Consider the following 114,967-nt stretch of genomic DNA (forward strand, 5'->3'; position numbering starts at 1 on the left):
GCGAGCCAGCCGAGGTGCAGCTCGAGGATCTGGCCGATGTTCATGCGTCGCGGCACACCCAGCGGGTTGAGCACGACGTCGACCGGCGTGCCGTCCTCCATGAACGGCATGTCCTCGATCGGCAGGATCTTCGCGATGACGCCCTTGTTGCCGTGACGGCCGGCGAGCTTGTCACCCACGGAGATCTTGCGCTTCTGCGCGACGTACACCCGCACGAGCTGGTTGACGCCGGGCGGGAGCTCGTCGCCCTCCTCGCGGTCGAAGACGCGGACGCCGATGACCGTGCCGGACTCACCGTGCGGCACCTTCATCGAGGTGTCGCGCACCTCGCGCGCCTTCTCGCCGAAGATCGCGCGGAGCAGGCGCTCCTCGGGGGTCAGCTCGGTCTCGCCCTTGGGCGTCACCTTGCCGACGAGGATGTCACCGGTGGTGACCTCGGCGCCGATCCGGATGATGCCCCGGTCGTCGAGGTCGGCCAGCATCTCCTCGGACACGTTCGGGATGTCCCGCGTGATGTCCTCGGGGCCGAGCTTGGTGTCGCGCGCGTCGACCTCGTGCTCCTCGATGTGGATCGAGGTGAGCATGTCCTCCTGCACGAGGCGCTGGCTGAGGATGATGGCGTCCTCGTAGTTGTGGCCCTGCCACGGCATGAACGCCACGAGCAGGTTCGCACCCAGCGCCATCTCGGCGTCGTCCGTGCACGGGCCGTCGGCGATCGGCGTGCCGATCTCCAGGCGGTCGCCCTCGTTCACCAGCGGGCGCTGGTTGATGCACGTGCCCTGGTTGGAGCGCTTGAACTTCGCCAGGCGGTACGTCGAGTACGTGCCGTCGTCGTTCATCGTCTCGATCGCGTCGGCCGACACGTCCTTGACGACGCCCGCGGCCTCGGCGAGCACCACGTCACCGGCGTCGACCGCGGCACGGAGCTCCATGCCGGTGCCGACGAACGGCGAGTCGCTGCGGATGAGCGGCACGGCCTGACGCTGCATGTTCGCGCCCATGAGGGCGCGGTTGGCGTCGTCGTGCTCGAGGAACGGGATGAGCGCGGTCGCCACCGACACCATCTGGCGCGGCGAGACGTCCATGTAGTCGACCTCGCCGGCCGGGATCTCGCCGACCTCGCCGTCCTTCTGGCGGACGAGCACCCGCTCCTCGGCGAAGTGCAGGTCCTCGGTCAGGCGCGCGTTGGCCTGCGCGATGACGTACCGGTCCTCGTCGTCGGCCGTGAGGAAGTCGATCTGGTCGGTGACCTGGCCCTCGACGACCTTGCGGTACGGCGTCTCGACGAAGCCGAACGGGTTGATCCGACCGAACGACGCCAGCGAGCCGATCAGGCCGATGTTCGGGCCCTCGGGGGTCTCGATGGGGCACATGCGGCCGTAGTGGCTGTGGTGGACGTCGCGGACCTCCATGCCGGCGCGGTCACGCGAGAGACCGCCCGGGCCGAGCGCGGACAGACGACGCTTGTGCGTCAGGCCCGCGATCGGGTTCGTCTGGTCCATGAACTGGCTGAGCTGCGAGGTGCCGAAGAACTCCTTCAGCGCCGCCACGACCGGCCGGATGTTGATGAGCGACTGCGGCGTGATCGCCTCGACGTCCTGCGTCGTCATGCGCTCGCGCACGACCCGCTCCATGCGGGCGAGGCCCGTGCGGAGCTGGTTCTGGATCAGCTCGCCGACCGCGCGCATGCGGCGGTTGCCGAAGTGGTCGATGTCGTCGGCGGCGACCTTGACCGGCTTGTCGTCCGGACCCATCACCACGGAGCCCGACGCGTCGGTGAAGTCCGGCGCCTCGTGCACGATGCCCGCGTCGTGCAGCTGCACGAGGTAGCGGACCGTCGCGACGACGTCCTGGATCGTCAGTGTCTGCTGGTCGAAGGCCTGGCCGGCGCCCAGCTTCTTGTTGATCTTGTAGCGGCCGACCTTCGCGAGGTCGTAGCGCTTCGGGTTGAAGTAGTAGTTGTTCAGCAGCGTCTGCGCGGCCTCGCGCGTCGGCGGCTCACCCGGGCGCAGCTTGCGGTAGATGTCCAGCAGCGCGTCGTCCTGGCCGGTGGTGTTGTCCTTCTCCAGCGTCAGCGCGATCGACTCGTAGGTCTCGCCCGTCGCGGGGTTGCGGAACTCCTCGCGGATCTCCTCGGTCGTCATGCCGAGCGCCTTGAGCAGCACGGTGACGTTCTGCTTGCGCTTGCGGTCGAGACGCACGCCGACGAGGTCGCGCTTGTCGATCTCGAACTCGAGCCACGCACCGCGCGAGGGGATGACCTTGGAGGTGTAGATGTCCTTGTCGGACGTCTTGTCGGCGGAGCGCTCGAAGTAGACGCCGGGCGAGCGCACGAGCTGGCTCACGACCACGCGCTCGGTGCCGTTGATGATGAAGGTGCCCTTGCGGGTCATCATGGGGAAGTCGCCCATGAAGACCGTCTGGCCCTTGATCTCACCGGTCTCGTTGTTGGTGAACTCGGCGGAGACGTAGAGCGGCCGGGAGTAGGTGAAGTCCTTCTCCTTGCACTCGTCCTCCGTGTACTTCGGGTCCACGAAGACCGGGTTCTCGAACGAGAGCGACATCGTCTCGGAGAAGTCCTCGATCGGGGAGATCTCCTCGAAGATCTCCTCGAGACCCGACTTGGGGGAGACGTCCTCGCCGGCGTCGAGCCGGGCCTGGACCTGGGCCTCCCAGCCCTCGTCACCGATGAGCCACTGAAAGCTCTTGGTCTGCAGATCGAGGAGCTGGGGGACTTCCAGCGGCTCGTCGATCTTCGCGAAAGTGATGCGACGGGGGTTACCAGCGTTGTTGCTCGCGGCCAAGACCATTCCTTCGAAAGGTTCGCTGAAGGTGGCGCCGGCCGACCACACGATCGGCCACCGGGCAGGCGGATCGGCATTTGAGGGCAGGCGCAAAGCGCAAATGTACCCTGCTGGTCAACTATGTGCAAGCACGACGAAACAGGCAGTCCGAGTGCCGCCGTCGTGCGGAGACTATGCGCCTCCGCGCCCGGACGCGTCAAGCGACGCGCCCGCTCGGCGGGGCACCGGGATGCTCAGCGGGTCGCGATCGCCGCGTCGGCCTGGAACGACCCGGGGGGCGGGGTGACGCCGTGCTCGCGGCACCACTCCCCCGGCGGACGCTGGCTGCGGCGCGGGATGCCGTTGGAGGGCTCGAGCTGCATCGGGATCGGCGGCAGCGGCGGGAGCTCCTGACCGGCCTCGGCGGCGAGCTCGTTGGCGTCCTTCTCCTCCGACATCCCGATCGGGCCCACGCGCTGGGCGTTGAGGAACTGGCGCACCACCGGCTCCTCCGAGCTCAGCAGCATCTCGCGGGGACCGAACATCGCCAGGTGCTTGTGGTAGAGCAACCCGATGTTGTCCGGCACCGTGCGGGCGGTGTTGATGTCGTGGGTCACGATCAGGAACGTCGCGTCGATCTGCGCGTTCAGGTCCACGATCAGCTGGTTCAGGAACGCCGTGCGCACCGGGTCCAGACCGGAGTCGGGCTCGTCGAACAGCACGATCTCGGGGTCGAGCACCAGCGCCCGGGCCAGGCCGGCGCGCTTGCGCATGCCGCCGGAGATCTCACCGGGCAGCTTGTCCTCCGCGCCCACCAGGCCGACCAGGTCCATCTTCTCCATGACGATGTCGCGGATCTCCGACTCCGACTTGCGGGTGTGCTCACGCAGGGGGAACGCGACGTTGTCGTAGAGGTTCATCGAGCCGAACATCGCGCCGTCCTGGAACAGCACGCCGAACAGCTTGCGGATCTCGTAGAGGTCCTTCTCCGAGCACGAGGCGATGTCGGTGCCCTCGATCACGATCGAGCCCGTGTCGGGCTTGAGCAGCCCGATCAGCGCCTTGAGGAAGACCGACTTGCCGGTGCCCGAGGGGCCCAGCATCACGCAGATCTCCCCCGCGGGGACCGTGAGCGACACGTCCCGCCAGATCACCTGATTGCCGAACGACTTGGTCAGCCCGTCGACCTTGATCTCGACACCCATGCGCACTTCTCCCTCGCGTCCCGCCGGACCTACTGGTGGGTCAACTAGCGACGTCGGGAGATGTTACGCGGGTCACCCCCGGGACGCACGAAGGGCGACCATCCCGCAGGATGGCCGCCCTTCGCGGCTGTGTCGGCGAACCGACGGCTCAGGCGTGCGCCCGAGCAGAGGTCACTTGAGCGTGACGGTGGCGCCGGCGCCCTCGAGGGCCTCCTTGGCCTTCTCCGCCGCGTCCTTCGCAACGCCCTCGAGCACGGCCTTGGGGGCCGCCTCGACGAGCTCCTTGGCCTCCTTCAGGCCGAGGGAGGTCAGGGCGCGCACCTCCTTGATGACGTTGATCTTCTTGTCACCGGCGGCCTCGAGGATGACGTCGAACTCGTCCTTCTCCTCGGCCGCACCGGCGTCGGCAGCGCCGCCGCCGCCACCCGGAGCAGCGGCAACGGCGACCGGGGCGGCCGCGGTGACGCCGAACGTCTCCTCGAACTGCTTCACGAACTCGGAGAGCTCGATGAGCGTGAGCTCCTTGAACGCGTCGAGGAGCTCCTCGGTGCTGAGCTTCGCCATGGTGGCGTCCTTCCTTCTCTGGCCCGCGGTGCTCGACCGGCGGGCCGGGGTTTCTTCAGGTGGTGGTTGCGTCGGCGCTGAGCGGGAGCTCAGGCGTCGGCGGGGGTGTCCTCGTCGGCCTCGGCCGCGGGGACCTCCTCAGCAGCGGCTGCAGCCGGCTCACCGGCACCACCTGCGAGGATCGAGGGGTCGTTCGCGGCCTTCTCCTGCAGCGCGCCCGCGAGGCGAGCGGTCTGCGAGGGGAGGGCGTTGAACGCGTAGAGCGCCTGGGCCATCGTGGCGGTGAGGGCACCGGCCACCTTGGCGAGCAGGACCTCGCGCGACTCGAGATCGGCCAGCTTGGCGATCTCGGCAGCGTCGAGGGCGTTGCCGTCCAGGACACCGCCCTTGATGATCAGGGCGGGGTTCGCCTTGGCAAAGTCACGCAGACCCTTGGCGGCCTCGACGACGTCGCCCGTGATGAAGGCGATGGCGGTGGGGCCGTTCAGGAGGTCGTCGAAGCCCTCGATGCCCACCTCGTGGGCAGCGATCTTGGCCAGCGTGTTCTTGACCACGGCGTAGTTGGCGTTCTCGCCGAGGGAGCGCCGCAGGTTCTGCAGCTCCTTCACGGTGAGACCGCGGTACTCGGTCAGCACAGCACCGGCGGCGTCGTTGAACGAGTCAACGATCTCCGCGACGGCTGCTGCCTTCTCTGGCCGCGCCATGGGTCTCCTTCCGAACTACGGTCGTGAGACCGTCGCGAGAAGCCCCGTGAAATGACGGACGCCCCGGCGCAGGCACCGGGGCGTGGACATGGCGTGCGCTGCACGCCGGTCTACTCTCCGCTTCCTGCGCTGGCCGTCCGCTGACGCGGAGCCTTCGGTCGCCCCCCGCCCTGACGGGCACGGAACGACAACCGGCGGTCTCTGGTTGCGGGGAGCACATTACGGGCCGGCCTCCGCGCGACCAAATCGAGCGCGCGCACGCCGCGGGACGCCGGGGAGCGGGCCATTCCTCAACGGCGTCCCGTGCGCAGCACGTACGCCGCCACCGCCACGACGACCAGCAGCTGCGCCGCGAGGAGGACGGCCGGGCGGTGACCGAGCTCGGCGACGATCCGCCCCGGTCCGGTGGACGCGACCACGAGCACGTACGCCACCGCCGCGAGCAGCACGGGCAGCCAGCAGTAGCGCCCGATCACGGCCGCCGCGACGAGCACGAGAGCGGTGAAGGCGGACGTGCCGAACGCGACGTGGCGCGGGTCGACGACCAGCGCCGCGGCCAGCAGGCCGACGTGGGCGACGGCCACCGCGACCACGGCGCGGAGCAGCTGCACCCGGCGACCACCACGCGGGGTCGCCCGCTCCGCCTCGGTCAGCGGGGCTGCGACCACTCCCCCCGCGCCGAGCGAGCTGACCGCCGGGAGGTAGGTCCACAGCGGCAGGCGCCCGTCCGCGAGCGGCAGGGGGACGAGAGCGTCGGCCCAGACGAGCACGGCCGCGGTCAGGACGGCGGCGGACGCGAGCGCGGGCAGGACGGACCAGCGTCGGACGAACAGTCCGGCGGCCGACGCCCTCACCGCGCCGAGGTCGCCGGCGGCTCCAGCCGGTCGAGCTCGCAGGAGCGCAGCTGCTCGTAGGTCGTGCGGACCCAGGGCCGCTGCTCCTCCACAGGGGCCGCGATCCACCGCCCGAACCAGGCCTCCCGGAAGTCCGCCGGGTCGGCGAGACCGTTGCGCACGAGCAGCCAGACCCGCAGGACCTCCCGGGTCTCGTGCACGAACGCCGGCGGCGGTCCCGCCGGATCGGAGTACGCCGCGCACGGGGCCGGCGTGCTCAGGTAGGCCGCGACCTCCTCGGGATCGCCCTCGGGTCGGGTCAGCCGGCCGGTGTCGAGGGGCGCGAAGCTCCCCTCGGCGAGGTCGCGGCGCTGCCCCGGCACCTCCATCCGGTACGTGCCCGGCACGCTCGCCCCCGCTGCGGCGAGCGGCTCCGCCAGCTCGTGCATCTCCGCGGCCAGCCACTCGAGCTGGCGCGGGCTCTCCCGCGGGAGGCACACCCGCGGCCCCTCGCCGGCGCAGGCCCACGCCACCGGGCGGTCGTCGACCACCACCTGGTCCGGGTCGGAGACGACCAGCCCCGCCGTCACCGCCACCGCGCCCGCGGCCCCGACGACGAGCACCAGCCCCGCCGTTCGGCGGCGCACGACCCCGTCCCGCAGCGCGTACGCCGCGAGCACCGCCACCGTCAGCAGCACGTGGAAGGCGAGCAGGGCGCCGAACGCCGTCGGGTTCGCCCGCAGTCCCACCATGCCGCCGGCGCCACCGAAGATCGCGAACAGCGCGGGGACGTCGAGGCTGAGGGCGACGAGGGCGAGCCCGTAGAGCCCCGCCGCCGCCAGGGGTGCCGCCAGCACGGACCCCCAGAGGAGGCCCACGAGACCGCCGACCGCCGCCGAGCCCAGGAGCACGGCGGCGGCGCCCAGCACGAGCAGCGCCACCGAGACGGGCGACGCGACGTACCCCACCCCGACGGCCAGGTTCGCCGCGTATCCCGCCACCTGCACGAGGAGCAGCGCGGCGATGCCGACCAGGGCGTTGGCCAGCACCACGTGCCACCGGGCGACCGCGGCCCGCGGCAGGGACCGCAGCGTGGCGGTGAGGTGCTCCTCGTTCCAGCGCGCCGCATCCATGGCGGTGAGCCCGGCGACCACCGGGCCCAGGATGATCACGCTGCCCGCGATGCGCGCCGCGGTCCACGGCGGCTCGCCGAGCCACGGCGTCCCCCGCGACAGGACGACGCCCACGGCCACGAGCAGGAGCAGCGGGAGCAGCCGCGCCGCAGCGCAGCTGCGGAGCGCCGCCGTCACCCGCCCACCACCAGACGGAGGAACGCGCGCTCGAGGCGACCCCCGACCGCACCGCCGCCGGGACCGTCACCGGCCTCGGCGCCCGCGGCGAGCTCCGCCGTCGGACCGTCGAAGCGCACGCGGCCCTCGTGGAGCACGACGAGGTGGTCCGCGACGTACTCCACGTCCTCGACGATGTGGGTGGCGAGCAGCACCGCCCGGTCGGCACCCAGCCGTTGCACGAGACCCCGCAGCTCGGCCCGCTGGTGCGGGTCGAGGCCGGTGGTGGGCTCGTCCAGGAGCAGGACCCGCGGGTCCGTCAGCAGCGCCTGCGCGATCGACGCGCGCTGCCGCATGCCGCCGGACAGCGTGCTCAGGCGTGAGGACGCACGGTCGGTGAGGTCCACCGCGGCCAGCGCCCGCCCGACGGCGTCTGGCCGTTCGCGACGGGGCACCTCCTTCAGCCAGCAGAGGTGGAGGAGGTAGTCCGCGACCGAGAAGGCCGGCGGGGCCTCCAGGTGCTGCGGGACGTAGCCCAGCAGGCGGAGCGCCGCAGGGCGCGACGCGGCGGCGTAGGGGTCGTGGCCCCCGATCCGCACGCTGCCGCCCGAGGGAGGGACGACACCGGCGAGCGCCCGCAGCAACGTCGACTTGCCCGCGCCGTTGACACCGAGGAGTCCGGTGAGACCGGTGTCGACGGAGAACGTGACCCCGTCGAGCACCGGCCGTCCCTGGTGGGCGACCCGGATCTCCTCGCCGACGACCAGCGACACCCCGACCTCAGTACTCGAAGGTGCGGGTGGACTTCTCGGAGCAGCCGTCGGGAGCCCAGTTGCGGTCCTCGCAGACCCGGATGACGCCCCGCGCCGAGGTGCCCTCCGGGTGCAGGCCGCGCGTCACCGTCTTGTAGACCCAGTCACGCGAGCCGGTGCGCTCGGTCTGGCCGCGGCCGCCGGACTGGTAGCCCGCGCCCGAGCCGCCGTCGTAGAAGAAGTAGAACTGCGTCTCGACGTAGATGCCACCGCCGCCGTTGCTGTCCCGGCGGTGGGAGGAGTTCGCCGCGTAGACGCCCCGGTTGTCGTAGAAGTTGCCGTAGCCCTGGCCACCGCCGCCGCCCTTGAGCGGGGAGTCCTTGCTCCCCCAGTAGGCGCCCATCGCCGGTTGCGCCGCCCCGACGACGGCGATCGCTGCGCAGACGATGAGGACGAGACGCGTCAACCTGTTCATGTGTGTACCCCCGAGACGTGGATGAGATCGAACAGGTCGACCGTACCGCAGATTGCCATTTATAGGTGGTACTTCTCCACAGATTTCTCCGCGAACGCCGACGAGCCGGCACCCGCGCCCGGAGGCGCAGGTGCCGGCTCGTGCCAGCGGGGTGGCCGGAGGCTCAGGCCTCCTCGTCCACCGCGACGTTCTTGACCCGGTTGGGGTCGACCTGGATGCCGGGGCCCATGGTCGTGGAGATCGTGACCTTCTTGATGTAGCGGCCCTTGGAGGCCGACGGCTTGAGCCGCAGCACCTCCTCGAGCGCGGACGCGTAGTTCTCCGCGAGCTGCTGCTCGGTGAAGGACGCCTTGCCGATGATGAAGTGCAGGTTCGAGTGGCGGTCGACGCGGAACTCGATCTTGCCGCCCTTGATGTCGGTGACGGCCTTGGCGACGTCAGGCGTCACGGTGCCGGTCTTCGGGTTGGGCATGAGGCCACGGGGGCCGAGCACGCGGCCGAGACGACCGACCTTGCCCATCATGTCCGGCGTCGCGACGACGGCGTCGAAGTCGAGCCAGCCGCCGTTCACCTTCTCGATCAGCTCGTCGCCACCGACGTGGTCGGCGCCGGCCTCACGGGCGGCCTCGGCCTTGTCGGCGTTCGCGAAGACGAGGACGCGGGCGGTCTTGCCCGTGCCGTGCGGCAGGTTGACGGTGCCGCGCACCATCTGGTCCGCCTTGCGGGGGTCGACGCCGAGGCGCATGACCACGTCGACGGTCTCGTCGAACTTCTTCTTGCTGACCGACTTCGCGACGGTGATCGCCTTGAGCGGGCTGTGCAGCTCGTCGGCGACGAACGCCTCGGTCGCTGCGCGGTAGGTCTTGCTGCGCTGCATGTCTGGTTCTCTTTCCTGCCAGGTGTGGTCGTGTGAGCCAGCGCGGCTCTGCCACGGGTGCGGTGGGGCCGGGTGCTGCCCGCGGGGGCAGCGTGACGGCGTGGTCAGTCGGTGGTGATGCCCATCGAGCGAGCCGTGCCCTCGACGATCTTCATCGCGGCGTCGATGTCGTTCGCGTTGAGGTCGGGCAGCTTGGTCGTGGCGATCTCCCGGACCTGGTCCTTGGAGAGGTGCGCGACCTTGTCCTTGTGGGGGACGCTCGAGCCCTTCTTGAGGCCCGCGGCCTTCTTGATCAGCTCGGCGGCCGGCGGCGTCTTCGTGATGAAGGTGAACGACCGGTCCTCGTAGATCGTGATCTCGACGGGGACGACGTTGCCGCGCATGGACTCCGTCTGGGCGTTGTACGCCTTGCAGAACTCCATGATGTTGACGCCGTGCGGACCGAGCGCGGTACCGACCGGCGGGGCCGGCGTCGCGGCACCGGCCTGCAGCTGCACCTTGACGAGCGCAGCGATCTTCTTCTTCGGAGGCATGTCCTGGATCCTCTTTCTGTTCTCGTGGTCATGACGAGCGCGCCCTCAGCGAGGACGCGCTCTGCCACCTGTGTTGCGGGCTCCGGCCGGAACCAGCAGGTCGACTCCGGGTCAGACCTTCTGGATCTGGCTGAAGCTCAGCTCGACCGGGGTCTCCCGGCCGAAGATCTCGACGAGGGCCTTGACCCTCTGCGACTCGGCGTTGATCTCCGTGATCGTCGCGTGCAGCGTGGCGAACGGGCCGTCCACGACCATGACCGAGTCGGCCACGCCGAAGTCGGCCACCTCGACCGGCGTCTTCGCCGCGGTCGTGCCGGCGGGCGCCGGCTGGCCCGCGGCCTGGGCGTCGGCGACGGCCTTGGCCTCGACGGCGGGCGCGAGCATGCTCTCCACCTCGGAGAGGCTCAGCGGCACCGGCGAGTTGCTGTGGCCCACGAAGCCCGTGACCGACGGGGTGTGGCGCACGGCCGACCACGACTCGTCGGTGAGGTCCATGCGGACGAGGACGTAGCCCGGGAGGACCGTGCGACGGACCAGCTTGCGCTGGCCGTTCTTGATCTCCGCGACCTCCTCGGTGGGGACCACGATCTCGTGGATGTAGTCCTCCATGTTGAGGGAGACGGCACGGTTCTCCAGGTTGGCCTTGACCCGGTTCTCCATGCCCGCGTAGGTGTGCACGACGTACCAGTCGCCCGGCTTGGCCCACAGCTCGCGGCGGAACTGCTCGAGCGGGTCCTCCTCCTCGGCGGGCTCCTCGACCGACGCTTCCTCGGCGGGCTCCTCGACGGACGCCTCGGCGTCGGACGACTCCTCGGACTCCTCGGCGACGGCGTCCGCCTCGAGGGCGTCGTCGGCCGTCTCCGTGAGGTCGGCCGAGGTCTCCTCGGCTTCGAGGGCGTCGTACTGCTCCGGCACGTTGTGCTCCATCATCTGCTGGACTGCTGGTCGGGGGACGGGCGGCGAGGCCGTCAGCTGTCGCCGCTCGTGGTCGTGAAGACCTCGAACGCGAGCTTGCCGAACGCCAGGTCGAGCAGCGACACGATCGCGATCATCACGACCACGAACACGAGCACGACGGCGAAGTAGGTGACGAGCTGCGACTGGGTCGGCCAGACCACCTTGCGGAGCTCGGCGACGACCTGCTTGTAGAAGGTGAGCGGGCCGGTGCGGACGGGCTTGTCCTCACCACCGGGGGCGTCGTCGTCCTTCGAGCTCCGCACCGCGCGGGAGTCCGACACGCTGTCCACCCTTCGTCGCTTGATCGAGGCCCGTGGTGCCGAGGATCGGCACCACGGGATCTGTCTCGCAGGGCACGAGGGACTTGAACCCCCAACCTTCGGTTTTGGAGACCGATGCTCTGCCAGTTGAGCTAGTGCCCTTCGGCGCTCCGTCCCCGCAGCGATCCCGGATCCCGGGCGCGCTCCATCACGGGGGTGGACCACCAGCCGACGAGTGTACGGGTAGGTGTGGATCAACGTCCAAATGCTCCGCACCACGCCCGGCCGCTGCGCCGAGGCCCCGACACTACGGTGTCCCCATGGCCGACGTCGCACCCCGCCCCCTGGACGCGCTGCCGAAGGCACACCTGCACCTCCACTTCACGGGCTCGATGCGGCACGCCACGCTGCTCGAGCTGGCGGCCCGCGACGGCATCCGCCTGCCCGACGCGCTCGTCAGCGACTGGCCGCCGCGGCTGGCGGCCGACGACGAGAAGGGGTGGTTCCGCTTCCAGCGGCTCTACGACGTGGCGCGGTCGGTGCTCCGCACGCCCGACGACGTGCGACGGCTCGTGCGCGAGGCCGCCGAGGACGACGTGCGCGACGGCGGCCGCTGGTTGGAGATCCAGGTCGATCCCAGCGGGTACGGCGCCCGCTTCGGCGGCATGACCGCCTTCACCGACCTGGTCCTCGACGCCGTGGCCGAGGCGTCGGCGGCCACCGGCCTCGGGATGGCGGTGGTCATCGCCGCCAACCGCACCCGCCACCCCCTCGATGCCCGCGCGCTGGCCCGCCTGGCGGCGCAGTACGCCGGGCGCGGGGTCGTCGGCTTCGGGCTCTCCAACGACGAGCGCCGGGGCACGACCGCCGACTTCGCCCGCGCCTTCGAGATCGCGCGCCGGGCGGACCTCGCCCTCGTCCCGCACGGCGGGGAGCTGCTGGGACCGGACTCCGTGACCCAGGTGCTCGACCACCTCGGGGCGGACCGCATCGGCCACGGCGTCCGCTCCGCCGACGACCCCCGGGTGCTCGACCGCGTCGTGGCGGCGGGCGTGGCCCTCGAGGTGTGCCCGACCTCCAACGTCTCGCTCGGCGTCTTCGGCGACCTCACCTCGGTGCCGCTGCCCACCCTGCTGGCGGCGGGCGCCACGGTCGCCCTCGGTGCCGACGACCCGCTCCTGTTCGGCTCCCGCCTCGCGGGGCAGTACGCGACCATGCGAGCCGCCCACGAGCTCGACGACGCCACCCTCGCCGAGCTCGCCCGGATGTCCTTCCGCGCCGCCCGGATGCCCGAGGACCTGCGCGCGACGTGTCTCGACGATGTCCAGGCATGGCTCGACGCGCCCGTGGGAGACTGGATCCCGTGACCGACGAACCGCAGCGCCCGTCGCTGGAGAAGAACCCCGACCCCGAGCCGACCCCCGGTGCGGGATCGTGGGGCCCTCCCCCGGCGCAGCAGCAGCCCTACGCCCAGGGCTACCCGCAGACCCCGTTCCCGCAGGCGGACCAGCCCCAGGGGCAGCCCTACGGCCAGCCCGCCGGTCAGGCCTACGGCCAGCAGCCGTACGGCGCGTACCCGGGCGGACCCGCGCCGTACCAGCCGTCGCCGGTCCCCATCCCCACCCACCTGCTCCCGCCGCCGGACCACCCGCGGGCGATGACGTCGATGATCCTCGGCGCCGTCGGCCTCTTCATCGGTCTCTCGACCGGCATCGGCTTCCTGCTCTCGCCCTTCGCGTGGGCGATCGGCTCCGGCGCCCTCAAGGAGATCGAGGCGTCCCAGGGCCGCGTCGGCGGCGCGTCCGCCGCGCGGGCCGGCAAGATCATGGGCATCGTCGGCACCGTGCTGCTCGGCCTGGGCGTGCTGGCGCTGGCGGGCCTCATCGCGGTGCTGTTCGCGACCGCGTCGACCTCCCCCTGATCCGCCTCAGAGCGCGCAGCCGACGGTCACCGGCTCGTTGACCAGCCGCACGCCGTAGGCGCGCTCCACCCCGTCCCGCACGGCGCGGGCCAGCGCCAGCAGCTCCTCGGTCGTGGCGTCACCGCGGTTGGTCAGGGCGAGCGGGTGCTTGGTCGACAGGCTCACGGCGGCGTCGTCGGCGAGGGCGAACCCCTTGCCGAAGCCGGCGTGGTCGATGAGCCAGGCAGCGCTGGTCTTGACGGTGCCGTCGGGCTGCGGGAAGCGGGGCGCGTCGGGCGGGAGGGTCGCCGCGGTGGCGGCGTCCAGCACCGGGTTGGTGAAGAAGGAGCCGGCGCTCCAGGTGTCGTGGTCCGCAGCGTCCAGCACCATGCCCTTGCCGGCGCGCAGCCCGAGGACCGCCGCGCGCACGTCCGCGAGCGGCGCCCGCTCCCCCACCGCCACGCCCAGGGTGCGCGCGAGCTCGGCGTACCGGACCGGCGCGCCGAGCGCGTCGGGACCGCCGACCCCGAGCTGGAAGGTCACGTCGAGCACGACGTACCGGCCGGGCTCCGACTTGAACCGGCTGTGCCGGTAGCCGAAGCCGCAGTCGGCCGCCGCGAAGGTCCGCTGCGCCCCGGCGACGCGGTCCCAGGTGCGCACGGTCGCGATCGTGTCGGCGACCTCCTGGCCGTAGGCCCCGACGTTCTGGATCGGCGTGGACCCGACGGCGCCCGGGATCCCCGAGAGCGCCTCGACGCCCACCCAGCCCCGCTCGACGGCGTGGGCCACGAACGGGTCCCAGGGCTCACCGGCGGCGACCGTCACGAGGACACCGCCGCACGTGGGGTCGTCGGAGTCGTGGTCGGCGCGCACGCCGGTGGTCGCCACGTGCACGACGGTGCCGGGGAAGCCCGCGTCGGCCACGACGAGGTTGGAGCCGCCCGCCACGAGCAGCAACGGCTCGCCGGCCGCGTCCGCCTCGGCGACGGCGGCGACGAGGTCGGCCTCGGTCGTCGCCGCGACGTACCGGCCCGCGGGTCCGCCCAGCCGCAGCGTGGTGAGGTCCGCGAGCCGCGGCGCCACCGTGGGGTCGTCAGGCACGCACGACCGCCCGGGGGTTGCCGAGCACCTTCGTGCCCCCGGCGGTGACCTCGAGCGCGAGCGTGACCAGGTCGCCGTCGACGGCCTTGACGGTGCCGGCCACGACGAGGTCGATCCCGGTGTCGTCGTCGGGCACGACGACGGGGTTGGTGAACTTGGCGCCGAGCTCGACGACCTGCGCGGGCGCGCCGTCGGCCCAGTCGGCGGTCCACTCGGCGACGGCGCGGGCGGCCAGCGCCTGCGTCAGCATGCCGTGGGCGATGACGCCCGGCAGGCCGACGGCGCCGGCCACGCGGTCCGACCAGTGGATCGGGTTGAAGTCGCCGCTCGCGCCGGCGTACCGCACGAGGGTGGCGCGGGTGACGGGGTAGGTGCGGGGCTCCAGCACGGTGCCCGCCTCGATGCCGCTCGGGATGCTCACGGGGTGCCTCCTCGGTGGACGAGGACGGCGCTCGTCGAGCAGACGAGGGCGCCGTCGGCGTCGGTGACGTCGCTGCGGGTGCCGATGATGTCGTTGCCGCCGATCTGGCGCAGGGACGCCACGGTCAGCGCGGTGGTCAGCACGTCGCCGGTGCGGATCGGACGCTCGTAGGCGAACTTCTGCTCGCCGTGGACGATGCGGCTGAGGTCGACGCCGACGGCGTCGAGGAAGTCGTTCATGGCGGCGAACGCGAGCACGATCGGGAAGGTCGCCGGCACGGGGCCGTCCGCGGCGTACGGCGTGCCCGTGGCCCTCGCGAACTCGGTGACCTTCTCGTGGCTCACCCGGTAGGGCGGCGTCGCGGGGAACGTCCGTCCCACCAGCGTGCTGTCGAGGCTCATGAAAGGAACGCTAGCGGTTACCGGTGCGTCGGCCGGGGTCGGCCGGGCGGCCGGGATCCGCTCGGGCGTACGACCCCACCGCAAGACGAACGGCCCACCCGATACGCTCGGGTGGGCCGTTCGGCCGTGCTGGGGGTGCGGTCCGCGTCAGCGGGTCTCGCGGTGCGCCGTGTGCGTCCGGCAGCGCGGGCAGAACTTCGCCAGCTCCATGCGGTCGGGGTCGTTGCGGCGGTTCTTCTTGGTGATGTAGTTGCGCTCCTTGCAGTCCACGCAGGCGAGCGTGATCTTCGGGCGAACGTCAGAGCTCTTGCTGGCCACGGTGATTCCTTGTCGTTGGATGCTGCGAGTCGTGCTGGTAGCGGGGGCGGGTATCGAACCCGCGACCTCACGATTATGAGTCGTGCGCTCTAACCGTCTGAGCTACCCCGCCATTCCGGGAGCGGGCCCGACCCCGATCTGACGACCGGTGCCGGGCCCGTTTCCCAGAGCCCCTTTACGGAATCGAACCGTAGACCTTCTCCTTACCATGGAGACGCTCTGCCGACTGAGCTAAAGGGGCAAGCGACGAGGAAGCATACACATCCTCGACACGCACGAGAAATCGGGCCGGAACCCGCTTCTCCCGTGGCTGCGGAGCCACCTTACGGCGTCGCTCCCGGCCCCTCGACAGGGGGTCGGGAGCGACGCCGGCACCGCCTCAGCGCGCGATGCGGTAGCGCACGAACTGGGCCATCACCTGCCCCGGGGACAGCGCCTCGTCGAGGAACACGAGCTCGTCCATGGTGCAGTTGCAGGGGTTCTGCTCGCGGCCGCCCTGGGGGTAGGAACCGCCGATCTTGATGCCGCGCGGGAGCGTGGGGCTCGTGCCCGTGCCGTCCACCTGCCACGGGTCGCCGGAGGACGTGTACGTCGCGGCGAGCGGCCGGCCGTTGCGGAACAGGCGCATCTGCCCGGTGGTGTAGTCGAACGTGGCCGCGAGGTGCACCCACTCGTCCGCCGGCAGCAGGCTGCGCCAGTCGGCGTCGGCCGCCAGGGTCTGCGACGCCCCGTCGTCGAGCCGTCGTCCGAGGGCGACCAGCCGCAGCTCGCCGTCCACGTTGATGAGCTCCAGGAGCGCGCGCACCCCGTGGCCGTCGGAGGTCCCGCTGAGCAGCCCGGCGAGGCCCACGGCGTTGTACCGGTCGTCCGGGGCCGGTGTGTTCGTGTTGAGCAGCGGATAGGTGTCGCCGCTCATCTTGAACCAGCCCATGACCGTGATCTCCTCGGCGCCGGCGAAGCGGTCGAGGCTGTCCACGCCGTCGGGGTCCCAGACGCCGGCCCGCCAGTCCTCCTCTGCCGGACCGCCCCGCTGGCCGGTGCGGAACGCGGCCGTGCTGGCCGGGAACGCCAGGTCGCGGACGCGCTGCTGCTTGCCGCCGCCCACCAGCTGCAGGAGGGTGCCGGCCGCGCCGGCGTCCTCCTCGCGCGTCCCGTCGACCGCGAGCGGGTGCTCCGCGTCGTAGCGGGCCACCACCGCGTCCGCGATGCCGGGCGAGACCGGGTCGATCCGCGGCACCACCCGGGTCCCGACGACCTTCCAGATCTTCCCGTTGGCCTTCGCGAGCAGGTAGAGCTCGCCGGCGGCGTCGGTGCCGAAGCGCAGGTCCACCCGGGTGTCACCGGCGAGGTCGGTCATCCGCAGCCGGTTGCCCGCGGTGTCGAACACCGGCATCTCGTGCAGCCGCGCGTCGCGCCCCGTCTCCTGGCGCATCTGTGCAGCGTCGGCCCAGTAGACGCGACCGTCGACGATGTCGCCGAAGACGTACTTGCCCCGGAGCAGCGGCAGGCGGCTGCCGCGGTAGACGTAGCCCCCGCCGAGCGCGTGGCCCGAGTCGGCGGCGCACGGCCACCCCGCCGGCGGGTCGTGGTCGTAGGAGATCACCGGGTAGACGTAGCCGCGCTCGTCGTCGTCCTCCGGCAGCGGGTAGAGCGCGCACTCGTCGGTCGCCTCGAAGCGGAACCGTCCCTCGCGCTCGCTCCAGCCGAAGTTGTCCCCCGGGCGCACCTCGTAGACGGACTCGACGGCCCGCTGGCCGATGTGCCCGACGTACATCCGGTGCGGCGCCCGCGCGTCCCAGGAGAAGCGGTGCGGGTCGCGCAGCCCGAGGGCGTAGATCTCGCCGATCCAGCCCGCATCCCCGACGTACGGGTTGTCGGCGGGGATGCCGTACTGCCCGTTGGGCCCGTCCGTGCCGGCCGGGTCGATCCGCAGGATCTTGCCGTACGGCGTGGCCGGGTCCTGCGGCACGCCGGTGCCCAGGCCCTCGCCGCCGTCGCCGACCGCGAGGTAGAGCAGGCCGCGGTCCGGCGAGCCGGGCCGGGCCGTCGGGTTGAAGTCGATCTGCTGGATCGCGTGGATCTGGGAGTAGAACCCCAGGCGCATGACCTCCCGGCGCGTGCCGCTGAAGGTCGCGGCCGCCGGGTCGTCGGCCGTCCACTCGGTGACGACCGAGTGGGAGAACTCGCGGCTCTGCCCCGGGTAGGTGAGCGGCTTGGTGCCGATGGCGCCGAACTGCTCCGTGTGGACGGTGTACAAGAGCCCGTTCTCGGCGTAGTCGGGGTGGTAGGCCACGAAGCCGAAGCCGCTGCCCATCCCCCGGCCCGAGTAGAGGTCGGGGAACTCGGCGCGGACGTCGAGGTAGACGTGCTCCTCCCCGTCCTCGAGGAGGTAGAGCGGCCCGTTGAGGTCGGGGACGAACTGGCGGCCGGAGCCGTCGGGCACGTCGCCGATGTGGTTGATGCGGGCGTGGCGCTGCAGGCGGTAGTCCGTCGCCGGCGGCACGGCCTCCGTCGCGGGGAACTGGTGGTGCTCCTCCAGCACGAGGCCCAGCGACGACGGCGCGGGGTCCTCGGGCACGGGATCGGCGATGCGGTCGTCGGGGTCGGCCCCGGCGCCGGTCGCGGGCCCGATCAGGCCCACGACGAGGGCGGTGGCCGCGACCGCGGCCCACCGTCGGGTGCTTCTCATCTCAGGGTGCTCCTTCGTCTCCCCGCGTTACCGTGGGGGCTGGTTGATGAGACCGCTGCCGGTGGCCGCCGGCAGCCTCGCCGCCCTCGCCCGCTGCTGCGGGCGGGGGCGGCGTGCTTCGGGGCGTCGGGACCGTGCCGCTCAGGCGGCGACGGTGCCGAGCGCGAGGAGGCCGCGCACGCGGCCGTGGTTGTCGAAGGAGCCGAAGCCGATCCGGCCGCCCGTGAAGGTGCGGTCCGTGGCGGTGAGCAGCGGCTCCCGGGCGCCGTCGAGGCGGACGGCGATCCGTCCGCTGCGCACGTCGACGCTGAGCAGCACGCGGTGCCAGTCGGTGTCGTCGATGGCCGGCGGAGCGCCGACCGTCCCGTCCCACTGGTCGTCGATGCGCACGCGGTCGGCGTCGTCCACGCGGAAGATCCCGTTGTGCAGTAGATCGTGTTGTCCTGCGAGAGGTGCGCGTAGTGGAACCGCGTCGGCGAGGTGTGGTTCCAGACGAGCACCACGTCGCGGTCGGCGCGCGCGACCGGCTCGTCGATGCGGACCTCGGCCGTCAGGTGGAACGAGGCGAGCGCCGGGCCACGCGCCACGGTGGCGTACTCGAACGGACGCCGGGGGCCGACCGGCGGGTCACCCCGCTCGACGAGCACGACGTCGCGTCCGGTGAAGGCCCACTTGGCGGGCGCGACCGGGGACCAGTCCTCGGCCCGGGGGCGGGGCACCACGACGGCGGTGCGGCGGCCCCCCGCCGCCGGCGCGGAGGCGACGGCGGGGGACGTGGTGGCCCCCGCCCCCGCCAGCCCGAGGGCGACGGCAGGGGCGAGGAGGGCGGTGCGGCGGCGTACGGACGCGGGGGCGGGGGTGCGGTTCATGCGGTTCCTTCCCGAGAGACCGCCGGGCCGCGGCGGCCCGGCGGAAGGAGCAGCGCGCTACAGGTGCGGGGCGACCAGCTCCACGTGCCGTCGCGCCAGCGTGGCGACGACCTCGGCGCCCGGGGCGGCCCAGACGTCGGCGTTGAAGACCTCGACCTCGACGTCGCCGGTGTAGCCGGCGGCGGCCACGGCCGCGGTGAAGGCGCCGAGGTCGACGTGGCCGTCGCCGGGCATCCCGCGGGACAGCAGCGCGTCGGGCGGGAGCGGGGTGATCCAGTCCGCGACCTGGTAGGAGGCGATGCGCTCCCCCGCCCGCGCCACCTGCGCCGCCACGTCGGGCTCCCACCAGAGGTGGAAGGTGTCGACGACGACCCCCACGGCCTCGACCGGGTGCTGCTCGGCGAGGTCAAGGGCCTGCGCGAGGGTCGAGACGACACCGCGGTCGGCGGCGTAGATCGGGTGCATGGGCTCGATCCCGAGGCGTACGCCGCGGGCGAGCGCCTCCGGCACCAGGGCCGCGACGGCCTCGGCGGCGCGGGCGCGCGCGCCGGGCAGGTCCCGGTCGCCGGGGGGCAGCCCGCCGGGCACCAGCACCAGCACCGGCGCCCCGAGCGCCGCCGCCTCGTCGAGCGCGCGCACGTTCTCGTCGTGCGCCTGGCGGGCGGTCTCCGCGGGCCCGGTGAAGAAGCCGCCGCGGCACAGCGACGACACGCGCAACCCGGCGTCGCGGACGAGGCGCACCGCCGTCTCCAGGCCGAGCTCGGCGACCGGCTCGCGCCAGACGCCGATCGCCGGGAGGCCGGCGGTGACGCAGCCGTCGACGGCCTGCGCGAGGGACCACTCCGCCGTGGTGCGCTGGTTGAGCGACAGCCGGGCGAGCCGGGGGTCCCCGGGCTCGGGCGTCGGCACCCGCGCGGGGGCCCCGCTCGGCTGGTCCACCACCACGCGCTCGGCGGCGGGGGCGCTCACGCGTCCACCCCGACGGTGCGCAGGTAGGCGCCCCACCGCACGGCGGCGACGTCCGGGTCGCGCAGGAGCCCGGCCGCGTCGGCGAGCTCGAGCACGCGGGCCAGGTGGACCGCGTCGCGACCGGCGTGGAGACCACCGATCATCGTGGAGCCGCGCTGGTGCCCGTTGAGCCAGGCCAGGAAGGCGATGCCCGTCTTGTAGTGGAACGTCGGCGCCTCGAACAGGTGGCGCGACAGCGGCAGGGTCGGGGCCATGGCCGCGTCGTACCCCGCCGTGTCGCCGGCGTCGAGCGCCGCCAGGGCAGCCGACGCGGCCGGCGCGACGGCGGCGAACGCGCCGAGCAGCGCGTCGGAGTGGTGGGTGCCGTCGCCGCGGATGAGCTCGGGGTAGTTGAAGTCGTCGCCCGTGTAGAGGCGGACGCCTGCGGGCAGCGCCGCGCGCAGGCCGCGCTCGTGCTCGGCCGAGAGGAGGGAGACCTTCACGCCGTCGATCCGGTCCGCGTGCTCGTGGACGAGCGCGAGGAACGTTGCCGTCGCCTCCGCGACGTCGGTGCTCCCCCAGTAGCCCCGCAGCAGGGGGTCGAAGGCCTCGCCCAGCCAGTGCAGCACGACGGGCTCCGCGACCTGGCCCAGCACGGCGCCGACCACGTGGGCGTAGTCGTCGGCGTGCCGCGCGACGGCGGCCAGCCGGCGCGACGCCATGACGATGACCTGCGACCCGCAGCCCTCGACGAAGGCGACCTGCTCCAGGTACGCCGCGAGCACGTCCTCGAGCGTGGCGAGGTCGTCGCGGTGGTCGGTGCCGGCGCCCGAGGCGATCCGCGCCCCGACGCTGCGTGCCTGCTCGGCCGATCGCCGTACGAGCTCCTGCGTGCCCGCCCAGTCGAGGCCCATGCCGCGCTGCGCGGTGTCCATGGCCTCGGCGACGCCGAAGCCGTAGCGGAACAGCTCGTGGCGGAACGCGAGGGTCGCGTCCCAGTCGATGGCGGCCGGCGAACCCGGCGTGTTGTCGCCGAACGGGTCGGCGGCGACGTGGGCGGCGGCGAACACCTCCCGGGACGCGTAGGCCCCCGGGTGGTCGGTCCACTCCCCCGGCGCGCCGAGCGTCAGCGGGTCGAGCGAGCCGTCCCGCCGCGGGAGCAGCACACGGGGCCCGCCGGGGCTCGTCGCCCGCTCCGCCGGAGCGACCGCCGTCGTGCTCACGACGTCCTCGTCTCGAGGACGACGCGCCGGCCCTCGGCCGACGACGTCAGGCCCGCGTCGACGAGCTCGAGCCCGCGGACCGCCGACATGAAGTCCCAGGCGTGCGGACGGCCGTGGTGCACGTCCGCGAGGTAGGTCTCCCACTGCGCCCGGAAGCCGTTGGAGAACTCCTGGTTGTCGGGCACCTCGTCCCACTGCGCCCGGAAGTCGAGGTCGGTGGGCAGGTCGGGGTTCCACACGGGCTTCGGGGTGCGTTCGCGCGGCTGGATGCGGCAGCCGAAGAGGCCGGCTACCGCCGAGCCGTGCGTGCCGTCGACGTGGAGCTCGACGAGCTCCTTGCGCTCGACGCGCGTCGCCCACGAGGAGTTCATCGACACGATCGTGTCGCCGATCTCGAAGAGCCCGTACGCCGCGTCGTCCGCCGTGGCGTCGTAGCGTCGGCCCTGCTCGTCCCAGCGCTCGGGGATGTGCGTGACGGCCTTGGCCATCACCGCGTCGACGCGGCCGAAGAGGTGCTCGAAGACGTAGTTCCAGTGGCAGAACATGTCGAGCACCATGCCGCCGCCGTCCTGGGCGCGGTAGTTCCAGCTCGGGCGCTGCGCGGGCTGCCAATCGCCCTCGAAGACCCAGTAGCCGAACTCGCCGCGCACCGACAGGACCCGACCGAAGAACCCGCCGTCGATGAGCCGCTTCAGCTTCACGAACCCGGGCAGGAAGATCTTGTCGTGCACGACGCCGTTGACGGTGCCGGCAGCCGCACCGGCCTCGGCGATCTCGAGGCCCTCGTCGACGCTCTCCGCGAGGGGCTTCTCCGTGTAGACGTGCTTGCCGACCGAGAGGGCCTTGAGGATGGCCTTCTTGCGCTCGGAGGTGACCTGGGCGTCGAAGTAGATGGTGGCGGTGTCGTCGGCCAGCGCCTCGTCGAGGTCGGTGGTCCAGTCGGCGACGCCGTGCTGCGCGGCGAGCGCCTGCAGCTTCTCCGCGCTGCGTCCGACGAGCACCGGCTCGACCTGGATGCGGTCCCCGTCGGGGAGGAGCAGCCCACCGTCGTCGCGGATGGCGAGGATGGAGCGGAGGAGGTGCTGCCGGTAGCCCATGCGGCCGGTGACGCCGTTCATGATGATGCGGCGGGTGTGGACGGTCATGTCGTTCGTTCTCCGATCGGAGCGGGAGGGTCAGGGACCGGTGGCGACCGCGGGCCGTCCGCCGAGGTAGAGCTCGGCGAGGCGCGGGTCGGCCAGCAGGTCAGGGGCGGGCCCCGTGATGTGGACGGTGCCGAGGTCGAGGACGCAGCCGATGTCGGCGGTCTCGAGGGCGCGGCGGGCGTTCTGCTCGACGATGAGCACGGCGATGCCGGCGTCGCGCATGCGCACGACCTGCTCGAACATCGTGGAGGTGCGCTTCGGGTCGAGGCCCATGCTGGGCTCGTCGAGCAGCACCACCTTCGGGCTGACCATGAGCGAGCGGGCGAACTCGACCTGCTTCTGCTGGCCTCCCGACAGGGCGCCGGCGAGGTCGTTCCAGCGCTCGGCGACGATCGGGAAGAGCGTCTTCACGAAGTCGACGCGTTCCTGCACGAGCGCCTTGTCGCGCACCGTGTAGGCGCCCAGCCCGACGTTCTCCGCGACGGTCATCTCCTTGAAGACGGAGTGGCCCTGCAGCACGTGGGAGAGGCCGGCCCGGATCATGTCCTGCGGGCCGTTGCGGGTGACGTCCTGACCGTCGACCAGGATCCGGCCGGACCGGGGCGTGAGCATCCCGCTCGCGACCTTGAGGACGGTGGACTTGCCGGCGCCGTTGGGACCGACGAGGCATACGATGCTCGCGGCGGGCACCCGCACGGTGAGGCCGCGGAGCACGAGGGCGGCCCGGCCGTAGCCGGCCTCGACGTCGATCAGCTCGAGCAGCGGGCGGGGGGCGTCAGACACCAAGGTAGGCCTCCAGGACTCGGGGGTCGTGCTGGACGACGGAGGGCGGTCCCTCCGCGATGGGGCGACCGCGGTCGAAGACCACGACGTGGTCGGACAGGCTCATGACCATGTCCATGTTGTGCTCGACGATGACGAAGGTGCGGCCCTCCGCGTTGAGCTCGCGGACCAGCGTCCCGATGCGCCCGATGAGCGCCGGGTTCACGCCGCCGGCCGGTTCGTCGAGCATGATCGTGTCGGGATCGACCATGAGCACCCCGGCCAGCTCGAGCAGCTTCTGCTGGCCGTAGGAGATGTCGCGGGCCTCGGACTGCTCGAGGTGGTCGATGCCGACCCGGCGCAGCAGCTCCCGCGCCTTCGCGATGTCGGCGTCGTTGCGGGAGCCCGCCAGCCGGTGGAGCACCGACGGGGAGCGGACGCCGACGAGCATGTTCTCCAGCACCGTGAGCCGCGGGAAGATGCGGCACAGCTGGAAGCTGCGTCCGATGCCGGCCGCCGCGATGCGGTGCGGCGGCTTCGCCGTGATGTCGCGGCCCTCGAGGGTCACCGTGCCGGCGTCGGGCTTGATCATGCCGGTCACGCAGTTGAAGAACGTCGTCTTGCCGGAGCCGTTGGGTCCGATCAGCGCGTTGATCTTGCCGCGGTGGAAGGTGACGTCGGCGCCGTCGATGGCCCGCACGCCGCCGAAGCTCTTCGTGAGGCCGCGGGTGGCCAGCGAGGGGACGAACGTGCCGGTGGCGTCCGTGGGCCCGGCGGCGGTCTCGGTCATCGCTTCTCCTCCGTGGACGGGACGGTCTCCAGGTCGCGCTCGTGCGGGGTGGCAACCGGGGTCGCCTCGCTGCGCTCGAGCCGCTGGTTGTGCTCGAGGAGCTCCTCCGCCGTCATCTCGCGGATGGAGGTGCGCTGGTCGGGGCGGAACCGGTCGACCAGCGACCCGATGGCGGGGAGCACGCCGTCGGGCATGAAGAGCACCACGACCGCGAGCAGCAGGCCGAGGGCGACGAGGTGGAACTGCGAGTCGCCGTAGTGCACCTTGAAGAACTCCAGCGAGTAGCCCACGACGACGGCGCCCAGCACGGGACCGAAGAGGCTCCGGATGCCGCCCAGCAGGCTCATCAGCACCATGTAGGAACCGATGAGGATCGAGAACTGGAAGATCGGGTCGAGGTAGCCGAACCACAGGGCATAGAGCCCGCCCGCCATCGCCGTCATGAAGGCCGAGATGACGAACACCGTCAGCTTGTAGGCCCCCGTGGGCACGCCGAGCGCCTGGGCCTTGTCCTCGTCCTCGCGGATGGCCTTGAGCCCCATGCCGAACCGCGACCGGTCGATGGCCCACCACAGCAGGAGCGCGACCGCCACGAAGGCGACGTGGAGGTAGAAGAACCGCTCGTGCTGCTCGGGGCGGAGCACGTCCTCGCCGAACGGTCGCGGCACCCGCAGGCCCTGGGCGCCCCCGGTGAGCGAGGCCCACGACTGGGCCACGAGCAGCAGGATCAGCACGAGGGCGATCGAGACGATGACGAACGAGGCGCCCCGCACCCGCAACGACGCGATGCCGATCGGCACGGCGAGCACGCCGACGACGACGGCGCCCACGACCAGGGCGACCCAGGGGTTGAGGTCGGCCCGCGTGATGAGGAGCGCGGTGGCGTAGCCGCCGAGACCCGAGTACGCCGCGTGACCGAGCGAGATGTAGCCGGTGAAGCCGCCGACGAAGTTCCACGAGACCGCGAGGGCGGCATAGCTGGCGATGACGACGCCCACCGACAGGATGAACGGGTCCGCCGCCAGCGACGGGAACGTCAGGACGAGGACCGCCACCGCCGCCAGCACGACGATGCGCGCGCCGAGGAGGACCCGGTCGAAGGTGGACCGACCGGAGGTCGTGGTCGCGGCCGGAGCCGCCGAGGTGGTGTCAGAAGCGCTGGGCAAGACGACCTCCGAAGAAACCCTGGGGGCGGACGAGGAGCGTGGCGAAGAGCGCGACGTAGAAGACCGTCTGCGCCCACGTGGTGCCCATCGGGATCTGCAGCAGGCTCTGGCCGACGCCGAGGATGAGGGCGGCGATGGCGGCGCCCGGGATGCTGCCCAGGCCGCCGACGACGATGATCGCCATCAGAGGTCCGATCCAGTGCCAGTGCAGCGACGGGTAGATGGTCGAGTCCAGCGCGAGCGCCGTGCCGCCGATGGCGGCGGTGGCGAGCCCGAGCCCGAAGCCGAACCCGGCGATGCGGTCGGTGTTGATGCCGAGCAGGCGGGCGGCCTCCGGGTGCTGGATCGTCGCGCGCAGCGCCTGGCCGAACCGGGTCACCTTGAGCAGCAGGAAGAGGCCGGCGAGGGCCGCGGCGGCGAGCCCGAAGGCGATCAACTTCACCACCGCGACGTGCGCCCCGAGGACCTCGATGCTGGTGCCGGAGTAGCCGAGGTTGATGCGCCGCTGCGTGCCGGAGAAGAAGAAGCCCAGCAGGCCCTCGATCGTGAGGGCGATCGCGAAGGTGAGGAGCACCGACATCATCGTCAGCGTCGCCGGTCGCAGGCGGGCGACGAGCCCGCGCTGCATGAGGTAGCCGACGCCGAAGAACAGCGGCACGGTCACGAGCAGGGACAGGAGCGGGTCGAGGCCGGTCTCGCGGTGGAAGAACCACGCGAGGTAGGCCGCCAGGATGAGGAACGCCGAGTGGGCGATCATCACGACCCGCATCACGCCGAAGTAGAGGGTGAGGCCGGCGGCCAGCAGGGCGTAGAGACCGCCGAGCAGGACGCCGAGGATCAGGGTCTGGAGCAGGAGGGATCCGGACACGCCCGCCTCACCACGCCGGCTTCGGGTAGACGAACTCCGCCTCGGCCAGGTCGCCCGGCAGCACGATGCGGATCTCGCCGTCGACGTACTGCTGGATGAGGTGCGCGCTCTCGGGCCGCCCCTGGGCGTCCCAGCTGAGCGGGCCGACCACGGTCGGGACCTCGTTGTCGCGCAGCCAGTCGATGAGCTGCTGCTGGCAGTCCGCCGACGGGTCGGCGCAGCCGACGGCCTCCACGGCCGCCGCCACGACCTCGCCGGTGGTCCAGGCGTTGGCCTCGTCCTCGCTCGGCGCGTGGCCGTGCTTCTCCGTGAAGAACTCGACGAACTCCTGGTTCTCCGCGAACTGCGCCTCGGGCGTGTAGCCGGTCGGCGAGACGATCCCGTCGACCTTCTCGCCGATGGCGGACGGGAACTCGGGGTTGGTCGGCGCGGTCGAGAACGCCGCCAGGTCGGGCTGGTAGCCGAGCTGCTGCAGCGCGACGATGAGGTTGACCGCGTCCTGGTACTGCGTGCCACCGACCACGATGTCCGCGTCCGAGTCCGCGATCTGCGCCGCGATGTTGGAGAAGTCGGTCGTGTTGGGCGGGTAGACCTCGTCGACCACGGTCTCGACCCCGGCCGCGGCGAGCTTGTCCCGCAGGCCGTACGCCGTGCCCTGGGCGAACGGGTCGTCCATGGTCGCGTAGGCCGCCGTCCGGGGCCGCTGGTCCTCGGGCATCGCGAGGATCTGCTCCGCCAGCAGGTTGTAGTGGTCGTCGGCGACGGCGGGAGCGGCGTAGAAGAGGTTGTCGAAACCCTGCTCGAACACCTCGTCGGCGGCGCCGGCCGGCTCGACGAACAGGAAGCCGTAGTCCTGCGCGACCTGCGCGGCCGGGACCACCAGCCGGGTGGAGAACGGGCCGAAGATCAGGTCGGCGCCCTCCTGGTTGATGAGCCGCTCGTAGTCCGAGGCGACGCGGTCGGCGTTCGACTGGTCGTCGAGGATCACGAGCCGCACGTCCTTGCCGAGCAGGCCGCCGTTCTCGTTGACGTGCTCCGCCCAGGCCTCGTAGCCCCGCTGCACGCCCTTGCCGGGCTCGCTGAAGTCGCCGGTGAGCGGCAGGGAGATGCCGATGACGATCTCGTCGTCGTTGTCGTCGCCCGATCCGCTGTCCAGACCGCAGGCGGCGAGCGTCGACGCCAGTACGACGCAGGTGGCGGCGACCCCGGTGCGCCGCAGGTGCGCGCGGGCGGGTCGCCTCGTCGGTCCAAGCCTCATGGTGGTGAGCCCTCCGTTGGTGAAAGCGCTTACGTAAGCGCTTACGGTAAGGTAGGCGGGGCCGGCGGCTTGTGGCAAGGGTCACACCGCAGAATTCTCGGCAGGCACCACGAGAGGAGCAGGGCGATGGCGGGCAAGGAGGGCGGGCCACGGCTCATCGACGTCGCGCGGGCCGCGGGCGTCTCGATCGCCACGGCCTCGCGGGCACTGGCGGGGACACCGGGGGTGCGGCCCGCGGTCGCCGAGGCCGTGCGACGGCGGGCCGACGAGCTCGGCTACGTCGCGAACGTGCACGCCCGCACGCTCGCCGGGGGCCACAGCCGCACCGTCGGCCTCGTGGTCCACGAGATCGGCGACCCCTACTTCTCCGAGATCGCCAGCGGCCTGCTCTGCCTCGCCGACACGGAGGGCCTGTCGCTGCAGATCTGCCACACCGGCCGGGACCCCGAGGCCGAGCTGCGCCAGATCCGCACCCTGGTGGCCCACCGGGTCGCCGCGATCGTCGTCGCGGGATCCGGCTTCGTCGACGCGGCCGTCGAGGAGCCCGCGCGCCGCGAGCTCGAGCGGTACGCCGCGAGCGGCGGCCGCGTCGCCGTCATCGGGCGCCACCACCTGGGCGCCGACGCCGTGCTCCCGCCCAACGAGGAGGGGGGCCGGGCCGTCACCGAGCACCTGCTGGCGCTGGGCCACCGGGAGATCGCCGTCATCACCGGCTCCCCCGTGCTCACCACGGTCGCCGACCGGCTGGCCGGGGTGCACGCGGCGCTCTCCGATGCCGGCCTCGACCCCGCCGCCGTGCCCGTGGTGGAGGGGCCCTTCACGCGGGACGGCGGTCGCGAGTGCGCCCGGCGGGTGCTCGCCGACCACCCGGGGACCACGGCGATCCTGGCCCTCAACGACGACATGGCGATCGGCTGTCTCTCCGTGCTGCGCGAGGCAGGCGTCGCGGTGCCCGAGCGGATGGCCGTCACCGGCTTCGACGACGTGGCCGTCGCCGTCGACCTCAACCCCTCGCTCACCACGTTCCGCCTGCCGATGGCACAGATGGGCGAGGCCGCCCTCACCCTCGCGCTCAAGGAGCCGACGTCCCGGCCCCGGCGCCACCGCGTGGCCGGCGAGCTCGTCGTGCGCGGTTCCACCGCGGTCACGGCGCCGGTGACGTCGTGAGGGCCCCCCGGGTGGTGCTCGCCAGCGACAAGTTCAAGGGCTCGCTCACGGCCGCCCAGGTCGCGGACGCCCTCGAGGAGGGACTGCTCCGACGATGGGCCGCGCTCGTGGCGGAGGGGCGCGCGAGCGGGACCCCCGACGTACGCCGCGTGCCCGTCGCCGACGGGGGCGACGGCACGCTGGACGCCGCCCTGGCCGCCGGTTTCGCACGGATGCCGATCACCGTCCCCGGGCCGCTCGGCGACCCCGTGCCCACCGCCTGGGCGCGCCGCGGCGACGTCGCCGTGGTCGAGCTGGCCGACTGCTCCGGCCTCCTCCGGCTCCCCGCTCCCCCGACCCCGGCCTCGGCGCTGACGGCCACGACGACGGGGACCGGGCAGGCTGTCGCGGCAGCCCTGCGCGCCGGGTGCCGGGACGTGCTGCTCGGCCTCGGCGGCAGCGCGTCGACCGACGGGGGCGCGGGCCTCCTGCAGGGGATGGGGGCGCTGCTCGAGGGGACCACGGACCCCACGCGACCCGTGACGGCGACGCAGGTCGACCTGGGCCCGGTCCGGGCGCTGCTCGGCGGACGCCGGATCGTCCTGGCCACCGACGTCGACAACCCCCTGCTCGGCCCCCACGGGGCCGCGGCGGTCTACGCACCCCAGAAGGGCGCCGGCCCCGACGACGTCGCCCGCCTCGAAGCCGACCTCGCCCGGTGGGCGGACCTCCTCGAGGGCACCGCGGGCACGGCGGCGCCCCTGGACCGGTCCCGGGACCGGCACCGGGACCGACCCGGCGCCGGCGCCGCGGGGGGCGCCGCGTTCGGGGCGCTCGCCGGCGCGGGGGCGGCCCTGGCCTCGGGCGTGGAGGCCGTGCTCGACCTCGTCGGCTTCGCCGATGCGCTCGACGGCGCCGACCTCGTGGTCACCGGCGAGGGCTCGCTCGACGAGCAGTCGCTGCGCGGCAAGGCGCCCGTGGGGGTGCAGGCGGCGGCAACCCGGGCGGGGGTGCCGACGATCGCCGTCTGCGGCCGCACGACCCTGGACCCGGCGACCCTCACCGCGGCGGGCTTCGGCACGGTGCACGCGGTGACCGACCTGCAGCCCGACCCGGAGCGGGCGATGGCGGAGGCCGCGACGTACGTCGCCGTCCTCGGCGAGCGCGTGGCCGAGGCCCTGGCGGACGTGGTCGGGCGCGCTACACCCGGACCCGGGCCCGCAACCCGTCGAGGATGATCCCCAGACCGACCGCGAAGTCGGCGCCCCCGCGCGGCAGCTCGTCGATGGCCCCGGCGCTGGCCGCCTGCAGCTGCGTCTGCTCGTCCGTCGCGTGGCCGAACACGAAGTGGAGCAGCGTGCGGGCGCCGATCTCGGGCAGGCCGTCCTGCTCCGCGCCGGTTCCCGTGGCGGGGGCCCGGCGCAGCGCGGCGACGAGGGCCTCGTAGGGCGTCGAGGCGCCGAGGCCGAACGACCAGACCGTCGCCACGAGCTCCGCTCCGTCGCGGTAGGCCAGCGTGGCGTCGCGGACCCAGGCACAGATGTCCGCCACCTGCGCGTCCCAGGCCGCGCCCGGGTCCGCCGGAAGCCGCGTGCGGACCAGGATCTCGTCGGCGACCGCCGCCAGGAGCGCCTGCTTGCTGGGGAAGTGGTGGTAGAGCGCGCTCGGCTGGACACCCAGCTCGGTGCCGAGGCGGCGCATCGAGAGGTCGGCCAGGCCGAACCGGTCCAGCACCTCGACCGCACGGGCCACGACCGTCGCGCGGTGGTAGCGCTCTGCCGCCATCTCTCCCCCTCGGTTGACCGGACTGCGGGTCGACCCTAACCTGAACGCCGTTCACCTGGCCACGGGCCGGGTCCGGAGCCCAGGAGCACGCCATGACGACCGACGCCGCGACGAACCCCGACGCGACCCCCGACACGACGGAGCCCACCCGGACGCCGCGGGGCACTGCGACCGACCTCGCCCTCATCGCCGCGTTCGCGGCACTGATCGCGGCCCTCACCTACCTCGGCGCGATCCCCGTCGGCGGCGCCGGCGTGCCGATCACCCTGCAGACCTTCGGCGTGATGCTGGCCGGCTGCCTCCTCGGTCCGGTCCGCGGCTTCCTCGCCGTGCTGCTCTACCTCGGCCTCGGTTTCGTCGGTCTCCCCGTCTTCGCGGGCCACACCGGCGGCGTCGGCGTGCTCTCCCAGCCCAGCGCGGGCTACCTGCTCTCCTTCCCGCTGGCGGCCCTGGTCGGCGGCCTCCTCGTGGCGTACGTCGCGGGGAACGCCGGCAAGACCCGCGCGCTCGTCGTGTTCGGGTGCTCGCTGGCCGCCAGCATCCTCGTCATCCACCCGATGGGCATCGTCGGCCTCATGGTCCAGCTCGACCTGACCTTCACCGAGGCGTTCAAGATCGACGTGGTCTACTGGATCGGCGACCTGCTGAAGACCACGCTCGTCGCGCTCATCGCCGCCGAGGTGCACCGGGCCTTCCCGCGCCTCCTCCGCGGCCGCTGAGCGACCGGCTGACGAACGAGGAGCGACCGCGGTGGCGCTGATCCGGCTCGACGCCGCGGGCGTGACGGTGCCGGGCCCGCCCGCCGAGCGCACCATCCTCGCGCCCACGTCGCTGGAGCTCACCGAGCGCCGGATCGGCGTGATCGGCGGCAACGGGTCGGGCAAGTCGACCCTCGTCCGGCTGCTCAACGGGCTCGTCGCCCCGACCACGGGGCGGGTCCTGATCGACGACGTGGACGTCGCCCGACGCGGCGCGGCCGTGCGGCGACGGGTCGGGTTCTGCTTCACCGACCCCGCCGCCCAGCTGGTGATGCCGACCTGCGTGGAGGACGTGGAGCTCTCCCTGCGGCGCACGGTGCGCGACCGCACCGCCCGCCGGGCGACGGCCGTCGCCGTTCTCGAGCGCTTCGGCCTCGCCCACCTCGCCGACGTCAGCGTGCACGCGCTCTCGGGCGGCCAGCGCCAGCTGCTCGCGCTCGCCGGCGTGCTCGCCACGGGGCCCGACGTCCTCGTCACCGACGAGCCGACGACCCTCCTCGACCTGCGCAACACCCGGCTGGTCGCCACCACCCTCTTCGACCTCGACGTGCAGCTCGTGCTCGTCACCCACGACCTCGAGCTCGCCGCCCGCTGCGAGCGCGTGCTCGTCGTGGAGGACGGCGCCGTGGTGGCGGACGGGCCGGCGGAGGCCTCGATCGCGGCGTACGTGGCGTCGGTCGGGACCGGCGGGTGAGCCGCGGGATCGGCGTCGGGCTCTACCAGCCGGGCGCGACGCTCCTGCACCGCCTGCCGCCCGGGCCGAAGGTCGTCGCGCTGGCGGCCGTGAGCGTCACCATCGTCGCGGTGCGCAGCATGCCGGCGGCGTTCGGCTTCCTCGCCGTCGCCCTGGGGCTCGCGGTCCTCACGGGGGTCAGCCTGCGCCTGCTGGTGCGCTCGACGCGACCGGTGCTCGTCGCCGCCGTCGTGGTCGCCGGCTTCCAGTGGTGGTTCTACGGCCGGGACAAGGCGATCGAGACGCTGGTCGACCTCGTCGCGCTCGCCGTGCTGGCGCTCTGCCTGACGGCGAGCACGCCGGTCAACGCGATGCTCGACGCCGTCGTGCGCTGGCTCGGCCCGTTCCGGCGCTTCGGCGTCGCGCCCGAACGCGTCTCGCTCGCGTTCGCCCTCGCCATCGCCGCCCTGCCGGGCATGGTCGAGCTGGCCCTGGAGACGCGCGATGCCGCCCGGGCCCGGGGGCTCGGACGGCATCCGCGCAGCTATCTCACGCCGTTCGTGGTCCGGGTCGTCGGACGCGCCCAGGAGACGGGCGACGCGCTCCAGGCCCGCGGCCTGGGCGACTGACGCGCGACCGACGCCTCAGGCGGCGGCACCCGCCGGGGCGTTCTCGACGAGCTCGGTCAGCACGGCCAGCGCGTCGGCGACGAGCTGCTCGTCCCCCGAGAGGTCCGGGGTGGTCGGCGTGGCCGACAGACCCTTCTCGACCACGAGCCCGCCGGCGATCACGGCGGACTTGCGGGCCTCGTCGTGGGCCCACACGCCGCCGTACCGGCCGAAGGAGGCGCCGACGACGGCGAACGGCTTGTCCTTGATGGCGCCGGCCGCGTAGGGCCGCGAGGCCCAGTCGATGACGTTGGCGAGGACGGCGGGCATGCGGCCGTTGTACTCCGGCGTCACGAAGAGCACGCGGTCGGCGGCGGCGATCCGCTCGCGGACGCGCTGCACGGCCTCGGGGGCGCCGGCGGCGTCGACGTCGTCGTCGTAGAACGGCAGGTCGGCGAGGCCGTCGACGATGTCGACCTCGATGCCCTCGGGGGCGCGGTCGCGGAGCGCCTCAGCGAGACGGCGGTTGACGGAGCCGGTGCGGACGCTGCCGACGAGGGCGGCGACGCGGACGGGAGCGGTCATGGTGTTCCTCCAGGAGATGCGGGACGGAAGGTCGTGTCGGACGTGGTGAACGGACCACGGTCCGATTCCATTCCGGACCATAGTCCGTATCAGGTCGCGTCGTCTACCCTGGGCACCGTGACCACGCACTCCGCGCCCACCGGGCACCCCGATCCGGCCCTGGCGCTCCTGCCCATGGCCGGCACGCCCCGGGTGCGGTCGGACGCGGCGCGCAACCGGGACACCCTGCTCTGCACCGCCGCCCGGATGGTCGCCGAGGAGGGCGCCGCCGCCGTCACGATGGACCGGCTCGCCGCCGAGGCGTGCGTCGGCAAGGGCACGATCTTCCGGCGCTTCGGCAACCGGGCCGGGCTGATGGCCGCGCTGCTCGACGGGTCGGAGGCCGACTTCCAGGCCCGCGTCATGCGCGGCGAGCCTCCGCTGGGTCCGGGCGCGCCGCCCTACGAGCGCCTCATCGCCTTCGGGGTCGCGCGGTTCCAGGAGAGCGTCCAGCGCATCGACCTGCTCGAGGCGGCCGGCGGCGGGCGCTCGCACGCGGCGTACAGCTTCGGGCTGCTGCACGTGCGGCACCTGCTCGCGGAGCTCGGCGTCGAGGGCGACCTGCCCCTGCTCGCCGCCGCCGTGCTGGCGCCGCTCGAGGTGCCGCTGCTGCGCGCCCAGCTCGAAGTGCAGCACCTGCCGGTGGAGCGCCTCACGGCCGCCTGGATCGACGTGGCGAGCCGCGTCGTGGGGGTCAGCCCAGCACGTTGAGGTGCGCCAGCGCCTGCGTCAGCAGCACGCCGCGGCCGCCCTCCATGTCGGCCAGCACCTCGGGGGCCGCGGCCTCCGCCGGCGTCAGCCACGTCAGCTCCAGCGCGTCCTGCCGGGGCTGGCAGTCGCCCGTCACCGCCACGATGTAGACCAGCGACACCGCGTGCTGCCGCGGGTCGTGCAGCGGCGTCACGCCCGGGAGCGGGAGGTACTCCGCCACCGTGAACGGCACCGGGCTCGCCGGGATGCGCGGGAAGGCCGCGGGCCCGAGGTCCTTCTCCAGGTTGCGCAGCAGCGCGCGGCGCACCGTCTCGCCGAGCAGCACGCGCCCGGAGACGAAGCTGCGCGACATGCGGCCGTCCATCGAGCCCCGCAGGAGCAGCCCGACCTTCTCCACCTGGCCGAGGTGGTCGACCCGCACGGGGACGGCCTCGACGTAGAGGATCGGCACGCGTCCACGGGTCTCCGCCAGGCCCTCCTGCGAGAGCCAGCCGGGCGACGCCTGGGCGTCGACACCGAAGACCTCGGGGTTGGGCTCTCGCTCGGGTTCGTGGGCACCGAAGAGGGTCATGCGCGCATCCTGCCAGCCCGCCGGTCGGCCCGTGCGCGCAGGCGGGTGCGCAGGCGCACGCCGGGTCAGCCGACCGGGCGGACGCCGGAGCGGTGCAGCCCGAAGGTCACCCCGTCGAGGAGCGCGCCCCAGGAGGCCTCCACGACGTTGGCGCCGACGCCCACCGTGACCCACGACGACTCGCCGTCGCTGGTCTCGATGAGCACGCGGGTGATCGCGTCGGTGCCCAGTCCCTGGTCGAGGATCCGCACCTTGTAGTCGGTGAGGCGGAACCGGCCGACCTCCGGGTACGCCTGGCCCATCGCCGTGCGCAGCGCCTGGTCGAGCGCGTTGACGGGGCCGTTGCCCTCGCCCGTCACCACGATCCGCGTCCCCTCGGCGTGCAGCTTCACCGTGGCCTCGGACAGCGCCTCTCCCCCGGACCGGCTCTCCGTGATGACGCGCCACGACTCGACCTCGACGTAGGCCGGACGCCGACCGCTGACCTCCTCGACCAGCATGAGCTCGAAGGAGGCGTCGGCCGCCTCGAAGGTGTAGCCGCGCGACTCCAGGATCTTCACGCGCTCGGTGACGCGGGTGACCAGCTCCTTGCCCTCGGGGCTGTCGACCGAGAGGTCGTAGCCCAGCTCGCGGCCCTTCAGCTCGATCGAGGCGCGGCCGGCCATGTCGGAGACCAGGAGGCGCATGTCGTTGCCGACGCCGGCCGGGTCCATGTGCTGGTAGAGGTCCGGGTCGACCTTGATCGCGCTCGCGTGCAGACCCGCCTTGTGGGCGAAGGCCGACGTGCCGACGTAGGGCTGGCGGGAGGCGGGCGGCACGTTCGTCACCTCGGCGACCGCGTGGGCGATGCGGGTGGCCTCGGCGAGCGCCCCCGGCGGCAGCACCGGGCGCTCCAGCTTCAGCTCCAGCGCCGCGACCACGGCGACGAGGTCGGCGTTGCCGGTGCGCTCGCCGTACCCGTTGATGCAGCCCTGCACGTGCGTAGCGCCGGCCTGCACCGCCGCGACCGAGTTGGCGACCGCGCAGCCCGTGTCGTTGTGCGCGTGGATGCCGACCCGGCCCCCGGTCGTCGCGACGACGTCCGTCACGATCTCCCCGACCCACGGCGGCAGCATGCCGCCGTTGGTGTCGCACAGCGCGACCAGCTCCGCGCCCGCCTCGAACGCCGCCCCGAGCACGTCGAGGGCGTAGGAGCGGTTGCGGCGGTAGCCGTCGAAGAAGTGCTCCGCGTCGACGAACACCTCGAGGCCCTCGGCCCGCAGGTGGGCGACGGTGTCGCGCACCATGGCGAGGTTCTCCGCCAGCGTCGTGCGCAGTGCCAGCTCGACGTGCCGGTCGTGGGACTTCGCGACGAGGCAGGCCGTCCCCGCCCCCGAGTCGCGCAGTGCCGCGACCAGCGGGTCGTCGGCCGCGGCCACGCCCGCCCGCCGCGTCGACCCGAAGGCCGCCAGACGCGCGTGCTTGAGGTCGAGCTCGGTGCGGGCGCGGCGGAAGAACTCGGTGTCCTTCGGGTTCGCGCCGGGCCACCCGCCCTCGACGTACCCCACCCCCAGCTCGTCGATCAGGCCCGCGATCGCGAGCTTGTCGCCGACGGAGAGGTTGAGGCCCTCCTGCTGCGCGCCGTCACGGAGCGTCGTGTCGTAGACGTGGAACGCGCCCTGGAGGTCGAGGGGCTGCTCGGCGATGCTCATCGGGGATCCTTCTCATCGGGAGTACGACGGGGGTGAGGACGGACTCCGACGCACCGTCCCGGCGGGTCCCGGGCACAAAAAAACCTCTCGGGTCAACGAGAGGTCGGCGCGCCCGGAGCTCCGGACGCGCTACGTAATGCCGATCAGACCAGCGACGACAGCACGGTGCACCCGGCCAGTGTGGCACGCGTCGCGCGCTCGGCGCCAGGGTCGTCCACGGCGCCGGCGCCGTCAGCGCCAGAAGAGGACGGCGTCGCGCACGTCGTCCCAGAGCGCGTCGGGGGCCGGGGGCGTGTCGGGGGCGTCCTGGGCCGGAGCCCAGGAGACGCCCTGGGCGTCGGCCGCGAGGGCCGTGCCGCCGGCCGTCGCGGCCAGGAGCGCGGCGAACACGAGCCACAGGAGCGCGGAGTCGGCCACGGGGTCGACGACGGCGTGCACGGGGCCCCGCAGCCGGGAGCTGCCGGGCCCCGTCCACAGCGCGACCGCGAGCACACCCGCGCCGATCGCCAGGCAGACCGTGGTGGTGAGGCCCAGCGCGAGGGCCAGCAACCCGGCGCTCAGCGCGAGCAGCACGCCCCAGAGCACGAGCGCGACGGAGCCGAGGAACGACAGCAGGAGGAACCACGGGAAGCCCAGCACCGCCAGCGGACCGTCGCTCCAGTGCGCCCGTCCGCGCCGCTCCCGCCGCTCGCGCCGCGTGCTCGCGCCGAGGGAGACGGCCCGGAGGACGCAGACGAGCAGCGTCACGACGCCCGCGGTCACCCACGGCGCGAGCATGCCGGCCGCCGTCACGCACGACCCCAGGAGCAGCACGAGCACGCCCGAGCGGAACCGGGCCCCCGCGCCCCGGCGAGGCGGGGGCTCCTGCCACGGCGGCGGGTACGACGCGCGCTGCGGGACCGGCTGCGGGACCGGGCGCGGCGGTGGGTAGGGCGGCGGGGCCGGCTGCCGGGCCGGCTGCTGGACGGGCTGCTGGACGGGGGCCGCCACGGGCCGCGCCGTCGGCCGCGGCGGGGGCGGCTGCTGGTAGGGCTCGCGCTCGGGCGGCATGATCCGCGTGCCGCCCTCGAGCGGCGGGTCCTCGATGGTGGGGAGCAGGGCGGTGGCGGCGCCCGCGGCCGCCAGGTCCGTCTCGTCGGCCCCCGCCCCCACGAGCGCGGCACGGGCCCGGGTCGCGCCGTCGAGGCTGTCCGGGTCGATCCAGGCGCGGAGCTCGGTCAGGGTGGGGCGCCGGCGGGGGTCCGGGTCGAGGGCGCGCTCGAGGGGCCCGCGCAGCCGGGCCGGCACGCCCTCGAGGTCGTGCTCCCCGCGGCGTACCCGGTCCATGACCGCCATCGCCGGGCCGCGCCCGAACGGAGCGCGCCCCAGGGCGGCGAAGGCGATGGTCGAGGCCAGCGCGTGCACGTCGGCGGCCGGCGAGGCGTCCTCGCCGTGCAGGATCTCCGGCGCGAGGTAGCCCGGGGTGCCGAGCAGCCAGCCCGTGTGGGTCAGGCGCGGGTCGTCCGCCACGCGGGCGAGCCCGAAGTCGATGAGGATCGGGTTGCGGCCCTCCATGAGCACGTTCGACGGCTTGACGTCGCGGTGCAGCACGCCGACGCGGTGCACCGCGTCGAGGGCGGCGCACAGCTCGGAGGCGACGTGCACGATGTCGCGCTCGTCGATCGCACCCTCCTCCTGCACGTGGTCGTGGAGGCTGAGGCCGGGCACGTAGCGCGTCGCGACGAAGGGGATCTCCGCCCAGGGGTCGGCGTCCATGATCTCGGCCACCCGACGGCTGCGCACGCGGCTCAGCGAGTTCACCTCGCGCGCGAGCCGCGCCCGGGCCTCGTCGTCACCCACGACGTGGGGCCGCAGCACCTTGAGCGCGACCCGCGGACCCCCGGGCTTCTGGGCCAGGTGCACGACCCCCATGCCGCCCTCGCCGAGGCGGGTCAGCAGCCGGTACTCCCCCACGCGCAGCCCGGCGGGCGGGCGCTGCGGGTCGGAGGCGGTGGTCGGCACGGCAGCGAATGTACCCGCGGCGCGCGCCGCAAACCGCTCAGCCGCGCGCGTCCAGCTCGGCGAGCGCGCCCTTCGGGGCGACCAGCCGGTACGACGCGTCCACCAGCTCGGCCACCTCGTCGAGGTCGATCGCGCCGGTGTCGAGGTCGATCCCCCGCCAGCCCGACGAGGCCCAGTAGCGCGGGAGGAAGAACCGCCCGTCCTCGTCGAGGGCCGCCAGCTCCGAGGGCTCGGCCTTGACGACGACGGCCGCCGGGTGCGGGCGGCGCGACCCGTCGGCGAGCTTCTCCTCGCTGCCGAAGAGGCAGAAGATCTTCCCGACGCGGAAGGTCGGACGGCCGTGGGAGACGACCTCCTCCGCCCGCGGGTAGGCCAGCGCGACCTCGCGCAGCCGCCCGAGCCACGGGTCGGCGTCGTCGAACATGATCGGGTGCGGCACTAGGAACGGCCCTCCGACCCGCGGGCGAACGCGGCCCGGCCGCGGTCGGGCCACGTCGCGTCGCGCACCACGGCGCGCGAGGCACCGGCGACCACCGCACCGACGAGGTCGTCACCGCGGCGCCACTCCGCGGGGTCGATGCCCCACCCCCGTCCTCTCCGGTCGACGAGCTGGACCGCACCGGTGGCGTCCCGGGCGACGACGACCAGGTCCGCGAGCGGCAGCCACCGCAGGTCGCCGCCGACCCGGCCCCACAGGTCGGCGCCGTCGACGGCCATGCGGGCGCCACGGGCCTCTCCCCTCCCCCGGTGCCACCGCACCGACCGCGGGACCGCGTACGCCCGCGGGGCCGCCTGCCACGGCAGCCCGTCGTCGACCTCGAGACCCAGGGCGGAGGCACGGGACGTCAGGTCCGGGCCCTGCTCGTGCGCGACGACCAGGGTCCGCAGCGCGGCCGCGAGGGTGCGGGACAGCTCCTCCGCCGTGGCGCTGCGGGCGTGCTCGACCGCGGCGTCAGGGGTCCGAGGGGCGTCGCGCCCCATGAGCGTCGCCTCCGCCCAGGCGTCCAGCTGGTCCACCGGGTCGGCCCACCAGCGACGGCGCGCGGCGATCGTCGCCACGGCCTCCGTCAGCACCTCGGCGCGGATCCCTCGTCCGGCCACGCGGCGCAGCGTGGTGACGACGCCGTCGACGGTGGCCGGGACGTCGTCGACCACGGGGTCCAGCACCAGGTCGAGCTGCACCTCGGCGGCGCCGACGGGGGTCGCGTGACCCCTCACGGTGTAGACGAGGGCCCGCGCGCCGCGCAGCTCGTCGTGCAGCTCGCGCTCGAGGCACTCCAGGAGCACCTCCGCGTGCGCGGTCGGCACCAGCAGCGACGCGGCCACACCGTTCTTCGGCGACTCCACCAGCGTCGGCACCCGCACCAGCGGCTCCGGGACGGTACGACGCGGACGTCGCCCCGCGGGCAGGCCGACCGCCAGGTCCACGGGCAGGGGTGCCGTCGAGGTCAGCACGGCGTTGCCGGCGACGAACCAGTGCCGCACCCAGTCCCGCACCTCGTCGACCGTGATCGACGGGAGGGCCGGCCAGCCGGCGCCCGCGACGCCGAGGCCGCCCAAGCCGTACCGGTAGGTCAGCAGGCCGGGGTCGGCCGCGTCCCCGCCGGGCCTCTCCGCACGGATGACGTGGAGCTCGCGGACCAGGTCCTCGCGCGTGAACCGGCAGTCCCGCACCGCACCCGCGACCGCCTCGAGGAAGTCGGCCACCTCCCGCGGCGTACCGCCGGTGTAGAAGGTGACGGTGTCGGGACCGGTGACACCGTTCGCCCGGTGACCGACGTCCCCGATCGTGCGGAACAGCAGGTGCTCGGCGAGGTGCGTGATGCCCGCGAGGTGCGGCGGCTCGTCCGCTGCACCCACCCCGAAGGTCCAGGTGCCGACGACCGTGCCGGGCAGGTCGAGCCAGCGGGCGCGCACCCCGCCGCGCTCGCCGTCGAACGGCCCCGGGACGGCGAGGCGCACGCGCTCCATCGGCGGACGGACCTCAGACGACGCGGTGCATCCAGCCGAAGGTGTCCTCGGCGCGGCCGTACTGGATGTCGACGAGCGCCTGGCGGATCGTGGTCGTGACCGGCCCGCCCTCGGCGTCCCCCGTCGCGGACGGCACCTCGCCGCCGGCCCACTTGAGGGCACCGACCGGGGTGACCACCGCGGCCGTGCCGCAGGCGAAGACCTCGACGATGTCGCCGCTGGTCACGCCGTCGCGCCACTCGTCGATCGTGAACTTGCGCTCGACGACCTGGTGGCCCAGCTTGCCGGCGAGCTCGATGATCGAGCTGCGGGTGATGCCCTCGAGGATGGTGCCGGTCTCCGGGGTGGAGATGGTGCCGTCGGCGTGCACGAAGTACATGTTCATGCCGCCGAGCTCCTCGACGTACCGGCCCTCCTGCGCGTCGAGGAAGACGACCTGGTCGCAGCCGTGCGCCGAGGCCTCCTGCTGCGCGACGAGCGAGCTGGCGTAGTTGCCGCCCGTCTTCGCCGCGCCCATGCCGCCGCGGCCGGCTCGCGTGTACTCCTCCGTGAGCCAGAGGCTGACGGGCTTCACGCCGCCCTTGAAGTACGCCCCCGCCGGGGACGCGATGACCATGTAGGTCACGTGCTGCGAGGGCCGCACGCCGAGGAACGTCTCCGAGGCGAACATGAACGGCCGCAGGTAGAGGCTCTTCTCGCCCTCCGCGTCCGGCACCCAGCGCTCGTCGGCACGCACGAGGGCGTCGACCGTGGCGACGAAGTCGGCGGGGTCGAGCACCGGCAGGGCGAGGCGCGCCGAGGAGCGCGCCATCCGCTCGGCGTTGGCCTCCGGCCGGAACAGCCACACCGAGCCGTCGGCGTGCCGGTAGGCCTTCATGCCCTCGAAGATCTCCTGCGCGTAGTGCAGGACCGCCGTGGCGGGGTCGAGCGTGAGCGGGCCGTAGGGCGTGATGCGGCCCGCGTGCCACCCCTCCTCGGGCGTCCACTCCACCGTCAGCATGTGGTCGGTGAAGTGGGTGCCGAACCCCGGCGCCGCCAGGATCTCGGCCAGGCGCGCGTCGTCGACGGGGGTCGGGTTGGGGGTGGTGCTGATCTGCATGGGGGGCACGGTAGTCCACTCCTCGGGGGTCGTGGCAGGTCGGTGGCGGGTCGGGGGCAGGTCGGTGGGCGCCGGGAAATGCGACGACGCCGGGCACACCCGCGGGGTGCCCGGCGTCGTGACGAGTCGTCAGGGAGCGGGGCTCACCCGGCTACTCGTGCGGCGATGGCGTCGCCGACCGCGGCGGTACGGCGCGGCTCGGCGCCCGCGCGACCGGCGAGGTCCGCGATCACGGCCTCCTCGATCGTCGCGGCGGCGGCGTGGTGCCCGAGGTGGTCGAGCAGCAGCGCGGCGGACAGGATCGCCGCCGTGGGGTCGGCCTTCTGCTGGCCCGCGATGTCGGGCGCGGAGCCGTGCACGGGCTCGAACATGGACGGGGTGGTGCGGTCCGGGTTCACGTTGCCGGACGCGGCCAGGCCGATGCCACCGGTCACGGCAGCGGCGAGGTCCGTGATGATGTCGCCGAAGAGGTTGTCGGTGACGATCACGTCGAAGCGCGACGGGTCGGTCGTCATGAAGATGGTGGCGGCGTCGATGTGCAGGTAGTCGACGGTCACGTCGGGGTGCTCGGCGCCGACCTCCTTGACGATCCGGCTCCACACCGCACCGCCGTAGGTCAGCACGTTCGTCTTGTGGATGAGCGTGAGCTTCTTGCGGGGGCGGCGCTCGGCCCGGGCGAAGGCGTCGCGGACGACGCGCTCGACACCGAACGCGGTGGTGATCGAGACCTCGGTGGCGGTCTCGGCGGGCGTGCCGACGCGGATGGCGCCGCCGTTGCCCGTGTAGGGACCCTCGGTGCCTTCGCGGACGACGACGAAGTCGACGTCGCCCGGGGCGGCCAGCGGCGAGGTCACGCCGGGGAAGATCCGCGAGGGTCGGAGGTTCACGTAGTGGTCGAGCTCGAACCGCAGGCGCAGCAGCAGGCCACGCTCGAGGAGACCGGGCGGCAGGTTGGGGTCACCGGGCTTGCCGCCGACGGCTCCGAGCAGGATCGCGTCGTGCGCGCGGATCTCCTCCAGCACACCGTCCGGGAGCACCTCGCCGGTCGCGAGGTAGCGCTCCGCACCCAGGTCGTAGCGGGTGGGCTCGAACTTCACACCGGCAGGAGCGGCGACCTCGAGCACCTTGAGGGCCTCGGCGGTCACCTCCTGGCCGATGCCGTCGCCGGGGATGACGGCGAGCTTCAGCGAGCCGGGAGCGGCGGACGTCGTGGAGGAGTCGGTCATGGCGGGTGAGCCTAGTTGTCGTCGGGACGGTCGCCGCGGGTGTCCCGCAGGTCGAGCGACGCCTGCAGGGCCTCACGGCTGTGGGGGTTCTGCGGGTCGTGGCTGGCGGGTCCCCACTCGGGATACATGTCGTACACGGGTCGTCTCCTCTGGTCGCCGGGACCGGGCGGTCGCCGGGGGTGGTGAGTGTCGGTCGGTGCAGGTTGCAGCGGCGCTGCGTGTGCGACGCCCCGGGGCGGGGCCTGTGTCCGGACCGGGATCACCAGGAGGACTCGAGCGGTTCAGCGGATCGCGCGTGAGGTGCCGTGCGCCGCCGCGGGGCGTCGTGCCCGCATCGCGTGCGCTGGCTCAGGGGTGGGAGCGAGGAGCGGATGCGGGGATCCGATGAGGCCGGAGGGAGCACAACGCCGAACACCGCGGCGAGGTGGCCTCACCTTCAGTGGGCCTCGCCGCGGCGAACGATAAGTACGATCACGCTCCGCATAGTGGGTCGAAGGTACGCCGCACCCGCGGCCAGCGGGAGCCCCTTCGGACGAACCGTTCACCATCTGAGACGGATGGCCCGGAATGGCAGACTCGGACCCGTGAGTGCCCCGCCCGAGCTGCCCGACGTCGTCACCCGAGCCTTCGACGTGTCGCGGCGGGCGGGCTACGTCTCGTTCTGCCGGAACGAGACGGGGCGCCTGCTCGCGATGCTCGCAGCGACGCGGAGCGGCGTCATGGCCGAGTTCGGCACGGGCTGCGGGGTCGGCACGGCCTGGCTGCGCAGCGGCATGCGGGGCGACGCCCACATCCTGACGGCCGAGCTCGACGAGCGCCTCGCGGACGCGGCCGCGGAGATCTTCGTCGACGACACGCAGGTCGAGGTGCTGGCCGCCGACTGGTCGACGCTGGGCGGCAAGGGCCCCTTCTCGCTGCTGTTCCTCGACTCCGGGGACCCGGCGTCGGTGGCCGTCGACAAGATCGCCGATCTCGTGGAGCCCGGCGGGATCGTCGTGCTCGACGACTTCGTGCCGTGCGAGCTGTGGCCGCCCATCACCTACGGCCGCGTCGACGTGCTCCGCGAGCAGTGGCTCACCGACGAGCGGTTCACCGCGGTCGAGGTGATGGTGGCCTCCGACGCCTCAGCGGTCGTCGCGACCCGTCGCTGAACCCCGCAGGTCCACCGTGAAGAGCGGCAGCATCGCCTGGGTGAGCGGTCCGATCGCCAGCGCGTAGAGCAGCGTCCCCACCCCGACGACGCCCCCGAGGACCAGCCCGCCCAGCACCACGCTCACCTCGATGCCGGTGCGGACCAGCCGGAGCGACAGCCCGGTCCGGCGTGCGAGGCCGGTCATGAGCCCGTCCCGCGGCCCGCGTCCGAGCTGAGCGCCGATGTAGAGCGCCGAGGCGAAGCCGCACAACAGCACCCCGCCCACCATGAGCGCGACGCGGTCGAGCGGGCCGTCGACCTCACCGAGCAGGGCGATGGTGGCGTCGGCGCTGAGCCCGAGCACGAACGGGTTGGCCAGCGTGGCGAGGCCGGGCCGCTCCCGCAGGGGGATCCAGGCCAGCAGCACCACGAAGCTGGCCAGGATCAGCACCTGCCCGAGGCTCAGCGGGACGTGGGTGGCGATGCCGGAGTGCAGCACGTCCCAGGGCGCCAGCCCGACCGCGCCGCCGACCATGAGCCCCAGGGACACGCCGTAGCAGACGAGGCCCACGGTCATCTGCACCAGACGGCGGGGCAGGTGGCCCGCCCGCAGCTGGGCGAGGGGGCCGAGGTCCTGGAGGGTGCGGGAGGCGAGGGGCGTGCTCATGCCCCCAGCCTGAACCGCATTGGCCTTCTCATCCATAGCCACTTCTGGAAGAGTGGCCTGCATGAGCGCCACCGTGACCGCCTCGCGCATAGCCACCCTCGTCGAGGGGTTCGACCGCTCCCCCGCCTACGAGGGTCTCGCCGCGGCGCTGCGGCTCGCGATCGGCGACGGCCGGGTCCCCTACGGCGCCCGCCTGCCGAGCGAGCGCGACCTCACCGGCGTGCTCGCCGTCTCGCGCACCACCGTGACGCGGGCCTACGCCCTCCTCGTGGAGCAGGGGTACGCCGCAGCCCGCCGAGGCGCGGGCACGTTCGCCCAGGTGCCGGGCGGGCCCGCGCGCGCCCGCGACCGGGCGCTGACGCCGCGTCCGACCCGCGCCGTACCGCGGGCCGACGGGCGGGGGGACGCCGGCGGTCTCGGCGACCACGACCTCGTCGACCTGGTCTGTGCCGCGTGCCCGGCGCCGCCAGGGATCGCGGAGGCCTACGCCGCGGCGGCGGACGAGCTGCCCGGCTACCTCGGCGGCCACGGCTACTTCCCCACGGCGCTGCCCCAGCTCGCGGAGGCGATCGCCGCGCGCTACGAGGCCGACGGATTGCCGACCACGCCGGACCAGGTCGTCGTGACGGCCGGCGCCCTCGCCGGGACGGCTATCGCCGCCTCCGCGCTGGTCCGCACGGGCGATCGGGCGCTCGTCGACAACCCGGTCTACCCCAACGCCGTGCACGCGCTGCGCCGGGCCGGGGCCCGCATCGCCACCGCGCCGGTCGGGCGGAAGGGATGGGACCTCGACGCCTACGTCGCAGCCGTCCGCCAGGCCGCCCCGCGGGTCGCCTACCTGATCCCCGACTTCCAGAACCCGACCGGCCACCTGCTCGGGGCCGGTGACCGCGAGCGGCTGGCCGACGCCCTGCGCCGGGCCCACGTCGTGCCGCTCGTCGACGAGTCCCTGCGCCACCTCCGCCTCGACGTGGAGCCCGCCGCCATGCCGCCGGCGTTCGCGTCGCTGGCCCCCGACGCCGTCAGCGTGGGCAGCGCCAGCAAGGTGTTGTGGGGCGGGCTGCGCCTCGGCTGGATGCGGCTGCCGAGCGCGTCGGTCGCCGCGACCGTCGAGGCCCGTCTCGGGCTCGACCTCGGCGCCCCCGTGCTCGAGCAGCTGGTGCTGGCCCGGCTCCTCGCCGATCCCAGCGCGGAGGACGCCCAGCGGGAACGGATGCGCGCCCAGCGCGACCACCTCGTCGCGGCGCTGCGGCGCCACCTCCCCTCCTGGCGCTTCGAGGTGCCCCGCGGCGGCCTCGTGCTGTGGTGCGAGCTGCCCACCCCTGTCGCGAGCCGGCTCGCCGACGAGGCGGAGCGCCTGGGCGTGGCGATCGCCGCCGGTCCGCAGTTCGCCACCGGGGGCGGCCTCGACCGGTTCGTGAGGCTGCCGTGGACGCGCCCCCCGCACGAGCTGGACCTCGCGGTCGAGCGCCTGGCCGCCGCGTGGGACCGCGTCACCGGCGGCACCGACGGGAGCGCCGGCGCGCGTCGTCCCGGCGAGGGCGCGGTGCTGGTGGCCTGACCCCGTCAGGCCGGCACCCCGACCCCGTACGGCGCGTCGTCGTAGCCCGCCGCATGGCGGACCCCGCCGGCGACGACCGTCTCGACTCGGCTCGCGGGCGCGGTCACGATCCGGAGCGCCCGGCCGCCCTCGCCGACCGCGGCGGCGACCTCGTCGAGGTGGGCGCCGACCTCCTGGAGGCGGTCGCCGAGCCCACGCACCGATGCGATGAGCCGCTGCGCCAGCTCGCCCACGCGCTGGACGGCCGAGCGCACCCGCATCGCCAGCGCGGTCAGGGTCGGCGCCGTGCCGACACCCGAGATCAGCACCGGCGCCATGGGCACGAGCCAGGCCACGATGTCGGCGATGGTCTCGCGCACCACCTGCCGCACCCCGGCGACGAGCGAGCTGGCGAGCTGCACCGAGGCGGCCACGCCCGTGGCCGCGACGGAGCAGGCGTCGACGGCGAGGCTGCGGCTGAGGCCGTAGGTCGTGTACGCCGCGGCCGCCGCGCCCTCCCAGTCCGCCGTCACCGTCGCGACCTCGCCCTCGTAGTCCGCCGCCGTCGCCGCGAGCCCCTGCGCCACCGCGTCCCAGGTGGCTGCCTGCGCCAGCACGGCGTCGGGATTGCCGGCGAGGTGGTCGAGGAACTGGTGCAGCGGCTCGATGCGCTCCAGGAGGAAGCCGATGCCCGCGCTCATCAGCGTGCCGACGGGGTCGCTCAGGACGCCCCGCACCTCGGAGACGCTGCACAGCGACAGCAGACCGGCCTCGGCCCAGTCGCCGCGTTCCAGGGCCTCCGACGTGGACAGCAGCGTGTCGACGACCGCCCCGCCGGTGTGCCACGTGCGGGTGTCCCCCTCCTCCACCACCTCGATGCTCACGGAGTCACCCCCTGACCCGGCGCCGGGACCCCGACGGGCAACGGGACCGGTGGGGGCGCGACCGGGGACACCGGCGACCCCTCGAGGCGGTCCAACCACTCCGCCGCCTCGACCACGGCACCGACGACCTGGCGGACCGTCCCCCGGACCAGCTCCTCGCCGACCGCGTGGGCGGCTCCCGCCACGGCCTCGACCGCACCGGCGGCCGCGGGCCAGGCCTGCTCCCGCACGGCGTCCACGGTGCGCGCGATGCCGGTCGCCGTGGTCGCCGCGGCGACGTCGGTGACCTCGACCCCGGTCGCGACCGACCGGACCTCGCTCGCGGCCGTGGCGAGCGACCCCACGGTGGTCGCGCAGGCGGCGATCCCCGTCAGCTGGGTGCCGGCGAGCACGGGGACGAGGAAGGAGCACAGCACGCCGAACGCGTCGTGGTCGGCCGCCGTCGTGCGCGCCGCCTCGAGGGCCGACCGGGGCTCCTCGGCGAGCGCGTCGACGCGGGCCGCGTGCTGCCGCAGGGCCGCCGGGTCCAGGCCGAGGACGCTCATCGCAGCACCTCCGCCCCCGCACCGACAGGACGCCGTCCGACGGCGGACGACGCGCTCGCCCCGGTGCCGAACATCCGCTCCGCGTGCTGCACGACGTGGGCGGTGGTCCGTGCCTCGGCGCCGAACGCCTCCCGCGCCAGCCCGCCGAGCAGCGCCGGGAGCCGACGTCGGGCTGCGACGTTCGCCGCGAGGACGGCCCGCGCCACGGCCGCCCCGCCCTGCGCGGCGACCCGTTCGCCGACGGTCACGTCCACCAGGCCGCCGGCGTGGTCGAGCGTGACGGTCACGTCGCCGCCGTCCGCCGGACGGCCGTGCACCCGCAGTCCGTCGACGGCCGCGGCGTACTGCTCCGCACGGCGCACCTCGGCCGCCGCGCCGGCGACGATCGCGTCGACGGCGTCCAGGGCCTCGTCGGCACCACGGAACCTCGGTCCCTCACTCCTCATGTCTCCCCCTGGGTCTCGGGCGACCGCGGTCCGGTCGCCGTCGTCCCAGGGTGGCCGGAAGGGGGCCCCGGCGGAAGGCACCCTCGTTCGACCTGTGGATAACCGGGAGCCCGGGGTCGGCTGCGGAGTGCCCGCCGCGTCCGTCGGAGGCGAAATGTGGGCCTGGTGCAGGCCGCGCACCGCCGGGAGCGCACCAACCGCACTCTTCCGGCCCCAGGACGAGCCGGGAGCCCCGGATCGATCCTGAGAGCCCCCGAGCCCAGCCGTGGGCCGGCAAGAACTCAGGCGAAGAGCGCCTGCCCGACGAACTCGCCCTCGCGCGTGCCGGGCGGCACGGCGAAGAGCGCGGAGGAGGTGAACCGCAGGTACTCCATCAGCCGGTCGTTGCGCGCCATCTCCGTCTGGTGCGGGATGAAGTGCGTGCGGGGGTCCCGCACGAACGCGATGAAGAACAGGCCCGCGTCGAGCCCGCCCACGTCGGTGCTGCCGTCGACGAAGTTGTAGCCCCGGCGCAGCATCCGCGCGCCGCCGAAGCGGTCGGGGTGCACCACCGCGACGTGCGAGTCCACCGGCATGATCGGGCCGTCGCTGCCCTGCAGCTCGAAGTCGGGCTGCGCGTCCTCCGCGCCGCCGGACAGCGGTCCGCCGGAGCCCTTGAAGCGGCCGATCGACTGCTCCTGCTCGCCGAGCTGCTGGCGGTCCCAGACCTCGATGGTCATGGCGACGCGCCGCGCGACGAGGTAGCTGCCGCCGGCGAGCCAGGAGCCCGCGGCGTCGTCCTCGGCGCCGACCCACACGTGGTCGTCGAGCGCGGCGGATTCCTCCGCGCGGACGTTCATCGTGCCGTCCTTGAAGCCGAACAGGTTCCGCGGCGTGGACTGGCTCGTCGTGGTCGTCGACGTGCGACCGAAGCCGAGCTGCGACCACCGCACGGAGACGGTCCCGAAGCCGATGCGCGCGAGGTTCCGCACGGCGTGGACGGCGACCTGCGGGTCGTCGGCGCAGGCCTGCACGCAGAGGTCGCCGCCCGAGCGCGCCGGGTCGAGCACGTCCGCCGGGAAGTGCGGCAGGTCCGCGAGCGCCTCGGGCCGGCGCGCGGCCAACCCGAACCGGTCGCCGAGCTCAGGGTGCTCGAAGAGGCCCGGTCCGAACCCGAACGTCAGCGTGAGCCGGGACGGCGGCAGGTCGAGGGCCTCCCCCGTGTCGTCCGGCGGCAGGTTCTGGGCACCGTTGACCGCGCCGACCGGACCCGCCGACTGGCCCTGCACCATGCGCTCGGCGGCCTCCGTCCACCGCCGCAGCAGCTCGACCAGCTCGTCGCGGTCGTCGGTGACGACGTCGAACGCCGCGAAGTGCAGACGGTCCTGCGCCGCGGTCACGATCCCCGCCTGCCGCTCCCCCCGGAAGGGGTACGACGCGGGCTCGCCCGCGGTGGCCGTCGCGTCGTCGCCGAGGCGACCAGCGGCGTACCCGCCCGCCGCCAGCGCGACGCCCCCCGCCGCGAGCCCCCCGCCGAGGAGCCCGCGTCGCGAGAGGCCCGCGCTCACGCGACGACGGCCGCGGTCAGCCGCGAGAGCGGCTCGGACAGGGCGTTGACCGCGTCGGACAGCTCGCCGCGCTGGTCCTCGCCCACGGTGTCGTAGGAGACGAAGCCGTCGCCCTCGCGCTGGGCGTCGAGCAGCGTCTGCAGGTCCGCGAACTCCTCGTCGAGCTCTGCCGCCAGGTCGGCGTCGTTCTCGAGCACGATCGGGCGCACGCCCTCGTAGGCGACCCGCGCACCGTCCACGTTGGCCTGGAAGTCCCACAGGTCGGTGTGCGACCAGGCCTCCTCCTCGCCGGTGATCTTGCCGGTCGCGACCTCGTCGAGCAGCCCGCGGGAGCCGTTGGCGATGAAGTCGATCGGGTAGGTCATGTCGGGCGCGTTCACCAGCTCGACCAGGGTCTCGGTGTCCGCGACCAGCTTGTCCGCCAGCGTGGCGCGCTGCTCGTCGGTGAGCGCCGTGTAGTCCGTGGCGTCCTCCGGCCACAGGTCCTTCTCCAGCACGTGCCAGCCGGTCCACTCCTGGCCGGGCTCGAGGTCCGCCTCCCGGAGGTCCATCTCGGGGTCGAGCGTGCCGAACGACTCGGCCACGGTCTCGATGCGCTCCCAGTGCTGGCGGGCCTGCGGGTAGAGCGCCCGGGCCGCCTCGTCGTCCCGTGCCTTCACCAGGGCCGCGAACTCGGTGGTGCCGGTGAGCAGCTGGTCGGCCTGGTCCTCGACGTACGCCGCGTAGTTGGTCTGCGCCTGCTCCACGAGCTCGCTGTCGGACGCGGACGGGGCGGACCCGTCGTCGTCGGAGGCGGCGACGGTGAAGTCGCCCCGGATGCCGTCCCCGACCATGCCCGGCTTGCAGGCGGTCACGTAGTCGCCCGCCCCGACGTTGACGGTCAGCTTCGCGCTCGTGTTGGGCGCGACGTTCTCGACCTCGCCGAGGATGCGCAGGCCGTCGGAGTCCAGCAGGTAGAACTCCGTGACGTCGTCGCCCGCGTTGGTCACGTCGAAGGTCAGCGTGCCCGCCGGCGCCTCGGTGGAGGAGAGCTCGCAGCCGTCGGCCGTCGACGCGACCGCGAGCACCCGGGGGTCCCCGCTGTCGCCCGGGTCGGCGTTCTCGGTGCAGGCCGCCGCCAGCGCGAGCGGCGCGAGCGCGAGCACGGCCAGCGGCACGCGGCTGCGACGGGTCGAGAGGGTGCGGATCATGCGGTTTCCTTCGTGGGAGTGGGGTCGGCCGGGCGGACGGCACCGGTCGGGCGCCGACGGACGGCGCGGAGGAAGAGGAACATCACCGGGACGACGTAGAGGACCCAGACGGTCGCCTCGAGCCACGTCGTCTGCGGCGAGAAGTTGAAGACGCCCTTGAGCACGGCGGCGTAGACGGAACTGGCGTCGTACCAGCTCGTGACGTCCCACGCGAGGCTGTGGAGGCCGGGCAGGAAGCGTGCCTCCTGGAGGTCGTGCACGCCGTAGGCCAGCACCCCGCCGGCGACGAGCACGAGGAAGGCGCCCGTCCAGGTGAAGAACACGGTGAGGTTGAGGGTGACGGCGCCCTTGTAGATGAGCACGCCGAGCACGACGGCGGTCGCGAGACCCAGCGCCACGCCCGCGAGGGGTTCCCAGGTGGGGAGGCCGTCGACGGTGCCCGTGCCGGTCACCGACCGGGTGGTGGACCAGACGATCAGGGCCGTCTCGAGACCCTCGCGACCGACGGCGAGGACGGCGATGACGACGAGGGCGAGCGGGTTGCCGCCCGCCGCGGAGTCGATCTGGCCCCGCAGCTCGCCCGCGAGCGAGCGGGCGTTGCCCGCCATCCAGAAGATCATCCAGGTGACGAAGCAGACCGCGACGATCGACAGGCTGCCGCCGATGGCCTCCTGCGCCTCGAAGGTCAGGCCCCGCGGGCCGAACGTGAGGACCGCGCCGAAGGCGAGGCTGACGGCGACGGCGAGGCCGACACCCACCCAGATCTTCCAGAGCAGGGCGGAACGGCCGGTCTTGACGAGGTAGGCCACGAGGACGCTCACGACGAGCGCGGCCTCGAGACCCTCCCGCAGACCGATGAGGTAGCTGGCGAGCACGAGCGCAGACTCTAGACCCGCGGACTTAGGTTCGCCTCACCTGACCGGCAAGAAATTGCCAAGAGCCGTCGGGGCGAGCGACCGCCGAGCCCGGGGATGCGGGACACGACACAGGTGCTTGACCACCCTTTGGTGGGCATCTATACATGGTGTCGACGACGCGCCCTCCCGACCACCGACACCAGGAGCCACCTTCCGATGACCTCGCCCCGACCAGCTCGCGGCCGCGCCCGCGCCCGCGGTCAGGTCAGCCGGGGGGCACCCTCGAGCAGGGTCGCCACGTCGATCTCGAGCACCTCGCAGACCGCGAGCAGCGTCTGCAGGCGGGGGTTCATCGCGACTCCCGGGCGGGACTCCCCCTTCTCGAACTTCTGGTAGGTGAATCCCGCGACGCCGGCCAGGTGGGCCACCCGCTCCTGACTGAGGCCCTTGCGCTGGCGCGCCTGCTGCAGCCGGACGCCCACCTCGCGGGAGAACGTCTTCCACTCGTCTTCCATCACCGCTCCACCATCGCCGCGCGGTCACCTCGCTACGACCATCAATATATGTGAATCTCGGGATCACACCGCGGGCCTGTGGAGGACGTCCCGTCGCGCGGCGAGGTCGTCGGTGGTGGCGCCTAGGTTCCGAGCAGACCGACGACGGGGGTTGCCGATGCACGACGTACGACCGACCTGGCTCAGCGAGCCGTGCCCGCACTGGTGCGTGGCGGAGCACCGACAGGACGACCACCCCGACGACCGGGTGCACCGCGGCGAGAGCACGACCCTCGCGGGCTTCCTGGCCCACGGAGCGGTGCCGACCGAGTTCGAGGAGGAGCCGGCCCACCTCGTGATCCAGGTGATGCGGCCCGTCGGCGGCTCGACCACGTGGGTCGAGGTGCGCGAGACCGAGGGGGCCCGACACCGCCTGACGGTCACGCTCGCGACGGCACGCGACCTCGGCCGACTCCTCACGCGCATCGCGCCACGGTGACCATATCGTGATGGCCATTTATATATGGTGTTCGGGTGACCGAGCCCCTTGCCCGCCTCGCCGCGCCCATCGACCTGCTCCTGCTGACGCGGTTCAACGTGAAGCGTCGCGGGCGCACCGCGAGCGACCCCTGGCTGCGGGAGCGGGTGCGCCTCTTCACCCGCGTCTGCCTGCCCTCCGTGGCCGCACAGACGGAGCCGCCGACGCGATGGCTCGTCTTCTTCGACGGCGGCAGCCCCGACTGGCTGCGTGAGGTCGCGCACGAGCTCGGGGAGGGCACCTTCGAGCCGGTGTGGCTGCCGGGCGAGGTGCCGATGTCGGTGTACGCCGAGCACGTGCGCCGCCACAGCAGCGGTCCCTGGGTCGCCACGACCCGGCTCGACAACGACGACGCGCTCGCCCGGGACTTCGTCGCCCGCACCCGCGCGGCCCTGCGGCCGACGGCGGAGTTCCTCAACTTCGCGTCGGGGCTGCAGGTGACGGCGGAGGGCACCGTCCACCGCCTGCGGGACCCCTCGAACGCGTTCCTGACCCGCACCGAGCGCCGGGCAGAGGCGACCACCGTCTACGCCGTGCGCCATCCGCGCGCGGGCGAGGTGGCGCCCGTGCGGCAGCTCGAGGGGCCACCCATGTGGCTGCAGCACATCCACGGCGACAACCTCGTCAACGCCGTCCACGGCATCCGGGTGTCCCCCACCGCCCTCGACCGCTTCGACGTGCGGATCGACGTGCGTCCGGTCGGTCCGGTCGCCCTGGCGGCGGCCCGCGTCATCGACGTCGCCCGCGTCGTGCGTCGCCTCGTCCTGCGACCGACGCGGCTGCGCTGGGCCTGGCGGGTGCTCCGCAGCCGCCTGGGGTCCCGCCCGCGGTGAGCGGACGGGGACCCGCGGCGCTCAGGCCCCCGGCACCGCGCAGCCGTCGGGACCGCACGCGTCGGCGTCGTCCCCGCCGACCTGCACGAGGGACGGGTGCGACTGGGCCCAGGCCCGCTCGAGCACCTGGGTGAACACCTCGACCGACTGCGCCCCCGAGACCCCGAAGGCGCGGTCGACGACGAAGAACGGCACACCGGTGGCCCCGAACGCACGCGCCTGCTGCACGTCCGCGGCGACCGCGTCGGCGTACTCGTCGCTCGCGAGCACCGCGTCCACCCGCTCGGCGTCCAGGCCCGCCTCGACCGCGACGGCGCGCAGCTCGGCGGGGTCGGACAGGTTGCGGGCGTGCTCGAAGTACGCCGAGAGGAACGCCTCCTTGACCACCACCTGCTGGGCAGGACCGCCGTCGGCGAGCGCGAGGTGCAGCAACCGGTGGGCGTCGACGGTGTTGCCGTGCACGGTGCGGTCCTGCTGGAAGTGCAGGCCCTCCTCGCGGGCGATGCCGTCCACCTGGGCCATCATCTGCGGCGCCTGGGGGCCGTACTTCCGCGTGAGCGCGTCCACCGTGCGCTCCGTGCCGTTCCGCGGCGCCGAGGGGTCCAGCTCGAACGAGCGGTAGACCACCTCGACCTCGTCGGCGTGCTCGAAGGACGCCAGGGCGGTCTCCATCCGGCGCTTGCCGATGAAGCACCACGGACACACGACGTCGGACCAGATCTCGATGCGCACGACCCCTCAACCCCGAGGGGTCCCGCTCCATTCCCCCTTCCGCCCCCGGCCGACCCCGGGGGTCACCCAGGGTCGTCCCAGGGTCCGTCCCCGATGCCGCGGGCCCCCCGGACGGACGAGGCTCGGGACCATGATCGACGTCAACGGACTGACCAAGACGTACGGCGCGCACCGCGCCGTCGACGACGTGAGCCTCACCGCCCGCCCCGGCCGCGTCACCGGCTTCCTCGGCCCCAACGGCGCCGGGAAGTCCACGACCATGCGGATGATGGTCGGACTCACGCCCCCGACCTCCGGCACCGCGCGGATCTGCGGCGCGGCGTACGCCGACCTGCCGAACCCGCCCCGCGAGGTCGGGGTGCTGCTCGACGCCTCCGCCCAGCACGCGGGCCGCACCGGACGCGAGATCCTCACGGTCGCCGCGATGACCGCCGGGCTGCCCCGCAGCCGGGCGACGGAGATGCTCGACCTGGTCTCCCTCACCGCGGAGGAGGCCGACCGCCGGGTGCGCAACTACTCGCTCGGCATGCGCCAGCGGCTCGGGATCGCCGTCGCGCTGGTCGGCGACCCCGAGGTGCTCGTGCTCGACGAGCCGGCCAACGGGCTCGACCCGGCCGGGATCCGGTGGATGCGCGACCTGCTGCGCGGGTTCGCGGCGGACGGTGGCACGGTGCTGCTGTCCAGCCACCTGCTCCACGAGATCGAGGTGATCGCCGACGACCTCGTCGTCATCGGCCGGGGGCGGATCGTCGCCGAGGGCACCAAGGCGTCGCTGCTCGAGCGTGCCGGCACCGTGGTGGCGCCCCTCGAGGTGGCCGATGCGGCCGCGCTCGTGCAGGCCTGCACCGCGGCCGGGCTGGCCGTGACCCGTCAGGGCGACGGGTCGCTCCGCGTCGAAGCCGACGCCCCCGTGGTCGGCCGGCTGGCCCACCAGGCCGGTGTGCCGCTCGCCCGGCTCCAGCCCGCGGGCGGCACCGGGCTCGAGGAGATGTTCCTGCAGCTGACCGCCGACACGCAGCGGGAGACCACCACCACCACGACGAACGGAGGGATGGCAGCATGAGCACGACCGTCGACGCCGGACCCGTCACCGCCCCCACCCCCGCCGTCCGGTCCGCGCGCACCGACCTGCGACGCCCCTCGTTCGGACGCCTCGTGCTCGTCGAGGCCCGCAAGACCTTCGACACGCGGGCGGGACTGTGGCTGTGCGCGAGCATCGTGCTGCTCGCCCTCGTCGCGACGGCCGCGGTCATCGCGTTCGCTCCCCGGGCCGACCTGGACTACGGCCAGTTCGCCGGCGCGATCGGCACGCCCATGGCGATCATCCTGCCGGTCCTCGCCATCCTGTCCGTGACCAGCGAGTGGAGCCAGCGCAGCGGGCTCACCACCTTCACGATGGTGCCGCAGCGCGGGCGCGTCATCGGCGCGAAGGCGGCCGTCGCGGCCATCGTGGGTGTCGTGTCCATGCTCGTCGCCCTGGGCGTCGGCGCGGTCGGCACCCTGGTCGGTTCCGCCGTCGCGGGCATCGACCCGGTCTGGGACGTGACCGTCGCCCAGTTCACCTCGATCGTCATCGCCAACCTGCTCGGCATGGCGGTCGGCTTCATGCTCGGCGTGCTGCTGCGGAGCTCCCCGGCCGCGATCGTCGGCTACTTCGTCTACTCCTTCGTGCTCAGCACCCTCAGCTACACCCTGGCCGCCTACCAGGACTGGTGGGCCGACCTGCAGCCCTGGCTGGACTTCAACTACGCGCAGACGGCGCTGTTCGAGGACTGGCCCACCGGCCAGGAGTGGGCGCACCTGGCGACGGCCTCCGTGCCGTGGCTCCTCCTGCCCCTCGCCGTGGGCCTGCTCCTGCTGCGGCGCTCCGAGGTGAAGTGAGGACCTGACCGAGGGCCGGACCGAGGACGCACCGGACGCACGAGGCCCCCGGGACCGCACGGTCCCGGGGGCCTCGTCGTACCGCTCAGGGGGTCAGCGCGCGGCCGAGCCCTCCGTGTAGTCGGCGTCGGCCTGCTGCCACGAGAAGTGGGCGCGGAGCTCCTTGCCCGTCTTCTCGATGGGGTGCCCGGCCTCCTCCTCGCGCAGGCGCTGGAACTCCTCGCCGCCGTTGTCCTGGTCGCCGATGAAGCGCTTGGCGAAGGTGCCGTCCTGGATGTCGGCGAGGATGCCCTGCATCCGCTCCTTGGTGCCGGCGTCGACGACGCGCGGGCCGGAGACGTAGTCGCCGTACTCCGCCGTGTCGGAGACGCTCCAGCGCTGCTTCGCGATGCCGCCCTCCCACATGAGGTCAACGATCAGCTTGAGCTCGTGGAGCACCTCGAAGTAGGCGATCTCCGGCTGGTAGCCCGCCTCCGTCAGGGTCTCGAAGCCCGCCTGCACGAGGTGCGAGACGCCACCGCAGAGCACGGCCTGCTCACCGAACAGGTCGGTCTCGGTCTCCTCGGTGAAGGTCGTCTTGATGACGCCGGCGCGGGTGCCGCCGATGGCCTTCGCGTAGGACTTCGCCAGGTCCCAGGCAGCGCCGGAGGCGTCCTGCTCGACGGCGATGATGTCCGGGATGCCGCGGCCCGCGACGTACTCACGACGCACCGTGTGGCCCGGGGCCTTGGGGGCCACGAGGATCACGTCGACGCCCTCGGGCGCGGTGATGTAGCCGTAGCGGATGTTGAAGCCGTGGCCGAAGACCAGCGTGTCGCCCGCGGCGAGGTGGGGCTGGATCGACTCGGCGTAGACGTGGCGCTGCACCTGGTCGGGCGTGAGGATGACGACCACGTCGGCCTCCTCGACCGCCGCCGCGACATCGAGGACCCGCAGGCCCTCCTCCTCCGCCTTGGCGCGGCTCTTCGAGCCCGCGGCCAGGCCGACGCGGACGTCGACGCCGGAGTCGCGCAGGTTGAGGGCGTGGGCGTGCCCCTGGCTGCCGTAGCCGATGACGGCCACGTTCTTGCCCTGGATCAGGGACAGGTCGGCGTCGTCGTCGTAGTAGATCTCAGCCACTGGGGGCTACTCCTTCTGGGTTGACTTCTCGAGTGGTACGTCGCTGGCGAGCGCGGGCCGGGACCCGCGCCGCCTGGTTGGTGGCGTCAGCCGGCCGCCGGGACCGGGACGGGCACCGGGCGCACGGTGCGCTCGGTGATGGAGCGCGAGCCGCGGCCGATCCCGACCATGCCCGACTGCACGAGCTCGCGGATGCCGAAGGGCTCGAGCACGCGCAGGAAGTCGGCGATCTTGCCGGAGTTGCCGGTGATCTGGATCGTCACGGCGTCGGGGGCGACGTCGATGACCTTGGCGCGGAAGAGCTGCACGGTGTCGAGCACCTGGCCGCGGGTCTCGGTGTCGGCGCGGACCTTGACCATGACGAGCTCGCGGTTGACCGAGTTCGTCGGGTCGAGCTCGACGATCTTGATGACCTCGACGAGCTTGTTGAGCTGCTTGACGACCTGCTCCATCGGCGACGTCTCGACGTCGACGACGATCGTCATGCGGGAGATCTCGGGGTGCTCCGTCGGGCCCACCGCGAGGCTGTCGATGTTGTAGCCGCGGCGGCTGAACAGGGCCGCGATGCGCGCGAGCACGCCGGGCTTGTTCTCCACCAGGACCGAGAGAGTGTGCTTGTCGCTCATCGACGTCCTCGCTTCGCTCCGGGCGCCGACGAGGCTCCGTCGCACCTGTTCCTGATGATGGTCTCGCTCCGCTCGTCCATTAGAGGTCGTCCTCGTCGAAGGTGGGCGCGAGGTCCCGCGCGTACTTGATGTCGTCGTTGCTGGAGCCGGCGGCCACCATGGGCCACACCATCGCGTCGCGGTGGACGCGGAAGTCGACGACGACGGGGACGTCGTTGATCTCCATGGCCTTCTCGATGGTCGCGTCGACCTGGTCGGGCGTCTCGCAGGAGAGCCCGACGCAGCCGTAGGCGTCCGCGAGCTTGACGAAGTCGGGGATGCGCTTCGAGTGCAGGTCGGTGTTGGAGTAGCGGCCCTCGTAGAAGAGCGACTGCCACTGGCGCACCATGCCGAGCGACTCGTTGTTGACGACGGCGACCTTGATCGGGATGCCCTCGATCGCGCAGGTGGCCAGCTCCTGGTTGGTCATCTGGAAGCAGCCGTCGCCGTCGATCGACCAGACGGTCGTGTCGGGACGGCCGACCTTGGCACCCATCGCGGCGGGCACCGAGAAGCCCATCGTGCCGAGACCGCCGGAGTTGATCCAGGTGCGCGGGTGCTCGTACTGCACGAAGTGCGCCGACCACATCTGGTGCTGCCCGACGCCCGAGCAGTAGATGGAGTCGGGGCCGGCGATGTCGCTCAGCCGCTCGAGCACGTACTGCGGCGCGAGGGCGCCGTCCGGGGGCGCGTCGTACCCCAGCGGGTAGCGGCCCTTCACCCCGGAGAGGAACGCGGCCCAGCCCTCGTAGTCGCCGGTGTGGCCGGCGTCGGCCTGCGACGTCAGGAGCGCCAGCAGCTCGTCGATGACCTCGCGCGCGTCGCCGACGATCGGCACGTCCACGTGGCGGTTCTTGCCGATCTCCGCGGGGTCGATGTCGGCGTGGATCACGCGGGCGTTCGGGGCGAAGGAGTCGAGGTTGCCGGTGACGCGGTCGTCGAAGCGCGCGCCGAGGCTGATGATGAGGTCGCTCTTCTGGAGCGCCGCGACCGCCGCGACCGTGCCGTGCATGCCGGGCATGCCCATGTGCTGCGGGTGGCTGTCGGGGAACGCGCCGAGCGCCATCAGGGTCGTGACGACGGGCATGCCCGTGAACTCGGCCAGGCGGCGGAGCTCGCGGGAGGCGCCGGAGCGGACGACGCCGCCGCCGACGTAGAGCACCGGCTTGCGCGACTCGAGGATGAGCTTGACGGCCTCGCGGATCTGCTTGCCGTGGGGGCGCGTCACCGGGCGGTAGCCGGGGAGGTTGAGCTCCGTCGGCCAGCGGAACGTGGTCGACGCCTGCAGCGCGGACTTCGCGATGTCGACCAGCACCGGGCCGGGACGGCCGGTCGAGGCGATGTGGAACGCCTCGGCGATCTTGACCGGGATGTCGGCGGGGTCGGTGACGAGGAAGTTGTGCTTGGTGATCGGCATCGTGATGCCGCGGATGTCCGCCTCCTGGAAGGCGTCCGTGCCGATCATGGACGCGCCGACCTGGCCCGTGACCGCGACGAGCGGCACCGAGTCCATGTGGGCGTCGGCCAGCGGCGTGACGAGGTTCGTCGCCCCCGGGCCCGACGTGGCCATGCAGACCCCGACGCGACCGGTCGCCACGGCGTACCCCTGCGCGGCGTGGCCGCCCGCCTGCTCGTGGCGCACGAGGATGTGGCGGATCTGCGTGGAGTCCATCAGGGGGTCGTAGGCCGGGAGGATCGCCCCGCCCGGGATGCCGAAGATCGTGTCGACCCCGGCGCTCTCCAGCGACTTGACGAGGCTCTGCGCCCCGGTCACGGTCGGCGTGGACGCCTCGCTCTGCTCACTCATCGGCTCGGTTCTTCCCTGTCTGCTCCCGCGTCGTCGCGGGGGCGGTCTCGATCGGTCGTGCACTGCGGCTCGTCGGCCCGGGACCGGCGCGGACAGTGTCCGCCACCTGCCTCGGCCCAACAAAAAACCCCTCGGGCCTGATGGCGACGAGGGGTGACGCGGGGACGCGCTCGGAGTGGTTCCGGGCTCAGTCCACGCGTCGCGTGCGTACAAGAAGAATGCGCATGCGCCTACGGTCGCCGTCAGGACCGGACGACGTCAACCAGTCTGCCATCGAGTCCCACATCCTGGTACGCCGGTCTCGGATGACGGGCGCGGACCGGCCCCCTCAGCCGCGGTCCTGCCACGTGCAGACGCACGCCTTGTTGCCCTCCGCGTCGGCCAGCACCCAGAAGGAACGGGCGTGCTCGGCCGTGACCAGGCGGCCGCCGGCCGCGAGCGCCGCCTCGACCCGGTCGAGGGCCACGTCGTGCGGGACCGTGATGTCGAGGTGGAACCGCATGCGACCCGCGGGCTCCCCCACGCGGTCCTCCTCCGTCGGCTCGCTCGTCTGGAACCAGAACCCCGGGAGGCCCGTGCCCAGCGCGTCCGCCAGCTCGTCCCCGTCGCGCGGGTTGTCGGCGAGCCCCAGCACGGCCTGCCAGAACGGCTTGATCCGAGCGAGGTCGGGGGTGTCGAGCGCGATCTCCAGGGCCTGCACCTTCTCCGGCGCCGGCCGGGCGCCGTGCTCGCGCGCCAGCTCCGACACCCGCCGGGCGAGCGCGACGTCGCGGGCGGTCACCCCGCCCACGTCGTGGCTGTGCGTCACGACGCGGACCGCGCCGTAGCGCAGCTCGATGTCGGGGTGGTGGTCGACCTCGGCCGCGTGGGCGCCGATGGCCGCGACGAGGGCCAGCGCATCGCCGTACTCCAGCTCGAAGCGGGCGTGCAGCGACCGCAGCAGCAGGCGCCAGTCGGGGAGGTCGGCGGCCAGGAGGTCGTCGCCGCTCAGGAGGGCGCGGGGGTCGGCGTCGGCGCTGTCGCTCATGACCCCCATCACAGCACCCGGCACCGACGAGCACGAGGGGGCGGGGACCGCACGCCGCGGGTCACGGCCCGTGGGCGCAGGTCACGGTCTGGAAAATTCCTCGTCCCGACCCGTGGTCGGCGGCGCCGTTCGGACCTACAGTGCTCGCACCGCCGGACGTCTTCCGGCCGCGGGATCGGGCCCGTGGACGCGTCGGGTGGGGCTCGGAAAGCGAGATCTCGGGTGCACCTCACACCACCGCGTCGATGGGTCGGCCTCGCCGTCGCCACTCTCGGCGCCTCCATGCTCACCATCTCCCCCGCGTCAGCCGCCCCCGGCGACGGCGACGCGCCCCTGCCGATCCCCGAGGCCACGGCCCCGTCGGTCGAGCGGGCCAAGATCGCCCCCGGTGTCGACCTCGACACCGACGCGCGCCAGACGGTCTTCGTGCAGATCACCGGGGCGGGTGCCGCCGACGCGGCCGCCCAGCGCTCGGGCAGCTCCGCGCGCTCGCAGGCCACCCAGCGCCGCGCGCAGGTCGAGGCCACCGCCGACGAGCTCCTCGACGTCGCGCAGGCGGCGGACTCGGGAGCGACGTCGTCGTTCACCGTCAGCAACGCGGTGCCGGGCGTGTCGATCACGGGCACCACGGCCGCCATCGAGGCCCTTGCCGCCGAGCCCGGCGTCGCGAAGGTCTCCCGCATCGCCGAGCGCACGCTCGACAACTCGAGCGCCGCGGCGCTCGTGCGCGCCAACACGGTCTGGAACCTCGGCGCCAACACCGGCAAGGGCGTGAAGATCGGCGTCATCGACACCGGCGTCGACTACACCCACTCGACCTTCGGCGGCCCCGGCACGGTCGAGGCCTTCGAGGCCGCGAACGCGGCCTCCACCGAGGACGGCTGGCGCGAGGCGCTCCCCGCGCGCGGCCAGGCCAAGATCGCCGGCGGCTACGACTTCGTGGGCGACGACTACAACGCCGACCCGACGTCGGAGACCTACAACCCGGTCCCCTCGCCCGACCCCAACCCCCTCGACTGCGAGGGCCACGGCACGCACGTGGCCGGCAGCGCGGGCGGGTACGGCGTGCTGCCCGGCGGCGGCACCTTCGCCGGCAACTACGCCTCCGTGGGCCCGAAGACGCTCCGCGCGCTCGAGATCGGTCCGGGCATGGCGCCCGAGTCCGAGATCTACGCCCTCCGGGTGTTCGGTTGCGGCGGCAGCACCAACGAGGTCATCGCGGCGCTCGACTGGTCGCTCGACCCCAACGGCGACGGTGACTTCTCCGACCGTCTCGACATCATCAACCTGTCCCTCGGCTCCGCCTTCGTGCCGGCCGACGACCCCCAGAACGCGGTCATCGACACGCTGACCCGCCACGGCGTCCTCACGGTCGCCTCCAACGGCAACGAGGGCGACCTCACCGACGCCGGCGGCTCGCCGGGCAGCGCGACCAGCTCCCTCGCCGTCGCGAGCAGCGTCGACTCGATGCAGCGCCGCGACGCGGTGACGGTCACCGCCCCCGCGGCCCTCGCCGGTCCCGCCGCGGGCCAGTTCTCCCAGGCCTACGACTTCGCGAACGAGCCGCCGGTCTCCGGCACGGTCGCGGCGATCCCCGGCTCCAACGCCGACGGCTGCCAGGCGCTCTCGACGGCGGACGCCGCCAAGGTGAACGGCAAGATCGCCTGGCTCGAGTGGGACGACGTGGACGCCACGCGGCGCTGCGGTTCGATCGCCCGCGCCGCGAACGTGAAGGCCGCCGGCGCCATCGGCGCCATCTTCACCAGCGAGCTCGACGTCTTCGGCGCCGGCATCTCCGGCGACCCGGACATCCCGGTCATCCAGCTCACGGGCACCGAGACCGAGCGCCTCCGCTCGGCCGCGGCCGCCGGCACCCTCGCGATCACCTTCGACGGCGACCTCGCGCAGAGCATCTCGACCTACGACGACGCCATCACCGACACCGTCTCGGGCTTCACCTCCCGCGGTGGCCACGGCACCTACAACGGCGTGAAGCCGGACGTCGCCGCCCCCGGCGACACCATCAGCTCCGCCGCGGTCGGCACCGGCAGCCGGAGCGCCTCTCTCTCCGGCACGTCGATGGCCGCACCGGTCACCGCCGGTGTCGCCGCGCTCGTCGTGGCCAAGCACCCGGAGTGGACCCCGCTGCAGGTCAAGGCCGCCGTCATGAACACCGCGACCAACGACCTGTTCACCGACGAGGGCCGCACGGGCGCCAAGTACGGCCCGGCCCGCGTCGGCGCCGGTCGCATCGACGCCCGCTCGGCGACGGAGACGACCACGCTCGCGTGGACCAACGGCACCAACAACCCCGTCTCCGCCACCTTCGGCGTCGTCAACGTCGCCTCCGGTTCCGCCAACGCCACCCGCTCCAAGACGGTGACGGTGCGCAACAACTCGTCCGCCTCGGTCACCTACAAGCTGGGCTGGCAGGGCTCGACGAACCAGCCGGGCGTCCGCTACACGCTGTCGGCCACCTCGGTGACGGTCCCCGCTCGCTCGGAGCGGTCGGTGACGCTCAACATGGTCGTCACGCCCAGCGCGGTCCAGCGCCAGATCGACCCGACGATGGACCCCGAGCAGCTCGAGACCCCGCGCCAGTTCGTCTCGGCCGCCTCGGGCCGCCTGACCATCACGGCACCCAACAAGACGCCGCTGCGCGTCCCGGTCCACGGTGTCGCGCGGGTCAACTCCACGACCACCGCCTCGGTCGCCAACCAGCAGCTCGTGCTGAGCGGCAACGGGGTCGACCAGGGTGAGGGCACGGCGCGCCAGCGCTCCGTGGTCTCGGTGCTCGAGCTGGGCGCGCGCAGCGGCCAGATGCCGATCTGCACCGGCACCCAGACGGTCGGCTGCGTCGACCAGGGCTCGGACCGCGGCATGGACCTCCAGTCCGTCGGCGCCGGTTCGTCGAACACCCACCTCTGGTTCGGCATCGACACCTGGGGCGACTGGGCGACCGTGGGTCGCCTCAGCGTCCCGTTCGTGGACTACGACGTGAACGGCGACGGCACCCCCGACTACGAGACGTACCTCCAGTTCTTCCCGGACTCGGACGTCCTGTACTCGGTCACCGTCGACCTGGAGTCCGGCGACACGGTCGACCAGCAGCCGGTGAACTTCTTCGACGCCGACGTCGACACGAACGTGTTCGACACCGACGTGGTCCTGCTCCCGGTCCGCAAGGCGGCCATCGGCCTCCCGACCGGCACGGCGAGCGCGCCCATCACCTACGTGGCGGGCGTGTACGACGCGGCGGTCGGCGGCACCACGGACGCGACCGGCGAGGTGGAGTACGACGCGGGCACCCCCCGCATCCGCACCGAGGGCCCGCTGTTCGAGGACACCGACGGCGCCACGATCGACCTGCTCGGCGCCGGCGGTGCCGACGCCCTGGTCCTGCACCTCTACGGTGCGCCGGGCCGCCGCGGCGAGATCGTCCCGGTCCCCGCGGTGAGCTGACGCACCACCCGCACCACCACCGGCGGCCGCCGTCCCCCTCGGGGGGCGGCGGCCGTCGGCCGTTCCGGGAGCCTGCTCCAGACCGGCTCAGCCGGCGACGGTCGGCAGTTCGGCGGAGCGCACGAGCTCGCCGTCAGGGCCCACGATCTGCAGCGTCACGACGTCCTCGCGGAGGACGGCGGCGTTGAGGCTGCAGTGGATCTCGACCGTGGAGCCGAGGAAGGCGCCCGCACTGACCGGCGACCCATCGGCGTCGAGGAACAGCACGTCATAGGTCTCCCCCACGGCGAGGCCGTCCACGTCGATGACCGCCTCGGTGCCCCACGTGTGCGGGATGACCTCGGCCCGCACCTCGGCCTCGGCGGCCGGGGACCCGGCCACGGGCTCGAACCGGACGGGCTCGGCCACGCCGAGGGTGCCGGGCGGCCCGGTGACCTCGGGGGCCTCGGGCTCGTCCCCCGCCTGCTGCGCGACGAGGGTGCCGGCCACCCCCAGGCCGGTGCCGACCACGAGTGCGGCGGCCGCCGCGAGCAGCGTGCGCCGCCGGCGCGGGGCGGCTGCGCGGGGCGCCGGCGGCTCCTCCCACGTCCCCAGGGCGCCGATCCGGTCGGACACCGCCCGCAGCTCCTCGATCTCGGCCGCGACCGTCGGGTCCTCCCGGCACAGCACGTCCAGCTCCGCCTGCTCCGCGGCGTCGAGGTGACCCGTGACCGCTCCCGCGACCAGCTCGTCGCGACGCTCGGACGATGTGCTCATGACTCCCCCTCCGGTTCCAGCAGCGCACGGAGCGCGCGCAGGGCGTGGTACATCCGCGTCCGCAGCGTCGCGACCGGCACCCCGTCCCGGGCGGACAGGGCATCGTAGGTGAGCCCCTCCAACCGGACGGCGACCACGACGCGGCGGTGCGCGGGGCTGAGCTGGGAGAGAGCCCAGGCCAGCTCGAGACGGTCCTCGACGAGCGCCGACTCCGGCGCCCGGTGGAGCGGCACCACCCGCGCCTCGAGCCCGGCCTCCTCGGCCGCGGCCGCCGCCCGGCGCTGCCGCCGCTCCCGCACCCTCAGGTGGTCGACCACCGCGTTGCGCGCGATGGCGAACAGCCAGGTGCGCAGGGAGGCCCGGGTGGCGTCGTACGTGGCCCGGGCCTGCCACGCCCGCGTGAACGTGTCCTGCACGCACTCCTCCGCCGCGCCGCGGTCGCGCAGCACGTTGACCGCGAAACCCAGCAGCTCGCCCGCGTGCAGGCGGTGCGCCTCCGCGAGGTCGAGGTCGGACATCGCCCCGACCCTAGCCGTCGTCATGTCGAGGGGTACGACGCGCGAGCGGGGGCCGTTCAGCGCCGTACCGAGAAATTTCGCGGGCCGGTGAACGGAGGTGGCGCCGACGACGTACCCCCTCGTGACGGGCGCTGCGTGGGCGCCCCCGACGAAGGAGCACGCATGAGCACGAACCGCACGCCGATCCGTCTCGCCGCCCTCGCCGTGGCTGCCCCGCTGGGACTCGCCGCGGCCGCAGCGCCCGCGGCCGCCGACGAGGAGGTCCCCCGGCCCGCGTCGTTCACCAGCGCCTACACCGTGATGGCCACGCCGGACACCATCATCGACGCCGAGGGTGCGTCCGTGCCGGGCGAGGAGGGGGCAACCGGCACGTTCACGTTCATGGTGAACTCGGACGAGGACGTCATCTGCTACGACATCACGCTGACGGGCGTGACGGGCGAGTACCAGAGCCCCGCACGCACGGCGACGCACATCCATGCCGCGCCGGCCGGGCAGGGCGGGCCTCCGCGGATCGCGTTCCCGAACCCGGAGGGTGACGGCGACACCCGGACGTCCAGCGGCTGCATGCAGGGGCCGTTCACGACCGGCATCGAGGGCGAGGACGGCAACGACACGGGCACCGGCTTCACCCTGTCCGACCTCGAGGCCGACCCGTCGTCGTTCTCGGCCGACACCCACACGGCCGCGTTCACGGCGGGCGCCGTGCGCGGCCAGCTGCAGGAGATCCCCGTCGGCGGCGTCGACACCGGCCTGGGGGGCACGGTGGCGGAGGCCGGGACCGGCGGGACCGGTACGGCGCTGGCCGTCGCCGGGCTGGCGGGCGTCGCCGTCGCGGCCGCGGGCGGGGGGCTCGTGGTCGCGCGCCGGCGTGCCTGAGCACGCCGCGCCGTACCGGTCGCTCGCCCTCGTCCTCGCCGCGCTGGCCCTCGCCGGCTGCGGCGGGGGCGGGGGCGCAGCGCCGTCCTCGGTGCCCTCCTCTCCCCCGTCGGCGAGCTCCTCGGGGGCTCCATCGGGGGCTCCGTCGGGCGCACCGTCCGCGCCGGTCGACGACGGTGCGCGACCGGTGCGCGTCGAGATCCCGGCGATCGGGGTCGATGCCGTGCCGATCGACCTCGGCATCGGCGACGACGGTGAGCTCGAGGTGCCGACCGACCCGGACGACGTGGGCTGGTACACCGGCGGGGGCCGCCCCGGGGAGCGGGGACCGACGGTGGTCGTCGGGCACGTCGACGCGGTCGACGGCCCGGCCGTGTTCGCCGACCTCGCCACGCTCGAGGACGGCGACACCGTCGTCGTCCACCGCGCCGACGGACGGGCGGTCACCTACGTCGTCGAGCGGTCCGAGGCCGTCGAGCAGGACCGGTTCCCCACCGAGCTCGTCTTCGGGGCCACGGCGGACGACCAGCTGCGGCTGATCACGTGCACGGGGCCGTACGACCGGGACGCGGGCCGCTACACCCAGAACCAGGTCGTGTTCGCCCGCCCCTGATGGTCCGGGGCGATCGCCCGGGTCGGTCGCCCGGGTTGAAAGGCCAGTCCTCCCGGCCTACTGTTCCGCGCGGAATATTCGACACGGAACGCCGGGGAGGTCGTCGGGTGGCGCTCACCCCCATCGCCGTCGCCGCGCTCGCGCTCCTGGCGGAGCGTCCGATGCACCCCTACGAGATGTTCCAGACGCTGCTCGACCGCCACGAGGACCGCGTCGTCAAGGTGCGGCCGGGCTCGCTCTACCACGCCGTCGAGCGTCTGGCCGGCGCCGGGCTCGCGGAGGTCGTAGGCACCGAGCGCGACGGCAACCGACCCGAGCGCACGACGTACCGGATCACCGACGCGGGCCGCGGCGCTCTCACCGCGCGGCTCCGGGAGCTGCTGCGGGCGCCGGCCGCGGCGTACCCGGAGGCCGCCCTCGGCCTCACCGAGGCCCACAACCTGCCGCGCGGCGACGTGGTCGCCGACCTGTCCCAGCAGCTCGACGCCCTCCGGGCGGACGCGGCCGTGCTGACCGGCCTCATCGCCTCGGTGCGCGAGCGCGGCGTGGCGGAGGCCTACTGGATCGAGGCCGACCACGCGCTGCACCTGCGCCACGCCGAGATCGCCTGGCTCGACACCCTCATCACCCGACTCACCGACGGAGACCTGCCGTGGCCGACGTGACCAGCACCCCCGCCCCGACGACGGACACCCCCGGGACGAACCCCTGGCCCGCATTGTGGGCCATGGTCATCGGGTTCTTCATGATCCTGGTCGACACCACGATCGTGTCGGTGGCGACGCCGGCGATCATGACCGGTCTCGACACCGACGTGAACAGCGTCATCTGGGTGACGAGCGCCTACCTGCTGGCCTACGCCGTGCCGCTGCTCGTCACGGGGCGCCTCGGCGACCGGGTCGGGCCCAAGCGCATCTACCTCGTCGGGCTCGGCGTCTTCACCCTCGCCTCGCTGTGGTGCGGACTGACGTCGACGATCGAGGGCCTCATCGTCGCGCGCGTGCTCCAGGGCTTCGGCGCGTCGATGATGACGCCGCAGACGATGGCCGTCATCACCCGCACGTTCCCGGCCGCCCGGCGCGGGCCGGCCATGGCGCTGTGGGGCGCGACGGCCGGCGTGGCCACGCTCGTCGGCCCGATCCTCGGCGGCGTGCTCGTCGACGGCCCCGGCTGGGAGTGGATCTTCTTCATCAACGTGCCGGTCGGGATCGTGGCGTTCGTGCTCGCCCTGCGGCTGGTGCCGGCGCTGCCCACCCACGCGCACACCTTCGACTGGGTCGGGGTCGCGCTCAGCGCCGTCGGCATGTTCCTGCTGGTGTTCGGCATCCAGGAGGGCGAGAAGTACGACTGGGGCACCATCACCGGGATCATCTCCGTGCCGCTCCTCATCGTCGGCGGGCTCGTCGTGCTCGCCGTCTTCCTCGGCTGGCAGGCGCGGATCGAGCGCGAGCCGCTCGTGCCGCTCGGCCTCTTCCGCGACCGCAACTTCTCGCTCGCCAACGGCGGGATCACGCTGGTGGCGTTCGCGGTGACGGCGTTCAGCTTCCCCGTCACGCTCTGGGCGCAGGCAGCCCGCGGCTGGTCGCCGACGGAGACCGGCCTGCTGCTCGTGCCGATGGCGCTGGCCACCGGTTTCCTCGCCCCCCTCGTGGGGCGGCTGGTCGACCGCGTGCACCCCCGCACCATCACCGTCGTCGGGTTCCTCTTCTCGGCCGTCGCGCTGGTCTGGCTCAGCCGGGTGATGACACCGGACAGCGCGGTGGTGCAGATCCTCCTCCCGCTCGCGCTCTTCGGCGCGGGCAGCGCGTTCCTCTGGGCGCCCCTGTCCGCCACCGCGACCCGCAACCTGCCCCTGTCGTCGGCGGGCGCCGGGTCGGGCGTCTACAACACGACGCGGCAGATCGGCGCCGTCCTCGGCAGTGCTGCCGTCGCGGCACTGATCCAGGCCCGGATCACGGCGAACCTGCCCGGCGCGGGCGGGTCGGTCGAGGAGGTCCGCACGGGCACGGGCGCCATGCCGCCCGAGGTCGCGACGCGGTTCTCGGACGCGATGGCGCAGTCCGTGCTCCTGCCCGCGGGCGCGATGGCGCTCGGGATCGTGGTCGTGCTGTTCTTCGCGCGGCCGGCGTTCGCGCAGCGGGGCGGGGCGCAGCCGGGTGGGACGCAGCCGGGTGGGACGCCGGAGCACACGGCCGGGTAGCCCGACGGGCGCCGGGTCGGGCAGAGGCCTGGTCGGGCGAGTGGGCCCGCCGGGCAGGACAAGGAAAACGCGGACCCGAGGCGCTGAGGCGTCCGCGTTTTCCTGGTCCTGGGCGGCCGCGGTCCGCGTTTTCTTTCGCCGAGCCGAGCCGCGCCGAGCCGCGCCGTACCGAGCCAAGCCGGCCTGGCCCTCGGGCCTCGCGGCCGTAGGCCCGAGGACGCGTTCGCTCACCGGACAGGGCGTCCACCGAGCGAACGGCGTGCACCGAATCGACCGCTTTGACCATCAACGTTGATGGTCAAAGCGGCGTGTTCCCCGGCTGACCGGGGAACACGCCACCCCCTCAGATCACGCGCCGGGACGCCGCCGGGGGCCGGGCCAGCCGGGCGGGCGGGCGCGGAAGCGGCCCGCGGAGCGGGCCGTCACCGACACGGAGACGGACCAGCGCCGCGAGCGGGTCCCGCGGGTCGAGCTCGGCCGCGGACGGGGGGTGCTCCTCCGGGGCGGCCGAGCGGGTCGGCAGCGGATCAGCCCGTGACCGCGCCGTGGGCGGCCGAGCCGACGGTGCGGGCGTACTTGCCCAGGACGCCGCGCGTGTACTTGGGCGGCAGCGGCTCCCAGCCCACCTTGCGGCGCTCGAGCTCGTCCTCGTCGATGGCGACGTCGAGGCGGCGGTTGGCCACGTCGAGCGTGATCGGGTCGCCGTCGCGCACGAAGGCGATGGGGCCGCCGTCGACGGCCTCGGGCGCGACGTGGCCGACGCAGAGGCCGGTCGTGCCGCCGGAGAACCGGCCGTCGGTGAGGAGCAGGACGTCCTTGCCGAGGCCGGCGCCCTTGATGGCACCGGTGATGGCGAGCATCTCGCGCATGCCCGGGCCGCCCTTGGGGCCCTCGTAGCGGATGACCACGACGTCCCGCGGCTTCAGCTCGCCCGCGGCGAGCGCCGCCATCGCGGCCTTCTCGCCGTCGAACACGCGGGCCGTGCCCTCGAAGACCGACTCGTCGAAGCCGGCCGACTTCACGACGGCGCCCTCGGGCGCCAGCGTGCCGTGGAGGATCGTCAGGCCGCCGGTCGCGTGGATCGGGCGGTCGACCTTGCGGATGACGTCGTCGTCGACCTGCGGCGGGGCGATGTCGGCGAGGTTCTCCGCCATCGTCCTGCCGGTCACGGTCAAGCAGTCGCCGTGGAGGAGGCCCGCGTCGAGCAGGGCCTTCATCACCATGGGGATGCCGCCCTTCTGGTCGACGTCGTACATCACGTACTTGCCGAAGGGCTTGAGGTCGCCGAGGTGCGGCACCTTGTCGCCGACGCGGTTGAAGTCGTCGAGCGTCAGGTCGACCTCGGCCTCGCGGGCGATGGCGAGGAGGTGGAGGACCGCGTTGGTGGAGCCGCCGAGCGCCATGACGACCGTGATGGCGTTCTCGAACGCCTCCTTCGTCATGATCTGGCGGGCCGTGATGCCGCGTCGCAGCATCTCGACGACGGCCTCGCCGGACTTGTGGGCGAACCCGTCGCGGCGGCGGTCGACGGCCGGCGGAGCGGCCGAGCCGGGGATCGACATGCCGAGGGCCTCGGCGACGGCGGCCATGGTGTTGGCCGTGTACATGCCGCCGCACGCGCCCTCACCGGGACAGATGGCGCGCTCGACCTTGTCGACCTCCTCCCGGGAGATCTTGCCGGCGAGGCAGGCACCGACGGCCTCGAAGGCGTCGATGATCGTGACGTCGCGCCCGTCGACCTTGCCCGGCATGATCGAGCCGGCGTAGAGGAACACGCTCGCCAGGTCGAGACGCGCGGCGGCCATGAGCATGCCGGGCAGCGACTTGTCGCAGCCGGCGAGCAGCACGGAGCCGTCGAGGCGCTCGGCCATCATCACGGTCTCGACCGAGTCGGCGATGACCTCGCGGGAGACCAGCGAGAAGTGCATGCCCTCGTGGCCCATCGAGATGCCGTCGGACACCGAGATGGTGCCGAACTCCAGCGGGTAGCCGCCGGCCGCGTGCACGCCGTTCTTGACGGCCTTCGCGAGACGGTCGAGCGGCAGGTTGCAGGGCGTGATCTCGTTCCACGACGACGCGACGCCGATCTGCGGCTTCACCCAGTCGTCGTCCCCCATGCCGACCGCGCGGAGCATGCCCCGGGCGGCGGTCGCCTGGAGGCCGTCCGTCACGTCGCGGGAACGCGGCTTGATGTCGGGGGTGCTGGGAGCCGCAGGCGCGGCAGGGGTCGAGGGCGTGCCACCGGTCATGGCGCAAGCCTAGACCCGGCCGTCCCCGCGCCGTACGCCGTCCCGCGGGGCCGACCGCCCCGACGAAACGCACGTTTCGTCGTTTCGCTAGCGTCACGCCCGATCCGAACCTCCCGATCCGGTGCTCCCGGACGGACGACGACGAAGACGAGGGCGACACCGTGACGGACCAGCTGCACCCGCACCTGCAGGACACCTACGCCGAGGTGCTGCGCCGCAACCCCGGCGAGCTGGAGTTCCACCAGGCGGTGCGGGAGGTCCTCGGGTCGCTCGGCCCGGTCGTGGACCGGCACCCGGAGTACACCGACGGGGGCATCCTCACGCGCCTGTGCGAGCCGGAGCGCCAGATCGTGTTCCGCGTGCCGTGGGTCGACGACGCCGGCCGCGTGCAGATCAACCGCGGGTTCCGGGTGGAGTTCAACTCGGCCCTGGGGCCCTACAAGGGCGGGCTTCGGTTCCACCCGAGTGTGCTCGCGGGGACGGTGAAGTTCCTCGGCTTCGAGCAGATCTTCAAGAACGCGCTGACCGGCCTGCCCATCGGCGGCGGCAAGGGCGGCTCCGACTTCGACCCCAAGGGCAGGTCGGCCGGCGAGGTCATGCGCTTCTGCCAGTCCTTCATGACGGAGCTCTACCGCCACATCGGCGAGCACACCGACGTCCCCGCCGGTGACATCGGCGTCGGTGGTCGCGAGATCGGCTACCTCTTCGGCCAGTACAAGCGCATCACCAACCGCTACGAGTCCGGCGTGCTCACCGGCAAGGGCGTCACCTGGGGCGGCTCGCAGGTGCGGCCGGAGGCCACCGGCTACGGCCTCGTCTACTTCGCCGAGCAGGTGCTGTCCCACCGCGGCACGTCGTTCGACGGCCGGCGCGTCGTGGTCTCCGGCTCCGGCAACGTCGCCGTCCACGCCATCGCGAAGGTCCACCAGCTCGGCGGCACCGTCGTCGCCTGCTCCGACTCGGGCGGCTTCGTCGTCGACGAGGCCGGCATCGACCTCGACCTCCTCCGCGACGTCAAGGAGCGGCGGCGGACCTCCCTCACGGCGTACGCCGAGGAGCGGGGCCTCGAGCACCGCACCGGCTCCGTCTGGAGCGTCCCCGCGACCGTCGCGCTCCCGTGCGCGACGCAGAACGAGCTGGACGCCGCCGACGCGCGGCTCCTCGTCGACCACGGCTGCCTGCTGGTGGCGGAGGGCGCCAACATGCCGTGCACGCCCGAGGCCGTCGACGTGCTGCGGGAGGCCGGGATCGCCTTCGGTCCCGGCAAGGCCGCCAACGCGGGCGGCGTCGCGACGAGCGCGCTGGAGATGCAGCAGAACGCGAGCCGCGACTCCTGGTCGTTCGAGCACACCGAGGCCCGGCTCGCGGAGATCATGCGCGGCATCCACGAGCGGTGCCTGACGACGGCCGACGCGTACGGGACGCCGGGCGACTACGTCGCGGGCGCCAACATCGCCGGCTTCACGCAGGTCGCCGACGCGATGCTCGCCCTCGGGGTCATCTGACCGGGCGGCCGGTGCTGATCGAGACGCGGTCGTCACCGGTCGTTTACGACGCACCTCCCCCGCCCGTGCGGCCGGACCCCTAGCCTGTAGCCGTGACGCGACAGATCGACTGGGCCGACCGTGCCGCCGTGCTCTTCGACCTCGACGGGGTGATCACCCCGACCGCCGAGGTCCACATGCGGGCGTGGGAGGTCATGTTCAACGACTTCCTCGCCGGGTGGAAGGGCGAGGGCGACACCTCGACCTACACGGACCAGGACTACTTCGACCACGTGGACGGCAAGCCGCGGTACGACGGGGTGCGCGACTTCCTCGCGTCCCGTGGCATCGCGCTGCCGGAGGGCGAGGAGTCGGACGGTCCGGAGACCGACACGGTCCGTGGTCTGGGCGACCGCAAGAACGACGCCTTCAACGCGGTCCTGGAGCGCGACGGGGTGACGGCGTACCCGGGCTCGGTGGCGCTGCTCGACCACCTGGCGACCCTGCCGGTGCGCCTCGGCGTCGTGTCGTCCTCCGCCAACGCGCCGGCGGTGCTCGAGGCGGCCGGTCTCCTCGACCGGTTCGAGACCGTCGTCTCCGGTGCCGTCGCCCACGAGCTGGGCCTGCCGGGCAAGCCGGCCCCCGACACCTTCCTCCACGCCGCTGAGGTGCTCGGCGCGACCGCCGCCACCAGCGTCGTGCTCGAGGACGCCGTGTCCGGCGTGCGTGCGGGCGCCGACGGCGGCTTCGTCGACGTCGTGGGCGTCGACCGCGGCGCGGGCGCCGAGGCGCTCACGGCCGCCGGGGCGACCCTCGTGGTCGCCGACCTGGCCGACCTCGTGCCCGGCTCGACGGACGGGGAGGGCGTCGCCTGATGGCCACCATGACGAAGGACATCCCCGAGGACCCGCTCGACCGCGGCCGGTTCCCGATCGACCCCTGGCGGTTCGTGGAGACCGACCACTACCCCGGCGACCTCGGGCTGACCGAGACGCTCTTCGCCGTCTCCAACGGCTACCTCGGCATGCGGGGCAACCCGGCCGAGGGCCGCGACGCCCACGCGCACGGCACCTTCATCAACGGCTTCCACGAGACCTGGCCGATCCAGCACGCGGAGAGCGCGTTCGGCTTCGCGCGCACCGGCCAGACGATCGTCAACGTGCCCGACGTCAAGGTGCTCAAGCTCTACGTGGACGACGAGCCGCTCAACCTGGGCACGGCGGACCTCGAGCACTACGAGCGCAGCCTCGACTTCGCCTCCGGGGTGCTCAGCCGCACCCTCGTGTGGCGCACCCCGGCGGGCAAGCGCGTGCGCGTCGTCTCGACCCGGATGGTGTCGATGACGGAGCGCCACCTGGCGCTCCTCAGCCTCGAGGTCACGATGCTCGACGGCGACGCGCCGATCGTCATCTCCTCGCAGATGCTCAACCGCCAGGACGGCAAGGACGAGTACCACGTCGCCGACGCCGCCCTCGGCGAGGGCATCGACCCCCGCAAGGCCGCCGGCTTCGACCACCGCGTGCTGCTCCCCCGGGGCCACTACTCCACCGACGAGCGGATGATGCTCGGCTACGTGTGCGCGCGGTCGCGGATGACCGTCGCGGTCGCCGCGGACCACGTGCTGACCTGCGACGACACCTACGAGATCATCCACAACGCCGAGGAGGACTCGGCGAAGTACGTCGTGCGCGTCGACGCCACCGAGGGCAACACGGTGAAGCTGGAGAAGGCGGTGGCCTACCACTCGTCGCGCGGCGTGCCCGTGCGCGAGCTCTCCGACCGCTGCGACCGCACCCTCGACCGGGTGCGCCGCATCGGCATCCCGCACTTCCACGCCGAGCAGCGCGCCTGGTACGACCGGTTCTGGGCCGACGCCGACATCCGCGTCGAGGGGCACCCGGCGCTGCAGCAGGCGATCCGCTTCAACCTCTTCCAGCTGGCGCAGGCCAGCGCACGCGCCGACCAGCAGGGCATCCCCGCGAAGGGCGTGACGGGGTCGGGCTACGAGGGGCACTACTTCTGGGACACGGAGATCTACGTGCTCCCGTTCCTCACCTACACGCAGCCCGACGCCGCCCGGAACGCGCTGCACTTCCGCTGCCGGATGCTGCCCGCCGCGCGGGAGCGCGCCCGCGAGATGGCGCAGGAGGGCGCGCTCTTCCCGTGGCGCACGATCAACGGCGAGGAGGCCTCGGCCTACTACGCCGCGGGCACCGCCCAGGTGCACATCGACGCCGACATCTCCTACGCCCTGAGCAAGTACGTCGACGCCACGGGCGACTCCGGGTTCCTGGTGCGCGACGGGATCGACATCCTGGTGGAGACCGCCCGGATGTGGGCCGACCTCGGCTTCTGGCGCACCAACGGCGCCGAGTCGTTCCACATCCACGGCGTGACCGGCCCCGACGAGTACACGACGGTCGTCAACAACAACCTGTTCACGAACGTCATGGCCCGCTACAACCTCGAGCAGGCCGTCCAGGCGGTGCGCGAGGTCGCGGTGAGCGATCCCGCGGCGTACACGCAGATCGTCGCGCGCACGAAGCTGGAGCCGGGCGAGGTCGAGGAGTGGGCGCGCTGCGCGGCCGGGATGACCATCCCGTTCGACGAGACGCTCGGCATCCACCCCCAGGACGAGCACTTCCTCGACCGCGAGGTGTGGGACCTGTCGCGCACGCCGATCGAGCTGCGCCCGCTGCTGCTGCACTACCACCCGCTGGTGATCTACCGGTTCCAGGTGCTCAAGCAGGCCGACGTCGTGCTGGCGCTGTTCCTGCAGGGCGACCGGTTCACGGCGGAGGAGAAGAAGGCCGACTTCGACTACTACGACCCCATCACCACGGGCGACTCGACGCTCTCGGCGGTCGTGCAGTCCGTGATGGCGGCCGAGGTCGGCTACCACGAGGCCGCGATGAAGTACTTCCGCTCGGCGCTCTACGTGGACCTGGCCGACCTGCACGGCAACACGGTCGACGGCCTCCACGTCGCGTCGATGGGCGGCGTGTGGCAGACGCTGGTGTGCGGGTTCGGCGGCATGCGCGACCACGGCGGACGGCTCTCGTTCGACCCGCGGCTGCCGGTCGACTGGCCCTCGCTGTCGTTCCCGCTGCGCTGGCAGGACGTCACGGCCGACATCACCGTCACCCAGGAGACGATGACCGTCTCGGTCCGCGGCGAGGAGGGCGCGTTCCCCTTCCGCGTGCGGGGCGTCGACAACGTCGCGCGGGCCGGGCACGACGTCGTCGTCGACCTCGACGGCCAGGGTCCCCGCATCGACGGCCTGCTCGGCGACCGGCCGCTCATCGGCGGCCACCGTGCCGACGGCACCGTCATCACCGCGGGCGTCCCGAGCCCCGTCGTCGGCCCGGACGACGAGCTCCCCGTCTGATCCCCCCGGACCCACCGCACTAGCATCGGCGCGTGCGACGTGCGGTGGGTCTGGTGCTGGTCGGCATCGCGTCGGTGCAGATCGGTGCCGCCTTCGCCAAGGGGCTCTTCGGCGAGGTGTCGCCGACGACCATCGTCTGGCTCCGGCTGCTGACGAGCACCCTCGTCCTGCTCCTGTGGATCCGGCCGTCGCTGCGTGGCCGGAGCCGCGCCGACTGGTACGTCGTGGTCGGCTTCGGGCTCAGCCTCGGGCTCATGAACTGGGCGATCTACCAGTCCTTCGCCCGCATCCCGATCGGCATCGCGGTCACGATCGAGTTCATCGGACCCCTCACGCTCGCCCTGTTGGGATCCCGCCGGGTCCGTGACCTGGTGTGGGTGGGCCTCGCAGCCGCCGGCGTCGTGCTGCTCGGCGCCGAGCCGGCGGACCTGGACCTGGTGGGCGTGGCGTTCGCGCTCCTCGCCGGGGCCGCGTGGGCGGCGTACATCCTGCTCAGTGCCCGCACCGGTGCGCGCTGGGAGGGCCTCGACGGGCTCGCCGTCGCGAGCCTGGTCGCGGTGCTGCCGCTGACGCCGTACGTGCTCGCCGCCCACGGTGACGTGCTGCTCGACGGCCGGGTGCTGCTCGTCGGGCTCGCGGTGGGGCTGCTGAGCTCGGTGATCCCCTACAGCTGCGAGCTCGTGGCGCTCCGCACGCTGCCGCCCTCGGTGTTCGGGATCCTGATGAGCCTCGAACCGGCCGCCGCCGCCGTCGCGGCGCTCGTGGTGCTCGGCGAGCTGCTCACCGCGCTGCAGGTCGCGGCCATCGCCTGCGTCGTCGCGGCGGTGGCCGGCGCGACGGCGACGTCGCGGGGCGGACCCGTGCCCGCCGGGCCCGCCCCGGACTGAGCCGTCCGACGAGGGCTCCGCTAGGAGCCCGTCTCCTCCCGGATGGTGTCCTCCACGATCTGCGCGTCGCTGGGCCGTCCCCGCCGTGCCGCGATCCCCGGGCCGGCGCTCGCCAGCGGGGTGTCCGCCACCTGCTGGAGGCCGCGCACGCGGTCCTCGATGACGTAGGACCGCCGGGTGAAGACCGCGGCGCCGGGCGTCGTCACCGCCGGCACGCAGCGGAAGTCCGCGGTGAGGGCGTCCGGCGTGATGGTCGTCGCGACGTAGCCCCGGAGGCTGTTCCAGAACTTCAGGTTCGGGTTGTCGTCGAACCACGGGTGGGTGCCCGACGGCTCGTCGTACCCGTTGCCGCCCGAGGTGATGGACGTCGTGACGAGCTCGGAGCCGATCGGCGCGTCCTGCGCGGCGTAGTCGAGGTGGAGGTCCCCCGCCCAGTGGGTGTGGACGTCGCCGGTGAGCACCACGGGGTTGCGCACCCCGGCGTCCACCCACCCGCGCTGGATGCGGTCGCGCGACGCCGGGTAGCCGTCCCACGAGTCCATCGACACGGTCTCGCGCGCGCCCTCTGCGTTGCGCCGGCCACCGAAGAAGACCTGCTGGCCGAGCACGTCCCAGCGCGCGTGCGACCGGGCGAAGCCGTCGAGCAGCCACGACTCCTGCGCCCGACCGGTGAGGGTGCGGGCCGGGTCGTCGTAGCCCCCGCCCCGCTCCTTCCAGCCGTCGCCCTGGGCCTGGTCGGAGCGGTACTGCCGGGTGTCGAGCATGTGGAAGCTCGCCAGCCGCCCCCACGTGATCCGGCGGAACAGCTGCAGTCCCGGACCGCGCGGCACGGAGGTGCGCCGCAGCGGCATGTTCTCGTAGTAGGCGCGGTACGCCGCGGCGCGGCGCTCGAGGAACCCGCCCTGCTCGGCGGGCTTCTCCGACACCCCGGCCGCGTAGTTGTTGTCCACCTCGTGGTCGTCCCACACGACGAGCCATGGTGCCGCGGCGTGGGCGGCCTGCAGGTCGGGGTCGGTCTTGTACTGCGCGAGCCGCTGCCGGTAGCCGGCGAGGGTCGTCGTCTCCGGGCCGGCGTGAGGACGCAGGTGGGCCGGGTTGGCGGCCCCCTCGTACTGGTAGTCGCCGAGGTGCAGCACCAGGTCTGGCTGCTCCTCGGCCAGGTGGCGGTAGGCCGTGAAGAAGCCGACGGGGTAGTTCGAGCACGAGGCGAACGCCATCCGCAGCTCGCTCGGCAGGGCCCACGGCGCAGGCGCCGTGACCGCGCGACCCACCGGGGAGCGGTGCGCGCCGAGGGCGAACCGGTACCAGTACTCCCGCCCCGCCCGCAGCCCGCCCAGCTCCACGTGGACGGCGTGGCCGGACTCCGGTCCGACGCTGACGGTCCCGCGCCGTACGACGTGGCGGAAGCCGGGGTCCTGCGCCACCTCCCAGCGGACCGGGAACCGGCGGGAGGCCATGCCGCCCGAGCCGTCCGCGGCGAGCGGCTCGGTGGCCAGGCGGGTCCAGACGACGAAGCCGTCCGGCGACGGGTCGCCCGAGGCGACGCCCAGCGTGAACGGGTCGGCGACCGGGGTGCGGGTGGCGGCCGTCGGCCGCGCATCGGGCCTCCCCGCGGCGGACGCGGGGAGGGCGGGCAGGACGAGCGCGGGCGCCAGGACGGCGCCGGCACCCAGGACAGTTCTCCGAGATGAGTGCACGGCTCCCGAGCCCACGCCCCTGGAACGACAGGCGTCGGCCGTCGCGGCGACCGGCAGGTGAACAGTCGCCGCGTCGTGCACAATCGGGTGCTGTGCCTCCCTCCCTCCGGGCCGTCAGCGCCGACGAGAGCCCGTCCGACAGCCCGATCCGTCTGACGTACCACGACGTCACGAGCGCCGACGGCACCCGGCTGCGCGCCTGGACCAACGACCCCGACCGGGCGCTGCCCGGCCCCACGGTGCTGCTCTGCAACGGTCTCGGCACGAACCCCTACGCGTGGCCCTTCCTGCTCGACCCGGCCTGCGACGTGCGCGTCGTGTCGTGGCAGCACCGCGGCGTGGGCGGCTCCGAGCGGCCCGTCGACCGCTGCCACATCGGCATCGACTCGCTCGTCGAGGACGCCGTCGCCGTCATGGACGACGCCGGTCTCGACCGGGCCCCGACCATGGGCTGGTCGATGGGCGTCAACACCCAGTTCGAGCTCGCCACCCTCCACCCCGACCGGGTGTCGGGCCTGTTCGCGATGGCCGGGGTGCCCGGCGCCACCTTCTCCACGATGCTGGAGCCGACGCGCCTGCCGGCGCCGGTACGTCGCCGGCTCGCCGTCGGCACGACCCGCGTCGCCCGGGTGCTCGGGCCTGCGATCAGCACCGTCGCCCAGGCGCTGCCGATCACGCCGCGCACCATCTCCGTGCTCGGCCGCACCGGGTTCATGTTCCCGATCGAGGACCGCGAGAACGCCGCCGTCGCCGTGCGGGAGTTCCTGACGACGCCGTTCGACTGGTACTTCCACCTCGCCCTCCACGCCGCCCGCCACCAGCGCGTCTCGCTCAGCGCGATCGACGTGCCGGCGATGTTCGTCGCCGGGTCGGCCGACATCCTGGCGGGCTCGCGCGCGATGCGCACCGCGGCGGAGCGGATGGCGGACGCGACCTACGTCGAGCTCCGCGGGTCCCACTTCATCGGGATGGAGCAGCCGGCGGAGGTGCACCGCCTGCTGCGCGAGCTGCTCGCGCGGGTGGCGGAGCGGGAGGCCACGAGCGGCGGGACCGACTGACGCGACCTGCGTACGGTGGGGCCATGCGCCGCTCCGCCGCCGTCGTGACCGCCTCCGCCCTGCTCACGCTGGCCGCCTGCGGCGCGGACGAGCCCGACGAGGCATCCCCGTCCCCGTCCGCCCCGCCGTCGACCTCGTCCTCGGCGCCCGCGCCGTCCTCGTCCTCCGCGCCCGCGCCGGCGACGCCCCGCGTGCCGGAGGCGACGGGGGACGTCACCACCGGGCTCGACGCGCCCTGGGACATCGCCTTCATGCCCGACGGCGCCGCCGTCGTGCCCGAGCGCGACTCGGGCCTCGTGAAGCTCGTGTACGACGACGGCACCGTCATCGAGGCCGGCGAGTTCCCCGAGGCGGAAGGCCCCGACGAGGCGGGCCTGCTCGGCGTCGCGGTCTCGCCCGACTTCGCCGAGGACCGCCAGCTGTACTTCTACTTGACGACCGCCGACGACAACCGCGTCGTACGCCGCACCCTCACCGAGGACGGCACCCTCGGCGAGCAGGAGGCGGTGCTGACCGGCATCCCCAGCTCGAACCGGCACGACGGCGGACGTCCCGAGTTCGGTCCCGACGGCTACCTCTACGTCGCCACCGGTGATGCCGGACAGCCCGACCTCGCCCAGGACCCCGACTCGCTCGCCGGCAAGATCCTGCGGATCACCCCCGACGGCGACCCCGCCCCCGGCAACGCCGACCCCGCCTCGCCCGTCTACTCCCTCGGCCACCGCAACGTGCAGGGCCTCGCCTTCGACGACGCCGGCCGGCTGTGGGCAAGCGAGTTCGGCGACCAGGCGTTCGACGAGCTCAACCTCATCACCGCCGGCGGCAACTACGGCTGGCCCGAGGTCGAGGGCACCGGCGGCGAGGCCCAGGGCTTCGTCGACCCCGTCGTCACCTGGACCACCGACGAGGCGTCGCCCTCCGGGCTGGCGTACGCCGAGGGCTCGCTCTGGATGGCCGCCCTCCGCGGTCAGCGGCTCTGGCGGATCGACCTCGCGACGGGCGGCGAGGGTGGCGTCGCCGGCGAGCCCACGCCGTACTTCGACGGGGACTACGGGCGGCTGCGGCAGGTGACCCCCGCCCCCGACGGCACGCTGTGGCTGCTCACCAACAACACCGACGGACGCATCGCCCCGCGCGACGGCGACGACCGGATCGTGCGGTTGAGGCTGGGCTGAGTTCTCTGGCCTCGCTCCGCTCGGCTAGCCCGCGGCGCGGTGCCCTTGGGCCTCGCTCCGCTCGGCTGTGCCCGCGGCGCTCCGAGCTCCTGTCCTTCGGTCGATCCCGACCACGCCTCCCCCGCTGCGCTCCCCCGACGCGGCCGCTCCTCCCTCAGGACACGAGCGCGCCGCGGTGCTTTGTGGCCTCGCTCCGCTCGGCTGTGCCCGCGGCGCCACGAGCTCCCGCCCTTCGGTCGATCCCGACCACGCCTCCCCCGCTGCGCTCCCCCGACGCGGCCGCTCCTCCCTCAGGACACGAGCGCGCCGCCGGCGGCGGGTGGGGCGAAATGTGCGGTTGGGGTGGGTCTGGCTCGATCAGACCTGCACCAGCTGCACAGTTCGTGAGCCGGCGTGAGCGGGGCGCGCCGCGGGCGGCGGGACCGGCGCGTCAGGCCCGGACCACCCGCGCGCGCCGGGCGGCGCGGCGCAGGACGACCAGCACCGACGGGCCGAGGAGCACGACGGCGAGGGCGGTGGTGATCGCGCGGCCGGTGTCCCAGCTGGTCGTCGACGTGACGAGGGTGTAGACGAGGAAGCGGCCCAAGTTCTCGTGCAGCGGGTCGCCGGGCACGAACATGAGCCCCTGGTCGTCGACGCCCGGGATGCCGATGCCCAGCAGGTAGGGCCAGCCCTGCAGGTTGAGCAGGAGGCCGTAGACGTAGGCCGCGAGGACGCCGTACGCCGCCAGCAGTGCGATCTCCCGACGTCCGGTCACGGGGCGCCCCAGCACCCGCCGGGGCAGCAGGCCGGCGCCGAGGCCGACCCACGCGGAGACGAGCATCTGGTAGGGCAGCCACGGCCCGACACCCGCCGTCAGCAGGGCCCCGGCGAAGAGCGAGAGCGCCCCCAGCACGAAGCCGAACCCGGGCCCGAACACCCGGCCCGCCAGGATCAGCAGGAAGAAGACGAGCTCGAGCCCGGCGACCCCGGCACCCATGCCGCGCAGCACCGCGTTGACGGCCGTCAGCACGCCCAGCACCGCGAGGGCCCGCGCGTCGAGGCCGCCCTCGCTGAGCTCGGCGACGACCACGGCCAGCACCACGGGCAGGAGCACGAGGAACAGGAACGGCGGCTGCACCCGCGCCCCGGGCTCCGCCTGCACGAGCAACGGCCAGACGAGCATCATGAGGCCCGCCACCGAGGCGGCGCCCAGCACCAGTGCCGAGCGCCGGCCGATGGGCACGGGCGTGCCGACCGCGCTCACGAGGACTCCACCGCCGCGACGACCTCGTCGACCGTGAGCCAGCCCGCGCCGGTGATCTTGGCGACCTGGGGGGCGAAGGAGGGGGACTCGGCGAGCACCACGCGCACCGGTCCCGCCGAGACGACCTCGCCCTCGGCCATGACGACGACCCGGTCGGCGACCCGCGCGACGAACTCGACGTCGTGGGAGGCGACGAGCACCGCGTGGCCGGCGTCGGCGAGACGCCGGAGCGTCACCGCCAGCACCTCCTTCGCCGGGTAGTCGAGACCGCGGGTCGGTTCGTCGAGCAGCAGCACCGGGGGTTCGGCGACGAGCACGATGGCGAGCACCAGCGCGAGCCGCTGCCCCTCGGAGAGATCGCGGGGGTGCTGGTCGGGGTCGATCCCCGGCACCATCGCCGCCAGCAGTGCCGCGCACGAGCCCGCCTCGACCCGGGCGCCCGCGTCCGCCGCCGCGCACTCGTCGCGCACCGTCTCGAGGTAGAGCAGGTCGGCCGCGGTCTGCGGGACGAGCCCCACGCGCCGTACCCGCTCGTCCGGAGACAGCCCCGCGGGGTCGACGCCGTCGACGGTGACCCGCCCGGCGTACCGCTTCCGCGACCCCTGCAGCGCCCAGATCAGGCTCGACTTGCCGGCGCCGTTGCGCCCCATCAGCGCCGTCACGACGCCGCCCGGCAGGTCGACGTCGACCTCGCGCACGACCGCGCGGCGCCCGTGGGCGACGGTCACGCCGCGGCCCGTCAGGCCCGCGCCCGTCGCCGTGCGGACGGGAGCGGCAGGCGCCTCGGACAGCCCGAGCCCGCGCACCCGACGGCGCGCGTCGCGGACCGTCAGGGGCAGCGGCTCCCACCCGAGCCGACGACCGAGCTCGACGATCGGGGGCACGACCGGGGCCTCGCGGAGCACGTCGGCGGTGTCGCCGACGCGCACGCGCCCCTCACCGGTGAGCAGGCAGGTCCGGTCGGCGAACGGTACGACGCGCTCCAGCCGGTGCTCGGCCAGGAGCACCGACAGGCCGACGTCGTGGACGAGCCGGGTCAGGCTCGCCAGCACCTCCTCGGCCGCCGTCGGGTCGAGCGCCGACGTCGGCTCGTCCAGCACCAGCAGCCGCGGGTGGGCCGCCAGCACCGACCCGATGGCGACGCGCTGCTGCTGGCCGCCGGACAGCGCCCGCAGGTCGCGCGCGCGGAGGTCGGCGATGCCGAGCAGGTCGAGCGTCTCCTCGACCCGCCGCCGCATCGTCGCCGGCGCGAGGCCGAGCTGCTCCATGCCGTAGGCCAGCTCCTCCTCGACCGTGTCGGTGACGAAGCCGGCGACGGGGTCCTGCCCGACGTACCCCACGAGGTGCGCCCGCTCGCGCGGCGGCAGGTCGACGATGCTCACCCCGTCGACGAGGACGTCGCCGGTGAGGGTGCCGCCGGTGAACCGCGGCACGAGCCCCGGTACGACGCCCAGGAGCGTCGACTTGCCCACCCCGGTGCGTCCCGCGACGAGCACGAGCTCGCCCTCCTCGACCTCGAGGTCGACCCGGTCGAGCACCGGGGACGACGCCTCGTCGTAGGTGAAGCTGATCCCCCGCAGCTCGATCACCGGGCACCCCCGTCGGCTCCGGGCGGGGGCGGCGCCAGCAGCGCCACCAGCCCCAGCAGCGCCGCTGCGAGCGCCGCGACGCTGACCACGGGGGCGGCCAGCAGGTCGGGCTCGAGCACGAGCGGCTCCGTGCTCCGGAGCACGAGGAAGGCGGCGAGCACCGCGACGCCCGTCGCCACGACGACGACCTCGGGCCACCGCCACGGCGCCGGCCGGTAGCGCGTGCGCCCCACCCGCCGACCCGACGCGACCATGCCGGCCACCGCGAGCGTCACGCCGAGCGCCAGCATCGGGAGCGCCAGCCACCGCGGGGCGGTCAGGTCGAGCACCCCGTAGACGCCCACCCCGATCCCGACCATGCCGCCCAGCATGAGGGTCCCGGTGCGGAGGCGCTGCGCCCGGGTCGCCTCGCCGGACCGGCCGTAGCCCCGGGTGTCCATCCCCGCCGCGAGGGCCAGGGACCGGTCGAGCGCGTCCTCCAGCACGGGCACGAGCACCCGCCGGATGCTCGTCCACCGCCGCCCCCGGCCCGCGGGGGACGGGCGGAGGCGCTGGGCGGCGCGCACGCGGCGTACCGACTGCGCGAGCTGGGGCATGACGTTGACGGCGACGACGAGGGCGGTGCCGACCTCGTACAGCGCCGCCGGCATCGACGCCATCAGCCGCTTCGGGTTGGCGAGGGCGTTGGCGGCACCGACGCAGATGACGATCGTCGCGAGGCGGAGCCCGTCGTAGAGCCCGCCGAGCAGGGCCTCCTGCGTCACGGGGCCGAGGAGCTGGATGCCGAGGACGGCGTCGGGCAGCGGGATCTCGGGGAGGTCGACGAGCACGCGCGTGCCGTAGGCGCCGCCGACGAGCAGGCGGAACAGCACGCGGAGCACGACGATGAGCGCACCCACCGCGAGGTAGAGGTGGAAGACCCGTGCCCAGGGGTGGTCCGTGCGGCGGGCCACCACCACGATGCAGGCGGTGGCGACGAGCAGCAGCTGGAGGTAGGGGTTCGACGTCGTGGACGCCGCCGCCGCCAGTCCCACGGCCCAGCCCCACCACGCGAGCGGGTGCAGCTCACGGGGCAGGCGGGCGACCGCCGCCCGCCCGCTCACAGCAGCGGACCCGCTTCCGACCTCCTCCGCCGGGCGAGGGCGAGGCCGCCACCACCGGCGGCGAGCACGACGGCCACGATCCCGAGCGCCCACCACGGCACGCTGCCGCCCGCGGCCTCGTCGGCGGCGTCGCTGTCGCTCTGCGCGTCGACGGTCACCTCGTCCTGGTACTCCAGCGTCTCCCCCGCGCTCGGCGCACCGCTGGTCGGCGCGTCGGTCGCAGCCGCCGTCGGGTCCGTCGTGGGCTGCGTGGTCGCCCCGGTCGTGGGCGCGTCCGACGGGGCGTCGGTCGGGTCGGTCGTCGCCGACCCCGGTACGCCGCTGCTCGGCGCGCTGCCGCCGCCGGGCGTGGTCGAGGGTGCGGTGCCGCGGGACGCGCCGCTGCCCGGGGCCGACGGTGCCGACGGGCTGGAGCCCGATCCGCTGCCGGAACCGCCGCCGGAGCCACTGCCGGAGCCGCTGCCGGAACCCGCCGAGCGGTCCGTCGCCGCGATGCGCGGCCGGTCCATCGATCCCGCGTTCTGCCAGGTCCAGGCGACGTACCCGCCGTCCGGGACCTTGAGACCCGTCACCCCGACGCCCGAGTACTTCCAGCCGGACGAGCCGTCCGACCACCACAGGCTCCAGTAGTTCTTCGCGCGCTGGTCGTCGCCGCAGCGGGTCGTGGGGGCACCGTCGACGGTGCAGACGTAGCCCGGCTGCGCCGGGTGGAACCCCATCGAGAAGCCCGCCGAGGTGAAGAGGTCGTCGGCGTTGCCGCCCGAGCCGACGCAGCGCGCGTCGACGCCGCCGCCCGAGGGCAGCGCCGTGCCGTCGACGACGACCGTCACCCCGCCGGCGCCGGTGCAGCCGGCGGCCTGGGCGGGGGCCGCCGACACGGCTCCGAGCACGGGCGTCGCCGCCACCGCGAGCGCGGTGGCGGCGACGAAGCGGGCGAACCTCACTTGACGACGGTGAAGGTGGACTTCACGAAGCGGTCGGCGTACTGACCGACGATCGCGAACTCCCACCGGCCGAGCGTGCTGCCGCCGCGGAAGGCGAAGGAGGCGCGACCGTTGGCGTCCGCCTTGCCGGTGCCGCGGACGCGACCGTGGTAGCTGAGCGTGAACGGCTCACCGGGCGCGAGGCCGCTGACCTTGACGGCGACCTGGCCGTTCTGGCGGACGGTCGCGGTCGACGTCAGGCCGAAGCGCTTGGCGGCGAGCGACCAGTACGAGATCTTCACCGACGAGCGACCGGTGGTGCCCAGGTAGAGGTTGCGCAGCGCCGTGCCGACCGGAACGCGGACCGTGGCCGTGGTCTGGCCGTCGAGGTCGGCCGTCACGAAGACGGGCTGCTGGCCGCCGACGAGGCAGCCGGTCTCGCCCGGGGCGAGCCCGGCGACGAGCACCGACATGGTGCCGCCGGAGCGCTGACGACCGGAGTCGGCGCGCATGCCGGGCCGGCCCTCGGCGGCGAGCGCCCACTGCAGCGCCGGGAACGCCTGGCCGTTGGCGAGCTGCCACTGGTACGTCGTGTCCTCGGTGATGCCGTCGGTGCGACCGGCCGCCAGCGCGGCGTCGTCGTAGGCCAGCGCACCCTGGTCGCCGTTCAGCTCCGAGCGGCACGAGGCGATCTCGTTCACCTGGTGCTGGCGCAGCCAGGCAGCGGCGGCCTCCGGCTCGAAGCCGATGTCCGCGGGGTTGCCGTCGATCCCGCCGAGCACCCCGAGGGCGAGGGCAGCGAGGCCCGTGCTGTTGGCGTTGGCGCCGATCTCGCCGCCGTCGCCCCACGCGCCGTCGTCGCCCTGGGTGGTCGCGAGGAAGTCGACCGCCGCGAAGATCGCGTCCTGGTTGCGCTCGTCCTCCGCTGCCTGGTCGAGCAGCGCGAGGATCGCGAGCGCGGTGACGTCGGTGCTGCCCTCCCCGCCGGCGGCGTCGCACGACTGGTCGGCGGCGGCCGGGTCGGAGAAGTAGAGCCGGAAGCCGCCGTCGGCGCACTGCTGCTGGAGCAGGAACTCGGTGGCGAGCGGCGCGAGGTCGCTGCCGGCGTTGTTCAGGGCCTCGACCGCGAACGCCTGGCCGAAGCCGTTGGCGTAGTCGGCCGCGAACTCGTCCTCGGGGTCGAAGTCGTCGAAGATCCGGCCCTCGGCCGGGCCGTCGATCGTGACCTGGCCCTCGAGACGCTGCACCAGGTCGACACCGCCGTACGACGAGGCGTCACCTCCGGCGTACTGCACCAGCGTGAGGAGCTTGGCCGTGCCGCCCGCGCTGACGAGGGTGCCGAAGCCGTTGTCGCCGGTGTACGACGCGGCGAGCGGCTCCACGGCGTCGGTGACCGCGGCGACGGCCTCGTCGTCACCTGCGTAGTAGAAGCTCCGACCGGCGTCGACCGTGGCGCTCGTGTTGGGGCCGAAGCTGGTCTGCAACACCCCGTCGCCCTCGGCGAGCTGGGCGGTGAGCCAGGCGGCGGCCGCCTCGGCGGGGGCGGTGTCGTAGCCGTCCTCGGTGACGGCGGTGACCGCGGGGGTGGCGGCGGACGCCGTGAGCGGGGGCAGCAGGGCCGCCGTGGTGGCCGTGGCCGCGACCGCGGCGATGGCGAGCGCGCCGGCACGGGGGCCGATCAGGTGACGCAGGGACATGGGTTCCTCTCCGCTGCAGCGCACGGAGACCCCTCAGGACCCCCGCCGCGTTCCGCGACAGCGTGGTGTCAGGCACCTCGCGGCAGGTGTTCCGGCTCGCCGGACCCCGGGGGATCCGGCCTACGGTTGCGGGTCAGCGCCGGATTCGGACCGGCTTCCCCTGCACGCGACGTGGACGAGCGCCCGCCGACCGGCGGGCGCTCGTCACTGTAGCTGAGATCGCGCTGAGAGGACCCGTCCGCGTGGACCCCGGACGGTGCCCGTCAGGCCAGGCGCTCCAGCACGAGCTCGCGGACCCGGCCGGCGTCGGCCTGACCGCGCATCTCCTTCATGACGGCGCCGATGAGGGCGCCGGCGGCGGCGTGCTTGCCGTCGCGGATCTTCTGCGCCACGTCGGGGTTGGCCTCGATCGCCTTGTCGACCGCGGCGCCCAGGGCGCCGTCGTCGGAGACGATCGCGAGACCGCGGGCCGCGACGATCTCCTCCGGCGTGCCCTCGCCGGCGACGAGGCCGTCGAAGACCTGGCGCGCCAGCTTGTCGTTGATCGTGCCAGCGTCGACGAGCGCCTGGACGGCGGCGACCTGGACCGGCGTGACGCCGACCTCGGCCAGCTCGACGCCCGCGTCCTTCGCCCGGCGCGCGAGCTCGGCGACCCACCACTTGCGCGCGGCCTGGGGCGCGGCGCCCGCGGCGATCGTCTCCTCGACGAGGCCGAACGCGCCCGCACCGACGGTGTCGCGCATCTCGAGGTCGGTGAAGCCCCACTCGCCCTGGAGACGGGCGCGCTTGGCCGTCGGGTTCTCCGGCAGCGTGGCGCGGAGCTCCTCGACCCACTCCCGGCTGGGCGCGACCGGCACGAGGTCGGGCTCGGGGAAGTAGCGGTAGTCCTCCGCGTCGGACTTCTCGCGACCGGAAGTCGTGATGCCCGTGTCCTCGTGGAAGTGACGCGTCTCCTGCACGACCTTGCCGCCACCGTCGAGGACGCCCGCGTGGCGCGAGACCTCGAAGCGCACGGCGCGCTCGATGGAGCGGAACGAGTTCACGTTCTTCGTCTCGCTGCGGGTGCCGAGCACGCCGGAGCCGGTCGGTGCCAGCGAGAGGTTCACGTCGGCGCGCAGGTTGCCCTGGTCCATCCGGGCCTCGGAGACCCCGAGCGCGAGGATGAGGTCGCGCAGCTGCTGCACGTAGGCCCGCGCCACGGCGGGGGCCTTCGCGCCCGCCCCCGTGATGGGGCGCGTGACGATCTCGATCAGCGGGATGCCGGCGCGGTTGTAGTCGACCAGCGAGTGGTCGGCCCCGTGGATGCGGCCCGTGGCGCCGCCCACGTGGGTCGACTTGCCGGTGTCCTCCTCCATGTGGGCCCGCTCGATCTCGACCCGGAACGTCTCCCCGTCCACGTCGACGTCCATGTAGCCGTCGAAGGCGATGGGCTCGTCGTACTGCGACGTCTGGAAGTTCTTCGGCATGTCCGGGTAGAAGTAGTTCTTCCGCGCGAAGCGGCACCACTCGGCGATGTCGCAGTTCAGCGCGAGGCCGATGCGGATCGCGGCCTCCACGGCCTTGCCGTTGACCGCGGGCATGGCGCCCGGGAGGCCGAGGCAGGTCGGGCAGACCTGCGTGTTCGGCTCGCCGCCGAACGTCGCGGGGCAGCCGCAGAACATCTTCGTCGCCGTGTTGAGCTCGACGTGGACCTCGAGGCCCAGCGCCGGCTCGTAGCGGGTCAGCGCCTCGTCGAAGTCGACCAGGGTGTCGGTGCTCATCGGGCGACCTCCTCCAGCTCGGGGGCCTGCGCGAGCAAGGCCCCGCCCCACGTGCGTGCCAGCAGTGCCTCGACGGCCGCACCGACCCGGTAGACCCGGTCGTCGGCCATCGCCGGCGCCAGCACCTGGAAGCCGACCGGCAGCCCGTCCTCGTCGGCGAGACCGGCGGGCACGGAGATGCCCGGGATGCCGGCCAGGTTCGCGGGGATCGTGGCGAGGTCGCCGGCGTACATCGCCAGCGGGTCGTCGAGCTTCTCACCGAGCTTGAACGCGGTCGTCGGCGCCGTCGGGCTGACGAGCACGTCGACCTGCTCGAAGGCGGCGTCGAAGTCGCGGGCGATGAGCGTGCGGATCTTCTGCGCCTGGCCGTAGTAGGCGTCGTAGTAGCCCGACGACAGCGCGTAGGTGCCGATGATGATGCGGCGCTTCACCTCGTCGCCGAAGCCGGCGTCGCGGCTCGCGCGCATGACCTCCTCCGCGCTCGGCGCGTCGACGCCGTCGGGCAGCACCCGCACGCCGTAGCGCATCGCGTCGAACTTCGCGAGGTTGGAGGAGCACTCCGCGGGGAGCACCAGGTAGTACGCCGCGATGGCGTGCACGATGTTCGGGCAGCTGACCTCGACGACCTCGGCGCCGGCGTCGACGAGCAGCGCGACAGTCTCGTCGAAGCGGGCCTTCACGCCGGGCTGCCAGCCGTCGCCGCTCAGCTCCTCCACGACGCCGACCTTGAGACCGGTCAGGTCACCGGTGGCGCCCTGGCGGGCGGCCTCGACCAGGCTGGGCAGCTCCTGCGGGATGCTCGTGGAGTCGCGCGGGTCGTGGCCGCCGATCAGGTCCTGCAGCAGGGCCGAGTCGAGCACCGTGCGGGTCACCGGACCGACCTGGTCGAGCGAGTTGGCGAGCGCGACGAGGCCGTAGCGCGACACCGCGCCGTACGTCGGCTTCACGCCCACCGTGCCCGTGACGGCGCCGGGCTGCCGGATGGAGCCGCCCGTGTCGGTGCCGATGGCGAGGGGGGCCTCGTACGCCGCGACCGCGGCCGCCGACCCGCCGCCGGAGCCGCCCGGGATGCGGGTCAGGTCCCACGGGTTGCGGGTCGGTCCGTACGCCGAGTGCTCGGTGGAGGAGCCCATGGCGAACTCGTCCATGTTGGTCTTGCCGAGGATCGGCAGGCCGGCGGCCTTGAGCTTGGTGACGACGGTGGCGTCGTACGGCGGCACCCAGCCCTCGAGGATGCGCGAGCCGCACGTCGTGGGCAGGCCCGTGGTCGCGAGCACGTCCTTGACGGCGATCGGCACGCCGTCGAGGGCGTGGAGCGGGGCGCCCGCCGAGCGACGCTCGTCCGAGGCGCGGGCCTGCGCGAGGGCGCCCTCGGCGTCCACGTGGAGGAAGGCGTGCACGCCCGAGTCGGCGTCGCCGTCGACGGCGGCGATCCGGTCGAGGTGGGCCTGGGTCAGCTCGACCGAGGTGACCTCGCCGGCGGCCAGCGCGTCGGCCAGCTCGGCGGCGGTGCGGCGGGTCCAGTCGGTGGTCGCGGCGCTCACTGCTCGTCCCCCAGGATCCGCGGCACGCTGAAGCGCTGCTCCTCCACGGCCGGCGCGCCCGAGAGCGCCTGCTCGGCCGTGAGGCCCGGGACGACGACGTCCTCGCGGAAGACGTTGGTCATCGGGATCGGGTGGGACGTCGGCGGCACGTCGTCGCCGGCCACGCCCTGGATCGACGCCACGGACTCCAGGATCACGGAGAGCTGGGGCGCCAGGTGGTCGAGCTCGGCGTCGGACAGGTCGATGCGGGCGAGGTCGGCGAGGTGCGCCACGTCCTCACGCGTCAGCGACGGAGGTGTGTCGGGCATGGCCGTCATCCTAGTGACGGCGCCGACGTGCAACCGAACGGCGGGGGCACGTCGTCCTCCCTGTCGATCCGCGAGGATCGTCGACGAAGGAGGACCCATGCCACCCAGGACGTCTCGGGCGCCGTCCGACCAGGAGTTCAGCGACCTCGTCCACGCCGCGTGGCCGTCGCTGTACCGCACCGCCTACCTGCTGCTGGGCGACCACGGCCAGGCCGAGGACCTCGTGCAGACGGCGCTCGCGCGCACCTACGCCCGGTGGGGCTCGGTGCGCGACGTGGCCGCGGCCCCGGCGTACGCGCGCCGGGTCGTCGTGACGACCGCGACGACGTGGTTCCGTCGCCGCGGGTTCCGCGGCGAGACCCCCACCGACGTGCTGCCGGAGCGCGCGCACGCCGACGGCGCGGTCGAGGAACGGCTCGACCTCGTCGCCGCCCTCGCCACGCTCCCCCGCCGGCAACGGGCCGTGGTGGTGCTGCGGTTCTACGAGGACCTCTCCGTCCGCGAGACGGCCGAGGTGCTCGGCATCAGCGAGGGGACGGTCAAGAGCCAGACCTCCCACGCCCTCGACAAGCTGCGCGCCGCGCTGCCCGCGGCCCTCTCCAGCCTCCCGACCCCCTCGGCCCCGCGGCCGCCTCGACCCCGGAGGACTCCCGTGCCTGACGACCTGACCACCCTGCTCCACGCGGACGCCGACGCCGTCCGCGTCCCCGCCCCCGACCCCGCCGCCGTGCTCGCCCGCGGCCGGGCGCTGCGGCGCCGCCGTCGGACCGGTACGGCGCTCGTCGCGGCCGCCGCCGTGCTCGCCGTCGGCACCGGCGGGGTGCTCGTGGGCGACCTGCGGTCCCCGGCCGACCCGCCTCCGGCCAGCACCTCCGACCGGTCGACGGCCACGGACGCGGCCACCGACTACGCGACGTACGGCGCCTTCGCGATCGGCGACGAGGTGACGATCGGCGGCGGTCGGACCGTGGCGATCGGGCGGGACGTCGTCTACCTCGCGCAGACCTCGGCCGGCGCGGTGGTGCTGACCACCGGCGGGGACGCGACCGCGTCGCGGCAGCGGGTGGTGCTCGTGCGACCCGACGGGACGACCACCGACCTCGGCGCCCGCGTCGACACCTTGTTCCTGGCAGCGAAGCCGGACGCGCCGTACATCGCGTGGATCAACGAGTCGCCCGACGGCGGCACCGTGCACGTCTGGGACGTCGAGACCGACCGCGAGGTCGGACGGGGCGAGGTGCCGCCGCCCGCCCAGGAGGGCATGGCCCGCCTCCTCGAGCTGAGCGGCGACGCCGTGCTCGTCGACGACGCCTCCGGCACGTCGCGCTGGCTCGCGTGGCGCACCGGTGAGCTGCTCCCTGCGGGCGAGGCACCGGCGGAGGTGGCGGGCCGGCTCCGCCTCGCCTACCTGGGGGACGACGGGGGCAGCTGGGGCGAGTACGCCGCGGTCGACCAGGCCACCGGCGAGGTCGTGCGCAGCGTCGACGCTGGGTCGGGCGAGGTCAGCCTCTCCCCCGACGGGAGCACGCTCTACGTCGACCGCACCCTCGAGGGCGCGGGCGACCCGGCCGACGGACCGGTGCGCGAGGCCGAGCTCGTGGACGTCGCCACCGGCGCCGAGACGCCGCTCGACCTCGCCACCTCACCGACGGCGTGGACCCCCGACGGCGGCGTCCTCGGCGTGGCGGGCTCGGCGGTCGTCGTGTGCCGGGCTTCCGGGTGCACGACGCTGCGGGACGACGTCGACCTGACCGAGACGACGGTGATCGTGCCCGACCTGGCCATCGTCGGCTGAGCAGGCCCGAGCGTCGTAGGGTCGCGGGATGGGTCTCTCCCTCCCGCGCCTCGCGACGCTCGGCTCGCTCGCCCTGGCCCTGTCGGCCGTGACCGCCTGCGGCTCGTCCTCGGACGGGGGCGACGGCGGCGGATCGAGCGAGAGCGCGTCCGCGAGCGAGAGCGCGTCGTCGGGCGCGGGTGGGGCGGCGACCGCCGAGGAGGCGTACGCCGCGTGGCGGTCCTCCGTGCTCGACGACGACCTCGACGCGTTCGATGCCGCGTCCGTCGACGGGGCCTGGTCGGACCTGACCGACACCGAGGACGACGCGGACCTGCTGGCGAGCCTCGTCGACGCTGCTGAGACGGGCCGGCTGGACCTGCCGGAGGAGCCCGAGGCGTTCGTCGGGTTCGACGCGATCCTGGCCGAGCAGCAGCCGGACGAGGAGCTCAGCGACGTGGACCGTGAGGAGTTCCTGACCTCCGTCGAGGACGAGTTCGACCTCGAGTCCGTCGACGACCTCGCCCTGTTCGTGGTGCCGTGGGACCAGGGCAGCGGGCCCGAGGACGTCGACACCCTGTTCGTGCGGACCGACGGCACCTGGCTCTTCTTCGGGATGGAGCCGTCGGCCTGACGCTCAGGCGTCGGGCTCCTCGGCTTCCTCGGACTCCTCGGGCTCCTCGGGCTCCGGACGGAACGGTGCCGGCCCCTCGGCGAGGAGCCGCTTGAAGCTGTCCTCGTCGAGGATCGGGACCTTGAGCTGTTCGGCCTTCTCGGCCTTGGAGCCGGCGTTCTCGCCCACGACGACGAAGTCGGTCTTCTTCGACACCGAGCCGGCGGCCTTGCCGCCGTGGGACAGGATCGCCTCCTTCGCGGAGTCCCGGCTGAAGTCGACGAGCGACCCCGTGACGACGACGGTGAGGCCCTCCAGCGTGCGGGGCGTCGACTCGTCGCGCTCGTCGGCCATGCGGACGCCGTCGGCCGCCCACTTGTCCACGATCGCCGCGTGCCAGTTGTCGGGGTCGTCGGCGTCGCCGAACCACTCCGTGACGGCCTCGGCGATGGTCGGCCCGACCCCCTCGGCTGCCGCGAGCTCCTCGAGGCTCGCGGCGCGGATCGCCTCCATGGAGCCGAACTCGGTGGCCAGGGCTCGGGCCGCCGTCGGCCCGACGTGCCGGATCGACAGCGCGACGAGCACGCGCCACAGCGGCACGTCCTTCGCCTTGTCGAGGTTGGCCAGCAGCTTCACGCCGTTGGCGGTGAGCTGACGCCCCTCCTCCCCCTTCTTGGGCGCGCGCGTGAAGAGCTCCGTGCGCAGCAGGAGGGACTCGTCGATGCGGAAGACGTCGCCCTCGTTGCCGAAGCCGTCCACGCCCAGGAGCGCGACCGCCGCCTCGTACCCCAGCCCCTCGATGTCGAACGCACCCCGGCCCGCGACGTGGAAGACGCGCTCGCGCACCTGGGCGGGGCACTTCTCGTGGTTGGGGCACCGGAGGTCCTTGTCGCCCTCCTTCTGCTGGGCGAGGGGGGTGCCGCAGGCGGGGCACTCGGTCGGCATCACCCACGGCTCGGCGTCAGGCGGGCGCAGGTCGAGCACCGGCCCGACGATCTCCGGGATGACGTCGCCGGCCTTGCGGAGGATGACCGTGTCACCGGGCCGCACGTCCTTGCGCGCCACCTCGTGGGCGTTGTGGAGGGTCGCCATCTCGACCGTCGACCCGGCCACGCGGGTCGGCTCCATGAGGCCGAACGGGGTGACCCGACCGGTGCGCCCCGTGTTGACGAGGATGTCGAGGAGCTTGGCGTTGACCTCCTCCGGCGGGTACTTGAACGCGATCGCCCAGCGCGGCGCCCGGCTGGTCGAGCCGAGGCGACGCTGCAGCGCCACCTCGTCCACCTTGACGACCACGCCGTCGATCTCGTGCTCGACGGAGTGTCGCTCCGCGCCGTACCTCTCGACGTACTGCTGCACGCCCGCGAGGTCGGGCACCACCTCGACCCGGGGGGAGACGGGGAGACCCCACGCGGCGAGCGCGGTGTAGGCCTGCGACTGGGTCGCGGGCTCGAAGCCGCGGCGCGCGCCGATGCCGTGGCAGACCATGCCGAGGGCCCGGGTGGCGGTGACGCGGGGGTCCTTCTGCCGCAGCGACCCCGCCGCGGCGTTGCGGGGGTTGGCGAACACCTGCTTGCCCGCCTCGGTCATCGCGACGTTGAGCCGCTCGAAGGCCTCGACGGGGAGGAAGATCTCGCCGCGCACCTCGACGAGCTCCGGCACTGGGAACTCGTCGGTGCCGGTCAGGCGGTGCGGGATCGAGCCGATCGTCTTGACGTTGGGCGTGACGTCCTCGCCCGTGCGCCCGTCGCCGCGGGTGAGGGCGCGGACGAGGCGGCCGTGCTCGTAGAGCAGGTTGATGGCGAGGCCGTCGACCTTGAGCTCGCAGAGCAGAGCCGGCGACTCGACACCGTCACGACCCAGCCGTGCGTGCCACGACGCCAGCTCGTCGAGCGTGAAGGCGTTGTCGAGGCTCATCATGCGCTCGAGGTGGTCGACGGCCGTGAACTCCGTCGACACGGCGCCGCCGACCCGCTGGGTGGGCGAGTCGGGCGTGCGGAGCTCGGGGTGCGCCTCCTCCAGCGCCTCCAGCTCACGCATGCGGGCGTCGAAGTCGGCGTCCGACAGCGTCGGCTGGTCCAGCACGTAGTAACGCCAGCGCGCGTCCTCCACCTGCTCCGCCAGCTCGCGGTGACGCTCCCGGGCGTCCTCCGACGCAGGCGTCACCGGCGCGGGCTCGGGGACCTCGACTTCGCTCATGGGGACCATCTTGCCGTGCGGGTCCGACAGGTCTGAGGGCTCAGTCCGCGGACCCGGCCGCAGCCAGCGGACGCCCGATGCGCGCGGCCCCCTCGGCCACGACGCCCAGGTCGACGCTCGGGTGGAGCGCGCGCACGAGGTCGGGCGTCAGCGGCCGGTCCTCCACGACGGCGTCGAACGCGTCCTCGTCGATCGCGCGCCCGCCGGACGCGTCCCCGTGGTCGTAGGACAGCGCGCCGTACACGTCGTCGAGGTCCCACTCCTCGACCAGGTCGAGCAGCCAGGACGTGATCTCGGGATCGATCCCGCCCCGGGGCTCCAGCCGCCCGTGCCGCCAGGCGCTCGTCCCGCTCTCGCACCACAGCGCGAGGGTGAGGACCGGGACGGACGGATCGAGGTTGAACCGCACGTCGGTCAGGTAGGGCCGGAGGCCGTCCGGCAGCCCGACCAGCAGGCCGGGCCAGGTCTCGCCCTCGTCGTAGCAGTTCATCACCGACTCGTGGTCGAGCACCCGCAGCAGCGTGAGGTCGCCGGCGAACACCGCGTGGTACCGGTCACCGCCGCCGCTGTCGAAGGTGCCCACGGCGACCGGGGCACCGTCGGCCGTCGTGCCCCACCGCGCGTCGAAGCGGAAACGCGGGAGTCGGCCCCCGCCCAGCACGAGGTCGAGGAGCGCGAGCCGTTCCAGCCGCCGCCGGAGCTCGTGAGGCGGCGGAAGGAGGCGAGCGTTGGCCGCGAGGTCGGCCGTGGTCTCGGACATGCCGCGCCCCGTACCCCGTGGTCGGTGCGCCTGACCCGCGCCCGCCGGTCTCGTGACGCGGCATCAGCCGTAGCGATCTGCGAACGCCAGCATCAGCCGGGCCTCGTTCTCGGAGCAGGGGTGGGTGCCGGTCGGTCCGGTGGTGAAGCCGAGGCCGTTCGGGGTGAGCCAGACGTAGTGGCCGGGGGCGCGTTGTCTTGCTTGGTAGCCGGCGTGGGTCTTCCAGCGGTGGTGGCGGCGGACGAGGGGGCCGGAGTTGTGGGTTCCGGTCTGTTGCCCTGCCTTGCTGGGATCGAAGGGGGTGGGGTGGTCGTAGTCGACGTTGCGGCTGGTGGAGGTGGCGTAGGGCCAGTAGTCGCCGCCGGTGATGAGGTGCACCCGTTCTTTCACTGACTCGGGGTGTTCGTAGGCGGTGGTGCGGACGGCGTCGGCGAGGTCGATGACCGGCTTGACGGTCACCTGGGTGGTCGCGAGGAGCTGCTGGAGGGCGCCGAGGGTGCGGGGGCCGAGCTCTTCGACGCGGGCGACGCCCTGGGCGCCCAGGAGGGTCGCCTCGTGGAGGTGGACGTAGAGCGTGGCCTTCGGGCGGAGCCTGGTCAGGTCGGTGCTGCGGAGGGCATCGAGGACGTCAGCGGGCAACGCGGTCGCGCGTGAGGGCGGCAGGGGCTCGTCGTCGGTGACCGGCTCGGGCTCGACTGCTGTCTCGGCCTGGCTCGCGGTGGTTTCGTGCTCGACGAGCAGCGCGAGGAGCTCGGCCGGGCGCCCGAGGTAACCCAGCGCGATGGCCCGCACCTCGTCCGCGGTCGCATCCGGGTGGCCCGGAGCGATGATCTCCGCGACCCGGGTGACGGTGGCCTGCACCCACACCGCATCCCCGGCATCCAATCTCGCGATCAAGGTCCGCAGCCCGAACTCGTCGGTGCGTCCGAGCCCGACATAACGCCGACGCTTCTCTTCCTCCACGCGGGCCTCGTGCAGGGCAGGGGCGGCCTCGATCACCTTCGCTTCAGCGACCGTGAGCACGCGCCCCGGTGCCTCGGTGGCGATCATCCGCGCCACCGCGACATCCACGCTCCCGACCACCGAGCACGGGAGGTGCCGCGACATCCGGGCGACCTTGCGCGCGACGTACACCTCCGCGCCACCCTCCTGCACCACCCGCCACGTCAACGGGAGACGGTGCTGGAGGTCCAGCACGTCGGCCAGGGCGTTGATCGTGGCCGCCACCCCGGCACTGCGCGCGAGGGCGATCTCACCGAGCGCGTGGTCCTGCACCCGCGGCGTACCCTCCCCACCCACCATCACCAGCGGGTTCCGCAGACGGGTGGACTCCCCCGAGTGCACCGCCGCCCACGCGCTGATCACCTCCAGGTCACGCACCTCCGCCAGCCGGCGGGCGCGCACCGCCTCAGCGGCTGCATCCAGCAGCCCACGAGGCGAGAGGTGATCGAACATGTGTGCGATTCTACGCGCGCCCACCGACACCCGCCAGCGCGAATCCACAGGCCCACGTCGCCGCGCCGTACAACCCAACTCGACGATCCTGCCGCGCCATACACCCCAACTCGGCGAACCTGCCGCGCCGTACAACCCAGCTCGACGAGCGTGATCCAGACCATCGATGAAACGACTTGGTTTCATAGCGCAAGGGGTCTACAGTCCTCGACGGAACGAAACCGTTCCGTTTCATCCACCACCCCGAGGAACCCATGAGCCTGCGTCGTGCCGCCTGCCGCCCCCGTGTCGAGGGGGACCGCGAGCAGGAGATCCGGGACGCGACGGCCGAGGTGCTCGCAGAGGTGGGGTACGACCGTCTCACCATGGACGCCGTCGCGAAGGCCGCCCAGGCCTCCAAGGCGACGCTCTACCGCCGGTGGGAGACCAAGGCCAGCCTGGTGCTCGACACGCTCTGCACCCTCAAGGCCGGTCCCGAGACGCCGATCGACACCGGGTCGCTGCGTGGCGACCTCATCGCCGCGTTCGCCACGCCCTCGGGCTTCATCAACGACAAGGCGCTGACGATCTTCTCCAGCGTCCTCACCGCCATCGCCACGGACGAGGAGCTGGCCGCGGGCTTCCGCGAGCGGTTCCTCGGCCCGAAGCTCGTCATCAGCCACGAGATCTACGCCCGTGCGAAGGAGCGCGGCGAGATCCGGGCCGACCTCGACCTCGACCTCCTCGAGCCCGCCCTCCCGGGCATCGTCATGCACCGGGCCATCGTGCTCGGCGAGCCCCCCACGCGGGAGCTCGTCGTGCGCGTCATCGACGAGATCATCCTGCCGGCCGCCACCCACCGCGCGGACGAGCCCGTCCGCACGACCTGACCGGTCCCCCAGCCACGCCCGTCCGTCCGTCCCACCCAAGGATCCTCATGACCGACCTGTCCCCGGCCTCCCCTGCCTCCGCGCAGGACGAGGCCGCCGCCCCGCCGGCCACCCGCCACCTCGGCTGGGCGCTGGTGCTCATCTCCGTCGCCCAGCTGATGGTCGTGCTCGACGCGACCATCGCCAACATCGCGCTGCCCTACATCGGTGCCGACCTCGGCATCGACGAGGCCAACCTGTCGTGGATCGTCACGGGCTACGCCCTGGCGTTCGGCGGCCTCCTCCTGCTCGGTGGTCGCCTCGGCGACCTCCTCGGTCGCCGCCGCGTCCTCATGGCCGGCCTCGTGATCTTCGCGGTCGCCTCCCTGCTCGGTGGTCTCGCCACCAACGAGGGCCTGCTCCTCGGCGCCCGTGGCCTCCAGGGCCTCGGCGCGGCGCTCGCCTCCCCGGCCGCGCTGGCGCTCATCACGACGACGTTCCCGGCCGGCCCGGCCCGCAACCGGGCGTTCGCGATCTACGCCGCCATGTCCGGCATCGGGGCCGCCTTCGGGCTCATCCTCGGCGGGTGGCTCACCGGCCACAGCTCGTTCTTCGGCGTCGACGTCGAGGGCTGGCGCATGACCTTCCTCATCAACGTGCCGATCGGCATCGTCGCCGCGCTGCTGGCGCCCCGCTTCCTGCCCGAGTCCGCCCGCCACGCCGGTCGCCTCGACGTGCCCGGCGCCGCCACCGGCACGCTCGGCCTGCTCGCGATCGTCTTCGGTCTCACCCGCGCCAGCGAGGAGGCCCACGGCTGGGGCGACACCGGCACCATCGCGGCCCTCGTCGCCGGCGTCGTGCTGCTCGCGACGTTCATCGTGATCGAGACCCGCGTCTCCGACCCGCTCATGCCGATCCGCATCTTCGCCAACCGCACCCGCGCCGCGAGCTTCGTCGCGATGATGATGGTGCCGGCCGCGATGTTCGCGATGTTCTTCTTCCTCAGCCTCTACGTGCAGAACGTCGGCGGCTGGGAGCCGCTCCACACGGGCTTCGCCTTCCTCCCGTTCTCGGTCGGCATGATCGCGGGCGCGACGCTCTCGTCGAAGCTCGTGTCGCACGTCGACCCGCGCTTCATCGCCGGCACCGGCACGATCCTGGCCGCCATCGCCCTCTTCGGGTTCTCGCGGCTGCCCTCCGACCTCGCCGCCGGCGACGTCATCTCGTCGCTCGCGTCGGGTGGCTCCGCCGTCGACATCGACTACGTGTCGGGCATGCTGCCCTACCTGCTGCTCATGTCGTTCGGCATGGGCCTCACGTTCGTGCCGCTGACGCTCACCGCGGTGCACCACGTGCGCGCCGAGGACTCCGGCATCGGCTCGGGCGTGCTCAACACCATGCAGCAGGTCGGTGGCGCGCTCGGCCTCGCGGCGCTGGCCACGGTCGCCAGCCACGTCGCCACCACCAGCGCCGAGACGTTCGGCCCCCAGGCCGGCCAGGCCGTCGCCGGCGCCGGTGTGCCCGCGGAGCAGGGCGGCGCCCTCGCCCAGGCCGCGACCCAGCTGGCGGCGTTCGCCGACGGCAGCACGACCGCGTTCCTCGTGGGCGCCGGGCTCATCCTCATCGGCTCCGTGGTCGTGTGGCTCTTCGTCGACGTGAAGCACGAGGAGCTCGCGACGGACGCTCCCGAGGGCGTGCACGTCGGCTGAGGCCGACTGAGGCCGACCCATCCGAGGGCGTGGCCGGGTACGAAGGGACAGCGTGGACACCGCACGCGACCTCGCACCCGACCACGCCCTCACCCGCGTCGACGTGGCGGACCCCCCGGGGCCCCGCGGGTTGGTGCTCATGCTCCACGGCGGCAAGGAGCACTCGGACCGCGCCGTCGACGGCCGCAGCGCGTCCTGGCGACGCGCGGCGGCCATGCAGCGCACGATCGCGCCCGCCCTCGCCGAGGCCGGCTACGCGACCTGGCTGCTGCGCTACCGGCTCCGGGGCTGGAACGGCGGGGCCCCGGTCGCCGACGCCCGGGCTGCGCTGCGCCGCGCCGACGCCGAGCTCCCCGGCCTGCCCGTGGTGCTGCTCGGGCACTCGATGGGCGCCCGGACGGCCGTGCACGTCGCCGACCACGCCACCGTGGCGGGTGTCGTCGCCCTCGCGCCCTGGTTCCCGCCCGGCGAGTCCGTCTCCGCCCTGCCCGGCCGCACGCTCCGGGTCATGCACGGGGCCCGCGACCGGATCACCTCGGCGCGGGCGTCGGAGGCGTACGTCGCGCGCGCGGCCGACGTCGGCGCCGACGCCACCTTCGTGAGCGCCGGGCTGGCGGGGCACTACATGTTCACCCACGTCGCGCGCTGGAACGCGTTCGCGCTGGAGCGCTCCCTGGAGCTCCTGGCGGCCGCTCACCGGGGGCTGTCAGACTCGGGGAGGTGAGCGAGAAGAGCACCAGCACCCTCCGCCCCGACGTCGACCTGGCCGGTCCGGTCGCCACCTACGCCGACCGGCTCCACCGCGCCCTCGGCGGCACCCACCACGTGGTCTCGCCCCTCGGCGTGTGGCTCGTGCTGGCCCTCGCCGGCACCGCGGCCACCCGCACCGAGACGCAGCGTCGGATGACCGACGTGCTGGGGGTCGACCCCTTCGACGCCGCCGACGCGACGCGCGCGCTCGTGGACGCTGCTCCCGCCGAGCTGCGGCTCGCCGTCGGCGCCTGGGTCGCCGACGCGACGCGGGACGGGGCGAACCCCGCGGCGTACGACGTGTGGTCCCGCAGCCTGCCCCGCTCCGCGGGCACCGGTCCGATCCCACCGCAGGCCGAGCTCGACGCCTGGGCGGACGAGCACACCGACGGCATGATCCCGCGGTTCCCCGCCGACGTGCCGCCGACCACCAGCGTGCTCCTGGCGAGCGCGGTGATGACCCGCATCTCCTGGGCCCAGCCGTTCACCGCGGTGCCCGCGTCCGACCTCGGCGGCGTCTGGGCCGGCACCGTGGACCGGGTGCTCCGCAGTCCCGCCGAGCACCCCGTCGCGGCGGTGGAGGTGGACGGCGCGCGCTACGCCGTGCACCGCGCCGCGAGCAGCGGCGACACGACGGTGCTCAGCGTCATCGCCGAGCACGCGGACGCGGAGCCCGCCGACGTCGTCGCGGTCGCGCACACCGTCGCGCTGGGCGGCGGCACGGCGGTGCCCCTCGCCGACCTGCCCCTCGGTGAGGGTCCGGTGTGGACCGTCACCGAGGAGGACGGGTTCGGCGGCGACCGGACGCAGGCCCTGCTGCCGGCCTGGGCCTCCGACACCGAGGTGGACCTCCTGAGGGTGCCGGCCGGGGTCGACGCCGGGTTCGCAGCGCTCGCCGACCTCCTGCCGACGGCCCCCACCGACCGCACCGGTGCCCTCCAGAAGTGCGTCGCCCGCTACTCGCGCGAGGGGTTCGAGGCGGCCGCCGTCACCGCGATGATGCGGGCGGCCACCGGAGCGCCGAGGCGGGGACGCGTACGCCGCGGGACCGCCCGCTTCGCGCGGCCGTACGCCGTCGTGGCGACCGTGCGGACGGAAGCGGGCCCCCTCCCCGCCTTCTCCGGCTGGATCACCGAGCCGGTCGAGGCGGACTGAGGGAGCCCGCGGGGGTCTGCGCCGACGCTCAGGCCAGCTGCTGGGTGATCGCCCCGACGAACGCCGGCAGGTCGTCCGGGTTGCGGCTCGTGACGAGGGTGCCGTCGACGACGACCTCCTCGTCGACCCACTCGCCGCCGGCGTTGCGCACGTCGTCGGCGAGCGACGGGAAGCTCGTGAGGCGCCGGCCCTGCGTGAGGCCGGCGGAGACCAGCAGCCACGGACCGTGGCAGATGACGGCGACGACCTTCTCCGCCGCGAGGGCGTCGGAGACGATCTTCTGCGCGGTCTCGTCGGTGCGGAGGTGGTCGGCGTTGACGGTGCCGCCGGGCACCACGATCGCGTCGTAGCCCGCGACGTCGACACCGGACAGGTCGCCGTCGACCTCGACCTTCGACGTCTTCTCCGTGTCGCCCTCCATCGCCTGGATGGACTCGCCGGTCGTCGAGAAGACGTGCACCTCGGCGCCCTTCGCGCGCAGCTCGTCGCGCGGCGTCGTCAGCTCGACCTCCTCGAAGTAGTCCCCTGCCACGATCGCGATGCGTCGTCCGGTCAGCTCTCCCTGGGTGCTCATCCTTCGAGGTTAGGCAGACACCCGAAGGGGCGGCTCAGGCCTCGTCGACCCGCCGCGCGGCGTCGTGCAGCGCCTGCAGCACGCGGGGTGCGACGGCGGCGGGCACGCCCGCGAGACCGCACGCGGGCACCAGGCCGAGGCGGTCGCCCGGGGCGAGCCCAAGGGTGTCGAGCCAGCGGGAGGCGCGCTCGGCGAGCCGCTTCTCCGCCGGTGCGGCGGTCGGTGCGGGGTGGGTCGGCACGACCCCCAGGCCGATCGCGACCCCCGCCTCGTAGGCCTCCGCCAGCTGGTCGAGGTCGCCCGCGCCCAGCAGGTCGGCGTCGACCAGCAGGCCCTGGGCGCCCGCGCCCCGCAGCAGCGCCCACGGCACGTCGGCGGCGCACGCGTGGACCCACGGCTCCGCGTCGGCGTCCGCGGCGGCCGCCAGCACCCAGCCGAGCACCTCGGCGAGCTCCGGTCGGTCCACCGACCGGTGCTGCCCCCATCCCGAGGCCGTCGGCACGCGGGCCTGCTGCACGGCCACGAGGGCGGGCTCGTCGACCTGCACGACCACCCGCGTGCAGCCGGGCACCCGGCGGCGCAGCTCGGCCACGTGGTCGGTCACGCCCTCGGCCAGCGCCTGCGCCAGGTCGCGGCGGGCGCCGTGGTCGGCGAGCACCTTGTCGCCTCGGGGACGCTCGGTCGTGGCCGCCAGCGTCCACGGCCCCGCGACCTGCACCTTGAACGGCCCGACGTAGCCCTGCACCCGCTCCTCGAGCGCGTCGAGGTCCTGCATCAGCAGGCTCCGCGCGCGGCGCTGGTCGAGGCCGGGCGACCCCGAGGTGCCCGTCAGCCGCCACCCCGCGGGCTGCAGGTCGACGTCGAGCCCGGTCTGCAGGGCGAGCGCCCGTCCGGTCATCGCCGCCCCGGCGCCCCGGCCCGGCACCTCGGGCACGTACGGCAGCCCGGGGCCGCCGTCGCCGTCCCCGCCGAGCACGTCGAGCACCTGGCGCAGCGCCTCGTCGTACGCCGCCTGGTCGGATCCCGGGTGGGAGCCGATACCGGTTGCGAAGGTCATGCCGCCCGCCTCGTCGTCGCGATCGTCGCGGAGCCGACGACGCGGGTGCCGTCGTAGAACACCGCTGCCTGGCCGGGGGCGATGCCCTCGGCCGGCTCGAGCAGCTCCACCTCGACGGACCCGTCGGCCGCCGGGTCGCGCACGGTCAGCACCGCCGCGTGCTCGGCGCCGTGCGCGCGCAGCTGCACCGTGCAGGTCAGCGGCACGCCGCGCGCCGGCGGCGCGTCGCACCACCGGGGGCGAATGCCGCTCAGCCCGTCGATCCGCAGTCCCTCCCGGGGGCCCACGCGCACGGTGCCGCTCACCGGTTCGATGTCGAGCACGAAGCGCGGCTTGCCGTCAGGCGCCGGTCGGCCGATGCGCAGTCCCCGGCGCTGGCCGATCGTGTAGCCGTAGGTGCCCGTGTGCTGCCCGAGCACCTCGCCGGTCGCGTCGTCGACGATGTCGCCGCCCCACTCCCCCGACGGCTGCGGCGACCGGTCGCCGATCTTCTCGGCCAACCAGCCCGCGTTGTCACCGTCGGCGACGAAGCAGATGTCGTGGCTGTCGGGCTTGTCGGCGACGAGCAGGCCGCGGGCGGCGGCCTCGCGCCGCACGTCCGGCTTCGGGGTGCCGGCCAACGGGAACAGCGCCTGCCGCAGCTGCGCCTGGTCGAGCACGCCGAGCACGTAGGACTGGTCCTTCGCGGCGTCCGCCGCCCGGTGCAGCTCGACGAGCCCCGCGCTCGCGCCGGTGCCGGGCCGGAGGTCGGCGTAGTGGCCCGTCGCCACCGCGTCGAAGCCCAGCGCCAGCGCGCGGTCGAGCACGGCGGCGAACTTGATCCGCTCGTTGCAGCGCAGGCAGGGATTGGGGGTGCGACCCGCGGCGTACTCGTCCATGAAGTCCGTGACCACGTCCTCGTGGAACTCCGCCGACAGGTCCCAGACGTAGAACGGGATGCCGATGACGTCCGCCGCGCGACGGGCGTCGTTGCTGTCCTCGATGGTGCAGCAGCCGCGGGCGCCGGAGCGGTACGACGCGGGGTTGCGCGACAGCGCCAGGTGGACGCCGGTCACGTCGTGGCCGGCCTCCTTCGCGCGCGCCGCGGCGACCGCGGAGTCCACGCCGCCCGACATGGCGGCGACGACCCTCATCGGCTGCTCACCGGCGCACCCGCCGCGCGGCTCCCGCCCGCTCGACCGCGGGGCCGATCGCCGTCAGGAACGCGTCGACGTCGGCGTCGGTGCTGCTGTGGCCCAGCGAGACGCGCAGCGCCTCCCGGGCCTCCTGCTCGTCGATGCCCATCGCGAGCAGCACGTGGCTGGGCTGGGGCACGCCCGCGGAGCACGCGGAGCCCGTCGAGACCTCGACGCCCTGGGCGTCGAGGAGCATGAGCAGGGAGTCGCCCTCGCAGCCGCTGAACCCGAGGTTGGCGATGCCGGGCAGGCGCTCGGCGCCGGCGCCGTGGACGACCACACCGGGGACCAGGTCCCGCACGCCCTCGACGAGCCGGTCACGGAGGGCCTCGAGCCGCAGCGCGGCGCCGGCCTGCTCCTTGACCGCGATCTCGTACGCCGCGGCGAGACCCGCGATGGACGGCACGCCCACCGTGCCGCTGCGCAGGTCGCGCTCCTGCCCGCCCCCGTGCAGGAGGGGGGCCACCTGGATGCCGCGCCGCACCAGCAGCACGCCGACGCCGTGGGGGCCGCCGACCTTGTGGGCGGTCGCCGTCAACAGGTCCACCCCCGAGTCGGCGAAGGACACGGGCACCGCGCCGACCGCCTGCACCGCGTCGGTGTGGAAGGGCACGTCGTGGGCGCGGCAGAGGGCCGCGAGACGCTCGACCGGTTGGACCACGCCCGTCTCGTTGTTGGCCCACATCACCGACACGACGGCGACGTCGTCGCCGGCCAGGGCCGCCTCGAGGGCGTCGGGCAGCACGCGGCCCTCGTGGTCGACCGGCAGCAGCTCGACGCGGGCGTCCTCCCGCTGCTCCAGCCACGCGGCGGCGTGCAGCACGGCGTGGTGCTCCACCGCGGAGACGAGCACGCGCCGGCGGGCGGGGTCCGCGGCGCGGCGCGCGCGGTAGGCACCCTTGATCGCGAGGTTGTCCGACTCCGTGCCGCCCGAGGTGAAGACCACCTCGCTGGGCCGGCAGTCGAGCGACTCGGCCACGCTCTCCCGCGACTCCTCCAGCACCCGACGGGCGTCACGGCCCGCGCCGTGGAGCGACGCCGGGTTGCCCGTCGCGCCGAGGTGCGCGAGCAGCGCGTCGCGGGCCTGGGGGCGCAGCGGGCTGGTCGCGGCGTGGTCGAGGTAGGCGGGCATGGCGCGGACAAGCGTACGCCGCGATCCCGCCACCACCCTTCTCCTGGTCAGCCGCGGACGGGGCGCTCGACGGCGACCCGCACGACCAGCCCGGCGAGCAGCGCCCAGAAGGCCGCGCCGATCCCGCCGAAGCCGAGCCCTCCCGCGGCGACGACGAACGCGACCACGGCGCTGGTCCGCGTCGCGGCGTCCGCCAGCGCCGAGGCCACGGCGGCACCGAACGCGCCGAGCAGGGCCAGGCCGGCGACGGCCTCGACCAGCCCGCCGGGGGCCGCCGCCGTCACGCTGGCCAGCGCGCCGGAGGACAGGGCGAGCACGACGTAGGTCACGCCGGCGCTCACCGCGGCGATCCAGCGCCGGTCCCGATCGGGACCCGCCTCGTCCCCCGCCGCCAGCGCGGCCGAGATGGCGGCCAGGTTGACGGCGTGGGACCCGAAGGGGGCCGCGACGGCCGTCCCGACGCCGGTCACCGTCATCGTCGCGCGCCAGGGCGCGTCGTACCCGAAGGAGCGGAGAACGGCGACGCCCGGCACGTTCTGGGAGGCCATGGTCACGACGTACAGCGGGAGCGCGATGCCGACGAGTGCGGCGGGGGTGAACGCGGGCGTCGTCCACGCCAACGTCGGCGCGAGGGAGCCGGTGACCGCCGTGCCCGTGCGCGTGAGCTCGACGGCGATGACGACCAGCGCGGCGAGCAGCGCCGCCGGCACGGCCCAGCGCGGGGCCAGGCGCACGACGAGGAGCCAGACGAGCACGACGGGGAGGGCGAGCGCCGGGGCGTCCGCGACCGCCTCGACGGGCGCCAGCACGAGCGGCAGCAGCACCCCGGCGAGCATCGCCTGCGCCACGCCCGTGGGGATCCGGGCGACGAGGCGGCCGAGCCAGCCGACGTATCCCGTCGCCACGAAGAGCAGCCCCGTCACCAGGAACGCGCCGACGGCCGCGGGCCAGCCCCCGTCGACCACGCCCGTGCCGACCAGCAGCGCGGCGCCCGGGGTCGACCAGGCGAGGGTGATGGGGATCCGGTACCACAGCGCCAGGCCGATGATGCCGGCCGCGAAGGCCAGCGTGACGGCGAGCAGCCCGGACGCCGCCTCGCGCTCCGTCGCCCCCGCGGCCCGGAGTCCCGCCAGCAGCACGGCGAACGACGAGGTGAACCCGACGACGGCCGTCACGACGCCGGCGAGGACGGGGGCGGTCAGGGAGCGCTCGGCGGTGGGCACGGGCGCACGGTACGCCCTGTTCCGTATATGGAACAACCCGGTTCGGTCATGATGGCCCGATGGACGAGACCCGCGACCCCGCCGCTGCCGCCGTCGGCGCCCGGGTGCGCGCCCTGCGGTCCGACCGCGGCCTCACCCTGAGCGCGCTCGCCCGCGCGGCGGGAATCGGCAAGGCGTCGCTCTCCGAGCTCGAGCAGGGCCGGCGCAACCCCACGCTGGCGACGCTGTACGCCGTGGCCCGACCCCTCGGCGTACCGCTGGTCGCGCTGCTCGGCGACGCCCCCGGCGCGGTCGTCACGGACCCCCGGGAGCCCGGCGCCCCGGGGCTGGTCGCCCGGTTGCTCCACGTCGACCGGGACCCCGGGACGACGACGGAGGTCTACTGGATCGAGCTGCCGCCCGGCGGGCGGCGCGACTCCGTGCCCCACACCGCCGGGGCGGTCGAGCACGTGCTCGTCGTGCGCGGGTCGCTCGTCGTCACCGTCGACGGCGTCCCCACGACGCTCGGGCCCGGCGAGGCCCACGCCTGGCGGGCCGACGTCCCCCACGGGTACGCCGCGGGACCCGACGGCGCCGCCGGGGTCGACACGATCACGACCGGGCCCGGCTGACGCCTCAGAGCAGGACCAGGTCGTCGCGGTGCACGACCTCGCGCTCGTACTCCGCACCCAGCGCGGCGGCGAGCTCGGCGCTGGAGCGCCCCGCGAGCCGCGGGATCTCCTCGGCGTCGAAGTTGACCAGCCCGCGGGCGACCGCGACGCCGTCGGGGCCGACGAGGTCGACGGGGTCGCCGGCGTGGAACGTGCCCTCGGAGCCGGTCACGCCGGCGGCGAGCAGGGAGGCGCGGTGACCGAGCACGGCCCGCACCGCCCCCGCGTCGAGCAGCAGCGCGCCCTTGCCCTCCGTGGCGTGGCGCAGCCACAGCAGCCGCGTCGGACGACGACGGCCGGTGGCGTGGAAGAGGGTGCCGATGGGGTCACCGGCGAGCGCCGCCGCCGCGTTCGGCGCCGACGTCAGCACGACGGGGATGCCGGCGCCCGTCGCGATCCGCGCCGCCTCCACCTTGGTGACCATGCCCCCCGTGCCGACGCCCGCGGACCCGACGGACCCGATCTCGACCTCGGCCAGGTCGGCGTCGGAGCGCACGTCGGTGAGCAGCGACGTGCCCGGCAGGGCGGGGTTGCCGTCGTAGAGCCCGTCCACGTCGGACAGCAGCACGAGCAGGTCGGCGTGCACGAGGTGCGCGACGAGCGCGGCGAGCCGGTCGTTGTCGCCGAAGCGGATCTCCTGGGTGGCGACCGTGTCGTTCTCGTTGACGATCGGCAGCACCCCGAGCTCGAGGAGCTTGGCGAAGGTCTGGTGGGCGTTGCGGTAGTGCGAGCGCCGCACCACGTCGTCCACGGTGAGGAGCACCTGGCCCGTGGTGACGCCGTACGCCGCGAGCGCCGCCGTGTACTGCGCCACCAGCAGGCCCTGGCCCACCGACGCGGCGGCCTGCTGCGCGGCCAGCCCCTTCGGGCGGCGCTTGAGGCCGAGCGGCGCGAGACCCGCGGCGATCGCGCCCGAGGAGACGAGCACGACCTCGACCCCGCGGGCGCGGACGGCGGCGAGCGCCGTCACCAGCGCCTGGAGGCGCTCCGGCGCGATGCCGCCCGCAGCTGTGGTGAGGGAGGAGGAACCGACCTTGACGACGACGCGGCGCGCCGCCGTCACCTCCGGCCGGCTCACCGCTCCTCGCTGCGGGACGGGTCGTCTTCGCTCCACCCCAGGTCCTCCGGCACCGGCTCGGCGTCCGGGTCGTCGGAGCCGCCGATCTCGTAGGACACCGGGCCGTCGACGCGACGGGCCACGTCGGCGCGCGCCTCGCCCTCCGCACGGTCCTCGAAGCCCTCGTCGATCGCGCGCCGGCGGGACGCGGCGGGCCGCTCCTCGGTGAAGCGCTGGTCCTCGCCGCGTCGTCCGAGCATCTCCGCGCCCGCGTCGATGCCCGGCTTGAAGTCGAAGACGACCGCGTTGTCGGGGTGGCCGATGAGCACGGTGTCGCCCTCGACCGCACCGAGCTTGACGAGCTCCTCCTCGACGCCGAGGCGGTTGAGGCGGTCGGCGAGGAAGCCGACGGCCTCGTCGTTGCTGAAGTCGGTCTGGCGCACCCAGCGCTCGGGCTTCGTGCCCCGCACTCGCCAGCCCTCGCCGGTCTCGGTGACCGTGAACTCGTCGCCGCCGTCGGCACCGCCCGGGCGGAGCACGATCCGCGTGGCCTCGACGACGGGACGCGCGGCGCGCGCCTCCTGCACGATCCGCGCCATCGCGAAGGTCAGCTCGCGCACGCCCGCGCCGGAGGCCGCCGAGACGAGGTGGACGGCGAGCCCGCGGGCGGCGAGGTCCTCGACCACCATGTCGGCGATGTCCGCGCCGTCGGGCACGTCGACCTTGTTGAGCGCGACCAGCCGCGGCCGGTCCTCGAGCCCGCCGTAGCGCGCCAGCTCGTTCTCGATGACGTCGAGGTCGTCGACCGGGTTGCGACCCGGCTCGATGCTGGCCGTGTCGATGACGTGCACCAGGGCGGCACAGCGCTCGATGTGGCGGAGGAAGTCGTGGCCGAGGCCGCGCCCCTCGCTGGCGCCCTCGATGAGGCCCGGCACGTCGGCGACGGTGAAGACGGTGTCCCCCGCCGTGACGACGCCGAGGTTGGGCACGAGGGTCGTGAACGGGTAGTCGGCGATCTTGGGCCGCGCGCGCGACATGGCCGCGATGAGCGAGGACTTGCCCGCGCTCGGGAAGCCGACGAGGCCGATGTCGGCCACGACCTTGAGCTCGAGGCTGATCGTGAGCTCGTCGCCGGGCTCGCCGAGGAGGGCGAAGCCCGGCGCCTTGCGCTTGGCCGAGGCCAGGGCCGCGTTGCCGAGGCCGCCGCGGCCGCCCTGGGCGATCACCATCTCCGTGCCGGCGCCGACCATGTCGGCGAGCAGCTCGCCGTCCTCGCCCCGCACGACGGTGCCGTCCGGCACCGGGAGGACGAGGTCGGAGCCGTGGGCACCGTTGCGGTGGGCCCCGGCGCCGTGACCGCCGTGCTCGGCGCGGCGCTTCGGGCTGTGGTGGTAGTCCAGCAGCGTCGTCACGTTGGGGTCGACGCGCAGGATGATCGAGCCGCCGGGGCCGCCGTTGCCGCCGTCGGGGCCGCCGAGCGGCTTGAACTTCTCGCGGTGCACCGAGGCGACGCCGTTGCCGCCCCGGCCCGCCGCCACGTGGAGGGTGACGCGGTCGACGAAGGTGGGGACGGCCATGGGTGCTCCTCGATGAGCCGCCGCTCGGGGCGGCGGACGGGTGGTGCCAGAAAAGAGGAAGGGCGCCCCGTGACCGGGACGCCCTTCACTCGGATGCTGCGGGGTGGGTGAGCGTCAGCTCACTCGCCCGGGACGATATTCACGACACGACGGCCGCGGCGCGTGCCGAACTCGACCTTGCCCGCCGCAAGGGCGAACAGCGTGTCGTCGCCACCACGGCCGACGTCGTTGCCCGGGTGGAAGTGCGTGCCGCGCTGGCGGACGATGATCTCGCCGGCGTTGACGAGCTGGCCGCCGTAGCGCTTGACGCCCAGACGCTGCGCGTTGGAGTCGCGACCGTTCTTGGTGGACGCGGCGCCCTTCTTGTGTGCCATGAGTTCAGTCCTTCGGTGGAGGAGAGCGGTGGGAGCTCAGGTCTCTCAGAGAGAGATGCCGGTGACCTTGACCTGGGTGTACTTCTGACGGTGACCCTGGCGCTTCTTGTAGCCGGTCTTGTTCTTGTACTTCTGGATGATGATCTTCGGGCCCTTGGTGGCCCCGACGACCTCGGCCGTCACGGAGGCCTTGTCCAGACCGGTCGACGACACGGTCTCGCCGTCGACGACCAGCACCACCGGCAGGGTCAGCGACTCGCCGACCGCGACCTCGGTCTTGTCGATCTCGATGACGTCGCCGACGGCAACCTTCTGCTGCTTGGCGCCTGCGCGCACGATCGCGTACACCGCGGTCTCCTTCGTCATTGCTTCTTCACGCTTCTGTCTGCTGGTGCACCGCACAGCGCGACCTCCGGAGGACCGGGAGCCGTACGCCTAGGGCGGCGCCACGCAGAGAACGGTGCGCAGCGAGCACACCGAGAGTCGATACTACGGAAGCCACGCCGCTTCGGCAAAACGGTGCGACCGGGCCTCCGGTGACGCAGGTGCCATCCTCCCCCACCGGGGCGGCGACGGCCAATCCGGGGTCACGACGCCAGGTGCTCCGCGACCAGCGCGTGGTAGCCGGGCGGCTCCAGCAGGAACGAGTCGTGGCCCCAGGGCGAGGCCAGCTCGTGGTGCGCCACGTCCAGCCCCGCCGCGGCCAGCTCGTCGACGACGAACCGCGAGTGCGACGTGCCGAACCGCCAGTCCGAGTCGAAGCTGACGGCCAGGACCCGCGGGTCGCCCGACGCGACCGCCTTCGCGAACGCCGGGTCGGCGAACGGGTCGAACCGGTCGAGCAGCCGGGTCAGCACGAGGTAGGAGTTGGCGTCGAAGCGCCGCACGAAGGCGTCGCCCTGGTGCTGGAGGTAGCCCTCGATCCCGTCGCGCCCGTACTTCTCCTCGAGGCCCTGCGCCGAGACGTACGTGATGTGGGCCATCATCCGCGCCACCTTCAGCCCCCGGGCGGGCACGACGCCGTGCTCGGCGTACCGACCGCCGTGGAAGTCCGGGTCCGCGGTGATGGCCTCCCGGGCGACGGAGGAGAAGCCGATGTTCTCCGCCGTGAGGCGGGCCGTCGCCGCGACGAGCACGGCCCGCTGCAGCCGCCCCGGCTCGTCGGCGAGCCACTGCAGCACCTGCATGCCGCCGAGGGAGCCGCCGACGCCCGCGTGGACCGCGCCGATCCCGAGGTGGTCGAGGAGCCGGCGGTGCACGGCGACGAGGTCCGCCACGTGGAGCTCGGGGAAGTCCGGGCCGTGGGGCCGCCCGGTCGCGGGGTCGACGGACGACGGTCCCGTCGTGCCCCGGCACCCGCCGAGCAGGTTGGGGCACACGACGAAGAACCGGTCCGTGTCGATCGCACGCCCCGGCCCGATGAGGTTGTCCCACCACCCGCGGCGGGCCGGGTCGCCGTGGTGCCCGGCCGCGTGGGCGTCCCCGGTGAGGGCGTGCGCGACGAGCACGACGTTGTCGCGGGCGGCGGTGAGCTCGCCGTACGTCTCGTAGGCCACCTCGACGTGCCGCAGCACGCCGCCGTCGGTCAGCCGGAGCGGGTGCTCCGGCGTCGCGACGACGGCGTGCCGGGTGGTGACGAGGCCGAGGCCGGGTCCGACGCTCACTTCGCCTGGGCGAGCGCCTGGTCGAGGTCGGCGATGAGGTCCTCCACGTTCTCGATGCCGATCGAGAGCCGCACGAGGTCCTCCGGCACGCCGGCCGCCTCGAGCTCCTCGGGCGTGAGCTGGCTGTGGGTGGTGGTGGCGTTGTGGATCGCCAGCGACTTGGCGTCGCCGATGTTGGCGAGGTGGCTGAAGAGCTGGAGCGCCTCGACGAAACGCTTGCCGCCGTCGCGCCCCGACTTCACGCCGAAGCTGACGAGACCGCCGTACCCCTTGCCGGTGAAGATGCGGTCCGCGACCTCCTTCGACGGGTCGCCCTCGAGGCCCGGGTAGCTGACCCACGCCACGGCGTCGTGGTCCTGCAGGTGCTGCGCCACGGCGAGGGCATTGGAGCTGTGGCGCTCGAGGCGCAGGTGGAGCGTCTCCAGGCCCTGGAGGAACAGCCACGAGTTGAGCGGGGCGACCGCCGCGCCCGTGTTGCGCAGCAGCACCGTGCGCGCCCGGATGATGTAGGCCAGGTTGCCGACGGCCTCGGTCCAGACGACCCCGTGGTACGCACCGTCCGGCTGCGTGAGACCCGGGAAGCGCTCGGCGTGGGCCGCCCAGTCGAAGTTGCCGGAGTCGACGATGACGCCGCCGACGGACGTGCCGTGGCCGCCGATGTACTTCGTCGCCGAGTGCACCGAGACGTCCGCGCCGTGGTCGAAGACCCGCGCGAGGTAGGGCGTCGGGGTCGTGTTGTCCACGATGAGCGGCAAGCCGTGGTCGTGGGCGGCGTCGGCCCAGGCGCGCACGTCGACGACGTTGAGGCGCGGGTTGCCGATCGTCTCGGCGAAGACGAGCTTGGTCTTCTCGTCCACGTGCTGCGCCAGCTCCTCCGGCTTGTCGGCGTCGACGAAGCGCACCTCGATGCCGAACTGCGGGAGCGTGTGGGCGAAGAGGGCGTAGGTGCCGCCGTAGAGCGTCGAGAGCGCCACGATGTTGTCGCCCGCGTAGGTCAGGTTGAGCACCGCGTAGGTGATCGCGGCGGAGCCCGACGCGACCGCTAGCGCGCCGACGCCGCCCTCGAGCTGGGTGATGCGGTCCTCGAACACCGACTGCGTCGGGTTCATGATCCGCGTGTAGATGTTGCCGGGGACCGAGAGGTTGAACAGGTTCGCGGCGTGCTCGGTGTCGTCGAAGACGTAGGACGTCGTCTGGTAGATCGGCACGGCCCGCGCGTTGGTCGCGGAGTCCGGCTCCTCCTGCCCGGCGTGGACGGCGAGGGTCTCGGGACGGTAGGTCATGGCTGCACCTTTCGGGAGGGCCGCTGCTCTGCGGCGTCCGGCAATGTGCAGCAAGCTAGTGGACTTCGGGGGAGGTCGCCCGGGGTGCCCACCTAGCGAAACGGTCTTGACGCGGTCGTGGCCCCAGCGCCGCGTTTCTCTCCGCTGCGCTGGGGCCACGACTCGCGAGGGGTCAGTCCTCGGTGGTCCCGGTGCTCTCCGGCGCCGGCGTGACGGGCTGCCGGGTGCGCGTGACCACCGTGACGGCCGGGGCCGACGGGGCGGTCACCGGCGCAGCGGTCTCCTCCGCGGGGTCGACGGTCAGCACGACCGCCTCCCGCGTCGTCACGACGGTCGCCCGACGCGTCGTGCGCTGGACCGACCGCACGACCGGCTGCTCGGGCTGAGCGGGCTGAGCGGGCTGCTCGGGCTCGGAGAGCTCGACGGGCTCGACCGGCTCCACCGCCGCTGCGGGCTCGTCGACCACGGGCTCGTCGACCACGGGAGCAGGGTGGCCGGAGGCCGCGGCGATGCGCGCGACCGCGGCGATCTCGGCCGGGTTCGGCTTCGCCACCGGGGCCGGCGTCGGGGTGGGCGACGGCTCGCCGTCCCCGCGACCGCGTCCGCGGCGACGACCCGAGCGACGCTCGCCGTCGCCCTGGTCACCGCCACCGTTGCCACCGCCGTTGCCACGACCGCCGCCGTTGCCACCGTTGCCACCGTTGCCGCCACCGTTGCCGCCCTTGGGCTCGATCGGGTGGTCGTGCAGCACGATGCCGCGGCCCTGGCAGTGGGTGCAGTTCTCGCTGAAGGCCTCGACGAGGCCCGTGCCGATGCGCTTGCGGGTCATCTGCACGAGGCCGAGCGAGGTCACCTCGGCGACCTGGTGGCGGGTGCGGTCGCGTCCCAGGCACTCGACGAGGCGCCGCAGCACGAGGTCCCGGTTGCTCTCGAGCACCATGTCGATGAAGTCGATGACGATGATGCCGCCGATGTCGCGGAGGCGGAGCTGGCGCACCATCTCCTCGGCCGCCTCGAGGTTGTTCTTGGTGACCGTCTCCTCGAGGTTGCCGCCGGAGCCGGTGAACTTGCCGGTGTTGACGTCGACGACCGTCATCGCCTCGGTGCGGTCGATGACGAGCGAGCCGCCGGAGGGCAGCCAGACCTTGCGGTCGAGGCCCTTCGCGATCTGCTCGTCGATGCGGTACCGCTCGAAGACGTCCTTGCTGATGTTGGCCGACGGGTCGGGCACGTGGCGCTCGAGCCGCTCGGCCAGGTCGGGTGCGACCTGGTCGACGTAGGTCGACACGGTCTGCCAGGCGTCCTCGCCCTCGATGACGAGCTTGGCGAAGTCCTCCGTGAAGAGGTCACGGACGACCTTGAGGGTGAGGTCGGGCTCGCCGTAGAGCAGCTGCGGGGCGCCGCCCTTGCCCGACGCCTTCGCCTCGATCTCCTCCCAGCGCGCCTTGAGCCGCTCGACGTCGCGGGTCAGCTCCTCCTCGGTGGCGCCCTCGGCGGCCGTGCGCACGATCACCCCGGCGCTCGGCGGCACGATCTCCTTGAG

Annotated in this window: 107 protein-coding genes, 3 tRNA genes, 1 pseudogene and 1 riboswitch (2 of these 112 cut by a window edge); of the genes and pseudogenes, 32 read left to right on the forward strand and 79 right to left on the reverse strand. The window is 73.6% G+C overall.

The annotated features are described in order from the left end of the window. The 13 genes from rpoB to PIR53_11160 form a co-directional block, all read right to left on the reverse strand. A protein-coding gene (rpoB, locus tag PIR53_11100; protein WZH50575.1) for a DNA-directed RNA polymerase subunit beta crosses the window boundary here: on the reverse strand, positions 1-2,804 show its 5' portion. Its footprint begins 721 nt before the window's first position; only the first 2,804 of its 3,525 coding nucleotides appear in the window; its start codon is at positions 2,802-2,804; the stop codon falls past the left edge of the window. Positions 2,805-3,037: 233 nt separating this feature from the next. Continuing rightward, the gene (locus PIR53_11105; protein ID WZH50576.1) at positions 3,038-3,988 is read right to left on the reverse strand and encodes an ABC transporter ATP-binding protein; all 951 of its coding nucleotides are present in this window, start codon (positions 3,986-3,988) and stop codon (positions 3,038-3,040) included. Positions 3,989-4,159: 171 nt separating this feature from the next. Next, entirely contained in the window at positions 4,160-4,552 is a 393-nt protein-coding gene (gene rplL / locus PIR53_11110; protein WZH50577.1) for a 50S ribosomal protein L7/L12, read from the reverse strand. Between the two features lie 89 nt (positions 4,553-4,641). Beyond that, a complete protein-coding gene (gene rplJ / locus PIR53_11115; GenBank protein ID WZH50578.1) occupies positions 4,642-5,256 on the reverse strand; it encodes a 50S ribosomal protein L10 in 615 nt (204 codons plus the stop codon). Positions 5,257-5,546: 290 nt separating this feature from the next. After that, on the reverse strand, positions 5,547-6,110 hold the full coding sequence (locus tag PIR53_11120) for a hypothetical protein (protein WZH50579.1): 564 nt from the start codon (positions 6,108-6,110) through the stop codon (positions 5,547-5,549). Next, entirely contained in the window at positions 6,107-7,399 is a 1,293-nt protein-coding gene (locus PIR53_11125; protein ID WZH50580.1) for a hypothetical protein, read from the reverse strand. Before PIR53_11125 ends, PIR53_11120 begins: the two co-directional genes overlap by 4 nt. Further along, complete coding sequence (locus PIR53_11130; GenBank protein ID WZH50581.1) at positions 7,396-8,151, reverse strand: ATP-binding cassette domain-containing protein; 756 nt, start codon at positions 8,149-8,151, stop codon at positions 7,396-7,398. Before PIR53_11130 ends, PIR53_11125 begins: the two co-directional genes overlap by 4 nt. 7 nt (positions 8,152-8,158) lie before the next feature. After that, entirely contained in the window at positions 8,159-8,605 is a 447-nt protein-coding gene (locus PIR53_11135; protein ID WZH50582.1) for a hypothetical protein, read from the reverse strand. Positions 8,606-8,768: 163 nt separating this feature from the next. Further along, the gene (gene rplA / locus PIR53_11140; GenBank protein ID WZH50583.1) at positions 8,769-9,482 is read right to left on the reverse strand and encodes a 50S ribosomal protein L1; all 714 of its coding nucleotides are present in this window, start codon (positions 9,480-9,482) and stop codon (positions 8,769-8,771) included. Positions 9,483-9,586: 104 nt separating this feature from the next. Next, positions 9,587-10,015 (reverse strand): 50S ribosomal protein L11, encoded by a 429-nt coding sequence (gene rplK, locus PIR53_11145; protein WZH50584.1) that lies wholly within the window; start codon positions 10,013-10,015, stop codon positions 9,587-9,589. Between the two features lie 111 nt (positions 10,016-10,126). Then, a complete protein-coding gene (nusG, locus tag PIR53_11150) occupies positions 10,127-10,942 on the reverse strand; it encodes a transcription termination/antitermination protein NusG (protein ID WZH54440.1) in 816 nt (271 codons plus the stop codon). Between the two features lie 41 nt (positions 10,943-10,983). After that, a complete protein-coding gene (secE, locus tag PIR53_11155) occupies positions 10,984-11,253 on the reverse strand; it encodes a preprotein translocase subunit SecE (GenBank protein ID WZH50585.1) in 270 nt (89 codons plus the stop codon). A gap of 68 nt (positions 11,254-11,321) precedes the next feature. Then, positions 11,322-11,394 (reverse strand) — tRNA-Trp (locus PIR53_11160). A gap of 158 nt (positions 11,395-11,552) precedes the next feature. Here PIR53_11160 and PIR53_11165 point away from each other — a divergent pair. Continuing rightward, complete coding sequence (locus PIR53_11165) at positions 11,553-12,599, forward strand: adenosine deaminase (GenBank protein WZH50586.1); 1,047 nt, start codon at positions 11,553-11,555, stop codon at positions 12,597-12,599. Continuing rightward, positions 12,596-13,153 carry a hypothetical protein gene (locus PIR53_11170; protein WZH50587.1) on the forward strand — a complete coding sequence of 186 codons (558 nt, stop codon included), beginning with the start codon at positions 12,596-12,598 and terminating at the stop codon, positions 13,151-13,153. The genes PIR53_11165 and PIR53_11170 overlap by 4 nt, the downstream gene beginning before the upstream one ends. Positions 13,154-13,159: 6 nt before the next feature. On the opposite strand, the gene PIR53_11175 is transcribed toward PIR53_11170, so the two are convergent. The 16 genes from PIR53_11175 to PIR53_11250 form a co-directional block, all read right to left on the reverse strand. Continuing rightward, positions 13,160-14,233: a UDP-N-acetylmuramate dehydrogenase gene (locus PIR53_11175; GenBank protein ID WZH50588.1), complete on the reverse strand. Its 1,074-nt coding sequence runs from the start codon at positions 14,231-14,233 to the stop codon at positions 13,160-13,162. Further along, entirely contained in the window at positions 14,226-14,654 is a 429-nt protein-coding gene (locus PIR53_11180) for a MaoC/PaaZ C-terminal domain-containing protein (protein ID WZH50589.1), read from the reverse strand. Before PIR53_11180 ends, PIR53_11175 begins: the two co-directional genes overlap by 8 nt. Next, positions 14,651-15,055: a MaoC family dehydratase N-terminal domain-containing protein gene (locus tag PIR53_11185; protein ID WZH50590.1), complete on the reverse strand. Its 405-nt coding sequence runs from the start codon at positions 15,053-15,055 to the stop codon at positions 14,651-14,653. The genes PIR53_11180 and PIR53_11185 overlap by 4 nt, the downstream gene beginning before the upstream one ends. 147 nt (positions 15,056-15,202) lie before the next feature. Next, positions 15,203-15,373 carry a 50S ribosomal protein L33 gene (gene rpmG, locus PIR53_11190; protein ID WZH50591.1) on the reverse strand — a complete coding sequence of 57 codons (171 nt, stop codon included), beginning with the start codon at positions 15,371-15,373 and terminating at the stop codon, positions 15,203-15,205. 35 nt (positions 15,374-15,408) lie between these two features. Next, a tRNA-Met gene (locus PIR53_11195) sits at positions 15,409-15,485 on the reverse strand. A gap of 56 nt (positions 15,486-15,541) precedes the next feature. After that, positions 15,542-15,614 (reverse strand) — tRNA-Thr (locus tag PIR53_11200). Between the two features lie 138 nt (positions 15,615-15,752). Further along, the gene (locus PIR53_11205; GenBank protein WZH50592.1) at positions 15,753-18,062 is read right to left on the reverse strand and encodes a PQQ-dependent sugar dehydrogenase; all 2,310 of its coding nucleotides are present in this window, start codon (positions 18,060-18,062) and stop codon (positions 15,753-15,755) included. Between the two features lie 141 nt (positions 18,063-18,203). Next, on the reverse strand, positions 18,204-18,470 hold the full coding sequence (locus PIR53_11210) for a hypothetical protein (protein WZH50593.1): 267 nt from the start codon (positions 18,468-18,470) through the stop codon (positions 18,204-18,206). 518 nt (positions 18,471-18,988) lie between these two features. Beyond that, a complete protein-coding gene (locus PIR53_11215) occupies positions 18,989-19,900 on the reverse strand; it encodes a sugar phosphate isomerase/epimerase (protein ID WZH50594.1) in 912 nt (303 codons plus the stop codon). Continuing rightward, the gene (locus PIR53_11220) at positions 19,897-21,102 is read right to left on the reverse strand and encodes a dihydrodipicolinate synthase family protein (protein ID WZH50595.1); all 1,206 of its coding nucleotides are present in this window, start codon (positions 21,100-21,102) and stop codon (positions 19,897-19,899) included. Before PIR53_11220 ends, PIR53_11215 begins: the two co-directional genes overlap by 4 nt. Then, complete coding sequence (locus PIR53_11225) at positions 21,099-22,247, reverse strand: Gfo/Idh/MocA family oxidoreductase (GenBank protein WZH50596.1); 1,149 nt, start codon at positions 22,245-22,247, stop codon at positions 21,099-21,101. Before PIR53_11225 ends, PIR53_11220 begins: the two co-directional genes overlap by 4 nt. A 30-nt stretch (positions 22,248-22,277) precedes the next feature. After that, positions 22,278-23,030, reverse strand: coding sequence for an ABC transporter ATP-binding protein (locus PIR53_11230; GenBank protein WZH50597.1), 753 nt, complete (start codon positions 23,028-23,030; stop codon positions 22,278-22,280). Then, positions 23,023-23,799: an ABC transporter ATP-binding protein gene (locus tag PIR53_11235; GenBank protein ID WZH50598.1), complete on the reverse strand. Its 777-nt coding sequence runs from the start codon at positions 23,797-23,799 to the stop codon at positions 23,023-23,025. Before PIR53_11235 ends, PIR53_11230 begins: the two co-directional genes overlap by 8 nt. After that, positions 23,796-24,965, reverse strand: a complete 1,170-nt coding sequence (locus PIR53_11240; GenBank protein ID WZH50599.1) for a branched-chain amino acid ABC transporter permease — start codon at positions 24,963-24,965, stop codon at positions 23,796-23,798. The genes PIR53_11235 and PIR53_11240 overlap by 4 nt, the downstream gene beginning before the upstream one ends. Then, positions 24,949-25,833 (reverse strand): branched-chain amino acid ABC transporter permease, encoded by an 885-nt coding sequence (locus PIR53_11245; protein ID WZH50600.1) that lies wholly within the window; start codon positions 25,831-25,833, stop codon positions 24,949-24,951. Before PIR53_11245 ends, PIR53_11240 begins: the two co-directional genes overlap by 17 nt. Before the next feature lie 7 nt (positions 25,834-25,840). Next, positions 25,841-27,091 (reverse strand): amino acid ABC transporter substrate-binding protein, encoded by a 1,251-nt coding sequence (locus PIR53_11250; protein ID WZH50601.1) that lies wholly within the window; start codon positions 27,089-27,091, stop codon positions 25,841-25,843. A 126-nt stretch (positions 27,092-27,217) separates the two neighbouring features. Between PIR53_11250 and PIR53_11255 the strand changes: the two genes are divergently transcribed. After that, entirely contained in the window at positions 27,218-28,258 is a 1,041-nt protein-coding gene (locus tag PIR53_11255) for a LacI family DNA-binding transcriptional regulator (GenBank protein WZH50602.1), read from the forward strand. Beyond that, the gene (locus PIR53_11260; GenBank protein ID WZH50603.1) at positions 28,255-29,475 is read left to right on the forward strand and encodes a glycerate kinase; all 1,221 of its coding nucleotides are present in this window, start codon (positions 28,255-28,257) and stop codon (positions 29,473-29,475) included. Before PIR53_11255 ends, PIR53_11260 begins: the two co-directional genes overlap by 4 nt. Here PIR53_11260 and PIR53_11265 read toward each other — a convergent pair. Next, positions 29,438-30,022 carry a TetR family transcriptional regulator gene (locus PIR53_11265; protein WZH50604.1) on the reverse strand — a complete coding sequence of 195 codons (585 nt, stop codon included), beginning with the start codon at positions 30,020-30,022 and terminating at the stop codon, positions 29,438-29,440. The genes PIR53_11260 and PIR53_11265 overlap by 38 nt on opposite strands. A 92-nt stretch (positions 30,023-30,114) precedes the next feature. Here PIR53_11265 and PIR53_11270 point away from each other — a divergent pair, with 92 nt between their 5' ends. From PIR53_11270 to PIR53_11280, 3 genes are read left to right on the forward strand one after another with little or no spacing between them, the layout of a single operon-like run. After that, positions 30,115-30,741 (forward strand): biotin transporter BioY, encoded by a 627-nt coding sequence (locus PIR53_11270; protein WZH50605.1) that lies wholly within the window; start codon positions 30,115-30,117, stop codon positions 30,739-30,741. Between the two features lie 31 nt (positions 30,742-30,772). Then, positions 30,773-31,474, forward strand: a complete 702-nt coding sequence (locus tag PIR53_11275) for an ABC transporter ATP-binding protein (GenBank protein ID WZH50606.1) — start codon at positions 30,773-30,775, stop codon at positions 31,472-31,474. Continuing rightward, entirely contained in the window at positions 31,471-32,082 is a 612-nt protein-coding gene (locus PIR53_11280; GenBank protein WZH50607.1) for an energy-coupling factor transporter transmembrane protein EcfT, read from the forward strand. Before PIR53_11275 ends, PIR53_11280 begins: the two co-directional genes overlap by 4 nt. Positions 32,083-32,097: 15 nt before the next feature. On the opposite strand, the gene PIR53_11285 is transcribed toward PIR53_11280, so the two are convergent. Continuing rightward, on the reverse strand, positions 32,098-32,646 hold the full coding sequence (locus PIR53_11285) for an NAD(P)H-dependent oxidoreductase (protein ID WZH50608.1): 549 nt from the start codon (positions 32,644-32,646) through the stop codon (positions 32,098-32,100). A gap of 117 nt (positions 32,647-32,763) precedes the next feature. Between PIR53_11285 and PIR53_11290 the strand changes: the two genes are divergently transcribed. Then, a complete protein-coding gene (locus PIR53_11290) occupies positions 32,764-33,396 on the forward strand; it encodes a helix-turn-helix domain containing protein (GenBank protein WZH50609.1) in 633 nt (210 codons plus the stop codon). Here the strand turns inward: PIR53_11290 and PIR53_11295 are convergent. From PIR53_11295 to PIR53_11330, 8 genes are all read right to left on the reverse strand, one after another. Continuing rightward, positions 33,380-33,967 (reverse strand): NUDIX hydrolase family protein, encoded by a 588-nt coding sequence (locus tag PIR53_11295; GenBank protein ID WZH50610.1) that lies wholly within the window; start codon positions 33,965-33,967, stop codon positions 33,380-33,382. The two genes, PIR53_11290 and PIR53_11295, sit on opposite strands and share 17 nt — an antisense overlap. A gap of 65 nt (positions 33,968-34,032) precedes the next feature. After that, positions 34,033-35,658 carry a citramalate synthase gene (cimA, locus tag PIR53_11300; GenBank protein ID WZH50611.1) on the reverse strand — a complete coding sequence of 542 codons (1,626 nt, stop codon included), beginning with the start codon at positions 35,656-35,658 and terminating at the stop codon, positions 34,033-34,035. A 231-nt stretch (positions 35,659-35,889) separates the two neighbouring features. After that, positions 35,890-37,659 carry a serine/threonine-protein kinase gene (locus tag PIR53_11305; GenBank protein ID WZH50612.1) on the reverse strand — a complete coding sequence of 590 codons (1,770 nt, stop codon included), beginning with the start codon at positions 37,657-37,659 and terminating at the stop codon, positions 35,890-35,892. A 37-nt stretch (positions 37,660-37,696) separates the two neighbouring features. Continuing rightward, positions 37,697-38,098 carry an MmcQ/YjbR family DNA-binding protein gene (locus PIR53_11310; GenBank protein ID WZH50613.1) on the reverse strand — a complete coding sequence of 134 codons (402 nt, stop codon included), beginning with the start codon at positions 38,096-38,098 and terminating at the stop codon, positions 37,697-37,699. Beyond that, positions 38,098-39,630: an insulinase family protein gene (locus tag PIR53_11315; protein WZH50614.1), complete on the reverse strand. Its 1,533-nt coding sequence runs from the start codon at positions 39,628-39,630 to the stop codon at positions 38,098-38,100. Before PIR53_11315 ends, PIR53_11310 begins: the two co-directional genes overlap by 1 nt. Positions 39,631-39,643: 13 nt before the next feature. Next, entirely contained in the window at positions 39,644-40,729 is a 1,086-nt protein-coding gene (locus PIR53_11320; GenBank protein WZH50615.1) for a branched-chain amino acid aminotransferase, read from the reverse strand. A 143-nt stretch (positions 40,730-40,872) separates the two neighbouring features. Then, a complete protein-coding gene (locus PIR53_11325; GenBank protein WZH50616.1) occupies positions 40,873-41,955 on the reverse strand; it encodes a 3-isopropylmalate dehydrogenase in 1,083 nt (360 codons plus the stop codon). 11 nt (positions 41,956-41,966) lie between these two features. Next, complete coding sequence (locus tag PIR53_11330; protein ID WZH50617.1) at positions 41,967-42,092, reverse strand: hypothetical protein; 126 nt, start codon at positions 42,090-42,092, stop codon at positions 41,967-41,969. Between the two features lie 447 nt (positions 42,093-42,539). Between PIR53_11330 and PIR53_11335 the strand changes: the two genes are divergently transcribed. Further along, positions 42,540-43,106 carry a class I SAM-dependent methyltransferase gene (locus PIR53_11335; protein ID WZH50618.1) on the forward strand — a complete coding sequence of 189 codons (567 nt, stop codon included), beginning with the start codon at positions 42,540-42,542 and terminating at the stop codon, positions 43,104-43,106. Here the strand turns inward: PIR53_11335 and PIR53_11340 are convergent. After that, positions 43,080-43,754: a hypothetical protein gene (locus tag PIR53_11340; GenBank protein ID WZH50619.1), complete on the reverse strand. Its 675-nt coding sequence runs from the start codon at positions 43,752-43,754 to the stop codon at positions 43,080-43,082. The genes PIR53_11335 and PIR53_11340 overlap by 27 nt on opposite strands. Positions 43,755-43,815: 61 nt before the next feature. On the opposite strand from PIR53_11340, the gene PIR53_11345 reads away from it, so the two are divergent. Further along, the gene (locus PIR53_11345; GenBank protein WZH50620.1) at positions 43,816-45,315 is read left to right on the forward strand and encodes a PLP-dependent aminotransferase family protein; all 1,500 of its coding nucleotides are present in this window, start codon (positions 43,816-43,818) and stop codon (positions 45,313-45,315) included. A gap of 5 nt (positions 45,316-45,320) precedes the next feature. On the opposite strand, the gene PIR53_11350 is transcribed toward PIR53_11345, so the two are convergent. The 7 genes from PIR53_11350 to PIR53_11380 all read right to left on the reverse strand — a co-directional run bounded on the left by PIR53_11350 (position 45,321) and on the right by PIR53_11380 (position 51,278). After that, a complete protein-coding gene (locus tag PIR53_11350; GenBank protein WZH50621.1) occupies positions 45,321-46,178 on the reverse strand; it encodes a hypothetical protein in 858 nt (285 codons plus the stop codon). Continuing rightward, on the reverse strand, positions 46,175-46,723 hold the full coding sequence (locus PIR53_11355) for a hypothetical protein (protein ID WZH50622.1): 549 nt from the start codon (positions 46,721-46,723) through the stop codon (positions 46,175-46,177). Before PIR53_11355 ends, PIR53_11350 begins: the two co-directional genes overlap by 4 nt. Beyond that, positions 46,720-47,169 carry a hypothetical protein gene (locus tag PIR53_11360; GenBank protein WZH50623.1) on the reverse strand — a complete coding sequence of 150 codons (450 nt, stop codon included), beginning with the start codon at positions 47,167-47,169 and terminating at the stop codon, positions 46,720-46,722. Before PIR53_11360 ends, PIR53_11355 begins: the two co-directional genes overlap by 4 nt. Before the next feature lie 281 nt (positions 47,170-47,450). Next, a complete protein-coding gene (gene efeB, locus PIR53_11365; protein WZH50624.1) occupies positions 47,451-48,716 on the reverse strand; it encodes an iron uptake transporter deferrochelatase/peroxidase subunit in 1,266 nt (421 codons plus the stop codon). Next, complete coding sequence (locus PIR53_11370; GenBank protein ID WZH50625.1) at positions 48,713-49,906, reverse strand: peptidase M75 family protein; 1,194 nt, start codon at positions 49,904-49,906, stop codon at positions 48,713-48,715. The genes efeB and PIR53_11370 overlap by 4 nt, the downstream gene beginning before the upstream one ends. Next, complete coding sequence (locus PIR53_11375) at positions 49,903-50,781, reverse strand: FTR1 family protein (GenBank protein ID WZH50626.1); 879 nt, start codon at positions 50,779-50,781, stop codon at positions 49,903-49,905. Before PIR53_11375 ends, PIR53_11370 begins: the two co-directional genes overlap by 4 nt. 242 nt (positions 50,782-51,023) lie before the next feature. Then, on the reverse strand, positions 51,024-51,278 hold the full coding sequence (locus tag PIR53_11380; protein ID WZH50627.1) for a helix-turn-helix transcriptional regulator: 255 nt from the start codon (positions 51,276-51,278) through the stop codon (positions 51,024-51,026). 157 nt (positions 51,279-51,435) lie between these two features. On the opposite strand from PIR53_11380, the gene PIR53_11385 reads away from it, so the two are divergent. Beyond that, the gene (locus PIR53_11385) at positions 51,436-51,756 is read left to right on the forward strand and encodes a hypothetical protein (GenBank protein WZH50628.1); all 321 of its coding nucleotides are present in this window, start codon (positions 51,436-51,438) and stop codon (positions 51,754-51,756) included. Between the two features lie 35 nt (positions 51,757-51,791). After that, positions 51,792-52,628, forward strand: a complete 837-nt coding sequence (locus PIR53_11390) for a glycosyltransferase (GenBank protein WZH50629.1) — start codon at positions 51,792-51,794, stop codon at positions 52,626-52,628. A gap of 21 nt (positions 52,629-52,649) precedes the next feature. On the opposite strand, the gene PIR53_11395 is transcribed toward PIR53_11390, so the two are convergent. Continuing rightward, positions 52,650-53,360, reverse strand: a complete 711-nt coding sequence (locus tag PIR53_11395; GenBank protein WZH50630.1) for a DsbA family oxidoreductase — start codon at positions 53,358-53,360, stop codon at positions 52,650-52,652. Positions 53,361-53,490: 130 nt separating this feature from the next. Between PIR53_11395 and PIR53_11400 the strand changes: the two genes are divergently transcribed. Both PIR53_11400 and PIR53_11405 read left to right on the forward strand, forming a co-directional pair. Continuing rightward, positions 53,491-54,423 (forward strand): ATP-binding cassette domain-containing protein, encoded by a 933-nt coding sequence (locus PIR53_11400; protein WZH50631.1) that lies wholly within the window; start codon positions 53,491-53,493, stop codon positions 54,421-54,423. After that, a complete protein-coding gene (locus tag PIR53_11405) occupies positions 54,420-55,241 on the forward strand; it encodes an ABC transporter permease subunit (GenBank protein ID WZH50632.1) in 822 nt (273 codons plus the stop codon). Before PIR53_11400 ends, PIR53_11405 begins: the two co-directional genes overlap by 4 nt. A 93-nt stretch (positions 55,242-55,334) precedes the next feature. Here PIR53_11405 and ilvC read toward each other — a convergent pair whose 3' ends face one another. The 4 genes from ilvC to PIR53_11425 form a co-directional block, all read right to left on the reverse strand. Next, on the reverse strand, positions 55,335-56,360 hold the full coding sequence (ilvC, locus tag PIR53_11410) for a ketol-acid reductoisomerase (GenBank protein ID WZH50633.1): 1,026 nt from the start codon (positions 56,358-56,360) through the stop codon (positions 55,335-55,337). 86 nt (positions 56,361-56,446) lie between these two features. Continuing rightward, entirely contained in the window at positions 56,447-56,986 is a 540-nt protein-coding gene (gene ilvN, locus PIR53_11415) for an acetolactate synthase small subunit (GenBank protein WZH50634.1), read from the reverse strand. 79 nt (positions 56,987-57,065) lie between these two features. Continuing rightward, positions 57,066-58,832, reverse strand: coding sequence for an acetolactate synthase large subunit (locus tag PIR53_11420; GenBank protein WZH50635.1), 1,767 nt, complete (start codon positions 58,830-58,832; stop codon positions 57,066-57,068). Positions 58,833-59,160: 328 nt separating this feature from the next. After that, entirely contained in the window at positions 59,161-59,859 is a 699-nt protein-coding gene (locus tag PIR53_11425) for a 4a-hydroxytetrahydrobiopterin dehydratase (protein WZH50636.1), read from the reverse strand. 282 nt (positions 59,860-60,141) lie between these two features. Here PIR53_11425 and PIR53_11430 point away from each other — a divergent pair, with 282 nt between their 5' ends. Continuing rightward, entirely contained in the window at positions 60,142-63,321 is a 3,180-nt protein-coding gene (locus PIR53_11430) for a S8 family serine peptidase (protein WZH50637.1), read from the forward strand. An 87-nt stretch (positions 63,322-63,408) separates the two neighbouring features. Here the strand turns inward: PIR53_11430 and PIR53_11435 are convergent, their stop codons facing one another. Together PIR53_11435 and PIR53_11440 are read right to left on the reverse strand one after the other, a co-directional pair. Next, complete coding sequence (locus PIR53_11435) at positions 63,409-64,077, reverse strand: hypothetical protein (GenBank protein WZH50638.1); 669 nt, start codon at positions 64,075-64,077, stop codon at positions 63,409-63,411. After that, positions 64,074-64,595 (reverse strand): RNA polymerase sigma factor, encoded by a 522-nt coding sequence (locus PIR53_11440; GenBank protein ID WZH50639.1) that lies wholly within the window; start codon positions 64,593-64,595, stop codon positions 64,074-64,076. Before PIR53_11440 ends, PIR53_11435 begins: the two co-directional genes overlap by 4 nt. Positions 64,596-64,757: 162 nt before the next feature. Between PIR53_11440 and PIR53_11445 the strand changes: the two genes are divergently transcribed. The 4 genes from PIR53_11445 to PIR53_11460 all read left to right on the forward strand — a co-directional run bounded on the left by PIR53_11445 (position 64,758) and on the right by PIR53_11460 (position 68,287). Next, positions 64,758-65,474, forward strand: a complete 717-nt coding sequence (locus PIR53_11445; protein WZH50640.1) for a CHRD domain-containing protein — start codon at positions 64,758-64,760, stop codon at positions 65,472-65,474. After that, positions 65,467-66,087, forward strand: a complete 621-nt coding sequence (locus PIR53_11450) for a class F sortase (GenBank protein ID WZH50641.1) — start codon at positions 65,467-65,469, stop codon at positions 66,085-66,087. Before PIR53_11445 ends, PIR53_11450 begins: the two co-directional genes overlap by 8 nt. Positions 66,088-66,194: 107 nt before the next feature. After that, entirely contained in the window at positions 66,195-66,752 is a 558-nt protein-coding gene (locus PIR53_11455; protein WZH50642.1) for a PadR family transcriptional regulator, read from the forward strand. 62 nt (positions 66,753-66,814) lie between these two features. Next, complete coding sequence (locus PIR53_11460; protein ID WZH50643.1) at positions 66,815-68,287, forward strand: DHA2 family efflux MFS transporter permease subunit; 1,473 nt, start codon at positions 66,815-66,817, stop codon at positions 68,285-68,287. 527 nt (positions 68,288-68,814) lie between these two features. Here the strand turns inward: PIR53_11460 and ilvD are convergent. After that, positions 68,815-70,536, reverse strand: a complete 1,722-nt coding sequence (gene ilvD / locus PIR53_11465; GenBank protein WZH50644.1) for a dihydroxy-acid dehydratase — start codon at positions 70,534-70,536, stop codon at positions 68,815-68,817. Between the two features lie 173 nt (positions 70,537-70,709). Between ilvD and gdhA the strand changes: the two genes are divergently transcribed. From gdhA to PIR53_11485, 4 genes are all read left to right on the forward strand, one after another. Beyond that, positions 70,710-72,041, forward strand: coding sequence for an NADP-specific glutamate dehydrogenase (gdhA, locus tag PIR53_11470; GenBank protein WZH54441.1), 1,332 nt, complete (start codon positions 70,710-70,712; stop codon positions 72,039-72,041). 92 nt (positions 72,042-72,133) lie between these two features. After that, positions 72,134-72,895: a beta-phosphoglucomutase family hydrolase gene (locus PIR53_11475; protein WZH50645.1), complete on the forward strand. Its 762-nt coding sequence runs from the start codon at positions 72,134-72,136 to the stop codon at positions 72,893-72,895. 8 nt (positions 72,896-72,903) lie between these two features. Beyond that, positions 72,904-75,408 (forward strand): glycosyl hydrolase family 65 protein, encoded by a 2,505-nt coding sequence (locus tag PIR53_11480; protein ID WZH54442.1) that lies wholly within the window; start codon positions 72,904-72,906, stop codon positions 75,406-75,408. A gap of 32 nt (positions 75,409-75,440) precedes the next feature. Next, positions 75,441-76,295, forward strand: coding sequence for an EamA family transporter (locus PIR53_11485; protein ID WZH50646.1), 855 nt, complete (start codon positions 75,441-75,443; stop codon positions 76,293-76,295). A gap of 20 nt (positions 76,296-76,315) precedes the next feature. Here PIR53_11485 and PIR53_11490 read toward each other — a convergent pair whose 3' ends face one another. After that, positions 76,316-77,992, reverse strand: a complete 1,677-nt coding sequence (locus PIR53_11490; GenBank protein WZH50647.1) for an alkaline phosphatase D family protein — start codon at positions 77,990-77,992, stop codon at positions 76,316-76,318. 92 nt (positions 77,993-78,084) lie between these two features. Here PIR53_11490 and PIR53_11495 point away from each other — a divergent pair, with 92 nt between their 5' ends. Together PIR53_11495 and PIR53_11500 are read left to right on the forward strand one after the other, a co-directional pair. Continuing rightward, positions 78,085-79,050, forward strand: coding sequence for an alpha/beta hydrolase (locus PIR53_11495; GenBank protein WZH50648.1), 966 nt, complete (start codon positions 78,085-78,087; stop codon positions 79,048-79,050). A gap of 23 nt (positions 79,051-79,073) precedes the next feature. Then, the gene (locus tag PIR53_11500; GenBank protein ID WZH50649.1) at positions 79,074-80,225 is read left to right on the forward strand and encodes a PQQ-dependent sugar dehydrogenase; all 1,152 of its coding nucleotides are present in this window, start codon (positions 79,074-79,076) and stop codon (positions 80,223-80,225) included. A 430-nt stretch (positions 80,226-80,655) separates the two neighbouring features. Here the strand turns inward: PIR53_11500 and PIR53_11505 are convergent, their stop codons facing one another. The 8 genes from PIR53_11505 to gatC all read right to left on the reverse strand — a co-directional run bounded on the left by PIR53_11505 (position 80,656) and on the right by gatC (position 90,395). Beyond that, positions 80,656-81,471, reverse strand: a complete 816-nt coding sequence (locus tag PIR53_11505; protein ID WZH50650.1) for an ECF transporter S component — start codon at positions 81,469-81,471, stop codon at positions 80,656-80,658. Next, complete coding sequence (locus tag PIR53_11510; GenBank protein ID WZH50651.1) at positions 81,468-83,060, reverse strand: ATP-binding cassette domain-containing protein; 1,593 nt, start codon at positions 83,058-83,060, stop codon at positions 81,468-81,470. The genes PIR53_11505 and PIR53_11510 overlap by 4 nt, the downstream gene beginning before the upstream one ends. After that, positions 83,057-84,163, reverse strand: a complete 1,107-nt coding sequence (locus tag PIR53_11515; protein ID WZH50652.1) for an energy-coupling factor transporter transmembrane component T — start codon at positions 84,161-84,163, stop codon at positions 83,057-83,059. The genes PIR53_11510 and PIR53_11515 overlap by 4 nt, the downstream gene beginning before the upstream one ends. Next, complete coding sequence (locus tag PIR53_11520) at positions 84,160-85,107, reverse strand: hypothetical protein (GenBank protein WZH50653.1); 948 nt, start codon at positions 85,105-85,107, stop codon at positions 84,160-84,162. Before PIR53_11520 ends, PIR53_11515 begins: the two co-directional genes overlap by 4 nt. Then, positions 85,104-86,783, reverse strand: a complete 1,680-nt coding sequence (locus tag PIR53_11525; GenBank protein ID WZH50654.1) for a hypothetical protein — start codon at positions 86,781-86,783, stop codon at positions 85,104-85,106. Before PIR53_11525 ends, PIR53_11520 begins: the two co-directional genes overlap by 4 nt. 84 nt (positions 86,784-86,867) lie before the next feature. Continuing rightward, positions 86,868-86,945: riboswitch (cobalamin riboswitch) on the reverse strand. Between the two features lie 101 nt (positions 86,946-87,046). Beyond that, positions 87,047-88,543, reverse strand: coding sequence for an Asp-tRNA(Asn)/Glu-tRNA(Gln) amidotransferase subunit GatB (gene gatB, locus PIR53_11530; GenBank protein ID WZH50655.1), 1,497 nt, complete (start codon positions 88,541-88,543; stop codon positions 87,047-87,049). After that, positions 88,540-90,087: an Asp-tRNA(Asn)/Glu-tRNA(Gln) amidotransferase subunit GatA gene (gatA, locus tag PIR53_11535; GenBank protein ID WZH50656.1), complete on the reverse strand. Its 1,548-nt coding sequence runs from the start codon at positions 90,085-90,087 to the stop codon at positions 88,540-88,542. The genes gatB and gatA overlap by 4 nt, the downstream gene beginning before the upstream one ends. Continuing rightward, on the reverse strand, positions 90,084-90,395 hold the full coding sequence (gene gatC, locus PIR53_11540) for an Asp-tRNA(Asn)/Glu-tRNA(Gln) amidotransferase subunit GatC (protein ID WZH50657.1): 312 nt from the start codon (positions 90,393-90,395) through the stop codon (positions 90,084-90,086). The genes gatA and gatC overlap by 4 nt, the downstream gene beginning before the upstream one ends. A 97-nt stretch (positions 90,396-90,492) precedes the next feature. Here gatC and PIR53_11545 point away from each other — a divergent pair. After that, a pseudogene (locus tag PIR53_11545) lies at positions 90,493-90,981 on the forward strand (SigE family RNA polymerase sigma factor). Positions 90,982-92,218: 1,237 nt separating this feature from the next. Then, positions 92,219-92,803, forward strand: coding sequence for a hypothetical protein (locus PIR53_11550; GenBank protein WZH50658.1), 585 nt, complete (start codon positions 92,219-92,221; stop codon positions 92,801-92,803). Positions 92,804-92,806: 3 nt separating this feature from the next. Here the strand turns inward: PIR53_11550 and ligA are convergent, their stop codons facing one another. From ligA to PIR53_11565, 3 genes are all read right to left on the reverse strand, one after another. Beyond that, positions 92,807-94,981, reverse strand: coding sequence for an NAD-dependent DNA ligase LigA (gene ligA / locus PIR53_11555; GenBank protein ID WZH50659.1), 2,175 nt, complete (start codon positions 94,979-94,981; stop codon positions 92,807-92,809). Between the two features lie 40 nt (positions 94,982-95,021). After that, positions 95,022-95,741 (reverse strand): hypothetical protein, encoded by a 720-nt coding sequence (locus tag PIR53_11560; GenBank protein WZH50660.1) that lies wholly within the window; start codon positions 95,739-95,741, stop codon positions 95,022-95,024. A gap of 63 nt (positions 95,742-95,804) precedes the next feature. Further along, the gene (locus PIR53_11565) at positions 95,805-97,196 is read right to left on the reverse strand and encodes a hypothetical protein (GenBank protein ID WZH50661.1); all 1,392 of its coding nucleotides are present in this window, start codon (positions 97,194-97,196) and stop codon (positions 95,805-95,807) included. Positions 97,197-97,450: 254 nt separating this feature from the next. On the opposite strand from PIR53_11565, the gene PIR53_11570 reads away from it, so the two are divergent. The 4 genes from PIR53_11570 to PIR53_11585 are packed head-to-tail and all read left to right on the forward strand — an operon-like array spanning position 97,451 to position 101,658. Next, the gene (locus tag PIR53_11570; protein WZH50662.1) at positions 97,451-98,065 is read left to right on the forward strand and encodes a TetR/AcrR family transcriptional regulator; all 615 of its coding nucleotides are present in this window, start codon (positions 97,451-97,453) and stop codon (positions 98,063-98,065) included. 47 nt (positions 98,066-98,112) lie between these two features. Beyond that, positions 98,113-99,753 carry an MFS transporter gene (locus PIR53_11575; protein ID WZH50663.1) on the forward strand — a complete coding sequence of 547 codons (1,641 nt, stop codon included), beginning with the start codon at positions 98,113-98,115 and terminating at the stop codon, positions 99,751-99,753. 52 nt (positions 99,754-99,805) lie between these two features. Then, the gene (locus PIR53_11580; GenBank protein WZH50664.1) at positions 99,806-100,477 is read left to right on the forward strand and encodes an alpha/beta fold hydrolase; all 672 of its coding nucleotides are present in this window, start codon (positions 99,806-99,808) and stop codon (positions 100,475-100,477) included. Further along, positions 100,474-101,658, forward strand: a complete 1,185-nt coding sequence (locus PIR53_11585) for a serpin family protein (GenBank protein ID WZH50665.1) — start codon at positions 100,474-100,476, stop codon at positions 101,656-101,658. The genes PIR53_11580 and PIR53_11585 overlap by 4 nt, the downstream gene beginning before the upstream one ends. Positions 101,659-101,686: 28 nt before the next feature. On the opposite strand, the gene PIR53_11590 is transcribed toward PIR53_11585, so the two are convergent. Genes PIR53_11590 through PIR53_11610 form a run of 5 tightly spaced genes read right to left on the reverse strand, consistent with a single transcriptional unit; the run spans position 101,687 to position 106,819 of the window. Beyond that, positions 101,687-102,232 (reverse strand): type 1 glutamine amidotransferase, encoded by a 546-nt coding sequence (locus tag PIR53_11590; GenBank protein ID WZH50666.1) that lies wholly within the window; start codon positions 102,230-102,232, stop codon positions 101,687-101,689. Positions 102,233-102,266: 34 nt separating this feature from the next. Beyond that, a complete protein-coding gene (locus tag PIR53_11595; GenBank protein WZH50667.1) occupies positions 102,267-103,289 on the reverse strand; it encodes a methionine synthase in 1,023 nt (340 codons plus the stop codon). Next, on the reverse strand, positions 103,286-104,422 hold the full coding sequence (gene mnmA, locus PIR53_11600; protein ID WZH50668.1) for a tRNA 2-thiouridine(34) synthase MnmA: 1,137 nt from the start codon (positions 104,420-104,422) through the stop codon (positions 103,286-103,288). Before mnmA ends, PIR53_11595 begins: the two co-directional genes overlap by 4 nt. 7 nt (positions 104,423-104,429) lie before the next feature. Further along, the gene (locus PIR53_11605; protein ID WZH50669.1) at positions 104,430-105,596 is read right to left on the reverse strand and encodes a cysteine desulfurase family protein; all 1,167 of its coding nucleotides are present in this window, start codon (positions 105,594-105,596) and stop codon (positions 104,430-104,432) included. Between the two features lie 47 nt (positions 105,597-105,643). Continuing rightward, positions 105,644-106,819 (reverse strand): benzoate/H(+) symporter BenE family transporter, encoded by a 1,176-nt coding sequence (locus PIR53_11610; protein ID WZH50670.1) that lies wholly within the window; start codon positions 106,817-106,819, stop codon positions 105,644-105,646. A 59-nt stretch (positions 106,820-106,878) separates the two neighbouring features. Between PIR53_11610 and PIR53_11615 the strand changes: the two genes are divergently transcribed. Then, positions 106,879-107,430 (forward strand): XRE family transcriptional regulator, encoded by a 552-nt coding sequence (locus PIR53_11615; protein ID WZH50671.1) that lies wholly within the window; start codon positions 106,879-106,881, stop codon positions 107,428-107,430. A gap of 4 nt (positions 107,431-107,434) precedes the next feature. Here PIR53_11615 and proB read toward each other — a convergent pair whose 3' ends face one another. From proB to PIR53_11650, 7 genes are all read right to left on the reverse strand, one after another. Beyond that, positions 107,435-108,547: a glutamate 5-kinase gene (proB, locus tag PIR53_11620; protein WZH50672.1), complete on the reverse strand. Its 1,113-nt coding sequence runs from the start codon at positions 108,545-108,547 to the stop codon at positions 107,435-107,437. Further along, positions 108,544-110,103 carry a GTPase ObgE gene (obgE, locus tag PIR53_11625; GenBank protein WZH50673.1) on the reverse strand — a complete coding sequence of 520 codons (1,560 nt, stop codon included), beginning with the start codon at positions 110,101-110,103 and terminating at the stop codon, positions 108,544-108,546. Before obgE ends, proB begins: the two co-directional genes overlap by 4 nt. Positions 110,104-110,222: 119 nt before the next feature. Beyond that, on the reverse strand, positions 110,223-110,477 hold the full coding sequence (gene rpmA / locus PIR53_11630; GenBank protein ID WZH50674.1) for a 50S ribosomal protein L27: 255 nt from the start codon (positions 110,475-110,477) through the stop codon (positions 110,223-110,225). Positions 110,478-110,522: 45 nt separating this feature from the next. Continuing rightward, on the reverse strand, positions 110,523-110,825 hold the full coding sequence (gene rplU / locus PIR53_11635) for a 50S ribosomal protein L21 (GenBank protein ID WZH54443.1): 303 nt from the start codon (positions 110,823-110,825) through the stop codon (positions 110,523-110,525). Positions 110,826-111,064: 239 nt separating this feature from the next. After that, positions 111,065-112,141, reverse strand: coding sequence for a homoserine O-acetyltransferase (locus tag PIR53_11640; GenBank protein WZH50675.1), 1,077 nt, complete (start codon positions 112,139-112,141; stop codon positions 111,065-111,067). Then, positions 112,138-113,424 (reverse strand): O-acetylhomoserine aminocarboxypropyltransferase/cysteine synthase, encoded by a 1,287-nt coding sequence (locus PIR53_11645; GenBank protein ID WZH50676.1) that lies wholly within the window; start codon positions 113,422-113,424, stop codon positions 112,138-112,140. The genes PIR53_11640 and PIR53_11645 overlap by 4 nt, the downstream gene beginning before the upstream one ends. Positions 113,425-113,596: 172 nt before the next feature. Next, positions 113,597-114,967, reverse strand: partial view of an Rne/Rng family ribonuclease gene (locus PIR53_11650; GenBank protein ID WZH50677.1) — the end only. Its footprint extends 2,067 nt past the window's final position; only the last 1,371 of its 3,438 coding nucleotides appear in the window; its start codon lies off the right edge, out of view; the stop codon is at positions 113,597-113,599.

This window comes from Nocardioides alkalitolerans, from assembly GCA_038184435.1.
Classification (GTDB): domain Bacteria; phylum Actinomycetota; class Actinomycetes; order Propionibacteriales; family Nocardioidaceae; genus Nocardioides; species Nocardioides alkalitolerans_A.

Coding starts and splice junctions, on each gene's coding strand:
- PIR53_11420 (WZH50635.1), bottom strand. CDS start 58,832: ATGAGTGAGCAGAGCGAGGCGTCCACGCCGACCGTGACCGGGGCGCAG.
- gatC (WZH50657.1), bottom strand. CDS start 90,395: ATGCCCGACACACCTCCGTCGCTGACGCGTGAGGACGTGGCGCACCTC.
- ilvN (WZH50634.1), bottom strand. CDS start 56,986: ATGAGCGACAAGCACACTCTCTCGGTCCTGGTGGAGAACAAGCCCGGC.
- mnmA (WZH50668.1), bottom strand. CDS start 104,422: ATGAGGGTCGTCGCCGCCATGTCGGGCGGCGTGGACTCCGCGGTCGCC.
- PIR53_11235 (WZH50598.1), bottom strand. CDS start 23,799: ATGACCGAGACCGCCGCCGGGCCCACGGACGCCACCGGCACGTTCGTC.
- rplK (WZH50584.1), bottom strand. CDS start 10,015: ATGCCTCCGAAGAAGAAGATCGCTGCGCTCGTCAAGGTGCAGCTGCAG.
- PIR53_11265 (WZH50604.1), bottom strand. CDS start 30,022: ATGGCGGCAGAGCGCTACCACCGCGCGACGGTCGTGGCCCGTGCGGTC.
- nusG (WZH54440.1), bottom strand. CDS start 10,942: ATGGAGCACAACGTGCCGGAGCAGTACGACGCCCTCGAAGCCGAGGAG.
- PIR53_11320 (WZH50615.1), bottom strand. CDS start 40,729: ATGCAGATCAGCACCACCCCCAACCCGACCCCCGTCGACGACGCGCGC.
- PIR53_11570 (WZH50662.1), top strand. CDS start 97,451: ATGAGCCTGCGTCGTGCCGCCTGCCGCCCCCGTGTCGAGGGGGACCGC.
- cimA (WZH50611.1), bottom strand. CDS start 35,658: ATGAGCATCGCCGAGCAGCCCCTCGACCTCCAGGGCGCGTTCCACGTC.
- PIR53_11460 (WZH50643.1), top strand. CDS start 66,815: ATGGTCATCGGGTTCTTCATGATCCTGGTCGACACCACGATCGTGTCG.
- PIR53_11615 (WZH50671.1), top strand. CDS start 106,879: ATGGACGAGACCCGCGACCCCGCCGCTGCCGCCGTCGGCGCCCGGGTG.
- PIR53_11250 (WZH50601.1), bottom strand. CDS start 27,091: ATGAGGCTTGGACCGACGAGGCGACCCGCCCGCGCGCACCTGCGGCGC.
- rpmA (WZH50674.1), bottom strand. CDS start 110,477: ATGGCACACAAGAAGGGCGCCGCGTCCACCAAGAACGGTCGCGACTCC.
- PIR53_11345 (WZH50620.1), top strand. CDS start 43,816: ATGAGCGCCACCGTGACCGCCTCGCGCATAGCCACCCTCGTCGAGGGG.
- ligA (WZH50659.1), bottom strand. CDS start 94,981: ATGAGCGAAGTCGAGGTCCCCGAGCCCGCGCCGGTGACGCCTGCGTCG.
- PIR53_11440 (WZH50639.1), bottom strand. CDS start 64,595: ATGTCCGACCTCGACCTCGCGGAGGCGCACCGCCTGCACGCGGGCGAG.
- PIR53_11135 (WZH50582.1), bottom strand. CDS start 8,605: ATGAACAGGTTGACGCGTCTCGTCCTCATCGTCTGCGCAGCGATCGCC.
- PIR53_11400 (WZH50631.1), top strand. CDS start 53,491: ATGATCGACGTCAACGGACTGACCAAGACGTACGGCGCGCACCGCGCC.
- PIR53_11255 (WZH50602.1), top strand. CDS start 27,218: ATGGCGGGCAAGGAGGGCGGGCCACGGCTCATCGACGTCGCGCGGGCC.
- PIR53_11645 (WZH50676.1), bottom strand. CDS start 113,424: ATGACCTACCGTCCCGAGACCCTCGCCGTCCACGCCGGGCAGGAGGAG.
- PIR53_11445 (WZH50640.1), top strand. CDS start 64,758: ATGAGCACGAACCGCACGCCGATCCGTCTCGCCGCCCTCGCCGTGGCT.
- PIR53_11405 (WZH50632.1), top strand. CDS start 54,420: ATGAGCACGACCGTCGACGCCGGACCCGTCACCGCCCCCACCCCCGCC.
- gatB (WZH50655.1), bottom strand. CDS start 88,543: ATGAGCACCGACACCCTGGTCGACTTCGACGAGGCGCTGACCCGCTAC.
- PIR53_11590 (WZH50666.1), bottom strand. CDS start 102,232: ATGAGCACCCAGGGAGAGCTGACCGGACGACGCATCGCGATCGTGGCA.
- PIR53_11185 (WZH50590.1), bottom strand. CDS start 15,055: ATGAGCCTCGACAGCACGCTGGTGGGACGGACGTTCCCCGCGACGCCG.
- PIR53_11595 (WZH50667.1), bottom strand. CDS start 103,289: ATGACCTTCGCAACCGGTATCGGCTCCCACCCGGGATCCGACCAGGCG.
- PIR53_11575 (WZH50663.1), top strand. CDS start 98,113: ATGACCGACCTGTCCCCGGCCTCCCCTGCCTCCGCGCAGGACGAGGCC.
- PIR53_11165 (WZH50586.1), top strand. CDS start 11,553: ATGGCCGACGTCGCACCCCGCCCCCTGGACGCGCTGCCGAAGGCACAC.
- ilvD (WZH50644.1), bottom strand. CDS start 70,536: ATGACCGGTGGCACGCCCTCGACCCCTGCCGCGCCTGCGGCTCCCAGC.
- obgE (WZH50673.1), bottom strand. CDS start 110,103: ATGGCCGTCCCCACCTTCGTCGACCGCGTCACCCTCCACGTGGCGGCG.
- PIR53_11270 (WZH50605.1), top strand. CDS start 30,115: ATGACGACCGACGCCGCGACGAACCCCGACGCGACCCCCGACACGACG.
- PIR53_11225 (WZH50596.1), bottom strand. CDS start 22,247: ATGACCGTCCACACCCGCCGCATCATCATGAACGGCGTCACCGGCCGC.
- PIR53_11560 (WZH50660.1), bottom strand. CDS start 95,741: ATGTCCGAGACCACGGCCGACCTCGCGGCCAACGCTCGCCTCCTTCCG.
- PIR53_11315 (WZH50614.1), bottom strand. CDS start 39,630: ATGGAGCGCGTGCGCCTCGCCGTCCCGGGGCCGTTCGACGGCGAGCGC.
- PIR53_11435 (WZH50638.1), bottom strand. CDS start 64,077: ATGAGCACATCGTCCGAGCGTCGCGACGAGCTGGTCGCGGGAGCGGTC.
- PIR53_11430 (WZH50637.1), top strand. CDS start 60,142: ATGCTCACCATCTCCCCCGCGTCAGCCGCCCCCGGCGACGGCGACGCG.
- PIR53_11565 (WZH50661.1), bottom strand. CDS start 97,196: ATGTTCGATCACCTCTCGCCTCGTGGGCTGCTGGATGCAGCCGCTGAG.
- PIR53_11340 (WZH50619.1), bottom strand. CDS start 43,754: ATGAGCACGCCCCTCGCCTCCCGCACCCTCCAGGACCTCGGCCCCCTC.
- rplA (WZH50583.1), bottom strand. CDS start 9,482: ATGCAGCGCAGCAAGACCTACCGCGCAGCGACCGAGGCGTTCGTCGCC.
- PIR53_11380 (WZH50627.1), bottom strand. CDS start 51,278: ATGGAAGACGAGTGGAAGACGTTCTCCCGCGAGGTGGGCGTCCGGCTG.
- PIR53_11550 (WZH50658.1), top strand. CDS start 92,219: ATGGGTCTCTCCCTCCCGCGCCTCGCGACGCTCGGCTCGCTCGCCCTG.
- PIR53_11525 (WZH50654.1), bottom strand. CDS start 86,783: ATGTCCCTGCGTCACCTGATCGGCCCCCGTGCCGGCGCGCTCGCCATC.
- PIR53_11385 (WZH50628.1), top strand. CDS start 51,436: ATGCACGACGTACGACCGACCTGGCTCAGCGAGCCGTGCCCGCACTGG.
- PIR53_11105 (WZH50576.1), bottom strand. CDS start 3,988: ATGGGTGTCGAGATCAAGGTCGACGGGCTGACCAAGTCGTTCGGCAAT.
- rplJ (WZH50578.1), bottom strand. CDS start 5,256: ATGGCGCGGCCAGAGAAGGCAGCAGCCGTCGCGGAGATCGTTGACTCG.
- PIR53_11500 (WZH50649.1), top strand. CDS start 79,074: ATGCGCCGCTCCGCCGCCGTCGTGACCGCCTCCGCCCTGCTCACGCTG.
- rplL (WZH50577.1), bottom strand. CDS start 4,552: ATGGCGAAGCTCAGCACCGAGGAGCTCCTCGACGCGTTCAAGGAGCTC.
- PIR53_11370 (WZH50625.1), bottom strand. CDS start 49,906: ATGATCCGCACCCTCTCGACCCGTCGCAGCCGCGTGCCGCTGGCCGTG.
- PIR53_11355 (WZH50622.1), bottom strand. CDS start 46,723: ATGAGCGTCCTCGGCCTGGACCCGGCGGCCCTGCGGCAGCACGCGGCC.
- PIR53_11205 (WZH50592.1), bottom strand. CDS start 18,062: ATGAGAAGCACCCGACGGTGGGCCGCGGTCGCGGCCACCGCCCTCGTC.
- PIR53_11285 (WZH50608.1), bottom strand. CDS start 32,646: ATGACCGCTCCCGTCCGCGTCGCCGCCCTCGTCGGCAGCGTCCGCACC.
- PIR53_11325 (WZH50616.1), bottom strand. CDS start 41,955: ATGACCGACTCCTCCACGACGTCCGCCGCTCCCGGCTCGCTGAAGCTC.
- PIR53_11425 (WZH50636.1), bottom strand. CDS start 59,859: ATGAGCGACAGCGCCGACGCCGACCCCCGCGCCCTCCTGAGCGGCGAC.
- PIR53_11295 (WZH50610.1), bottom strand. CDS start 33,967: ATGACCCTCTTCGGTGCCCACGAACCCGAGCGAGAGCCCAACCCCGAG.
- PIR53_11605 (WZH50669.1), bottom strand. CDS start 105,596: ATGCCCGCCTACCTCGACCACGCCGCGACCAGCCCGCTGCGCCCCCAG.
- PIR53_11480 (WZH54442.1), top strand. CDS start 72,904: ATGACGAAGGACATCCCCGAGGACCCGCTCGACCGCGGCCGGTTCCCG.
- PIR53_11360 (WZH50623.1), bottom strand. CDS start 47,169: ATGAGGAGTGAGGGACCGAGGTTCCGTGGTGCCGACGAGGCCCTGGAC.